Here is a 112,720-nt window from a genome sequence, read left to right as displayed (position 1 = left end):
CATCTGGAACGACATCCAAGAGCTCATCCAGATGATCGAGGACTGCAAGAACCTCGTCGACGAGATCGACGCCTGGGCGCAGGTCGCGGCCGACCGGCTCAAGGTCTTCCAGCAGATCCTCGACCTGGTCAAGGAGCTGCCCGGCGTCAACGCCGGCGGCGGCATCGACGCGCTCCAGGCCAACCTCGACCAGATCACCAAGAACCTCGAGGATGTGCCGAGCTTCGACGAGTCCGTCAGCGGCGCCCAGACCGAGCTCGACGAGGCGATCGCGGACCTCGCGGGTCAGCATCCCGAGGAGTCCGGCGACTTCGACGACGACGGCGATGACGACGACACCGTGATCCTGGCGCCCGGGCCGTTCGAGGGCACCTATCCCGGCTCGGGCTCCGGCTCGTCCGACGGCGGCTACGTGTGAGCGGCCCGGCGGCGTACGACGCGAGCGAGGGGGCCGCGGAGCACCCCAGCCTCGCGGCGCTCGAGACCCGCGCCGCCGAGGACGCGCTGCGCGCCGCGCTCGACCGGGTCCGCGAGGACCTCGACGCGATGGCCGAGCGCGAGCGCGACGAGCCCCTCGATCCCGGCGTCGCGGCGGTGCTGGAGCGGATCGCCGGCGCCCCCGACGCGCCGCTGGAGTACCGCTCGATCCACGCCCGGGTCGGCCGCGGAACCCTCACCTGGGCGGGCCTGTGGCACGACCCGGACCACGAGGGGAGTGCCGGTCGCCGGCTGGTCCTGGACGCCGTCCGGGTGCTCGCCGCCGAGGTCGTCATGCCCGCGCCCGAAGGCACTGCGGAGCGTTGAGGTACGCCCAAGGGCGAGTCTCGGCTGCGCGCCTTGTGGGGCATAGGCGATAATGGTCACGCGCACAGTCGGGTGCACAGGGTGCTCGACAGCTCGCAGAGGTAGTGGAAGAGGGGTGCCGCATGGCGGCGATGAAGCCTCGGACCGGTGACGGTCCGCTCGAGGTCACCAAGGAGGGTCGCGGCATCGTGATGCGCGTCCCGCTCGAGGGCGGCGGCCGACTGGTGGTCGAGCTCAATGCCGAGGAGGCTTCCGCGCTCGGCGATGCGCTCAAGAACGTGGTCGGGTGACCTCCCCGGTCACCACCCGCACGTCCGGCCCGGTGCTCCCGGGCCAGGTCTCACCCCCCGAGTTCGCGGCCAGCGAGCTGCTGCCCGGTGCGATCACCGGCGTCGACGTCGTCGCGCTGCCGGTGCTCCCGGGGGATGACGGCGGCATCCTGCTCGGGCTCGGTGCGGCCGAGCTCGCTGACGAGCTCGCGCTCGACCTCGTCGGGATCGCCGAGGTGCACGGGCTGACCGGCGCGACCGGCGAGGTGGCGACCGTTCCGGTGCCCGAGGGGTCCGCGAGCAATCCCGCGCTGCGCCTGGTGCTGCTGGTCGGTGTCGGCGCCGCGCGGCCGATCGACCTGCGCCGGGCCGGTGCCACGATGGCCAAGGCCGCGCGCGACCGCGCCGCCGTGGTCACCTCGATCCCGGCCGTCGCCGAGGACGCCACGCCCGACGACCCGGTCGCCCTCGAGGCGTTCGTGGCCGGCACCATGCTCGGCTCGTTCGTCTTCCACTGGCGCTCGACCGGCCCCGAGCACACGCCCGTACGACGGGTGGTGCTCGCCGGCGCCCCGGCCGCCACCGACCGCTCGGCACTCGAGCGCGCGGTCGCCCTGGGCGGTGCGGGCTGGCGCTCGCGGCTGCTCGCGACCGTTCCCTCCAACCTCAAGAACCCCGCGTGGCTGGCCGCGCAGGCCGAGGAGGTCGCCGCGGCCGCGGGTCTCGACGTCCGGGTCTGGGACGAGCAGCAGCTCGCCAAGGAGGGCTTCGGCGGCATCCTCGCCGTCGGTGCCGCCTCCGCGACCCCGCCGCGCCTGATCCGGCTCGACTACACGCCGGGCGGCGTCTCGGCGCGGGCCGCCAAGAAGCTGCCGGTCGTGGTGCTCGTCGGCAAGGGCATCACCTTCGACTCCGGCGGTCTCTCGATCAAGCCGAGCGCATCGATGGGCTCGATGAAGCGCGACATGACCGGCGGCGCGGTCGTCCTGGCCACGATGGCCGCGCTCGCCGACGTCGACTGCCCGGTCCGCGTGATCGGGCTGATCGCCGCCGCCGAGAACGCCATCTCCGGCAGCGCCCTGCGCCCCGGCGACGTCCTCACCCACTGGGGCGGGCGCACCACCGAGGTCGGCAACACCGACGCCGAGGGCCGCCTGGTCCTCGCCGACGCCCTCGCCTACGCGGTCAGTGAGCTCGACCCGGCGCTCGTCGTCGACGTCGCCACCCTCACCGGCGCGGTCAAGGTCGCGCTCGGCCAGCAGGTCGGCGGCCTCTTCGCCACCGACGACGCCCTCGCCGCCGCGCTCAGCGCCGCCGGCGAGCGCGCCGGCGAGCCGCTGTGGCGCTTCCCGCTCTACCGCGGCTACGACGACAAGCTGGCCTCCAAGGTCGCCGACGCGAGCAACGACCCCGGCGGGGCCGGCGCGATCACCGCGGCGCTCTTCCTGCGCCCGTTCGTCGGCGACGTCCCGTGGGCGCACCTCGACATCGCCTCGGTCGGCGACGTCGAGAAGGACTCCTACGAGTGGACCGTCGGTCCCTCGGGCTTCGGCTCGCGCCTGCTGCTGTCGTGGCTGGGCTCGGTCGACCCGCTCGCCGGGGTCGGCGACCAGGACTGAGCAGCACCGCTCGGACCCAGCGGCCCGATCGGACCCCGCACGGACGACACCGCCCCGGCCAGCAGCTGCTGACCGGGGCGGTTCGTCGTTCTCCGGGGGCTCAGGCCGGGACGAGCCGCGGATCCTGGTCGGGATCGGAGTCCGGGTCGATCTGGTCCTCCGGCGCACCGGCGCGGAGGTTGTCGCCCTCGACGTCGATGTTGGGCAGGATCCGGTCGAGCCACTGCGGCATCCACCAGGACTTCTCGCCGAGCACCAGCATCGCCGTCGGCATGATGACCATCCGGACGAGGAAGGCGTCGAACACGATCGCTGTGGCCATCGCGAAGCCCATCAGCTTCAAGAAGGTCAGGTGCGAGAGCGTGAAGCCGGCGAAGACCGAGAACATGATCAGCGCGGCCGCGGTGATCACCCGGGCACCGGCGCGGTAGCCGATGTGGACCGCCTCGGTGGTCGGGGCGCCGTGGTGGTGCTCCTCGCGCATCCGGCTGACCAGGAAGACCTGGTAGTCCATCGCCAGGCCGAACACGATGCCGATGAGGAAGATCGGCATGAACACCAGGATCGGTCCCCGGTCCTCCGGTGCGATCCAGCCCAGCCAGCCGTCCTGGAAGAAGCCGACCGTGACGCCGAACGTGGCCGCGATCGAGAGCAGGAAGCCGAGCGAGGCGATCAGCGGGATCACCACGGAGCGGAAGACGATCATGAGCAGCAGGAACGCCATGCCGATGACCACCGCGAGGTAGAGAGGGAGCTTGCTGGTCAGCGCGTGCGAGAAGTCCGCGTTGATCGCCGCGATGCCGCCGACCCCGACGTAGGTGTCGGTGCTGGAGCCGACCGCGCTGGAGGCGTCCCGGACCTTCTCGAGCAGGTCGGAGGTCTCGGCGGTGGACGGTCCGCTGTCGGGCACGATGATGAACTGCGCCGCCGTGCCGTCCGGGTTCGGGATCGGGCCCAGGAAGCCGTCCTTGGCGATGTGGGGCAGGTCCTTGACCTTGGCCGTGAACGCCTCCTCGGCCGCCTTGAGGTCGCCGCCGTCGCGGGCGTCGACGATCGCGACGAGCGGGGCGGACTTGCCGGCACCGAAGGCGTCGGACTGGATCGCCAGGGCGGCCTTGTCCGAGGGCTGGGCGGCGTCGAGACCGAGCTCGATGTTGGCGACCGGGATGGCGCCCAGGGCCAGGACGGCGACCGCGCCGACCAGGTAGGGGAGCGGCCGGCGGATGAAGGCGCTGATGATCCGGTCGCCCGTGGTGCGGCGCTCGGTCTGGTCGGGGGTCCACAGGCCGGGCAGGCGCGGCTTGAAGACGATCGACTTGAACAGGCCCAGCAGCGCGGGCAGCACGGTCAGGGCGACCAGCACGGCGAGCAGCACGGTGACGGCCGCGCCCAGACCCATCTGGGCCAGGAACGACAGCCCGGTCAGGGAGAGGCCGGCGAGCGCGATGATGACGGTCGCTCCGGCGAAGACGACGGCGGAGCCCGCCGTACCGACGGCGATGCCGGCGGCGTGCGAGCGGTCGTCGGTCTTGAGCAGCTCGAAGCGGTAGCGGGAGATCACGAACAGCGAGTAGTCGATGCCGACCGCGAGGCCGATCATCGTCGACAGACCGGTGGTCGAGGTGCCGAGGGTGAGGAAGCTCGTGCCGATCAGGATGATCGAGCTCGACAGCATGATCCCGATCATGGCCGAGACCAGCGGCATCAGCGCCGAGAGCAGCGCGGCGAACGTGATGACCATGACGACGATCGCGATCGCGATACCGATCATCTCGGCCGGGGGCTCGGCCGGCTCGGTGTTGGACGCACCGGCGGTCTCGACGGTCAGGCCGGCGTCGCGGCCGGCCTCCTTGGCCTTCTCGACGGCGTCCTTGGTGGCCTTGCTGAGCCCGTCGCTGTCGGTGAACTTCGCGTTGAACGCCAGGTTGATGACGGCGACCTCGCCGTCCTTGCTCAGCGTCTCGGCCGCACCCGGACCCTTGGTCGGGTCGACGATCGCGGCGCGCTGCTCGTCGGTCAGCTGCGGGGCCTCCCGGAGCTTGTCGACGACCGTGGCGATCGCCGCGGCGTTGCTCGGGTCGGTGAGCGGCTTGCCGTTCTTGGACTTCAGGACGACGGTGCCGGTCAGCGACTCGGTGTCCGTGGTGTTGGGGAACGCGTCCTGGAGGATCTCCTGGGCCTTGACGGCCTCGCTGCCCGGCAGGTTGAAGTCGTCCTTGAACGGCTCCTTGACGGCGCTGCCCACGCCGGCGATCACGACGGCGGCGATGATCCAGATGCCGAGGACGGCCCACCATCGCCGGTACGAGAACCGGCCGATCTTGTAGAGGAACGAGGCCATCGAACACCTTCCACCAAGGGTCGCCCGACGCGACCGGAACGCCAAAAGCGTTCCACGAGGGAGGAAAGCGTGTCCAGGTGATTAGGTCGTGCCGAGACCCGCCGAAAGTCGTGTGACCGGGGTCACCGCGGTCGGGGTCCCCTCCGGTCAGTCACCGGACTCGGGGACCCACTCCTTCTTGGCGACGAGCAGGCCGTCGCCCACGGGCAGCAGCGCGGGCACCAGACCCTCGGTCGCGGCGACCTGCTGGACCAGGTCGCGGATGGCGACCGTCTGCTCGTCGCGCTGGGCGGGGTCGGCGACCCGGTCGTGCCACAGCGCGTTGTCGAAGGCCACCACGCCGCCGGGGCGCAGCAGGCGCAGCGCCTCGGAGAGGTAGGCGCCGTACTCGTGCTTGTCGCCGTCGGCGAAGACGATGTCGTAGTGGCCGTCGGTCAGCCGGGGGAGGACGTCGAGTGCGGAGCCGGCGATGGTGCGCACCCGCTGGGGCGCGATGCCGGCGTCCTTGAACGACTCGCGGGCCAGGCGCTGGTGCTCGGCCTCGACGTCGACGGTCGTGAGCACGCCGTCGGGGCGCATGCCGCGCAGCAGCCAGACGCCGGAGACGCCCGTGCCGGTGCCGATCTCGACGATCGCGCGGGCCTCGAGCACGGAGGCGAGGAAGCGCAGCGTGGCGCCGGTGCCGGCGCCGATGGGCACCACGCCGACCTCCTCGGCACGCGCGCGGGCGGCGACGAGGACGTCGTCCTCGTCGACGTAGGTGTCGGCGAAGGTCCAGCTGGTCGCGTTGATCGGTGTCGGAGCCACTGGCTCACCCTATTGCTTCGCGCGCCCGGCGGGTCGGAGCCGACGCCGGGGGAACACCCGATCGTTGCCGATCGTTGGGGTATTTCACAGGGAACCCTCAGTTCCCGCCCCTACGGTGAGAGGAGCCAGGAGACCTTGGCACTGATCCAGCGGAAGAAGGCCACGATGAAGGAGCCCGTCGATCCCCACCCCCAGCCCAGCGGGCAGGGGCAGTCCGACTTGGACTGGGGCACCATCGTCGAGCAGCACTCCGACCGTGTCTACCGCCTGGCGCTGCGCCTGACGGGCAACCGTCACGACGCCGAGGACCTCACCCAGGAGGTCTTCGTCCGGGTCTTCCGCTCGCTGCACACCTACACCCCCGGCACGTTCGAGGGCTGGCTGCACCGGATCACGACCAACCTCTTCCTCGACCAGGCCCGCCGCAAGCAGCGGATCCGCTTCGACGCGCTCTCCGACGAGCGTGCGGCGCGGCTCGCCAGCGCCGAGCTCGCGCCCGAGACGGCGTACGCCGACCAGACCTTCGACGACGACGTCGCCGCCGCGCTGGCCGACCTGCCGCCGGACTTCCGCGCCGCGGTCGTGCTGTGCGACATCGAGGGGCTCAGCTACGAGGAGATCGCCGAGATCCTCGGTGCCAAGCTCGGCACCGTCCGCTCGCGCATCCACCGTGGCCGGGCCCTGCTCCGCGCGGCCCTCGCGCACCGCGCCCCGACCGCGGGCCGGACCCGGTTCGCCGGCCCGGCCCCGATGCCGGTCGGCGGAGCAGCCTCGTGATCGGCCACCTCGGCAACCGGGTGAGTGCCCTGCTCGACGGGCAGCTCACCGCACGGGAGACCGAGGAGGCCTGGGCCCACGTCTACCACTGCCACGCCTGCCGTGACCTCGTCGAGCGCGAGGGCTGGGTCAAGACCCGGCTGGCCGGCCTGTGCGCCTCCGGCACCGCCGAGCGCGGCGCGCCGTCGGGGCTCAAGGGCTCGCTGCTGAGCATGCCCCCGGGCGAGGCGATCCTCGCCGACGCGGGCGCCTCCGGCGCGGGCCGCCGGGCCACCGGCGCGGTGATGCTGGGCGGGGGCGCCGTCGGCGCCGCCATGCTCGGCGTCCTGGCGCTGGGCTTCGGCGTCGGCTCCTCGCCGCCGGCCGACCGCCGTCCGCCGGCCACCCAGATCAACACCACCGTGCCGAGCGCGCCGGCCACCCCGGCCGCGCCGGTCACCGGCACCACCCCGTCGCCCAACGGCTTCCCGGGCAACCTGCCCGTGCCGGTGCGCCGGATGCTGCCCTGAGCCTCGGGTCCACCTGCGGGACCGGTGATTCGGGCCCATCGGACATGATGGTCCCGTGAACGACGCGCACGAGTCCGACCGGGAGCCCACCGAGCCGCTCGAGGCTCCCGCCGAGGACCCGGCCGCGGCGGCCGACCCCGCTCCGGCCCCCTCGCCGTGGGCGCCGCCCGGGCCGGGCGACGTACCGCTGGCCGAGAGCGTGCCGTCGGCCCCGAGCGCCCCGCTCACCCCGCCCTCGCACCCGGTGCCCGAGCCGGAGCCGGTCGCCGTACCGGAGCCGACCATGCCGCTGGCGATGGCGCCCTCGCTGCTCCCGCCGCCCCCGCCGGTGCCGCCCACCGCCGCCGACCTCACGGTCCGGCTGCCCGGTGGCCCTCCGGCGCCCGGCAGCCACCGCACGGGCCGGACCGGCTCGGGACGCCCCGCCGGCTGGGTGTGGCCCGCCGTCGCCGCGCTCGCCCTCGTCGTCGGCCTCGGCGGCGGCGTGCTGGGCGCGCTCGTCTACGACCGGGTCGCCGACGACTCGCCGTCGGGTCCGGCCTACTCCGACCAGGGCCTGGGCGGCGTCGACCTCGAGCCGGACGCCCCGCTCGCCGCGCCCGGCTCGGTCGCCGCCGTGGCCAAGGCCGTGCTGCCGAGCACCGTGCAGATCGTCGCCGACTACAAGGGCCAGTCCGCGGGCGCCAGCGGCTCGGGCTGGGTGCTCGACAAGAACGGCCACATCGTCACCAACAACCACGTCGTCGCCGACGCCGCCGCCAACGGCGGCGAGATCACGGTCGTCGACCACGAGCGCAACCAGTACCGGGCCAAGGTCGTCGGGCGCAGCTCGGTCTACGACCTCGCGATCCTCTACGTCGACGACAAGGACAAGCTCACCCCGGCCAAGCTCGGCTACTCCAGCAAGCTCCAGGTCGGGGAGCCGGTCGTCGCGATCGGCTCGCCCCTCAACCTGCCCGACACGGTGACCTCGGGCATCGTCAGCTACCTGCACCGCCCGGTCACGACGGGCTCGTCGGCCGACGAGTCGTCGTACATCGACGCGGTGCAGACCGACGCCGCGATCAACCCCGGCAACTCCGGCGGCCCGCTGGTCAACCAGAAGGGCGAGGTGATCGGCGTCAACTCCGCCATCGCCACCGCTGGCGGCGGCTCCATCGACTCCGAGGCCGGCAACATCGGCGTCGGCTTCGCGATCCCCGTCGAGCAGGTCCGGGTGACCGCCGACCAGATCCTCAAGAGCGGCAAGGCGCAGTACCCGGTGATCGGGGCCCAGGTCGCGACCGGGGGCCAGGCGCGCGGGGACGGCGCCGAGCTCGACGAGATCCTGCCGCGCACGCCCGCTGCCGAGGCCGGCCTGCGCAAGGGCGACATCATCACCCACGTCAACGGCGACCGGGTCACCGACGGCATCGCGCTCATCGTCGCGATCCGGACCCACCAGCCGGGCGAGACGATCGAGTTCACGATCCTGCGCGGCTCGGCGGAGAAGAAGGTCAAGGTCACCCTCGACGGCAAGAACGGCTAGCCGGGCGCCGGCCGGCCTGCCGGGTCAGACCTCGGCGTCGGACTCGCTGAACGGGTGGTCGGCGACGTAGCGTGCCGCGGCGCGGTACTGCTGCTGGATGTAGTCCTCGAGTCGGCTGGCCTCGACCCGCCACTGGCCGCGGCCGCCGATCTTGATCGCGGGCAGCTCGCCCCGGCGCACCAGCGCGTAGACCTGGGCGCTGGAGGTGTTGAGCACCTCGGCCACGTCGGCGAGCGTGAGGAACCGAGGGCCGTCCGAGGGGAGTCCCATGGGCCCATCGTCGCACCCGCGCGCGCCGGCCGCAGCCGGCGTGACGGGGCCTGTGGATAGCCGGATGACGAGACGGCCGCCGGCCTGCATGATGAGCGCGTGTCCAGAGATCTCGGGAACGCGACGGGCACGCCTGCTCCACCACCCGCCCAGCGGGTGGTGCGTCCGGCATGGCGTGACCCGCGGTTGTGGCTCGGCGTGCTGCTCGTGGCGGGCTCGGTGGTGGTGGGTGCGCGGCTGCTCGCCGCGGCCGACGACACGGTCGCGGTGTGGGCGGTACGGGCCGAGCGCGGCGCCGGTACGCCGCTGCGCACCGACGACCTCGTCGTCGAGCGGGTCCGGTTCACCGACGCCGCTGCGCAGGAGCGCTACTTCACCGCCGAGCGGCCGGTGCCGGCCGACCTCGTGCTGGTCCGGGCGGTGGGGGCGGGGGAGCTGCTGGCCCGCTCCGCGGTCGGCCCGGCCGCCGCGGAGCCGGTGCTCCGGGTGCCGCTCGAGGTCGACCCGAACCGGGTGCCGCCGGACGTCGGTGCGGGCTCCGTGGTCGACGTCTGGGTCAGCGACGGGCCTGGGCGGAGTGCCGGGGCCGGGGCGGGGTCGGACGGCGGGGGACCGGCACTCAGCGAGGTGACCGTGGTGGCCGCGCCGTCGTACGAGGATACGTTCGGCGTCACCGGCGCCCGCCAGCTCGTCGTGGCCGTGGACGACGACCGGGCGGTGGCGTTCGAGCGGCTGCTGGGCGGGCTGCAGGACCCGGTCATCCGGATCCTCCAGCGCTCGTGAGGCGGCGGTCGTGAGCGTCATCGTCGTCCTCCTCGTCTCGACCGGCGCGGCCTGGGAGTCGCGCGCGCTCGCCGCGCTCGCCGATCACCCCGGCACCGTGCTCCTCAAGCGCTGCGTCGACGTCGCCGACCTGCTCGCCGCCGCGCGGACCGGTCAGGCCGAGGCCGCCGTCCTCGGCGTCGACCTGCCCGGGCTGGACCAGGGCGTCGTCGACGACCTGCGCCGCGAGGGGGTCCGGATGGTCGGCGTGGCCACCGATCCCGGTCACAGCACGGAGCGGGCGGCGCGGCTCGGGATCGCGACGGTCCTGGCCGCCGAGCGCGTCGACGAGCTCGGCGCGGTGCTGGTCGCGCTGCCGTCCACGGACCTCCCGCCGCCACCGTCTCCGCCGCCGCCTCCGCCCGCACCGGCGACGGCCGCGCCCCGGGCGGCTCCCGGACGCCAGGGCCGCGTGATCGTGGTCTGGGGCCCCGCCGGAGCCCCCGGCCGGACCACCCTCGCCGCCGGCCTGGCCGGCGAGCTGGCCCGCCGCGGCCTGGGCACGCTCCTGGTCGACGCCGATCCGTACGGCGGCACGCTCGCCCAGCAGCTCGGCGTCCTCGACGAGGTCTCCGGCCTGCTCGCCGCGACCCGCCTGGCCGCCTCCGGGGTCCTCGACGAGCGCTTCACCGCGACCCAGCGCCGCCTCTCCGCCCACCTCCGGCTGCTGTCCGGGCTGCCCCGCCCCGACCGCTGGCCCGAGGTCCGCCCGGGCGCGCTCACCGCGCTCCTCGACCGCGCGCGGAGCGAGGGCCAGGTGGTCGTCGACACCGGCTTCGCGATCGCCCCGGATCCCTTCGGGGACCCCGGCGGCACCGGCCGGCCCGAGCGCGACGGGCTCACCCGCGAGGCGCTGGAGGCGGCCGACGACATCCTCCTGGTCGGTACGGCGGACCCGGTCGGCCTGGCCCGCCTGGCCCGCGCGCTCGGCGAGCTGCGCGAGCTCGTGCCCACCACGCGGGTCCGCGTCGTGGTCAACCGGATGCGCCCCACCCTCGGCTGGCGCGAACCCGACGTCCGCGCCCTGCTCGCCGGCTTCGGGGCGCACGACGGCGTCCACGTCCTGCCCGACGACCAGGCCGCGGTCGACCGTGCCCTGGTCGCCGGCCGGATGCTGGTCGAGTCCGGCGACTCCGCGCTGCGCCGGGCGCTCGCGCGGCTCGTCGACGCGCTGGCCGGCGTACCGGCGCGGGCGCCCGGAGCCCGCGCATAGGGGGCCTCTCCGGCGCCCGCGCCTGCTGCGCGGGGCTTGCGGCCGACCCGGCGGCGTTCTCGCCGACTCGACGGGCCTCCGGCCCGCCTTCGCGACTCGGCCTTGCCAGGTCGACCGCAAGCCCCGCTCGCGACGGCGCCGCCGCCGGAGACGCCCCCTAGGCGCTGAACAGCAGGTAGAGCCCGCCAGCCGTGAACCCGACCATCACCACGAGCAGCGGCAGCTGCCCGAGCACCTGGTCGCGCTTGGGCAGCAGCGTCAGCGCCCGGTCGTGCGCGGCGACCGCGCCGACCACGTGACCCACGACGACCGCGAGCACCTTGATCGTGGCCAGGAGCGTCGGGTGGTACGAGAACCAGTACGACGGCTCGAGCCCCGCGGTCCCGAGGATGTCCCAGCCCTTGCCGAACGGGTCGCTGGCGCGGGCGAGCGTCTGGGTGCCGACGTCGACGAACAGCGTCAGGTAGTGGGCCAGGATGTAGGCCAGGATGATCGGGATGATCGAGTGCGCGTAGCGGCGGGGCAGCTGGGAGCGTGGGTAGTGCGCGGCCGACGTGGTCAGCGCGCAGGCACCGGCCAGCAGCACGCCCGCGATCACGCAGAACCCGACCAGTGCGATGTTGTCGATGATCGACTTGCTGACCGAGGCGTTCTGGTAGAACTTCACCCAGAACGAGGACTCGCCGAACGAGTCGAAGGCGGTGCTGCCGAAGAGCACAGCCACGACCGCGACGAGACCCGGCTTGGCCGGCACGGTCGCGAGGTTCGCCAGCGGGCTGCGCAGGCGCAGCCGGCCGTCGACGCGGGCCCAGGGCGAGAGCTTGCCGATGAGCGAGGAGTAGACCTCGAACGGGTCGGCGTTCTCGTAGAAGCGGTTGCCGAAGATCGCGCCGCCGACCAGCATCACGCCGACGTAAAGCGCGCACCAGAGCCGGACCGTGCCGAGCTCGGTCGGGTGGGTCGAGGCGAGCTCGAGCCAGACGAAGGCGAACAGCCCGATCGCGGCCGGCCAGTAGCCGAGCCGCTCGGGGTACTCGCGCAGCCCGGTCTCGGGGTCGCCGCCGGAGATCTTGGCGAGTGCGGCGTTGATGGTGCGGACCGGGCTGATCGCCTTCCACACCGGGCCGAGCAGGGCCGAGGCGAAGACCAGGCCCACCCACCACCAGACGTAGACCATCCCGAAGAACGGGTTGGTCAGCGAGTCCTGGCCGAAGACCGCGGTGGCGACGGCGAACAGCGCGACGACCATGCCGATCGTGCGCAGCACGACGTGGAACGCCGGGGCGGCCGTGACCCGGTCGAGGAAGGCCCAGGCGGCGCGCCCGGCCCGCGGTACGTCGTACCGGGGCTGGCGCCAGGCGACGATGAGGACGGTGAACGACACGACGAGGGCCGCCACGGCGCCGGAGACCGCGAGCTCCAGCGGGATGGGCAGGTCGGCCTGCCCACCGATGCCGTGGGCCTGGAGGTCCCCGGTCAACGGACTTCGAGCTGGACGATGATCTGGGGCGGGTCGTGCGACTCCACCTCGATCACTCCGGGCCGGTCGATCGAGATCGGGAACGTCTTGGTGCCCTTGTCGTAGGCGAACTCCTGCTCGGGGTCGGAGTGCATGTGCAGCGAGCCCGCGGTGTCCGCGGTGACGACGAGGTCGACCGGCTGGCCGGTGCCGACCTTGACCCGGTCGCCGCTCGGGGTGATCTTGCCGTCCTTGACGGTGATGTCGATCACGACTGTCTTGTCGGTGCTCGCCTTGTCGTCGGTGCCGCACGCGGAGACGGCCCCCAGCAGAGTGACGGTGGCGAGCGCCGCGCCGATGGTGCGCAGCCGCTGCATGCATTCCTCCTCGTCAGGACACCCCTGGACGTACCCACGGATGCTCGGGTTCTCTGTCAGAATCTCACGGTGATCCCAACGGCGGCGGGATGGGGCCGCCGACGATCCTGAGGGATCGGTCCAGAGGCTGGAGGACGACGTGGTGGACCGGGTGCGACCGCGTGACCTGACGTTCCTCGAGGAGGAGTCCCCCGAGACCCCCCAGCACAACGCGACCATCGAGATCTTCGAGCCCGGCGAGGGCGCCGACGCGTTCGACCACGCCCGCCTGGTGGCGCTGATCCGGGACCGGATCGCGTTCGTGCCGCGCTACCGCCAGCGGCTCCAGGCCGTGCCCGGCCACCTGGCCAACCCGGTGTGGGTCGACGACGAGAAGTTCGACCTCGGCTTCCACGTACGACGCTCCGCGCTGCCGCGCCCCGGCACCTCCGCCCAGCTGCTCGAGCTCGTCTCCCGGATCGTCTCGCGCCCCCTCGACCGGACCCGCCCCCTGTGGGAGATCTACTTCGTCGAGGGCCTCGAGGACGGCCGGGTGGCGGTGCTGTCCAAGACCCACCAGGCCCTCGTCGACGGCGTGCACACCGTCGACCTCGGCCAGCTGCTCCTCGACCTGCAGCCCGAGGCCCGCGAGCTCGACCCCGACGACTGGGCCCCGCGCCGCTCGCCGAACCCGGCCACGCTGCTCGGCGGCGCGGTCCGCGAGAACCTCACCGACCCGGGCGTCCTGCTCGACACCGTCCGCACCGGCTCCCGGGCGCTGGCCCGCACCGCCGACCAGCGCAGCGAGCGGGCGCGCTCCTTCCTCTCCGCCGCCGCCGGACGCCGGCCCAAGTCGCGCGGGGTCATCAACGGCCCGCTGTCCCAGCAGCGCCGCGTGGTCACCGTCGAGACCCGCCTCTCCGACTACCGCCGGATCCGCGAGGCCCACGGCGGCACCATCAACGACGTCGTCCTCGCCACCATCACCGGGGCGCTGCGGGCCTGGCTCATGACCCGCGCGGAGTCCCTCGGCGGGCTGCGGCAGGTCCGGGCCGTCGTACCGGTGTCGGTGATCGACGAGGAGCTCGAGGCCACCTCGCTCGGCAGCCAGATCGCCGCCCACTTCGTCGACCTCCCGGTGGGGGAGCCGAGCCCGATCGTGCGCCTGCACCAGGTGTCGTACTCCTTCCAGGCGCACAAGGACACCGGCCGCAGCGTCGCCGCCAACCGCCTCGCCGGCATCGCCGGCTTCGCCCCCACGACCTTCCACGCGATCGGCTCGCGGGTCGCGGCGGCCGAGCTGCGCAAGGGCTACCAGATCTCGGTCACCAACGTGCCCGGCCCGCAGGCCCCCCTCTACGCCTCCGGCGCCCGGATGCTCGCGAGCTACCCGGTCCCACCGCTCACCCCCGGGCACCCGCTCGCGATCGGCGTGACGTCGTACGACGGCGGGGTCTACTACGGCATCACCGCCGACCGCGACTGGATCCCCGACGCCGACGTCCTCGCCTCCTGCGTGCGCGAGGCCCTCGACGAGCTCATCGACGTCTCCTCACCGACCCGGCAGCGCGCGCCCCGCGGGCGTCGTACCACCAAGGGGACGCCGAAGCGCGGCTCCTGAGCCACGGTGCGACGATGGACCTCGTGATCCCCCTCCACCTCGGTGCGTTGCACCCGGCCGAGCAGATCGCCACGATGGTGCTGGCGTTCGGGCCGTTTGTGGTGCTCGGGATCGTCATCTTCTTCCGCCGGCGCGCGGACGCGCGTGAAGAGGTCGACCCGAGGTCCGGGCCCGATCGCTGAGGTCGTCAGTCGAGGAGCGGCTCGACGCGGCGCGCGGTGAACGGGTATCCGTCGAGATCCAGGGCATCGAACTCGAACCGGACCCGCTGCCCTGCGCGCAGCTGCTTGAACCCTGACATCTCGACCACGGCGAAGCTGGCCCAGCAGCCGCCGGGCGCCGCGCGGCCAACACCTGACCGCGCAACAGCCTCGGCCTAGCGGCTCAGCCAGGCCTTCCCGGTCCGCTCCTCGGCCCGCAGCGCGCTGCCCAGCAGCTTGGCGAGCAGCTCCTCGATCTTGCCGCCCACCAGCGGGATCTTGACCTTGATCTCCAGCTCGACCGTCTCGGTGGTGACGTCGTCGACCTCGGCCAGGATCGCGGTGCCGCGCATCTCGCCCGGCTTGCCGGGGATGCCGACCACGATGGTCGCCTGGTAGGCGTCGGCCCAGGTCTCGGTCTGGACGATGGTGGTCGTGGCGCCGACGAACTTCTTGGCGAACGACGGCACCTTGTCGGTGGGCTGCTCCATCTCGATCCGCACGGCCTTGGCGTCGATCCCGCCCTCGATCGTGACGGCGAAGGACGTCGCGCGCTGGTTGCGGCACACCTCCTCCCGGAAGAGGGGGTCGGAGAGCATCGCGGCGACCTCGCTCGCCGGGGCGTCGTACACCATCTTGTGGACCAGGCGCGTGGCCATCGTCAGCGGTCTCCCTTCAACCAGGCCACGCCCACGGAGTGCTCCACGGACAGGCCGGCGTCGATGTTGTCGGTCATCAGCTTCTCCAGCTTGCCGCCGACCAGGGGCACCTTGACGGTGACCTCGAGGTCGACGACATGCTTCGTCGAGGCGCCGTCGGCCACCAGGGTGACCGTGCCGGCGGCTCGGGTCGGCTTGCCCGGAGCAGTGATCTCGATCGTCCCAGATGCGGGGCCGGACCACTCCTCCCGGACCACTGCCTGGGTGGTGTCGCCGGCGATCTTCTTGGCGATGGCGGGCAGGCCGGCGGTGTTCTGGACCTGGTCGATGACCAGGTGGACGCCGGTTCCTGCGGGGGTCGCCGTGACCGCGACCGAGACCACCTGCTGGGCGGCGGCGACCTTCTCGCGGAAGGCGGGGTCGGCGAGCATCGCGAAGACCTCGTCGGGCGCGGCGTCGTAGGCCAGCTCACGGCTGTATCGCATACGAGACATCATGTCCTACCCGCGTGTTGTGGCCCGGAACTTCGAGGTCCTACTGTCGAGGTGTGTCAATGACGACGCTGCCTTCCTCTGCTGCCCATTCCGACCGAGACCGCATCTTCGAGCAGGCCGCTGCCGCGGCCGCGCCGGCCAAGGGGAGCGGAGGGCCGCCACGCGAGGCGTTGCCCGCGCTGCTCCCGGCGTACTACCGCCACGTGGCCACCGAAGAGCTCGAGAGCCGTACGGACGTCGACGTCTACGGCGCCCTCGCCTCCCACCACCACCTCGCGCTCGAGCGCGAGCCCGGTGCCGCCAAGGTGCGGGTGTTCACGCCGACGGTCGCCGAGCACGGCTGGTCCGCGGCGGGCCACTCCGTGGTCGAGGTCGTCGTCGACGACATGCCGTTCCTGGTCGACTCGCTGACCATGGAGCTCTCCCGCCAGCTCCACGACGTGCGCGCGGTCATCCACCCCACCTTCGACGTACGACGCGACGAGCGCGGCCGCCTCGTCGAGGCTGAGCCGGTCGCCTCGGGCTCGACCGCCCCGGTCGAGGGCACGATCCGCGAGTCGTGGATGCACATCGAGATCCCGCGGCTCAGCGGTGAGGGCGCCGACGCCCCCGAGCGCGTCGCCGACGCGTGCCGCCGGGTGCTGGGCGACGTCCGGGCGTCGGTGGTCGACTGGCCGCAGATGCAGGAGCGGGTCGCCGAGACCGTCGCCTCCCTGGCCTCCGACCCGCCGCCGCTGCCGGCCGAGGAGGTCCGCCAGGCCGGTGAGCTGCTCGCCTGGCTGGCCGACGAGCACTTCACCTTCCTCGGCTACCGCGAGTACGTCCTCGACCGGGTCGCCCTCGACGGCGAGCCCGAGGACGACGTGCTGCGCCCCGTCCCGGGCACCGGCCTGGGCATCCTGCGCGAGCACCCGGCCGAGAAGGACACCTCGATCGCCTTCAGCCGGCTGCCCGACGCGGTCAAGGCCAAGGCGCGCGAGAAGACCGTGCTGGTGCTGGCCAAGGCCAACTCCCGCTCCACCGTGCACCGCCCGGCGTACCTCGACTACGTGGGCGTCAAGACGTTCGGCCCCGACGGTGAAGTGGTCGGCGAGCGCCGCTTCCTCGGCCTGCTCTCCAGCGCGGCCTACACCGAGTCGCTGCTGCGCATCCCGCTGCTGCGCGAGAAGGCCGACGAGGTCCTCCTCCGCAGCGGGTACGACGCCCGCAGCCACGACGGTGCCGCGCTGCTCGACACCCTCGAGACCTATCCGCGCGACGAGCTGTTCCACACGCCGGTCGACGAGCTCGGCCCGATCGTCGAGGCCGCCATGCAGGCCCGCGAGCGCCGTGCGGTGCGGCTGTTCATCCGCCGCGACACCTATGCGCGCTACCTCTCGGTGCTCGTCTACCTGCCGCGCGACCGCTACAACACGGGGATCCGGCACAAGTTCGTGCAGATCCTGACCGAGCAGATCGGCAAGGGCCGGATCGGTCCCGACTCGGTCGAGTTCAACGTCAGCATCAACGAGTCGACGACGGCGCGCGTGCACTTCGTCGTCCACCTGCCCAAGGGCGAGCTGATCCCCGACGACATCGACACCGCCGACCTCGAGCGGCGCCTGATCGACGCCTCCCGCTCCTGGCAGGAGGACTTCGTCCAGGCCGTCATCGCCGAGTACGGCGAGGAGTCCGGCGCCCTGCTCGGCCGGCGCTACCTCGATGCCTTCCCCGAGGCCTACAAGGAGGACTTCAGCGCCCGCACGGCCGCGGTCGACCTCGCCCGGATCGAAGGCATCCCCGGCGACGACGGGCGCGACCAGTCGCTCTACGCCGAGGTCGACGCGGCCGACGGCGAGGCCCGGCTCAAGATGTTCCGCGTCGGTGAGCCGCTCTCGCTGAGCGCGGTGCTGCCGATGCTGGCCTCGATGGGGGTCGAGGTCGTCGACGAGCGTCCCTACACGCTCAACGGCCTGGGCCGGCTGACCCACATCTACGACTTCGGCCTGCGCTACGACGGCCCGCTGCCCGACCACGCCCGCGAGCTGTTCGCCGACACGCTCCGCGCGATGTGGGACGGTTTCACCGAGACCGACGGCTTCAACCGCCTCGTCCTCGCGGCGCGGCTGACCTGGCGCCAGGCGATGCTGCTGCGCGCCTACGCGCGCTACATGAAGCAGGGCAACAGCCCGTTCGCGGTCGACTCCATCGAGCAGGCGCTGGTCGACAACGTCGACCTGGCCCGGCTGCTCGTCGAGCTCTTCGAGACCCGCTTCGACCCGGCCGTCGGCGCCGACCGCGAGGGGCGCGAGAGCGTCCTCGTCGACCAGGTCCGTACGGCGCTCGACGGCGTGGTCAGCCTCGATCACGACCGGATCCTGCGCTCCTACCTGACCCACATCCAGGCGACGCTGCGCACCAACTACTTCCAGCACACGGGCGAGCCGGCCACCCCCAAGCCGTACCTCTCGCTCAAGCTGGAGCCCTCGGCGATCCCCGACCTGCCCGAGCCGCGGCCGAAGTACGAGATCTTCGTCTACTCGCCGCGGGTCGAGGGAGTGCACCTGCGCTTCGGCAGCGTCGCGCGCGGCGGCCTGCGCTGGTCCGACCGGCGCGACGACTTCCGCACCGAGGTGCTCGGCCTGGTCAAGGCCCAGATGGTCAAGAACACCGTGATCGTCCCGGTCGGCGCCAAGGGCGGCTTCTACGCCAAGCAGCTGCCCGACTCTTCCGACCGCGAGGCGTGGCTGGCCGAGGGCGTGGCCTGCTACCAGACGTTCATCCGCGGGCTGCTCGACGTCACCGACAACCTGGTCGCGGGCGCGACGGTGCCGCCGGCGGACGTCGTCCGCCACGACGGGGACGACTCCTACCTCGTGGTCGCCGCCGACAAGGGCACCGCGACGTTCTCCGACATCGCCAACGGCGTCGCGGCGGACTACGGCTTCTGGCTGGGCGACGCGTTCGCCAGCGGCGGCTCGGTCGGCTACGACCACAAGGCGATGGGCATCACCGCCAAGGGCGCCTGGGTCTCGGTACGACGGCACTTCCGCGAGATGGGCGTCGACTGCCAGAACGAGGACTTCACCGTCGTCGGCATCGGCGACATGTCCGGCGACGTCTTCGGCAACGGCATGCTCTGCTCCGAGCACACCCGGCTGGTGGCGGCCTTCGACCACCGCGACATCTTCATCGACCCCGAGCCCGACGCCGCGGCGTCCTTCGCCGAGCGGCAGCGGCTCTTCGCGCTGCCCCGGTCGAGCTGGCAGGACTACGACAAGAGCCTGATCTCGGCGGGCGGCGGCATCTTCTCGCGCCGCGCGAAGTCGATCCCGCTCAACGCCGAGATCCGCGCCGCGCTCGGGATCGCCGGCCACGTCGAGCACATGACGCCGGCCGAGCTGATGCGGGCGATCCTGCTGGCGCCGGTCGACCTGCTCTGGAACGGCGGTATCGGCACCTACGTCAAGGCCTCCACCGAGACCCACGCCGAGGCGGGGGACAAGTCCAACGACACGATCCGCGTCGATGGCGGTCAGCTGCGGGTGCGCTGCGTGGGCGAGGGCGGCAACCTGGGCTTCACCCAGCGCGGCCGGATCGAGTACGCCCGCGACGGCGGCCGGATCAACACCGACTTCATCGACAACTCCGCCGGCGTCGACACCTCCGACCACGAGGTCAACCTCAAGGTGCTCCTCGACCGGGTGGTGGCCGACGGCGACCTGACCGGCAAGCAGCGCAACGAGCTGCTCGCCTCGATGACCGACGAGGTCGCCGAGCTCGTGCTGCGCGACAACTACGAGCAGAACCTGGCCCTGGCCAATGCGGCCAAGAACGCCGTCTCGCTGCTCCACGTCCACGAGCAGTGGATGCGCGACCTGGAGTCCCAGGGCCTGCTCGACCGCGAGCTCGAGGCGCTGCCGCCGACCCGCGAGGTGAAGCGGCGCATCGAGGCCGGCGACACCCTCAGCCAGCCCGAGCTGGCGGTGCTCATGGCCTACACCAAGATCGTGCTGGCCGAGGAGCTGCTCGCCTCCGACCTGCCCGAGGACCCCTACCTGACGCTCGACCTGCAGTCGTACTTCCCGGCGCCGGTCCAGAACGGCTTCCTCGACCAGATCGGCGAGCACCCGCTGCGGCGCGAGATCATCGTGACCCAGGTCGTCAACGACCTGGTCAACGGAGCCGGCATGACCTACTGGCCGCGCCTGGCCGGCGAGACCGGGGCGAGCGCCGCCGAGCTGACCCGGGCCAATTTCGTCGCCCGCGAGATCTTCGGCTCGCTCGACCTGCGCCAGGAGCTGGAGCAGTACGACAACGTGCTCGACGCGGCCGTGCAGACCCGGATGCGGGTCGAGATGCGCACGCTCGTCGAGCGGGCCTCGCGCTGGCTGGTGACCAACCGGCGGCCCCCGCTCGACAGCCAGGGCAATGTCGAGTTCTTCGCCGCCCACGTGCAGGAGGCGATGCTCGAGCTGCCGCGCCTGCTCACCGGCGCCGAGCTGGCGGCGTACGAGAACCGGCGCCGGTCGCTGGAGAGCCAGCAGGTGCCCGAGGACCTCGCCGCCCGGGTGGCGTCGTTCGACGTCGCCTACACGCTGCTCAACATCGTCGAGATCGCCAATCAGGCCGAGCTCGAGCCGGCCGAGGTGGCGCGCGTCCACTTCGCGCTGGGGGAGCGGCTGGGCCTGTCGGTGCTGCAGCAGCGGATCGTGGCGCTCCCGCGCGACGACCAGTGGCAGACGATGGCGCGGGCCGCCCTGCGCGACGACCTCTACGCCGTCCACGCCCAGCTCACCGCCGAGGTCCTCGCCGCCACGAGCGCGGTCGAGGACGACGACCCGCTCGCCGCCGCGGCCCGCCGGGTGGCGGCCTGGGAGGCCGAGGCCGGCGGGGTCGTCGACAAGGCGATCGGTGCCCTCACGGCGGTCTGCGGCGACGAGCCGGCCGACCTCGCGAAGGTGTCGGTGGGCCTGCGGGTCGTGCGAGGCCTGCTCACCTGAGTTGTCTAGGGTCGGTGCGGTGAACGCCATTCGGGTGAGCGGACTGACCAAGCGGTACGGCGAGCTGACGGCCGTCGACGACGTGACCCTCACCGTCGAGGAGGGCGAGTTCGTCGGGGTCCTCGGCCCCAACGGAGCGGGCAAGACGACGCTCCTGGAGATGGTCGAGGGCCTGCGCCGTCCCGACGCCGGCCAGGTCGAGGTGCTCGGCGAGCCGGTGTGGCCGCGCAACCCGCGGCTGCAGCCGCGGGTCGGCGTGCAGCTCCAGGCGTCGTCGTTCTTCGAGCGGCTCACCGCACGCGAGCAGATCCGCACCTTCGCCAGCCTGTACGGCGTGGGCGGCTCCGTCGCCGACGAGTGGCTCGAGCGCGTGGGGCTCACCGACAAGGCCGACGCCCGCGTGGAGGACCTGTCCGGGGGCCAGGCGCAGCGGCTCTCGATCGCCTGCGCGCTGGTGCACGACCCCGAGGTGGTCTTCCTCGACGAGCCGACCTCCGCGCTCGACCCGCAGGCCCGCCGCAACCTGTGGGACCTGCTGTCCTCGCTCAACGACACCGGGCGCACCGTCGTCCTGACCACGCACTACATGGACGAGGCCGAGGTGCTCTGCGACCGGGTCGCGGTGATGGACCACGGCCGGATCCTCCAGGTCGACAGCCCCGCCGCGCTGGTGCGGGGACTCGACGCCCCCGCCCGGATCACCGTCGCCCCGGGAACGCTCAGCGCCGCCGAGGCGGCCGAGATCCCCGGGGTGGCCGAGGCCTCCGAGGGCATCGACGGCCTGGTGCTGGTGACCCGCGAACCAGGGCCGGTGCTCGGCGTCCTCGCCGCGGGCGACCACCTCGACGGGGTGAGCGTCCAGACCGGCACGCTCGAGGACGTCTTCCTCGCCCTGACCGGACGGGAGTACCGGGCATGAGCAGCCGCAGCCAGGCCCGATCGCCGTTCTGGGCGCTGTCGCTCGCGATCCTGCGCGGCTTCCTGCGGGACAAGGCGTCGGTGTTCTTCGCGCTGATCTTCCCGCTGATGTTCCTGGTGCTCTTCGGCGGCCTGCTCGGCAGCCAGGACCAGTCCAAGGTCGACATGATCCAGGTCGGCGCGGTGCCCTTCGTCGACGACCTGCCCGACGACGTGGCCGAGGCGTTCAAGCAGACCTTCGACGTCACCGAGGAGAAGAGCCTCGCCGCCGCCCTGGACGAGGTGCGCAAGGGCGACGCGGACGTCGCGATCGAGCAGCGCGGCGACCAGCTGATCGCCCACTACACCCAGACCGACCAGGTCAAGGCCGCCGTCACCCAGGGCACGCTGCGCTCCTTCGTCGACGGCATGAACGTCGTGGCGACCGGCCAGCCGCCGGCGTACCAGCTGGTGACGGAGCGGGTCGAGGACGACTCGCTCACCACGATCCAGTTCGTCACGCCGGGCCTGCTGGGCTGGGCGGTCGCGATGAGCGCGGCCTTCGGCGCCGCTGCGACCCTCCAGGGCTGGCGCCAGTCCAAGCTGCTGCGCCGGCTCCAGCTCGCGCCGGTCAAGACGGGCACCGTCGTCGGTGCGCGCGTCGCGGTGACGCTCACCGTCGCGCTCGCCCAGCTCGCGATCTTCCTCGGCCTGGGAGCGGCGGCGTTCGGGTTGACCCTCACCGGATCGTGGTGGATGTCTATACCGCTGATCGTCGTGGGCACCCTGTGCTTCATGGCGATCGGGCTGCTCGCCGGGGCCCTCGCCAAGACCACCGAGGGGGCGGTCAACCTGGCCAACTTCCTGGTGCTGCCGATGGCCTTCCTCAGCGGCTCGTTCTTCCCGCTCGACGTCGCTCCGACCTGGATCCAGCGCCTGTCCGACCTGTTGCCGCTCAAGCACCTCAACACCGGGATGCTCGACGTGATGGTGCGCGGGCAGGGGCCGGGGTCGGCCGTCGTACCGCTGCTGATCCTGGCCGGGTTCGCCGTCGTGGTGACCGCGCTCGCGGCTCGGCTCTTCCGGTGGGAGACCACCTGAGGCTTCCCGAGCCGGGGACGCGGAGGGGCGTGAGCACCTAAGGTCTCTGCCATGCTCGACTTCGCGGTCATCCTCGGACAGCTGGCCCTGATCATCGTCGTCGCCCGGATCGCCGGCACCCTCGTCGCCAAGATCGGCATCCCGCCGGTCGTCGGCGAGATCGCCGCCGGCGTGCTCCTCGGCCCGAGCCTGCTGGGCATGGAGCTCAGCGGCGAGCTGTTCCCGATGGACCAGCGCGCGTTCCTCGACGTGCTCGCGCGCGTCGGTCTGGTGCTCTTCATGTTCGTGGTCGGCCTCGAGCTCGACATCAAGCTGATCAAGGGCCGCGAGAAGGTCGCCGGAGCGGTCTCGATCTGCTCGATCGTGCTGCCCTTCACGCTCGGCATCGGGCTGGCCAAGCTCTTCGTCGACACCGACGCCACCGCGGCGCTCAAGCCCGCAGGTGCGGACTTCTGGCCGTTCGCGCTGTTCATGGGCGCGGCCATGTCGATCACCGCGTTCCCGGTGCTCGCCCGGATCCTCACCGACCGCCGGATGCACCGCACCGAGACGGGCGGACTGGCTCTCGCCTGCGCCGCGACCGACGACATCATCGCCTGGACGCTGCTCGCCGTCGTCCTCGCGCTGGCCGGTGTCGACGCCGGGCACGGGCACCTGCCGAGCTGGGCGATCTACCTGGCGATCCCGTTCGTGCTGGTCGCGATCTTCGTGATCCGGCCGGCGCTGACCTGGCTCACCCGGGCCTACCACAAGGCGGGCGAGCTGACGCCGACCATCATGTCCGTCGTCCTGGTGGGGATGCTGCTGTTCGCGGCCACCACCGAGGTCATCGGCATCCACTACATCTTCGGCGCCTTCCTCTTCGGCGCGATCATCCCGCACGAGCAGGCCGCGGCCCTGCGCCACGAGATCCTGGTGCGGCTGGAGCAGATCTCGGTGCTCCTGCTGCTGCCGGTCTTCTTCCTCATCTCCGGCCTCAAGGTCAACATCCAGGGTCTCGGCACGGAGCACATCGTGCCGATGCTCGCGATCCTCGCCGTCGCCATCATCGGCAAGTACGTCGGCGCCTACGTCGGCGCCCGCCTCCAGAAGGTCCCGCACTGGCAGGCCAGCGCGCTCGGGCTGCTGATGAACACCCGCGGCCTGACCGAGCTGATCATCCTCAACGTCGGTCTCGAGAAGGGCCTGCTCAGCCAGGAGCTGTTCACCCTCATGGTGATCATGGCGCTGGTGACCACGGTGATGACCGGGCCGCTGCTCGGGTTCGTCTACCCCCAGCGCCGGGTCGCTCGCGACATCGCCGAGGCCGAGCGCGCCGCGCTCGGCGAGGAGGCCGTCGACCGGATGCTCGTGCTGGCCCACGCCGGCCAGGACGACCGCCTCCTCGTCGATCTCGCCGTCGGCGCCCTCGGCGGGGCGAGGCCTGCCGAGATCGTCATCGCCGACCTCACGCCCCAGGGACGCCCCCTCGAGGTCGGCAGCGGGCTCTCGCTCGACCTGGCCGAGATGGCCGCGGCGATGGAGCGCCAGCAGGGACTGGTCCACCACGGCGAGCGGCTCGGCGTGCCGATCCGGGTGATCGCCCACCCCAGCGCGGACGTCGAGCAGGACCTCGTCGAGCTGATCGGCGTGCTGCGCCCGCAGGGCCTCCTCGCCTGGTCCGACGACCCGTCGCTCGCGACCGTCGTGGCCGCCAACGAGTCGGTGGTGCTCGTCGCCACCGCGGGGACCCCGGCGCCCGACGCGGACGCTCCCGTGGTCGTGCACTGGAACGCCGACAGCGACAGCGAGGCCGCCACCGTCCTGGGCGCGCGGCTTGCGCTCCAGCGCGGCGTCGCGCTCGACCTGCGCGGGGAGGGCGGGCGCCGGCTCACCGCCGCCCGCACGGCGCTGGAGGAGCGCGGGGTGCGCCTCGAGGCGGCCGCCTCGGACGGACCGCTGGCTGCCGCGCCGATCGAGCTGTCGTCGTACGGGGTGGGGGGTGCGGCGGGCGCCCGGGTGCGCGCCGAGCTCGACCCTGCCCCGGTCGACTTCACGACCGTCTCGTTGGGCGAGGTCGCCGCCCCGGCCTGATCAGGAAGGCCGCGCGGGCCGGCTCAGCTGGAGCTGCCGGCGTGGGTGTTGAACGCCAGCGTCCGGTGCCCGATCCGGACCCGGGTGCCCTGGGTGAGGATCTGCTCCGCGCCCTGCGGCATCCGGATCCAGTCGGGCGTCTTGGGGACGTGGACGTAGGTGCCGTTGGTCGAGTTGTTGTCGACCAGCACGACGTCCCACCCGCGCATCTCGAGTCGCGCGTGGACCCGGGAGACCTGGTTGGATTGGTCGATGATCGGCAGCGGCCGGAACGTACCTCCGGTGACCCGCTCGTCCCCGCTCGGGTCGCGCCCCAGCAGGTAGGGCGTGTCGAGCTGGAACACCGATCCGTCGTCGAGCACGATCACGCCCAGCGGCGGCCGCGGGCCGTTCACCAGGACCGGCGTCTGCTGGACCATGTTGATCCCGCAGATCCCGCAGAACAGCACCCGCGGGTCGTTGAAGTGCCGGTTCTTGCAGTAGACCCCGCGCACCTGCTCGTGGGCGTGCTCCTCGTGGACCTGGGCGGCGTTCTCGACGATCGGCAGCGGCTCGAAGTCGTCGAGGTCGTCCTCGACCTCGCTGATGAGCACCGACTGGAAGCTGATCTGCTCGTCGGCCTGGACCGGCGGCAGTGGACGGCCCGCGACCGGCGGCACCGGCTCCGGCTCCGGCTCGGGGACCGGCTCGGGCTCCGGGACCGGTTCGGGCTCCGGGACCGGTTCGGGCTCGGGGACCGGCACGGGCTCGGGCTCGGGCACCGGGGGAGCCGGGGGCGGCGGCGGTACGGGCGGGGCCGGCGGCGGCAGCACCGGCTCGGGCTCCGGCACCGGGACCGACCCGACGACGACGCCGGCGCTGGTGCCCGCGCCGAGCGCCAGCGACCCGGCGGGCACGACCCCGCCGTCGAGCCGGTACGACGACCCGTCGGCCGGCGCGCTCGCCCCGGGCAGTGTCACCGTGACGTCCTCGATGGGCCACGGGATGAGCCGCTCGACCCAGGCCAGCGACTCCGCGCCCGAGATCGCCTGCCCGTCGACGGTGACCGTGACGTCGCCGTCGACGAACACCGCGAGCCCGGTGGTGTGCGGCGCGAGCGCCGCGAAGCCGGGGGACTGCTCGACCGTGGTCGAGAGCATGAGGGCGTAGCCGCGCACGAGCTGGCGGCCCTGGCCGCCGTTGGCGGCGACCATCTCGGCGTGCTCCAGGTAGGGCTTGACGACCTCGGGGTCGTCGGAGCCGACCAGGAGCACGACCGGCCCGATCCGGGCCAGGGTGCCGGCGCCGGGGCCGGGCACGACCCGGGCCCGGCTCCAGTCGTCTGCTGAGGTGTGGGTCATCGGGGTCACACGATCCTTCCGCCGAAGAAGCGCCAGCGGATGAAAGGCACCCGCATCGGGCCGTTGGTCCAGATCCAGACGACGATCCAGATCACGGAGAAGTCGATGAAGAACGCCCAGAAGGGCACGGTGTCCCCGTCGATGCCCGGCACCGCGCCGAGGTCGACGAGCAGCCACACCAGCGCGCCCTCGTTGAGCGCGGTGATGAGCCCGAACAGGGTGGGCCAGTCCTTCTCCCAGCGCAGCTGCTGGATCAGGTGGTAGATCAGCTCCCACACGATGCCGAGCACCAGCACGGTCGCCAGGATCAGGTACGTCGTCTTGTAGTCGGGGTCGCCGGGCAGGATCGGCGTCAGCACGAGCGTGATCAGCCCGCCGAAGACGACGAGCATGAAGACCCGGGTCTGGATCCGGCCGTTGAGGGTGGGCAGCATCAGTCCCGCGCTCCTTCGATCATCGGGGCGGCCGGGGTCACGGGGTGCTCCCCGCCAGCCACTTCCACCACTGCCGGGTCGAGCGCACCGGTCCGATCCGCTTGCAGAAGCCGCGCTTCTGGAGGTCGCCGTAGATCTCCTGGGCCGCGACCTGCAGGCCCAGGAAGGTGTCGACACCGGGGAAGTAGCCGCCCAGCGTGGTCGCGCCCGAGGCGTAGACCGCGCCGCCGCCGGACTGGGTGCCGATCAGCTCGAAGTTGCGGTCGACGTTGAGCCGGCCGACCGGGTTGCGGCTCGCGCCGCCGTGCTCGAGGAGGTCCTTGAGCAGCCGGTGCTCGGCGATGTCGGCCTCGAGGCCGGTGCAGTCGATGACGAAGTCGACCTCGACGGGCACGACCCCCTGAGCGGTGCGGACCTGGTTGACGATCCGCTCCCCGCTGGGCTGCATGGCGTCGACGGTGCCCACCACACAGGTGTACCAGCCTTCGGCCCGGCCCTGGTTCATCTGGCGCTGCCAGCTCTTGCGCCACGGGGTGTTGGTGCCGCCCATCCGCTTGTAGAGCTCGGCGCGCTGCTCGCCGTCGAGCTTGCGGACCTGGGCCTTGAGCTGGCCGCCCCACACCGACTTCGGGTAGTTGAAGCCCTGGTAGGCCCAGCCGTTGCCGCCGCGCCGGCGCATCGTCACCCGGGTCTTGCCGCCGCCGGGACGCGGGTCGCCCTCGTTGCCGTAGCCGTCGTTGGTGCCGTTGATGTAGGTCCGGAACAGGTGGACGATGTTGGTCTGCGCGCCGTGCTTCTCGCGGTCGTCCATCAGCCGCTGCAGGATGCGCGAGGCGACGATGCCGCCGCCGCGCACCAGCACGGTGCTGGGGGTCTGGACCAGGCGCTCGTAGACGTGCTCGTGCGCCTCGTAGGCGTTGACGATGTGGCGGTAGTCGTTGTTCTCGGTGCGGTAGGTCTGGAGCTCGGGCAGGAACTTCAGGCCCGGGTAGCCCACCGCGATGTGCACGTACTGCGACCGGAAGGCCACGCGCTTGGTGGCCGAGGCGCCCTCTGGCGGGGTGAGGATCGTGAAGTAGCCGCCGCCGTAGCGACGCCGCACGATGCGCACCAGGCCCTTGACCAGCATCTCGTCGTACCCGATGCGCTTGGACTCGCGCTCGAGCTGCTCGAAGACGTTGCCGGCCTTGGGCGTGTAGTAGTCGGCGAAGATCGGCTCGGTGAACAGGCCCCAGAGCACCTTGAGGTCGAACTTCTTCATGCCCTCGGCGAAGCCGTAGGACGGGAAGCCCCAGATGTTGTCGGGCCGCGAGGCCGAGTCGGAGCGGATCCGCTCGGGGCGCGGCACCTGGGAGACCCGGGTCAGGTACTCGTAGGTCTGCCACGGGAAGTCGAGCGTGCTGAGCACCCGCATCTGCGAGGTGGGCACGCCAGCGATCCGCAGGTAGTCGACCGTGACGAACGAGCCGATGCCGCCACCGACGGTGACGAACGGGATGTCGACGATCGGGATGCCGGCCGCTGCGACGAGCTCGTCGGTCCAGAAGTCCGTCTGCAGCATCTGGTCGGTGAGGTCACCCGTGATCGCCTGCGCGGGCAGGTACGTCGACGGGTCGGTGGTGGGCACCACGGATGCTGCAGAGGGGTCGATCAACGTTCCTCCTAAGTCGTGGAATGCGTCCGAGACGCTACACCGCGTACCCCCTGGTCCGCTGCCCGAATCCCGGAGATCGCTGCTGGTCGAGACCGGTGAAATTGCCTGGTTTCGGGGTTCCCGCCCGGTGGCACCGTGACATGCTGGAGGTCGCGCCACACCACCCGGAGGATCACGTGCAGGGAATCGCTGACTACGAGTTCGTGCGCCCGCTGGGCGAGTCGAACTACGGCACCAACTACCTTGCCAAGGCCCCTGCCCGGTTGGGGATCCCGGCTGCTGAGGTCGTGGTCAAGGTGATCGCCGGGCCGACCTCCGACGACGCCTTCCGCCGCGCCACGCGCGAGCTCAAGCACTTCAGCGTCGCCGATTCCGACCGTCTCGTCGCCGTCTACGACGCCGGGCGCCACGGCGGAGCGTTCTACTACGCGATGGAATTCCTGCCCCAGGGATCGCTGGAGCGGCCGCAGGTCCAGCTCGGCACCGGTGCCCGGGTGGCCGCCGTGCGCGACGCGGCGCTGGCGGCCCACGCGCTGCACGAGCGCGGCATCGCGCACCGCGACATCAAGCCCGCCAACATCCTGCTCGCCGAGGACGGCGGCCGGCTCGCCGACCTCGGTCTGTCCCAGCTGCTCTCCCCGGGCATGGTGACCACAGGTCTAGGCCAGATCGGCCTGGAGTTCACCGATCCCGCGATCATGCTGGGCGCCCAGGCCTCGCGGGCCAGCGACATCTGGTCGCTCGGCGCCTCGCTCCACTTCGCGATCACCGGCAAGGGCGTCTACGGCGAGCTGCGCGGCACCGAGCCGCTGCTGCTGGTTCGCTCGATCCTGGCCTCCCAGCCGACCCTGTCCACCGACCTGCCGGCCTCGGCGACCGCCCTGATCGCGGCCTGCCTCGATGCCGACGTCGCCGCGCGGCCGCGGACCGCGGCCGAGGTCGCCGACCGGGCCTCCGGCCTGGTCACCGAGCTCGGCGCGGCCGTCTGACGATGCCGATGGAGCTCCACGACGCGCTGCGCGAGCTGGTCACCGTCCACGGCCGCTCGATCTTCGACGACGCCTCGGGCTTCCGCGGCGTCCTCGACGACGTGCTCGCCGAGGACCAGGCCAGCACCGGCGACATCAACCTGCTCGTCGACGCGGTCCGCTTCGACACCCTCGCCCCGCTGGTCGCGATGATCGACGGCGGTGCCGACGCGGCCCGCGCCGTCGAGGAGGCCGGTCTCCGGCTGGCCCGCAACCGCGGGGGCGCCGACCAGGCCGCCGCGAGCTGGGCCTCGGCCGTGCTGGGCTACGCCGTCGGCAAGGTGCCCGAGGCCGTCGTGCAGCGCTACCGCTCGGGCCGGCCCGCCTCGCCCGAGCTGCCGCCGCCGACCGCCCCGCCCGTCCGGCCCCCGGTCGCCTCGCCGGCGGCTCCGCCGCTGCCGCCGACCGCCTGGCCGCAGCCGGCCGCGCCCCCGCCGCACCAGCCGCAGCAGCCGCAGCAGCCGCAGCAGCAGTACGCCGTGCCGTCGTACCAGCCGCCTGCCGCCTTCAGCGCCCCGTCCGCCCCGCGCAAGAGCCGGACCGGCGTGTGGATCGCGGCCGCCGTGGCCGGGGTCGTCCTGGTCGCCGGAGGCGTCACGGCCGTCGTCCTCGCCGCGGGCGGCGACGACGGGCCCAGTGCCAAGAAGGACCCGACCGGCAGCACGTCCGACGACGGCCCCAAGGTCGACGTCGCACCGGCGGCCATCGACGGTCGCTACAACGCGCTCTCGGCCAAGATGACCGAGGGCGCCTCGGGCTGCAAGGCCGAGGAGCCCGGCGCCGGTCAGGCCGAGGTCGTCCAGTGCGCGATCAGCACCGGCACCCTGCGCCTGGTCACCTATGCCGACGACGGTGCCCTCACCGCGGCCCGCAGCACCCGCCTCGACTACAGCGCCGGCACGCTGACCGCCGACAACGGCGCGACCGCCCTCTACGAGCTCGACCCGGAGCGGGCGGGCACCAGCGACCCGGCCGTCGTCTACTGGGACAGCAAGGGCAGCCTGCAGTCGGCGACCCTGACCGGTGCCTCCGGCGCGGGCGTCGACGACCTCGTCAAGCACTACACCGCCACGGTGCCGCGGGTCTCGGAGCCGACGAGCCCCGCCGACGCGACGCTGCGCGAGTTCATCGCCATCAACATGGACGTCGCCACCTGCGCCCGCCAGCGCACGTTCTTCACCGGCGAGACCGAGGAGAGCAAGTGCGAGTCCGGCGTCGACGGCGTCGCCGTCAACGTCGGGCGCTTCGAGACCCGCAAGGACCTGCGCGAGGACCGCAAGTACTACAAGAAGAAGTACGACGAGGCGGCCAAGAAGGGCAACGGCGGCACCTGGCGCTTCGGCAAGGGCGACGCCGAGGGCGCCTACTACGCCTACGTCGAGGACGGCACCGCGACGCTCTACTGGGACTGGAACAAGGACGACTGCAACTGCTACGGCATCGCCTGGCACTTCCAGGGCGACCTGGCCAAGCTCGAGAAGTGGTGGCCCAGCGACGACTGAGCCGCCGCGGGCCGCTCAGGCCTCGGGAGCGCGGGGCAGCTCGACGGTCTCGTCCGGGACCGGCATCGTGTCGGCGAGGTCGGGCCGGCTGATCCCGGCGACGTCCGAGCGCACCAGCAGCGCCATCGTCGTGTCGTCCCCGCCGATCTCGGCGGGCTCGGCCAGCCACACCGGCAGCTGCTCGCGCACCCAGCCCAGACCGCGGTCGCGGATGAACTCGACGAGCTGCTCGCCCGTCTGGCGCCACCACCCGTCGGCGTCGACGCGGGAGCGGCCGAAGCCGTCGGTGCACAGGAAGACCAGCGCGACCGCGTCGCCGCCGGCCGCGCTCACCGCGACCCGCAGCGCGTCGAGGGGACGCGGCTGGCACAGCGAGGTGGTGTGCAGCCCGTCCAGGTCGGGGTCCTCGGGCAGCGGCCGCGAGGCCACGCCGTCGGCCGAGACGAGCACCGAGTCGCCGTCGCCGATCTGGACGAACGCGACCAGGTCGGGCGTCGCGGCGGCCGCGAGGATCGTCGAGCCGTAGGCGCGCAGCGGGTCGGCCGCGGCCCCGAGCTCCTCCTCGGCGGGGGAGTAGGGGTTGGCCGCGAGGTGGTGCTCGACCTTCGCGGTCCAGGTGGCGACCAGCGCCGCCCCCGCCCGTCGTACGGCGTCGCGGGCGGCGTCGTGGTCGGCGGCCCGCAGCTCGGGGAGGATCCGGCGCAGCTCCTCGACCGCGCTGATCACGGCCAGCGCGGCGCCGGTGTCGCTGCGGAAGTGCAGCCGGTGACCGTGCCCGTCGGCGACCGCGACGACCGCGTGGCCCAGCGCGTGGTCGTTCCAGGTCAGCACCGCGTCCTGGATCGGCAGCTGGTCGCGCACGTGCACCGACCCGATGTGGGTGTCGGCGAGCGTGGTCCAGGTGGGCCCGACGTCGGCCGGCCGGTCGATCTCGGGGCGCCGCCCGTCGAACGGGGGCTGGGTCATCCGAGGGTGCTCCAGATCGGGTCACCGATCGGGCTCGGGGGCGCGGCGCTCACCCCGGTGGTCGGGCCGACCACGGGGCGTGAGGCGACCTTGCTGGCCGCCTTGGAGGCCCAGACGATGTACTCGACGAGCTGCTCGGGGTTGTCCGCGCGCAGCAGCGGCACGTCCTCGTCGCCGACGAAGCGGCGCATCGAGTGCATGTCGGCGTCGCGGCCGACGCCGAGCGCCAGCCGGACCGCGGTCGCGCCCCACCGGTTGTTGAGCAGGGCCTGGAGGCCCTCGGCGAAGGTGACGCCGCTGCTCTGGGTGGGCCGGCCGTCGGAGACCAGGATGATCGCGGGCGGGAAGGCGCTCTTGGTCTCGTCGAGGTGGTCGAGCGCACCGGCGAGCGTCTGGAGCGCGCTGCCGAGCTCGGTGAAGCCGCGCGGCACCGCCTCGAGGCGCTTCCAGTGGATCTGGTCGACGGGGGTCGGCTCCTCGATGATCCACTGCGGCTCGTTGGCGAAGGCCAGCACGCGGATCAGCAGCTCGGCGTGCGGGTTGGCGCGCGCCTCGTCCTTGAGGTGGGGGAGGACCTCGGTGATGGCGTTGTTGAGCGCCTGGATGCGCCCGCCGCGCAGCATCGAGCCCGAGACGTCGAGCACGAAGATGAAGTGCAGGGGCTTGCGCGCCAGGGCGCCACCGAGCCGATCGCTCATCACGGCCCTCTCTCTCGTCGCAGTGGGAGTCGTCAGGTTTCAACTATCCCCGTTCTGACGAGGTTATAGCCTGTCACGCAGGTTCGGAGTCCAGAAGACGGAGGTCAGGCAGCCCCATGGTGCTGGCAGAGGGTGTCGAGGTGGACCTCGGACCGTTGGGACGCGCCCGGGTGACGTCGCTCCTGGGGCAGGGCGGGCAGGGCTACGTCTTCGAGGTACGCCGCGAGTCCGGCGAGCCGCTGGCACTGAAGTGGTACAAGCCGGAGAGCGCCACCGCCCAGCAGTACGACGAGATGCAGCAGCTCGTCGAGATCGGCTCGCCGCACGAGCGCTTCCTCTGGCCGCTGAGCATGGCGCGGGTCGGCACCGAGCCGAGCTTCGGCTACGTCATGCACCTGCGCCACCAGCGCTTCCTCGAGCTGAGCTTCCTGCTCCTCAACGCCGACCGCGAGGGCCGTCCGCTCGACGTCTCGTTCGCCTCGATCATCGAGCTGTGCCGCCAGCTGAGCTACAGCTTCCTGCGGCTCCACGCCCGGGGCCTGTGCTACCGCGACATCTCCTTCGGCAACGTCTTCTTCGACCCGGCCAACGGCGACGTCCTCATCTGCGACAACGACAACGTCGGCATCGACAACGGCACCGGCCGGGTGCTCGGCACGCCCTACTTCATGGCGCCCGAGGTCGTGCGCGACACGACCTACCGCACGCTGCCCAACACCGACACCGACCGGCACTCGCTGGCGGTGCTGCTGTTCTACGCGCTCTTCCTCGGCCACCCCCTCGAGGGCGCGCGCACCGACACCGGGATGCGCGACGCCCACTGGCTGATGACCCACTTCGGCACCGAGCCGCGGTTCTGCATGCACCCGGCCCATGCCGACAACCGGCCGGCCCAGATCGTCCAGCAGTACTGGAACATCTACCCCCAGTTCCTGCGCGACCTGTTCGTCCAGGCGTTCGGCGACGGCCTCGACAACCCCGGTGCCCGGGTCACCGAGGGCCAGTGGATCAAGGCGATGGACCGGCTCCGCGACGGCATGCTCGCCTGCCCGACCTGCGGCACGACCAACTTCTGGAGCCCCGGTGAGGACGCCGTGACCTGCTGGCAGGACCGCACGCAGGTGCGGCCGCCGTACCTGCTCTCGATCGGGCGGCGCACGCTCGCGGTCGGTCCCCAGACCACGATCCGCTCCGACCACCTGACCTCCGGCATCGACCACCCCACGGTCCTGGCCGACGTACGCCGGCACCCGTCGGCGCCCGACCGCTGGGGCCTGCACAACGCCTCCGACTTCTCCTGGCCGGTCGCCTACCCCGGCGGGCAGAACTTCCTGCTCGAGCCCGACCGCACGATCGAGCTGGTCGAGGGCGCCCGGATCCAGATCCGCGACGCGACGGTGCAGGTGCGCCGTCCGGCGGCGCCGGCTCCGGGCCTAGGGTGAACCGCATGGCAGGTCTGGTGGTCGAGGTCGAGGGTCGCGTCCTCCGCCTCGAGGGGAAGCCCGTCTACCGCATCGGACGCGCGATCGAGGCCGACGTCGTGCTCACCGCCGGCTCGGTCTCGCGCCAGCACGCCGAGCTGCACGCCTCCGACTTCGGCTGGGTGCTCGTCGACCAGGGCAGCCAGTTCGGCACCTACGTCGAGGGCGAGCGGATCACCGAGTACCCCGTCGAGACCCGGATCGAGGTCCGCTGCGGCCCGCCCGCGGCCGGCGCCAGCCTGGTGATCGTCCCGGCGGCCGAGTACGACATCGCCGCCGCCACGCCGCGCACGCCGGCCGAGGTGCCGGTCGAGCCGCCCGTGCTCCGCGACGAGCCGACCCGCCCGCCGGCCTTCGCGCCGCCTCCGCCGCCGCCCCCCAACGCACCCCCGCCGCCCCCGGGCGCCCGTCCCGCCGCGGCCCCCGGCCTCCCGCCGGCCATCGCGGGCAACGACGCCACCCAGGTCCTGGCGATGCCCCAGCGCCCCGCCGGCGCCCCCGGCCCGGCCGGACCGGTGCCCCCGCGCAGCGGCCCCGACCTGCTCGTCGTCGCCGAGGGCCGCGAGCACCGCTTCCGGCACCCGATGCAGATCACCGTCGGGCGCCGCAGCGACTGCACGGTCGTCATCGGCGACCCCGCCTGCTCGCGCGTGCACGGCCGGATCGACCCGGTCCCCGGCGGCTGGACCTACACCAACCTGTCCAACGAGGGCACCTTCGACGACGGCCGCCGGGTCGCCACGCGCGCCTTCGACGAGCGGCTCGCCCTGCGCCTGGGCCACCCGGTCGCAGGCCCCGAGCTCGCGCTCGTGCCGATCCTGTCCGCGGCCGAGGAGGAGCGCCGGATCGCCCGGCGCCGCCTGGGCAAGCGCCTGGTGATCATCGGCGCGATCGCCGCCGCCCTCGTCCTCGTCGCCGGCATCGGTACGACGGCCTGGCTGCTCGGTCGCGACGACCCGGCCGGCGGCGGCGACCGCGCCGACCGCGGCGCGGCGCTCGACGCGGCCAAGGCCGCCACGGTCAAGATCACCGCCGACAGCCACCTGCTCGACGACCCGAGCCGGATCGGCACCTACCACGGCTCCGGCTCGATCATCCGCTCCGACGGCCTGATCCTGACCAACGCCCACGTCGCCGCGCCCGAGGCGCCCGGCCTGACCGACAAGTACGGCTCGGCCGAGCGGATCGCGAACCCCGACTACCTGCTCATCTCGCTCACCGACGGCATGACCGACACCAACGCCCCCGCGGCCTACCGCGCCCGCGTGGTCGAGGCCGACGGCAACCTCGACGTCGCCGTCGTCCAGATCTACGCCGACGCCCAGGGCAACGACCTGACCGGCAAGCTCGACCTGCCCACGGTCCCGATCGGCAGCTCCGGCGACCTGCGCGCCGGCGACAGCGTCACCGTGCTCGGCTTCCCGGCCGTGGCCGGCTCGGGCGAGTCGATCACCGTGACCACTGGCGTCATCTCGACCGTGCTCAACGATCCCGAGCTGGGCCCGCGCTCCGAGCTCGACACCGACGCCCGGATCGCGCCCGGCAACTCCGGCGGCATGGCGATCAACAGCGACGGCGAGCTGATCGGCATCCCGACCTCGCTCTTCGCCGACCAGGGCTCGACCGTCACCAGCGGCCGGATCCGCTCGATCGACGTCGTCAAGGACCTGATCGCCAAGGCCGAGGACGAGACCCGCTAGCTCGCCTTCTTGGCGGTCTTCTTGGCCGCGGCCTTCTTCGTCGTCGTCTTCTTGGCGGCCGCCTTCTTCGCCGGAGCCTTCTTCGCGGCGGTCTTCTTCGCGGGGGCCTTCTTGGCGGCCGGCTTCTCGTCGGACTCGCCACGCGAGGTCTTGGCCGCCTCGACCGAGCGCTGCAGCGCGGCCAGCAGGTCGACCACCTCGCCCCCAGTCTTGGTGGAGGTCTCGGTGCGCTGCACCTCGCCGCCGTCGATCTTGGCCTTGACCACCGCCTGCACGGCCTCGGCGTAGTCGTCCTCGAACTCGTCGGGGTCGAAGTCACCCGACAGCGTCTCGACGAGCATCTGGGCCATCTTGACCTCGGCGTCCTTGACCTCGCCGGCCTCGACGCTGAAGTCGGGCGTGCGGATCTCGTCGGGCCACATCATCGTCTGGAGCACGATCACGTCGTCGCGCACCCGCAGCACCGCCGTGGTCACCCGCTGGCGCAGCGCGACGGTCACGACGGCCATCCGGTCGGCCTCAAGCAGCGCCTGGCGCAGCAGCGCGTAGGGCTTGGCGCCGGTCTTCTCCGGCTCCAGGTAGTAGGACTTCTCGAACAGCAGCGGGTCGATCTGGTCGCTCGGCACGAACTTCTCGACCGCGATCTCGCGCGAGGACGTCATCGGCAGGTTCGCCATGTCGTCCTCGGTGAGGACGACCATCTCGCCGTCCTCGGTCTCGTAGCCCTTGGCGATGTCGGAGTAGGGGACCTCCTCGCCGTCGATCGCGCAGACCCGCTGGTACTTGATCCGGCCGCCGTCCTTGGCGTGGACCTGCCGGAACGAGACGTCGTGGCTCTCGGTCGCGCTGTAGAGCTTGACCGGAACGCTGACGAGGCCGAACGAGACGGCACCCTTCCAGATCGCACGCATGGGGCTCAGCCTACGCTGCGCGGCCGACAGCGCGTCCTGACACGATGGGCCCGTGGAGCAGCGCATCGGCATCGTCGGCGGCGGGATCGTGGGCCTGGCGGTCGCCCGGGAGCTGCTCCGCCGCCGCCCGGGAGCCGAGGTGACGGTCCTCGACAAGGAGGACCGCGTCGGCGCCCACCAGACCGGCCACAACTCCGGCGTGGTCCATGCCGGCATCTACTACCGCCCCGGGAGCCTCAAGGCCGAGCTGTGCACCCGCGGGCGCGACTTGCTCCGCGACTACTGCGCCGAGCACGCCCTCCCGTACGACGAGTGCGGCAAGGTCGTCGTCGCCGTCGAGGCCGCCGAGCTCGGCCGCTTCGACGCGCTCGAGCGCACCGCCCGCGACAACGGCGTCCCCGGCCTGCGCCGGCTCGACCCGGCCGCGCTGCGCGAGGTCGAGCCGTACGCCGCCGGGCTCGCCGCGCTCCACTCGCCCCGGACCGCGATCACCGACTACGTCGCGGTCGCCGAGCAGCTCGCCCGCGAGATCACCGCGGCCGGCGGCCGGGTGCTGCTCAGCACCCCGGTCACCGCGATCGACCGGGTCACCGGGGGAGTCCGCCTCCGCGCGGGTGCCGGCTCGCACCACGTCGACCGCGTCGTGCTCTGCGGCGGCCTCCAGTCCGACCGCCTCGGCCGGCTCGCCGGTGGCGGTGCGGAGCCGCGGATCCTGCCCTTCCGCGGGGAGTACCTCGCCGTCGTACCGGCGAAGCAGGGGCTCGTACGCGGCATGGTCTATCCCGTCCCCGACCCGCGCTACCCCTTCCTCGGCGTCCACTTCACCCGCCGCGTCGACGGCTCGCTCGAGGTCGGCCCCAACGCCGTCCTCGCCCCGCACCGCGACGCCTACCGCCGCTCGTCGGTGAGCGCGCGCGACCTCGCCGACACCGTCGCCTGGCCAGGCTTCTGGCACCTCGCGGCCCAGCACTGGCGCACCGGCGTGCGCGAGGTCCGCGGCTCGCTGTCGGTGCGCGCCTACCTGCGCGACGCCCAGCGCTACGTCCCGGCGATCGGCGTCGCCGACGTGCACCGCCGCGGCTTCGGCATCCGCGCCCAGGCCGTGGAGCGCGACGGCACCCTGGTCGACGACTTCCGCATCGAGCACGCCGACGGCGTCACCAGCGTCCGCAACGCGCCGTCGCCCGCGGCGACGTCGAGCCTGGCCATCGCCGAGCACGTCGTCGACCGGATCCCGGCATGATGGGTGCCGTGCCCGACCTGCTGCCGATGCTCGCGACGCCGGGCACGCACGTGCCGCTCGGCGAGGAGTGGTGCCACGAGGTCAAGTGGGACGGCGTCCGCGCGCTCGGCTTCGTCGAGGGCGGCACCGTCACCCTGACCAGCCGCAACGGCAACCGGATCACCCCCGCCTGGCCCGAGCTGCAGACCCCGCCGCCCGGCGTGCGCGACCTGGTCGTCGACGGCGAGATCATCGCCCTCAACGAGCGCGGGGTCCCCGACTTCCGGGTGATCGCCGACCGGATGCACGTCCGCAAGCCCGCCACCGTGGCCCGGCTCGCCGCGAGCATCCCGGCCACCTACATGGTCTTCGACCTGCTGCGCCTCGACGGCGAGGACCTCTGCCCGCTGCCGCTCCACGAGCGCCGCCGGCGGCTGGCCGGGCTCGACCTGGCGGTCGCCGGCTGGCAGGTCCCCGCCGAGTACGACGACGGCCCGATGCTCCACGACGCCACCCGGGCCCAGGGGCTCGAGGGCATCGTGAGCAAGCGCCGCGACTCGGCGTACCGGCCGGGGGAGCGGAGCCACCACTGGCTCAAGCTCGCCCACCGGCACCGCGGCTCCTACGTGATCGGCGGCTGGCGCCCCCAGGTCGGCACGAGCGAGCGGCTCGCCGCCGTCCTCGTGGGGGAGCCGACCGCCGACGGGCTGCACTACCGCGGCCGGGTCGGCAGCGGCATCGGTCCCAAGCAGTCCCGGGCGCTTGCCGAGCTGCTCGCCCCGCTCACCCGCACGGCCAACCCGTTTGTCGGCGAGGTGCCCCGCGAGGACGCCGCCGGCACGACCTGGGTCGAGCCGGTCGTCGTGATCGACGTCGACACCCACGGCGTCGGCTACGAGCGGCTCCGGCAGCCGTCGTACCAGGGCGTGCGCACCGACCTCACCGCCGAGGACCTCTGATGCCCAAGAAGAGCGACCACCCCCAGAGCGAGGTCCACGTCGACGTCGAGGGCCGCACGATGCGGCTGACCAACCTCGAGAAGGTCCTCTACCCGAGCACCGGCACCACCAAGGGCGAGGTGCTCGACTACTACGTCCGGGTCGCGCCCGTCCTGCTCCCGCACCTGGCCGGGCGCCCGGTGACCCGGATCCGCTGGCCGCACGGCGTCGGCGACATGAGCTTCTTCGAGAAGAACGCGCCCGCCGGCACCCCGAGCTGGGTGCGCACCGCCGAGGTGCCGACCACCGGCAGCCGCGGGCCGAGCCGGCACGGCGACACCCTGGTCTTCCCGATCATCGACCAGCTGCCGACCCTGGTCTGGGCGGTCAACCTGGCCGCGCTCGAGCTGCACGTGCACCAGTGGACCGTCGACGACGACGGCGACCCGGTCGGCGCCGACCGGATCGTGATCGACCTCGACCCCGGCGAGCCGGCCGGCCTGCACGAGTGCTGCCAGGTCGCGCTGCTCGTGCGCGACGCCCTCGCCGAGCGCGGGTACGACGCCCTGCCGGTCACCAGCGGCAGCAAGGGCCTGCACCTCTACGCCCCGCTCACCGAGCCGCTGGCGTCCTCCGAGACCAGCGAGATCGCCCGGGAGATCGCCGAGGAGCTCGCCGCGGCTCACCCCCAGCAGCTCACCGCGACGATGACCAAGGCGCGGCGCCGGGGCAAGGTCTTCCTCGACTGGTCCCAGAACGCCGGCTCCAAGACCACCGTGGCGCCGTACTCGCTGCGGGGCACGACGCGCCCCCAGGTCGCCACCCCGATCGACTGGGACGAGGTCGCCGCCGGCGCCGAGGACCCGCTCGGGCTCGACCAGTTCAGCCCGGCCCAGGTGCTCGCCCGCGTCGAGGAGTACGGCGACCTGTTCAGCTGATCCGGCGGCGCATGGCGTAGACGTCGAACTCGGTGACGACCCCCGCCGGGTCGCCGCCGGTGCCGACCGCGTGCGCGACCTCGTCGGGCGCGACCGCGTGGTCGGCCTCGTCGAGCGTGGCGTCGATGAGCAGCTGGAACTCCGGGGAGGGGTGGCTGACCCGCTGCCCGGTGGCCTCGATCCGCCAGCCCGCCCGGCCCATCTCGTTGAACAGGCCCATCAGCGTCGTGTTCTTCTCGGCCGCGAATCCCTCGAAGCCCTCACCGGACTCGACCAGGTAGACGGGCCGGGTGACCGTGAGCGCGGCGGCGTCGTACAGCGGCACCCACAGGCGCGCGTACTCGTAGCTCCGCTCGGCGCTCACCCAGCCAGTGTAGGACTCCGGGCCGACCTCGGGTGCGCTACGCCGAGCGCAGCGGCCGCACGGCGGAGGGATCGACCACGTTGTCGAGGTCGATCCCGGCGCCCAGGACCTGTCCGTTGGCCACGATCCCGGGCGCGTCGACGACATCGGCGACGATCACCGTGACGTTGTCGCGGCTGCCGGCGTCGAGCGCCGCGCGGACGATCCGGTCGGTGGCCGTGCTGCGGGCGTCGAGCCCGAGCAGCATCTGGAGCGCGGCCGCCGAGAGCACGTCGGTGACGCCGTCGCTGCACAGCAGCAGCCGGTCGCCGGGCTGGAGCGCGAGCATCAGGATGTCGGGCTCGGGGACCTCGTCGGCGTCGATCGCGTGCATCACCACGTGGCGGTACGGCGACGCGGCCGCCTCCGCCTCGGTGATCCGGCCGGCGTCGAGCATCTCCTGGACCAGCGTCTGGTCGTGGCTGAGCTGGGTGAGCTCGCCCGCGCGCAGGAGGTAGGCCCGCGAGTCGCCGACCTGGGCCAGGGCGCTGTGTACCCCGTCGGTCAGGACGGCGGTCAGGGTGGTCGCCATGCCCGTGCGGTGCGGGTCGGCGGCGACCCCCGCGACGAGCTGGGCGTGCGCCTCGCGGGCCGCCAGGGCGAGCAGCCGGCCGGGCTCGTGGCCGGGATGGGCGAGCGCCCGCGCGCTCACGACGTACGTCGTCGTGGCCGACGCGATCTCACCGGCCGCTGCGCCGCCGACGCCGTCGGCCACGCAGAGCAGGTAGGGCCCGGCGAAGCCGGAGTCCTCGTTGTTCGTCCGCACGCGGCCGGTGTCGCTGCGTGCGTCGAAGCGGAATTGGAGCACGACGCTCACCTCCCTGGTCCTGCTTGTTCAACGCCGGGGAGGGGCGTCGTAGTTCCCTCAGCTGCGGAAGCCGACCTGCCCCGCGGTGCTCCGGCCGATCTCGACGTAGGCGAGCTTGGCGGCGGCGACGACGGTGACCTTGCCCTTGGTGTCGGTCAGCGTGAGCACGCCGTCACCGGAGGAGAGGGCCTCCTTGACCTGCGCGGCGATCGACTCGTTGGACTCGTCGGTCTCGATGACGAGCTCGCGGGCGGTCTGCTGGACACCGATCTTGACCTCGACGGTCATGGTCACACTCCTGGTTCGTGGGGACGGCGCAAGCCAAGCCTAGTCATTGAGCGGGTAGCCGCGGATGCCGCGCCAGGCCAGTCCCGCCACCAGTGCCGTGGCCTGGTCACGGGTCAGGTCCGCGAGACCGCTCTCGGCCTCGGTGAGCCAGAACCGCGCGCTGACCTGGGCCATTCCCACCAGCGAGACGGCGAGCAGCTGCGAGGCCGACGAGGGCAGCCCGGTGTCGTCCTTGATCACCGAGGCGATCATCGCGGCGCACTCGGTGGTGACCCGGTCGACGTGGCCGCGCACCGCGGGCTCGTTGGTGAGGTCGGACTCGAAGACCAGGCGGAAGGCGCCGGTGTCGTGGCCGACGTAGGCGTAGAAGGCGTCGATCGCGGCCGCCACGCGCTGCTTGTTGTCCTGGGTGGACTCGAGCGCCTCGCGGCAGTTGGCGATGATCGAGTCGCACGCGGCGTCGAGGATCGCCAGGTAGAGCTCGAGCTTGCCGGGGAAGTGCTGGTAGAGCACCGGCTTGGACACACCCGCGCGCTCGGCGATGTCGTCCATCGCCGCCGCGTGGTAGCCCTGTGCGACGAAGACCTCGAGCGCGGCGGCCAGCAGCTGCGCACGTCGCTCGCGGCGGGGCAGGCGCACACCGCGCGGTCGCGTCTCGTCCAGGTCGAACTGCTCGGTCACCACGTCCGTGAGCCTACTCGCTGGTAGGGCGTCGGCCACGCACCGGGCGCCGGTCCAATGGGCGGGACGTGGTGACCGAGCCTTGGACGGCCCAGGGACCATGGAGGGACCAGGGAACATCCGGCCGCGTCCGCAGCGTTGGCCCTGGACCGACCCGCATCCCGAACATCAGTACGAGGAGTACGCCGTGAGCTTTCCCGCGCTCGTCGAGCCGGCCGCTGAGCTGACCATCGACGAGGTCCGCCGCTACAGCCGTCATCTGATCATCCCCGACGTCGCGATGGACGGCCAGAAGCGCCTCAAGAACGCCAAGGTCCTCGTCATCGGCGCCGGCGGTCTCGGCAGCCCGGCGCTGCTCTACCTGGCCGCCGCGGGCGTCGGCACGCTCGGCATCGCCGAGTTCGACGAGGTCGACGAGTCCAACCTGCAGCGCCAGGTCATCCACGGGATGTCCGACCTCGGCAAGTCCAAGGGCCTCTCGGCCAAGGAGTCGATCCTCGAGATCAACCCCCTGGTCAACGTGATCCTCCACGAGACCCGCCTCGACAACGACAACGTGCTCGAGGTCTTCAAGGGCTACGACCTCATCGTCGACGGCACCGACAACTTCGCCACGCGCTACATGGTCAACGACGCGGCGTACTTCCTCGGGATCCCCTACGTGTGGGGCTCGATCTACCGCTTCGACGGCCAGGCGTCGGTCTTCGCGCCCACCATGGCCGACGACGCCCCCTGCTACCGCTGCCTCTACCCCGAGCCCCCGCCGCCGGGCATGGTCCCCTCGTGCGCCGAGGGCGGCGTGCTGGGTGTCCTGTGCGCGTCCATCGGCTCGATCCAGGTCAACGAGGCCATCAAGCTGCTCATCGGCGCCGGCGAGCCCGCCATCGGCAAGCTCGTCATCTACGACGCCCTCGAGCTCGAGTGGCGCAAGCTCAAGGTCCGCAAGGACCCCAACTGCGCGCTGTGCGGCGAGAACCCGACCGTCACCGGCCTGATCGACTACGACGCCTTCTGCGGCGCGATCTCCGAGGAGGCCGCCGACGCCGCCGTCGACGCCACCATCTCGGTGACCCAGCTCGCCTCCATGATCAAGGAGAAGGAGGAGGGCAGCCGCGACTTCGTCCTCGTCGACGTGCGCGAGCCCGCCGAGGCCGAGATCAACCACATCCCCGGCGCGGTCCTCATCCCCAAGGGCGACTTCCTCAACGGCACCGCCCTCGGTCAGCTGCCGCCGGTCGACTCCGGCAAGCAGGTCGTCCTGCACTGCAAGAGCGGCGTGCGGTCCGCGGAGTGCCTGGCGATCGTCAAGGGCGCCGGCTACGACGACGCGGTCCACGTGGGCGGCGGCGTGGTGGCGTGGGTCAACCAGATCGACCCCAGCCAGCCGTCGTACTGAGCCGACGGAGCGACCCCTTGCCGTAACCGCGACGCCACGTCGTCGTTGGTCCTGGCAACGCGGCTTCGGCCGCTCGCACCGATCGGAACCATGCGTTCACCGCACCGAGGGAGCACCTGAGAGCCCCGTCCTCACGGATGGGGCTCTCGGCGTCTCCGGGCCCGGCCTGGCACGATCGCGCCATGGACGAGGGGTACGTCGAGCGGGTGCTCGACCTGGTCGAGCAGATCCCGCCCGGGCGGGTGACGACCTACGGCGCGATCGCGGAGGTCGCCGGAGGAGGACCCCGTCAGGTGGGGTCGGTGATGGCGCGCTACGGCGCTCCGGTGCCGTGGTGGCGCGTCGTGCGTGCCGACGGCACGCTCCCACCCAGCCACGACGACCAGGCGCGCGCGGAGTACCTCGCCGAGGGGACGCCGCTGCGCAACGGCAGCGGCGCCCTCGACATGCGCCGGGCCTTCTGGGACCCGGCGACGGGGGACTAGCTCAGATCAGCTCAGCGCCGCGATGGCGGCGTCGTAGTCCGGCTCGGTCGCGATCTCGGGGACCAGCTCGGAGTGCAGCACGGTGCCGTCGGCGTCGACCACGACGACCGAGCGGGCGAACAGGCCGGCGAGCTTGCCGTCGGCCATCTTGACGCCGTAGTCCTCACCGAAGGACGAGCGGAAACCCGACGCGGTCTGGACGTTGTCGATGCCCTCGGCGCCGCAGAACCGGCCCAGCGCGGGCGGCAGGTCCTGGGAGACGTTGATGACGGTGGTGTTGTCGAGGCCGGCGGCGAGCTCGTTGAACTTGCGCACGCTGGCCGCGCAGACGCCGGTGTCGATGCTCGGGAAGATGTTGAGGACCGCGCGCTGGCCCTCGGGCAGGGCGATCGCGCTGAAGTCGGCGCCGGCCAGCTCGAAGGTCGGGGCGGACGTGCCGACGGCGGGGAGGTCGCCGACGGTCTGGACGGGGTTCCCCCCGAGTGCAGTGGTAGCCATGCCTCTTTGTCTAGCAGGTCGCCCGAGGGCGCCCGTCACCGGAGCCGCCCCAAGAACCCGACGGCCTGGCGCACCTCCAGCAGCCGGCGTTCCCAGGTGATGCCGACGACGGTGAGCAGCGCGCCGGCCAGGCCGATCCAGACCCACTTGGGGAAGTCGCCCGCGTAGGGCCCGATCTCGCGCAGGACGACGATCGCGCCGACGGTCGCGCCGGTGACCAGCGGGGCGCTCCAGCGCAGGGCGGCACCGGCCACGGTGAGCGCCAGGCAGGCCGCGCCGAGGACGAGCGCGCGCAGCGAGACCGGGTCGCCCAGCACCCACAGCAGCGACGGGACGGTGCCGACCAGCAGCCCGGGGAGCAGCGCCTCGGCGGTGCCGACGGAGGGGGAGCGCTGCATCCGCCACAGCCCGAGGGCGACCAGGCCCGCGGCGAGCGGCAGCGTGTACGGCTCCGGCGCGTGCACGTCGAGGTCGGCGAGCCGGACCCAGGAGGCGAGCACCAGCAGGACGACGCCGCCGATCGCGCACCAGCGGCGCGACTCGTGGAGCAGCGCGGTCGCGCACACGATGAAGCCGGCGACGGTCAGCCACAGCGAGGTGTAGCCGCCCGGGTCCGCGGTCGCGACCAGCGAGACCGGGAAGGTGATGATCGCGGCGCCGATCGCGGTCGCCTCGACCTCGACCCGGGGGAGCGCGAGCGCCAGCAGGCCGACCGCGAGCAGGACCGGGATGGCGACCCAGGCGGTGCCGCCACCGGCGACGTGGACGCCGGCCGCGGTCGCGAGCGCCAGGAGCGGGACGGCGGCGAGGCCGCCGACCAGACGGCGGCCGGCGTCGCGGCCGAGGACCGCGAGGGCGAGCATCGCGGCGCTGAGCGCGCCGGCGAGGGCGAGCGTGAGGGTCGCGCTGGGGGTGGCGGTCAGGGCGGCCCCGCCGGCCACCGTCGCGGCGGCCGCGGCGAGGGCACCGGCCCGGGGGCCGCTGGCGCTCAGCGCGAGGCCGGCCGCCCCGATCGCGGTCAGCGCGAGGACGCCGGCGGGCAGGGCCAGCGCGACGTCGTACGACGCGAGGGTGGTGGCCGCGCCCAGGCCGACGGTGAGACCGGCGACCTCGGCCCACACCCGCGGCGCGTTGCGGCCGCGGTCGGGGGTGAGCAGCACGAGGCAGGCGAGGACGACGAGCAGCGAGGGGACGAGCAGGAGCGGCTCGGTGAACGGCTCCGGGCCGTCCAGCCGGACGCCGACCGGGTGCTCGAAGCCCTGCGCGATCCGGCTCCAGCGGTCCAGCGCGGTGCCCGAGGTGCCCGCGGCGAGCCCGGCGAGGATCAGCGCACCCATGCCCGCCGGAGCGATCGCGACGACCCGGAAGGACCGGGGCAGCAGGGCGAGCGCGAGCACCCACCCCGTGGTCGCCGCGAGGGCGACCAGCCCGACGGTCCGGGCGCCGTCGTCGGCCCAGGGGAGCGTCACGATCCCGGTCACGACCAGCGCGGCGCCGCTGGCTCCGGCGAGGAGCGTCTCGTGGTGGCGGGCGACCAGACCGGGGACGAGCAGCAGCCCGGCGGTGATGAGCAGCGACCAGCCGGTGCCCTCGATCCACAGCTCGCGCAGGGTCGGCTCGTCGAGTGCGAGGAGCAGACCGCCGGTCCCGGTGCTCAGCCAGACCAGGCCGCTCGCGGCGGCCGCCGACCACAGCAGGGCGGGCGTGCGCTGGAGCCGGCCGACGATCACCGCGCCGATGCCGACCGCGGTGAGCACGTGGCCGGTGACGAGGTGGTGGTCGGTGGCGGCCATCGCGCCGCCGTAGGCGACGACGAGGGCGATGCCCGCGATCACCTGCGGGGCGACCAGTCGCGGCTGTGCGCCGACGCGCATCAGGCCGAGGGCGACGCCCGCGACGAGCGTCACCAGACCGGCCACGCACGCGACGGTGCCGTCGGTGGTGTCGCCGAACCACCCGGCGGCACCGGCGCCGACGACGTCGAGGGCCAGCATGCCGAGCGCGACGACGACCAGGGACTCCCCGGCGATGCGCAGCCCGATCCGGTGCAGGAGCAGGGCCGACGTACCGGCGGCGAGGGTGAAGCCGGCCAGGACCGCCGTACGGCCGCCGACGCCGAGCGTGGACCAGGAGACCGCGAGGAAGATGATCGCTGCGACCAGCAGGCAGAAGGCGCCGAGGCCGAGCAGGATCTTCGGCACCGACGCGAACGCGACGCCGCTGTGCGCTGCCGCCGGAGGCGGCGGGGGCGTGGCCGCGGCGCCCGGTCCGGCCGGGTACGGCGGGAGCGGCGGGGGAGGCGCCGGGATCGAGGTCGACCGCTTCGGCTCGACCGGCTGTCCCGGCGGCACCAGCGGTCCGCCGAGGGCGGACACGGCGACCGGCCGGGCGCCGGTGGTGGCCGCGCGGTGGGTGTCGCTCGCGCGGCGCAGCTCGGCCAGCAGGGTGTCGGCCCGGCCCAGCGTGCCGAAGAGGTCGACCGCCAGGGAGTGGCGGACCAACAGGTCGCAGGTCGGGCAGACGCGGACGCCGACCGGCAGGTCGGCGCGGCAGTCGGGACAGAGCGTCGGGTCGGCGTAGCGCATGGATCCATCTCCTCACGCGCCGCGGGGCCCCGGCATCGCGCGGGAACTCAGGTCCCCTGAGTACCCGCACTCAGGTCGGGAAGGTTCTCCACAGGCCGTCCCCAATTTTGGGGAGGAGGTCGGAGTTCCTGTGGACGACCTCCCGCGTGTCTGTGGACGACACGCCGAAGATCGGTGGATGACGAGAAACCCCCGAAAAACTTGGTGGAAACCCCTTGCGACAGGGTCGTGGACGGGCGTAGAACTTCTCCCACGCACTCCTCCGGGAGAGCGGGATCAGCCGGAAGGCGACGATCCAGCCGGCCAGGCCGAGACCTTCGGGTCGAGGCGAGGCGGCCCCTCACGGGGACGCCGGCCGCGCGAGCCGGGTGACGAGGCTCGTGGGATCTGTGCAGCCGGATGATCGACCGGGAGCGTCACCAGTACCGGTCACCTTGAAGGGCCCTTGTGACTCATACTCACGAGGGCCCTTCGCCTTTTTCGCCTCCGCCCGCGGACCGTCCGGGCGCCGGGCACACTGGCCCCATGGAGCAGCCCGACCGTCCGCCGCTCGCCGTCCGGCTCGACCTGTCCCCGCATCCCGAGGGTGGGTGGTACCGCCGGACCTGGGCCTCGCCGGTCACCGTGACCCTGCCCGACGGACGGGTCCGGCCGACGGCCACGCTCATCTACTTCCTGCTGCCGGCGGGGGAGAGCTCGGCCTGGCACCGGGTCTCCTCCGACGAGATCTGGCTGGCGCACACCGGGACGGTGACCGTCGAGCTCGGCGGCGACGGCGCGGCACCCGACGCGGCCGGCGCGACCCGGCTGTCGATCGGGGGTACCACGGCGCAGGGACTCGTCCCGGCCGGCGTCTGGCAGCGCACGCTGGTCGCCGAGGCCGACGCGCTGGTCAGCTGCCTGGTCTCGCCGGGCTTCGACTTCGCCGACTTCGAGCTCGCGTGAGCGGTTCGTCCACAGGCGCCGGTGACCCGTTGCGGTTCCGTCGGACCTGGGTGGTTGAGTGACGTCCGTGGAGCCCACGACCGCCCAGCCGACCTACCGCTTCGCGCCCGCCCCGCCGGCGGCCGCGGTGCCGGTGCTCGACGCCTACCAGCGTCAGGTGGTCGATCACCCGGGTGGCCCGCTGCTGGTGCTCGCGGGCCCGGGCACGGGCAAGACGACCACGCTGGTCGAGGCGATCGTCGAGCGCATCGAGAGCCGCGGCGCGCGGCCCGACCAGGTGCTGGCGCTGACCTTCTCGCGCAAGGCCGCCGACCAGCTGCGCGACCGGGTCACCGCGCGGCTGGGCCGCACGACCGGCACCCAGCTGAGCTCGACCTTCCACTCCTTCGCCTACGCGCTGGTCCGGCGCTACGCCCCGGCCGGTCTCTACGAGGCGCCGCTGCGCCTGCTGTCCGCGCCCGAGCAGGACGTCGTGCTCCGCGAGCTGCTCGCTGACCACCCCGAGTCGGTGCGCTGGCCCGAGCGGTTCCGGCAGGCGATGGCGACTCGCGGTTTCGCGCGCGAGGTCCATGCCGTGCTCGGCCGCGCCCGGGAAAAGGGGCTCGACGGCGAGGCCCTGCGCCAGCTCGGCGAGACCGAGGGCATCGACGAGTACGTCGCCGCGGGTCTCTTCCTCGAGCAGTACCTCGACTCGCTCGACTCCCTCGGTGCCACCGACTACGCCGACCTCATCCGGCGGGCCTGCATCGAGGCCGAGGACCACCGCGACGAGCTGCGCGAGGAGTTCCGGCACGTCTTCGTCGACGAGTACCAGGACACCGACCCCGGTCAGGTCGCCCTGCTCCGCGCGCTGGCCGGCGACGGCCTCGACCTGGTCGCGGTGGGCGATCCGCACCAGTCGATCTACGGCTTCCGCGGGGCCGAGGTGCGCGGCATCCTCGAGTTCCCCACCGAGTTCCCCCAGGCCGACGGCTCTCCGGCCGATGTGGTCGCGCTGCGGACCGTGCGCAGGTTCGGCCCGGGCATCCTCGCCCCGGCCCAGCGGGTCGCGGGGCGGATCGGCCTGCGCGGCACGCTGCCGGCCCAGGCCCGCGAGCAGTTCCTGGCGCCCCAGGCCGAGAGCGCCGTTCGCGGCCAGGTCCAGGTCCGCACCTTCGACACCGAGCGGGCCGAGGCCGAGCACCTCGCCGACCTGCTGCGCCGCGCCCACCTCGAGGACGGTGTCCCCTGGGACGAGATGGCCGTGCTGGTGCGCTCGGGGCGGGCGAGCATCGCGCCGCTGCGCCGGGCGCTCGGCGCGGCCGGCGTACCGGTCGAGGTGGCGCGCGACGAGGTGCCGCTGGTCCGCGACCCCGCGGTGATGCCGCTGCTCGACGCGCTCCGCGCCGTGGTCAACCTCGACAACGACGACCCCGAGCACGTCGAGCACGTCGATGCCGCCCGGGCCGAGGCGCTGCTCACCGGTCCGCTCGGCGGCCTCGACGCCGGCGACGTCCGGCGGCTGGCCCGGCTGCTGCGCCACCGCGAGAAGGACCACTGCCAAGAGACCGGCGGGACGCCGCGCAGCTCGCGCGATCTGGTCCGCCTCGCCGTCGTCGACCCGGCCCTGCTGGCCGGCATCGACGCTCCCGAGATCGAGCGGGCGCGGGCGCTGGCCGCGCTGCTCGGTCAGGCCCGGGCCGACCTCGAGGCGGGCGCGAGCGCCGAGGACCTGCTCTGGACGCTGTGGTCCGGCACCAGCTGGCCCCACCGGCTGCGCCGCTCGGTCGAGTCCGGTGGCGGCGCCGCGCGCCGCGCGCACCGCGACCTCGACTCGATCTGCGCGCTCTTCGACGTCGCGGTCCGGGCGGGGGAGCGGCGCGAGCACCTCGCCGTCGCGCCCTTCCTCGAGGGCCTGGTCCAGCAGGAGATCCCGGCCGACACCCTCGCCGACCGCGGCGGGCGGGGCGCGGCCGTCCGGCTGCTCACCGCCCACCGCAGCAAGGGCCTGGAGTGGCGCCTCGTCGTGGCCGCCCACGTCCAGGCCGAGGGCTGGCCCGACCTGCGCCGGCGCTCGACCCTGCTCCAGGCCGACCGGATCGGCCCGTCCTCGGCCGGCGGCCTGGTCGGCTCGGTGGTGCCGCCGCTGACCGCACGCGAGCTTCTGATGGAGGAGCGCCGGCTGTTCTACGTCGCGTGCACCCGCGCGCGCGAGCGCCTGGTGGTGACCGCCGTGCGGTCCAGCGACGACGAGGGCGAGCAGCCCTCGCGCTTCCTCGACGAGCTCGGCTCCACCGTCGAGCACGTCGTCGGCCGCCCCCCGCGACCGCTCTCCCTCGACGGGCTCGTGGCCGAGCTGCGCCGTACGGTCGCCGACCCCGGCTCCGACCCCGGCCTGCGCGATGCCGCCGCCCGGCGCCTGGCACGGCTCGCCCGCGAGCGGGTGGGCCGGCGCGCAGCGGTCCCGGCCGCCGATCCGGCGACCTGGTGGGGCACTCGCGCCGCCAGCCGCTCGCCCGCGCCGATCCGCGACGAAGACCGCCCGGTCCCGGTCTCGGCGAGCATGCTCGACGCCCTGGCCGTCTGCCCGACCCAGTGGTTCCTCACCCGCGAGGCCGGCGGCATCGGCCGCGCCCACCAGTCGGCCAACCTCGGCGAGCTCGTCCACGCGCTCGCTGAGCGGGTGGCCTCTGGCGACGCCCCGCCCGACCCCGATGCGCTGATGGCCCACGTCGACGAGGTCTGGGACCGGCTCGACTTCCGCACCCCGTGGTCCAAGCAGCGCGAGCACGACCGGGTCCGCGCGGCGCTCGAGCGCTTCGTCGACTGGCACGAGGCCAATCCCCGCGCGCTCGTCGGCCGCGAGGAGCGGTTCTCAACGGTGGTCGAGGTCGACGGCGAGCAGGTCCAGGTGACCGGCTACGCCGACCGCGTCGAGCTCGACGCCGACGGCCGGGTCGTCGTGGTCGACCTCAAGACCGGGCGCACCAAGCCGTCCGACACCTCGGTGCGCACCCACGTCCAGCTCGCGCTCTACCAGTACGCGGTCGACCACGGCGCGCTCGACGTCGAGCCCGACGAGGCGCCCTACCGGGCCGGCGGCGCCGAGCTGGTCCAGCTCGGGCTGCTCGACGGCGGTGAGCGCGCCACGGTCCAGCCCCAGGCCGTCCACGCCGAGGACGGTCCCGAGCGCGACGAGCTGCGCTCCCGGCTGGCCCACGCGGCCCACCTGATCCGCGAGGAGCACTTCCCGGCGGTGTCCGGCCAGCAGTGCCGGACCTGCTCCTTCCTGTCCCTGTGTCCGGCCAAGAGCGCGGGAGCGGTGGTGGCCCAGTGAGCACGACGACGATCCCCATGACGATCGCCACGCCTGCCGACCTCCAGCGGGCGATGCAGGCGAAGTTCCCACCCAGCGACGAGCAGTGGGCGGCGATCAGCGCGCCGCTGCGCCCGGCGGTGGTCATCGCCGGCGCCGGGTCCGGCAAGACCACGCTGATGGCGGCCCGGGTGGTCTACCTGGTGCTGACCGGCCAGGTGCGGCCCGAGGAGGTCCTCGGCCTCACCTTCACCACCAAGGCCGCGGCCGAGCTGCGCCAGCGGATCCGCACCGCCCTGCGCGACGCCGGCGCCCTCGACCTCACCCCCGCGCCCGGAGCGGGCGACGACGAGGCCGACGAGGTCCTCGAGCCGACGGTGGCCACCTACAACGCCTACGCCTCCGGCCTGCTCACCGACCACGGTCTGCGGATCGGTCACGAGCCCGACACCCGGGTGATCACCGACGCCGCCCGCTACCAGCTCGGCGCCCGGGCGGTCGACCGGTTCACCGGCGAGATCTCGCTGCTGACCGATCACCCCGAGACCGCGATCCAGAACCTCCTCGCGCTCGACTCCGCGATGAGCGAGCACCTGGTCGGCCCCGACGACGTGCTCGGCCACGACGCGGCGGCCAGGCGCGGCTTCGAGCGTGCCCGCGACGAGGAGCTCGCCGGCAAGGCCCGCAAGACCTACGTCGACGCGATCGACAAGGCGATCTCCGCGATCGACCGCCGGGCCGAGCTGCTCCAGCTCGTGGCGTCCTACCGGGGGCTCAAGCGGGACCTGGGCCTGATGGACTTCTCCGACCAGATCGAGCTCGGCGCCCGGCTGGCGGCCGAGCGGCCCGAGGTCGGCGAGATCGAGCGCGGCCGGTTCAAGGTGGTCCTGCTCGACGAGTACCAGGACACCTCGGTCGCCCAGGCGATCATGCTGTCCCGGCTGTTCTCCGCGCCCGAGCCGGGCCACGGACTGGGCCACGCGGTGACCGCGGTCGGCGACCCCAACCAGGCGATCTACGGCTGGCGCGGGGCGTCGGTGGCCAACATCCTCAACTTCGCCGAGACCTTCCCGGCGGCCGACGGCACGCCGACGACCTACGCGCTGACCGTCAACCGGCGCTCCGACCGGCGGATCCTCGACGTGGCCAGCCACCTGGCCGAGCCGCTCTACGACGCGCTCGAGACCCGCGGCGCGGGCGTCGCCCGGCTGCGGGCGCCCGAGGGCGCGGTCGACGGCACCGTCGAGGCCCACACGTTCGAGACCCAGCGTGACGAGCTGGCTTGGCTGGCGGCCGCGGTCCGCGCGGCCCACGGGGGCGATCCCGGCGACTGGGCCGGCATCGGCGTGCTCACCCGCGACAACGCCCACGCCGAGCTGGTCTTCGACGCGCTGACCGCGGCCGGCGTACCGGTCGAGATCGTCGGTCTCTCCGGCCTGCTCCGGCTGCCCGAGATCGCCGAGATCGTCGCGGTGCTGCGGCTGCTCCACGACGTCACCGACAACGCCGCCCTGCTGACCCTGCTCGCCGGACCGCGCTGGGCGATCGGCCCCCGCGACCTGCGCCTGCTCGGCCAGCGGGCCGGCGAGCTGGCCGGCCGACGCGGACGCTCGGCCGACGTCGTCACCGTCTCCGAGCAGCTCGTGGCGATCGCCGACGGCATCGACCCGGCCGAGGTGCCGTGCCTCGACGACGCCCTGGCCGACCCTGGCGAGGGCGACTTCTCCGCCGAGGCGCGCGAGCGGTTCTCGCTGCTGCGCGACGAGCTGCGGCTCCTGCGCGTGGCCGTCGGCGAGCCGCTGCTCGACCTGGTCCGGCGGATCATCGACGTCACCGGCGTCGACGTCGAGCTCGCCTCGGCGGTGAGCCCGGCCGCCGCCGCCCGGCGCGACAACCTCGACCTGTTCGTCAAGGCGGTCGCCGACTTCCAGGCCGTCGACGGCGACGTGACGCTGCCCGCGCTGCTGGCCTACCTGACCGCCGAGGACGACCAGGGCAACGGCCTCGACATCGCCACGCCGACCGAGGCCGACTCGGTCAAGCTCCTCACCGTGCACCGCTCCAAGGGCCTCGAGTGGGCCACGGTCTTCTGCGTGGGCGTCTGCGAGTCGCGGTTCCCGTCGGCCCAGGGGCGCACGCTGTGGGTGTCCTCGCCCGCGGTGCTGCCCGCCGCGCTGCGCGGCGACGCGGCCGACCTGCCCCAGCTCGAGGGCTACGACAAGGCCGCGCTCGACGACTACCGGCGCCGGTCCAAGGCCCACGAGGCCGACGAGGAGCTGCGCCTGGGCTACGTCGCCTTCACCCGCGCCGCCCACCGGCTCGCGGTGAGCTCGTTCCAGTGGGGCCCGCGCAAGACGCCCTACGGCCCCTCCGCCTACCAGGAGGCCGTCCGCGAGGTGCTCACCTCCTGGGACCTCACCCCCGAGCCGTGGCTGACCCGACCCGACAAGGGCGCGGCCAACCCCTACGACGCCGAGGACCCGGCCCGGCCCTGGCCGGTCGACGGCACCGGCGACGAGGCCCGGCTGCGACTGGCCGCCGCGGCGCTGGTCGGCGCGACCGACCCCGACGGCGCCGACCCCGAGCTCGACATCGTCACCGCGGCCCAGGTCGCCGACTGGGACGCCGAGATCGAGCAGCTCCTCACCGAGGCGCGGCTGGCCTCGGGCGCGGGGGCCGAGGTCGTCGTACCGATGCCGGGGGCTTTGTCGGCCACCGCCCTGAGCCGCCTGCGTGACGATCCCCAGGCGTTCGCCCGCGAGCTGGTCCGCCCGATGCCGCGACCCCCGGCCCCGGCCGCCCGGTTCGGTACCCGCTTCCACGCTTGGGTCGAGGCCCGCTTCGGCCAGCAGGGCCTGTTCGACCCCGACGAGCTCTCCGGCCGGGCCGACGCCGGGATCGACGACGAGGCCGACCTCAAGGAGCTCGTCGCCGCCTTCGAGGACGGGCCGTTCGGCAGCCGGGTGCCCTACGCCGTCGAGGCGCCCTTCTCCCTCGTCCTCCAGGGCGCCGAGGGACGCCGCCAGGTGATCCGCGGCAGGATCGACGCCGTCTACGCCGAGCCCGACGGCTCCTTCCTCGTCGTCGACTGGAAGACGAGCGCCCGCCAGGAGGCCGACCCCCTCCAGCTCGCGCTCTACCGGCTCGCCTGGGCCGAGCTCCGGGGGCTGCCGCCCGAGCGGGTCCGCGCCGGCTTCTACTACGTACGCCGCGGCGAGCTCGTCGTGCACGACGAGCTCGCGGGCCGCGAGGAGGTCCTGGCCCTCCTGGAGTGAGGTGGCGAGCCGACGCGTGCCGGCACGAGCCGGCGGGCGCCGGTGAGTTGGTCAGTCGGTCAGGCCCGGACCACCCGGATCTGCGGCGGCTCGGCGAGCGTGCGGCCCACGACGCAGTAGCGCTCGGTGGCGGTCGCCAGCCGGGCCAGGGTGGCGTCGTCGGCATCGGTGTCGAGGCTCAGGGTGAGCACGATGTCCTGGACGCCGACCGGTGCCTCCCGGTCGATGCCGAGGGTGCCGCGGGCGTCCCACCAGGCGTCGGCGCGGAGCGTGGCGGAGCGGAGGTCCACGCTCATCGCGGTCGCGACGGCGCGCAGGGTGACCCCGGCGCAGGCGAGCACGGCCTGGAGCAGGAGGTCGGCCGAGCAGGCGTCGGTACCGTCACCGCCGGTGGCGGGATGCAGGCCGGCGCGGACCGGTCCGGCGAAGCCGTCGATGGTCGCGGTGACGTCCGGCGCGCGGTAGTCACCGGTAGCCGTCGTCGTGGTCCGAGCGGTGCCCGGATCACTGCGGTAGCGCTCCTTGAGCGGCGCCTGGGCGGCGCGGAGGGTGGTCGCGTCCATGACTCACGGTAGCCCTAGGCTCGGTGGTGTGACGTTCCCGCACGTGACCCTGGTCCAGGACCCGCACGACCGGCTCGGGCTGCTGCGCACCGACGACGCGTGGCTCGCGGAGCGGTGGGCCGATCCGGCCAGCCGGGTGCTGGTGATCGCCGGGACGCGCGTCCGGCCGGGACCGGACGGACTCGTGTGGGTACCGGCGGCCGAGGCGCCCGAGGGCGTACGCCTGCTGCTGGGCGAGCGCGACGGCGCGACCTGGTGGGGCGTGATCGTCCCGGGCGAGGTCGCCAAGGAGGAGCCGGAGCGCTGGCTGCCCCTGCGCGGTCTGCTGCCGTTCCTCGCCGGCGAAGCGGTCCGCCAGGCCCCGTTGGTGTTCCACGCGCTCGGCCTGGCCGAGTGGCACTGGGTCCACCGCTTCTGCCCGCGCTGTGGCGGCACCCTGGTCCCGCGCGCGGCCGGCCACGAGCTGGTGTGCGCCGACTGCGCCAAGCCCCAGTTCCCCCGCTCGGACCCGGCCGTGATCATGCTGATCGCCGTCGGCGAGCCGGGCAGCCCCGACGAGCGCTGCCTCCTCGGCCGGCACCCGGCCTGGCCGGCCGGCCGCTACTCCACGCTCGCGGGCTTCTGCGAGCCGGGGGAGAGCCTCGAGGACGCCGTGCGCCGCGAGGTGCGCGAGGAGACCGGCGTCCACGTCGGTGACGTGACCTACTTCGGCAACCAGCCCTGGCCGCTGCCCTCGAGCCTCATGCTCGGGTTCCACGGCCGGGCGACCAGCGAGAGCATCGTCCTCGACGACGCCGACGTCGAGGACGCCCAGTGGCTCACCCGCGAGGACATGCGTCGCCGCGCCGACGACGGCTCCCTCGTCCTCCCCGGCGGCGTCTCGATCAGCCGCTCGCTCGTCGAGGACTGGTACGGCGGCGCCCTGCCCGGCAGCTGGTAGCCGGCAGCTGCCGGCTGGCCCTGGCCGGGCTGGTCCTGGGCCGGCCTGAGCTCAGGCGCTGAGCTCGGCGAGCTCGGTCAGCTTGGCCTTGACCTGGATGACGCTCGGGTTGGTCTGCGCGCTGCCGTCGGAGTACACCAGCGTCGGCACCGTCTGGTTGCCGTTGTTGGCCTTCTCGACGATGGCCGCGGCCTCGGGCTGCTGCTCGATGTCGACGATGTCGTACGTGATGCCCTCGCGGTCGAGCTGGCCCTTGAGCCGCACGCAGTAGCCGCACCACGGGGTGGTGTACATCGTGAACGTCATCGCGGATCGCCTTCTGGATCGGGGGTGGCTCGGTGTTGCTGCGCCCACTCAACCATGGTGGCGGTCGCGTTGTTCCCGCCTGCCCGCTGCAGGCCCGCCCGCCTGCTCGCCCGTCCGGAGCCGGGGCGGCTCGGGACCGGATCCGGGACACCTGCCCTGTCCGCCGGGACGCGCGGCCCGTGAGGGTCACGGGTACCGGCACCGACCACGGCGCCGTCCCATCCCGTCCCGGCCCGTCCCGACCTGTCTCCAGAGGAGCTCTCCCGATGTCCCGTCCGCGCAAGGTCGCGCTGCTCTCCGCGACCACCGCCCTCGCCGCCGCCTCGCTGCTGTGCGTCCCACCGCCCGCCCCTGCTGCCCCTGCCGCCCCCGCCGCCCCAACGGCCCCAACGGCCGAGACCGCCGCGCCCAATGCGGCGGCGGTCGGCGGCTCGATCGTCTACATCCGCGCGTCCAACGTCTGGCTGACCCGTCCCGACGGCAGCGGCCAGCGCCAGGTGACCCGCGATGGCACCGCGGCGTCGCCGTACGAGCACCCGACCATGGCCGACGACGGCGTCATCGCGGTGATGAAGGGCGAGACGATCGTCCGGCTGCGCCAGGACGGCGTGGTGCTCAACCGGATCACGCCGGAGGACCTGTTCGTCCCCGACTCCGGGACGGTCACGATCAGCCCGATCCAGGGCGCGGAGATCTCGCCGGACGGCACCAAGATCGCCTACAGCCAGCTCCGCCTCGAGCGGTACGGCGGCGCGGGCGGCTACCTGGAGGCCGAGGCGGTGACGAGCTTCACCGACGCGACCCGGTGGTCGGGGCCCGACAAGTACGGGATCGTGCTCGGCTACCAGCCCGGGTGGGTGAGCAACAGCCGGGTCGCGCTCTACCGCAACGGTGACGTCCACCTCGCCGACCTGGGGCAGACGGCGCAGCCCTGGTTCCGCTCGCCCGACATCTTCGACAGCTTCGTCGAGCTGCTGGAGCCGGAGGTGTCCCGTGACGGCAAGCGGGTGCTGTTCGGGGTCGAGGGGGCCGGCTTCGCGATGAAGACGACCGTGGGCGACCCGCGCAGCGGGAGCCGGACGCCGGCCAAGCCGACCGCGAACCCGGAGTGCTACGTCACGCCCGACCCCGGCCGGCCCTCGCCGGTGGACGCGGCGTTCGGGCCGGACAGCGACTCGGCCGTCTACAGCGAGGGCGGTGAGCTGTGGGTCGTGCTCGGGCTGGCCGCGTGCTCGGCCGAGGGGACGACGGTGACCCGGATCGCCACCGCCGGCACCGAGCCCGACTGGTCGCCGGCGCCGCTGTCGGCTCCGCCGGCGGCCGCCCACGCGTTCGCGCTGACCAAGGCGCCGGTGGTGAGCGGCAAGGCCAAGGCCGGCAAGAGGCTCCGGGCGACGAGCGGCAGCTGGACCCCGGCACCGTCCGGGGTGAGCTACGCCTGGCTCCGCAACGGCCGGGTGGTGCCCGGCCGTACCGGCGGCACGTACGCCGTCACGCGGGCTGACCGGGGCAAGCGGATCCAGGTCCGGGTGACCGTGCGGCGCACCGGCTACGCCACCCGTACGGCGCTCTCCGGCGCGGTGACCGTGCGTCGCTGACCGCTCATCCACAGGCCCCGACGGCGGGTCCGGTTCTGTCGGCCCCGCCGTCTAGGGTCGGTGCCATGTCCGAGTCCATCGAACGCCTGCTCTCCGCGCTCGACCCCGAGCAGCGCAAGGTCGCCGAGACCCTGCGCGGTCCGGTGCGGGTGCTGGCGGGCGCGGGCACGGGCAAGACGCGGGCGATCACCCACCGGATCGCGCACGGCGTCCAGTCCGGGGTCTACGCGCCGACCGAGGTGCTGGCGGTGACCTTCACGACGCGCGCGGCGGGCGAGCTGCGCCAGCGGCTGCGGGCGCTCGGCGCGCCCGGGGTGCAGGCGCGGACCTTCCACAGCGCGGCGCTGCGCCAGCTGCGCTACTTCTGGCCCCACGTGCACGGCACCGAGCTGCCGGTGCTGACCGAGTCCAAGATCCCGATGCTCGCCGCGGCCTGCCGCACGCTCGGCATCCGCGCCGAGCAGGCGCTGCTGCGCGACCTCGCCTCCGAGGTCGAGTGGGCCAAGGTGAGCAATGTCGGCGCCGACGACTACCCGCGGCTCGCGCCGGCCAAGGGCCGCTCGGTCGGCGACCAGACACCCGAGGCGGTCGGGCGGGTGATGGCCGCCTACGAGCAGGTCAAGCGCGACCAGGGGCGGATGGACATGGAGGACGTGCTCCTCCTCACCGCGGGCGTCCTGGCCAGCGACGAGCGGGTCGCGGCCCAGGTGCGCCGCCAGTACAAGTGGTTCGTCGTCGACGAGTTCCAAGACGTCTCGCCGCTGCAGTCGGCGCTGCTCGACCTGTGGCTGGGCGGGCGCGACGAGCTGTGCGTGGTGGGCGACCCGGCCCAGACGATCTACTCCTTCGCGGGCGCCGACGCGACCTACCTCAAGGACTTCCCGCAGCGCTATCCCGGCACCACCTCGATCGAGCTGGTCCGCAACTACCGCTCCTCGCCCCAGGTGGTCGCGGCCGCCAACACCCTCCTGGCCGGTACGCCGAGCGCCGGGGTCGAGCTGCGCTCCCAGCAGGCGGCGGGCTCGGCGGTGCGCTACGTCGGCGAGCCCGACGAGGTCGCCGAGGCGCGGGGGGTGGCCGACCGGGTCGCCAAGCTCCAGCGGGCCGGCACGCCCTACGGCGAGATGGCGGTGCTCTTCCGGATCAACGCGCAGTCCGAGACCTTCGAGGACGCGCTCACCGACCGCGGCATCCCCTACGTCGTGCGCGGCGCGGCGCGCTTCTTCGACCGCCGCGAGGTCCGCGAGGCGGTCACCCGGCTGCGTGGCGCCGCGCGCTCGGGCGAGGCCGACGACCTGCCGTGGCTCGAGGTGGTCAAGGCGGTCCTGTCCGGCATGGGCTGGACGGCCGAGCCGCCGGCCAACCGCGGCCAGGTCCGCGATCGCTGGGAGTCCCTCCAGGCGCTGGCCGACCAGGCTGGTGCCTTCGCCGAGGAGCGCGGCATCGAGTCCTCGGTGGCGGCCTTCGTCGACGAGCTCGACCGCCGCGCCACCGAGCAGCACGCCCCGACCGCCGACGGCGTGACGCTGGCGACCTTCCACGCCGCCAAGGGCCTGGAGTGGGACGCCGTCTTCTGCTGCGGCGTCCAGGACGGCACCGTCCCCATCGTCTACGCCGAGCAGGGGGGAGCCCGCCCCGACGCGGTCGAGGAGGAGCGCCGGCTGCTCTACGTCGGCATGACCCGCGCCCGGCGCGAGCTGATGGTGTCGTGGTCGGCCGCGCGCAACCCGGGCCAGGCGCCGCGACGCCAGCCCTCGCGCTTCCTGGTGCCGATGCTGCCGGCCAGCCAGCAGCCCCAGCCGGCCCGCGGACGGACCAAGGTCGCGCGCTGCCGTGAGTGCCTCCAGCCGCTCACCTCGGCCGCGGAGAAGAAGCGCGGCCGCTGCGCCCACCACCCGGTCCGCTACGACGAGGGCCTGTTCGAGCGGCTCAAGGCCTGGCGCCTCGAGACCGCGCGCGAGGCGGGCGAGGACGGCAAGCCGCTCCCGGCGTACGTCGTGTTCACCGACGCCACGCTCGAGCTGATCGCCGAGCACAAGCCCGGTTCGATGGCGGCGCTCGCCAAGGTCAACGGGGTCGGTCCGAACAAGATCGAGCGCTATGGCGAGGCGGTCCTCGCACTTGTTTCAGAAAAACCTTGAAAAACCCCGATAAATGATTTGCACGGCCCGAAGACGGGCCGTTACGGTCATCAGACACAACCGCTGCGCACCACAGCCCTGGCACGGCTGGCGCCCAACTGGCACCGAAGGAGGTGGCACCCATGGAGAACTTCGTGATGATCCCGGCAATGACGTCCGCTTGGCAGCGTCCGCTGTCCCCGTCCGCGTTCCTCGGCTGCGCCACCTCTGCCCTCCCGACCTTCGAGGTCCAGGGCATTGCCGCGCGTGCGATCGCTCCGAATGCCGCTTTTGCGCCGTTCGCGACCCTCGCTGCCGCCGTGGCCCTGGATGCCGTCAAGCGGGAGCGCGCACACGCCGGCATGGGACGCCGCGGCACGACGACCGCCTACGTCCCGGGTTCACTCGCCTGGAGTCCACCGATCTGAGATAGCACTCAGCTCGGCACCCTCCAGGCCGCGGAACCCGAATCACCGGGATCCGCGGCCTTCGTACTTCTCCGACCGAGAACCGCGAAGGCGCAGATCCCGCAAGGAATCGACCAACGCGATCAGGTCTGAGTAGAGGAGGTGAAAGCAGAAATGACGACCAGTGTTCTCGAGCCGACGCTGGACGAGCTGCTGCCGTGCCGGCTGAACGATGCCGAGCTGTGGTTCGCCGAGTCCCCGTCGGATGTCGAGGCCGCCAAGGCGCTGTGCGTGGACTGCCCGGTCCAGGCGATGTGCCTCGCCGGCGCGCTGGAGCGGCGCGAGCCGTGGGGCGTCTGGGGCGGCGAGCTGTTCCTGGCCGGCGTGGTGATCCCGCGCAAGCGGCCCCGGGGCCGGCCGCGCAAGGACGCCGCCGCGTAGGCCACGCCGACGCAGCAACTCATCAACGCAGTACCACCGAAGAGCTTTCTCATACCTCCAGAACGGAAATCATCATGAACAACCTCCTCAACGAAGAGATGGCGCGGGCGCAGATGTCCATGCGCCTGGGAGAGGCGCAGCAGCTGCGCGCGGCCAGTCGGATGGCTCGTGCGCGTCGCTTGAGCCGCAAGGCCGAGCGTGCAGCGCAGCAGGCTCGTCTCGCCCTCGCTCGCGCTCTCTGAGTCCGTACCGCGGGGCTCCCGCACCACGGACAAGCGAGACCGGAATTCTTCGGGACCTCCCTCGAAGGGCACCTGATCGCGGGTGAACAGGAAGGGCCGGTTCGACCGATCGTCGAACCGGCCCTTCCGGCTTTTTGAGCAGCGCCGGCGGGTCGCTCCGGCGCCACTAGGCTGGCGCCGTGACGCTGCACTGCGACTTCTGCGGGCGCCGGGCGGACGGCGACGTCCCGCCGCTGACCTGGTCCACGTCGGTCGAGCGGGGGCGGGTCCGGCACTACTGCGACGAGTGCTCGCGGGCGAACCTGCGCTCGATGGAGGCCAAGCTCGACAGCGAGTGGTGGTAGCCGCCGCTCAGGGCAGCTCGAGGAAGCCGTCCCAGGAGCAGCCGCAGCCGGGGTGGCGGCCCCACGGGGTCCGCACCGGTACGCCGTGCGGGCCGAGGTCGACGGTCGCCGACCAGGTGGTGGGCTCCTCGCCGTCGGCGTAGCGCAGGAGGTCCTGCACGGCCCAGGCGAGGGCGAGCCGGTCGAGCACCGGGTCGCGAGGCGCCGGCTGCGCGGCGCCGCGGGCGGCGGCCTGGGCCAGGAGCAGCGCGCGGCGGGGATCGGTCACCGACGCGTGGGCGTCGACGCAGCGCAGGCAGGCGGTGCGGCCCGGGTCGACGAACGGGCCGACCTGCATCCCGGTGGCGTCCCCGGCGACGACCAGGTGGGGGACCGAGGCGCGCACGAGCGGGTCGAGGCGCTCGCGGGGGAGCGGACCGGGGTGCAGGACCAGGTGCACGGCGCCGGCGCCGGGGTCGTCGGCGGTGGAGGTGGTGGCGAGCCCGGCCTCGGCGAGCAGGCCGGTGAGCAGGTCGGTGAGGGGGCCGGGGGCGGCGTGGACGGCGACCCGGGCGGCGGCGCGCGCCTCGTGGCGGCGTACGGCGTCGGGGCCGAACTGGGCGAGCAGCGGGCCCAGCCCGGGCGGGAGCGGCCACGGGGGAGCGGGATGGACCAGTCCCGCCTCGCGGAGCCGGGCCAGGGCGGTCGCGGCCGGCTCGCTCAGCGGCGCGTCAGCCGGGTGCCCGGTGGGCCGGCCGAGCGCGCTCAGCAGCCGCCGGACGGCGGGATCGTCGGGGACCGACGCCCGCGGCGGGTCGAGTCCCACCTGGAGGACGCCCGCTGCGCGGTGGAGCACCGGCGTACCGGGGCGCAGCACCAGGGCGGGCGCCGACGCGGACGCGGACACGGTGGTCCCGGCAGCGATCGGCATGCGGGCAGCGTGCCACGGGCGGGCGGAGGCGCGCGGCGCTCGTCCACAGGCCCGGGGCCGGACGGCCCCTGCGGAGCCGGGCCGGAAGGAAAAAACGCGCCACGGGCGGCTCCACCGAGGTGGAGCCGCCCGTGACAATCGGCTGAGTGCCTGAGGTTCAGGCCTTGCCGAGGATGCGGTTGAGGTTCGTGCCGCACTCGGGGCAGACGGCCTTGGCCATCCGGGTCCCCTTCTCGTTGACCTTGACCTCGCCCTCGGCCTCGCGCTTGGCCTTGCACTTCACGCAGTAGAACTCGCCGCTCCAGGTCTCCGCCATGACGGCCTCCTTGCTTTTTGTTCGTTCGGTCGTCGCGACGGGGGACATTGGGGGAAGCCCGTCGGGGTTCGGAGCCGCACTCCGAACCTCCCCGACCCTACGGCACAGCCCCACGGAGTCGCAGTAGCGTGCCCCGCATGTCTGATTCCGCCGTGAAATCGCCCACGCCCCCCGTGCTGACCCACCTGCGCCTCGAGCGGCCCTCGGCGGGGGTCGCGCTGCTGGTCCTGGACCTGCCGGAGATGCGCAACGCGATGAGCGACGAGATGACCGCCTCCTGGGTCGCGGCGGTGGACCACCTGGCCGCGGACCCCACCGTGCGGGCCGTCGTGGTCACCGGGGAGGGCAAGGGGTTCTGCTCCGGCGGCAACCTGAGCTGGCTGGCCTCGGAGCCCGACGCCACGGTGGACGACCTGCGCACCCGGATGCTGCCGTTCTACCGCGCGTGGCTCTCGATCCGCCGCCTGGAGGTGCCCACGATCGCCGCGATCAACGGCGCCGCGATCGGTGCGGGGCTGTGCCTGGCCCTGGCCTGCGACCTCCGGTACGCCGCGCGCGGCGCCAAGATGGGGGTGCCGTTCACCCGGCTGGGGATCCACCCGGGCATGGCGGGCACCTACCTGCTGCCCGAGGTGGTGGGCCCGGCCGCGGCGCGCGACCTGTTCCTGACCGGGCGGCTGGTCGATGCCGACGAGGCGCTGGGCCTGGGCCTGGTCTCGCGGGTGCTGGAGCCCTCGGCCTTCCTCGACGAGGTGCTGGCGACCGCGGCGGACATCGCCGCCGCCGCGCCGATCGCGACCCGGCTGACCAAGGGCGCGCTCCAGCGCGGGCACGCCGACCTGGAGGCGGCACTGGCCTGGGAGGCGCTGGCGCAGCCGGTGACGCTGGCCACGGCGGACCTGCAGGAGGGGATCCGGGCCGCGCAGGAGAAGCGCCCGGCGCGCTTCGAGGGGAGATAGCGAGAGACCCCCGGGTCCGCATCTGCCCCTCGCTTGCCTTCCCCTTGCGAGCGAGGTGCTGCGGCCCCAGGGGCCTCTTCTGGGCATGACGCTAGGGATCCCCGGCGGCGCGGTCAATCCGGGAGTCCGACAGCCTGTGGACAGGCTTGTGGAGAACTCTGTGGATGAGCGGCCGGGGCCGTGGATGGAGCGGGCCGGAACGGTGCACGGCCTGTGGACGGGGTGCGCCGGTGGTGGACGCCGGGGGCGGCGTACGGTCGGATGACCAGCGGGGATGGTGCCCACCGGCTCCTCCACCGCCTGTGGACAAACATTTCTGCGAGGACGGGAGACCCGTGACCGAGGAGCAGTACGACGGCACGCCGGTGGCGGCGCTGCGCCGGATCGCCTTCCTGCTGGAGCGCGGGCGCGCGGACAGCTACAAGGTCAAGGCCTACCGCGGCGCGGCTGGCGCGATCCTGGCGCTGCCGCCCGACGAGGTCGGCGCGCGGGCGGCGGCCGGCACGCTCACCGAGCTGCCCGGCGTGGGCGCGAGCACGGCCCGGGTGATCGCCCAGGCGGCCGAGGGGCAGCTGCCGGACAAGCTGGCCGAGGTCGAGGCGCAGTACGGCGGTCCCCAGACCTCCGGTGGCGCCGGCGAGACGCTGCGGGCCGCGCTGCGCGGCGACCTGCACTCCCACTCGGACTGGTCCGACGGCGGCTCGCCCATCGAGGAGATGGCGATGACCGCGATGGAGCTCGGCCACGACTACCTCGTGCTCACCGACCACTCGCCGCGGCTCAAGGTCGCCCGCGGGCTCTCCGCGGAGCGGCTGACCCGCCAGCTTGACGTGGTCGCGGCCGTCAACGAGCACCTCGACGGGGCCGGGTTCCGGCTGCTGCGGGGGATCGAGGTCGACATCCTCGACGACGGGCGACTGGACCAGACCGATCAGATGCTGGGGCGCCTCGACGTGCGGGTGGCGAGCGTCCACTCCAAGCTTCAGATGGATGCCGACCAGATGACCAAGCGGATGGTGGCCGCGGTGCGCAACCCGTTCACCAACGTGCTCGGCCACTGCACCGGTCGCCTGGTGACCGGGGCCCGCGGCACCCGGGGCCAGTCCCGCTTCGACGCCCGCGCGGTCTTCGAGGCCTGTGCCGAGGAAGGGGTCGCGGTCGAGATCAACTCCCGGCCCGAGCGGCGCGACCCGCCGACCCGGCTCCTGGAGCTGGCCCGGGACATCGGCTGCGTGTTCTCGATCGACAGCGACGCGCACGCGCCGGGTCAGCTCGACTACCCGGTCCTGGGCTGCGAGCGGGCCGAGGCGGCCGGCATCGAGGCCGACCGGATCGTCAACACCTGGCCGGTCGAGCGGCTGCTCGACTGGGCGCGCCCCGGAGCGGACTGACAGGTCCAGACAATTCGCGGGGGCCGGTTCGCGCCGAGGTCCCACCGCGGGGGCGTCCGGCGCCGTAGGGTCGCCGCATGGGCACTCCTCGGGTGGAGGTACGGCGGTCGGGCCGCCGGCGGCGGACCGTGTCCGCCTACCGTGACGGCGAGAAGATCGTCGTGCTCGTCCCCGACAACCTCACCGGCACCGAGGAGCGTGCCTGGGTCTCCAAGATGGTCGCCCGGGTCGAGCGCCGCGAACGGCGCAGCGCCGCGCCGCGCCGGTGGAGCGACGACGCGCTGACCACCCGCGCCCAGGAGCTCAGCGACGCCTACCTCGGCGGCCTGGCGGTGCCGGAGTCCGTGCGCTGGGTCGGCAACCAGCGCGCGCGCTGGGGCTCGTGCACGCCCCGGGACCGCTCGATCCGGCTCTCCGAGCGCTTGCAGCGGATGCCGGAGTGGGTGATCGACTACGTGCTCGTCCACGAGCTCGCCCACCTCATCGAGCCGCACCACGACGAGAAGTTCTGGGGCTGGGTTGCGCACTACCCGGCCGCGGAGAAGGCCAAGGGCTACCTGGCCGGCTGGTCCGACGCCGCCCGGATCGACCGGCCGCCCTCGGAGCAGGTCGTGCCCGGCGAGGACGTCGACTAGCTCAGCACCGCGCGGGCGCGGGCGATGAGCGCGTGCATGGCCGGCTCGAGCTCGGGCAGGTCGCCGACCGGCCACCAGCGCACGGCGAGGGACTCGTCGCTGACCACGGCCGTGGCGTCCGCGGGGGCTGCGGCGACGTAGCGCACGTCGAGATGGCGTACCTCCCCGCGATCGCCGCAGAAGGGCACCGTGTGCAGGTCGAGCTGGACCGGCTCGGGGTGGAAGGTGAGCGCGGTCAGGCCGCTCTCCTCGTGCGCCTCGCGGAAGGCGACGTCGGCGAGGGTGGCGTCGCCGCCCTCGCAGTGCCCGCCGAAGTGGAACCAGCGCCCGGCCTTGCGGTGCAGGTTGAGCAGCACCCGGTCGCCGGTGGCGTCGATGACGAGGGTGCCTGCCGTGATGTGGTCCGGGTACGACGAGCGCCACATCCCGTCGGGAGCCGACTCCAGGTGGGTGACGTACCGCCGGCGCAGGGCCTCCTCGACGGCATCGGGCGCGCGCCAGCCGCGGAGCACGGCCAGCGCGTCGTCGTGCAGCGTCACCCGGCGTCGGGCGCGCCGGGCGCCTCGGGGGAGTCGGGCGCCTCGGGGGAGTCGGGGCCGTCGAGCAGCTTGCGCAGCTCGGCGTCGAACTCGTCCTCGCTCAGCGACTCGGGCTGCGTCGCCTCGGCCCGGAACGACAGCGGGTCGTCGAGGTCGGCGGCGGTGGGGAGCAGGTCGGGGTGCATCCAGACGCCGTCGCGGGCCTCCTGGCCCGAGCGGCTGCGCAGCCCGCCCCACAGCGTGGAGGCGTCGCGGAGCCGGCGCGGGCGCAGCTCGAGGCCGACCAGCGCGGCGAAGGTCTGCTCGGCGGGGCCGCCGGCGGCGCGGCGGCGGCGGACCGCCTCGCGCAGCTTGGTGGCGGCCGGCATCCGCTCGTGGGTCGCCATGCCGACGACCTCGTCGACCCAGCCCTCGACCAGCGCGAGCGCGATCTCGAGGCGGGAGAGCGCGGCGGTCTGGGCCGGCGTCTGCGGCGGGTCGAAGAGGCCGCCCTCGAGCAGGCTCTGCATGGCCTCGGGGTTGCTGGGGTCGATGCCGCGCAGCTGCTCCTGGACCCGGTCCTGGATCTGCTGGGCGTTGATCTCGAGACCCTGGGCGTAGTCGGTGACCGCACCGATCAGGTGCTCGCGCAGCCACGGCACGTGGGCGAAGAGCCGCTGGTGGGCGGCCTCGCGCAGCGCGAGGTAGAGGATGACGTCGTCCTCGGTGACGTCGAGGCCCTCGGCGAAGGCGCGCACGTTGGCCATCACCAGGGCGGCCTTGCCGGGCGCGCCCAGGGGCAGCCCGATGTCGGAGGCGGACAGCACCTCACCGGCCAGCGCGCCGAGGCCCTGGCCGATCTGCATCGCCATCATCCCGCCGACGGCCTGGCCGATGATGCCGACGAGCGGACCGGCCGCGGCCTTCATCTCCTCGGGCAGCCCCCCGGCCAGCCCGGTCACCGAGCGCGCGGCGACGGGCTCGACGAGGACCTTCCAGACCGGCTGGGTCTCGACGAGCCACTCGGCGCGGCTCCAGGCGGCGGTCGTGGTGACGCCGGAGGGGAAGCCGGTCGCGGTGTCGAGCCAGTGGTCGGCGAGCTGGACGGCGTCCGAGACCCGGTCGCGGTCGCGCTGGGTCGTGGACGGGTCGGGCTCCTGGGCTGCGGTCTGGCGCGCGATGTCGTTGGCGGCGTTCCAGTTGAGCGGGCCGTCGTGCGGCTGCATCAGGGACTGGAGCTGCTGGAAGAACGCCATGCCGCCGGCCCCACCGGCACCGCCGGCGCCGGGGAAGGCGCCCCCGAGGGCGCCGAAGATCTGCTCGAACGGCGTGCCCTTGAACGGGTTCGGCTGGTCGTCGCCCGGGTTGTCGGTCATGGTCCGAATCTACGCCGGATCGCCAACCGGCGGTGTAGGGGAGACCCCTGGCCGGACCCCGGACCTGCCCCGGTCGCGACCGGCCGGAGTCCTAGAGTGCAGCCATGACCAACCCCGCGGTGCGCCTCGTCGCGATCTCCGACCAGCCGCTGTCGGTGAGCGAGGTCCTCGACAGCCTCGACGACCCGGCCGCGGGCGGGCTCGTGCTCTTCGTCGGACGGGTCCGCGACCACGACCAGGGCCACGGCGTGACCGGCCTGTCGTACTCCGCGCACCCCTCGGCCCTCGACCGGCTGCGCGAGGTCTGCGACCGCGTCGCCGCCGAGCACGACGTCACCGCGCTCGCCGCCGTGCACCGGGTCGGGGACCTCGACATCGGCGACCTCGCCGTCGTCGTCGCCACCACGGCCGGGCACCGGGGCTCCTCGTTCGAGGCGAGCCGGGCGCTCATCGACACCCTCAAGGCCGAGGTGCCGATCTGGAAGCACCAGCGCTTCACCGACGGCAGCGACGAGTGGGTCGGCAGCCCCTGACGGGCGTGTCCTGACCGCCGGGCGTGGAGCACCGACCTAGGCTCGTGGAGTGGAGATCCTGTTCTGGCTGCTGCCGGCCGCCGTGCTCACCGTCGCCTCGATGGCGTGGGTGGCGTGGTGGGGCCGTGAGGGCCGGGGCGAGGTCGACCGCGAGACCGCGGCCCGGCGGATGGGCGAGGCACTCGCCCGCGAGCAGCGGGTCCGTCCCGGCTACGCCGCGCCGCGCCGGGAGGCCGAGCGGGCCACCGGCATCGCGCTGCGCACCTCGCGCCGCCGCCCCGTCGTGATCCAGGGCGAGACCCCGGCCGCGCCGGTGGCCCAGGCGGCCGAGCAGCCGGGCGTGCAGCCGGACGAGCAGTCCCGCCGCGACGACGCCGCCGGAACCGACCGGCGCGCCTCCTGACACCACCGCGGGACACCATTGGCGGCGTCTGACAAGGTAGGCGCCATGAGCCAGCGCCTGATCGCCGTGTGCATCGCGGCCCCGTTGGTGCTGATCCTCGGCGGCATCGCGGCCTCCGTGCCGCTGCCCTACGCCTCCTACAGCCCGGGTCCGACGTTCAACGTCCTCGGCAAGGACGGCGACAACGCCGAGGTGATCCAGGTCTACGGGCACAAGGCGTACTACGACAAGGGCCAGATCCGGTTCACCACCGTGGTGGCCTCGGCCAACGGCGACAAGCTCTCGCTCGGCGAGGCGCTCAGCCGCTGGGTCGACCCCGACAAGGCGGTCGTGCCCTACGACGTCGTCCACCCCAAGGACCAGTCGGCCGCGCAGGAGAAGGCCGAGGGCGCGGTCCAGATGACGACCTCGCAGGACGTCGCCAAGGCGGTCGCCCTCAACGAGCTCGGGTACGACGTACCCGAGGCGATCCAGGTCGCCCTCGTCGTCGACAAGGGTGCCGCCGAGGGCAAGCTGCTCCTGCGCGACATCATCAAGGAGGTCGACGGCGAGCCGGTCACCAGCAGCGAGCAGGTCGTCAAGGCCGTGCGCAAGCACGACGACGGCTCGCTCGTCGAGCTGCGGATCGTGCGCGACAAGCGCGAGCTGACCGTGCGGATCAAGCCGAAGATCGAGGACGGCCAGCCCAAGATCGGCGTCTCGCTGGGCGTGGGCTACGAGTTCCCGTTCCAGATCAACCTGCGCGTCGACCCGACGGTCGGCGGGCCCAGCGCCGGACTGATGTTCTCGCTGGCCATCTACGACACGCTCACCCCGGGCTCGCTCACCGGTGGTGCGACCGTCGCCGGCACCGGCGAGCTCGCGCCCGACGGCCAGGTCGGCCCGATCGGCGGGATCCAGCAGAAGATCGCCGGCGCCCAGGCGGCCGGCGCGAAGCTGTTCTTCGTCCCCAAGGACAACTGCTCGGACGTCCAGGGGCTCGACCCCGACCTGAGGCTGGTCAAGGCGACCACCATGACCGAGGCGCGCAAGGCCCTCGAGACCTGGGTCGGCGACCACGACGCCCCGCTGCCGCACTGCTGACCCCGAACGAGCGGACCACCGACATGGACTACGACCTGGACGTCGACCCGGCGCTGGCGGCTGCCGTCCTCGAGATCGAGAAGCACCAGGCGCAGGTGGGCTGGGACCAGCCCGCGCGCCTCTACGCGCTCGTCGACACCGGCCGCCTGGTCGCCCAGGAGCCCGTGCTCGCGGCCCAGCTCGGTCTCGACACCCCGGCCGAGCAGGGCTCGTTGACGCCGATCGAGCAGGACGAGCTCCCGCTCGGCCAGCAGCTCGAGGAGGTGCTCCCGGGCATCGTGTGGCCCGGCGTCGTGGGCGGCTGTGCAGCCGTCGTCGAGCGCCTGGTGCTGCCCCCGGCCGCTGACGGCCAGGTGCCCGAGGACCCGACCGCGGCGCGCGCGTTCGCACGCGAGCACCCGGACGCCGAAGAGGTGCGCATCGTCGCCGGGGTGACCCGGCACGGCGCCGCCTACTGCGCACTGCGGATGCGCAGCGAGGACCACGACAGCGCCGTGATGGGCGGGACCGACCTGGTACCCGGCCTGATCGAGCTGCTGCGCAACACACTGCTGGACGACGCGGAGGGCGAGCCCCAATGAGTGAACTGTTCGACGAGGAGCCCGAGCGCCCCGCGCCCGAGCGACCCGGCCGCCGTACCCGGGCGCTGGTGATCACCGGCGTCATCCTGGTGCTCGGCTTCTTCCTCCTCAGCGCCTTCGCGGGCATCTACACCGACCGGCTGTGGTACTCCGAGGTCGGCTACGGCCAGGTCTTCAGCACCATGCTGTGGACCCGGGTCGGCCTGTTCGTGGCGTTCGGCGTCCTGATGGGCGGCGTGGTCGCGCTCAACATGTACCTGGCCTACCGCAGCCGCCCGATCTTCGGGCTGCCTGGCAACGACGGCGTCGACCGCTACCGCGACGCGGTCACCCCGATCCGTACCTGGCTGCTCGCCGGCGTCGCGATCGTCGTCGGCATCTTCGCCGGCACCTCGGCGATCGGCCAGTGGCGCACCTTCATGCTGTGGCGCGAGGGGGAGTCCTTCGGCAAGCAGGACCCGTACTTCAAGAAGGACATCTCCTTCTACGTCTTCGACCTGCCGTGGATCAACTTCGTCATCGACTTCGTGATGGCCGTGGCCATCGTGGCGCTGATCGCGACCGCCGTCGTCCACTACCTGTACGGCGGCATCCGGCTCCAGTCCCAGCACGACCGGCTCACGCCGGCCGCCCAGGTGCAGCTCTCGGTGCTGCTCGGCGTCTTCGTGCTGGCCAAGGCCGTCGACTACTACTTCGGCCGCTACGACCTGGTCACCGACGACCACCGGCTCTTCACCGGCATGAACTACACCGGCGAGAACGCCTTGCTCCCGGCACGCAACATCCTCGTCGGCGTCGCGCTCATCTGCGCCGTGCTGTTCTTCCTCAACATCTGGCGCAAGACCTGGCAGCTGCCCTCGGTCGGCCTGGCGCTGCTCGCGCTCTCGGCCGTGCTGCTCGGCATGATCTGGCCCGCCATCGTGCAGAACTTCCAGGTCAAGCCGTCCGAGGCCGACAAGGAGAACTCCTACATCAAGGCCAACATCGACGCCACGCGCGAGGCCTACGGGCTCAGTGACGTCGACACGAAGAGCTACCAGGGCATCGCCTCGGAGGAGACGTCCAAGGCCGACGGCTCCAAGGTCCTCGAGCAGCTCATGGCCACGCCGGTCGTCGACCCGCTCCAGGTCCGTGAGACCTTCCAGCAGCGCCAGCGGATCCGCGCCTACTACTCGGTGCCGGCCGTGCTCGACGTCGACCGCTACCAGATCAAGGGCGAGGAGGTCCCGCTCGTCCTGGGCGTGCGCGAGCTCGACCAGAGCGGCATCCAGTCCTCCGACCAGAACTGGTCCAACCTGCACACCGTCTACACCCACGGCGAGGGCCTGATCGCCGCCTACGCCAACAAGATCGCGATCAACGACGAGGCCAACGGCCGGATCGTCTGGGCCGAGGGCATCCGCGGCGAGGGTGACGAGGGCAGCCGCGACCTGACCGACGCGGAGAAGTTCGAGACCCGGGTCTACTTCGGCGAGCAGAGCCCGTCGTACTCGATCGTGGGCAAGGCCAGCAAGGACGCCAACAACGTCGAGCTCGGCCTGGCCGACACGGTCAGCGACAGCCCCGACGACCAGCGCACGACGTACGACGGCAAGGGCGGCGTCGCCATCGGCAGCACGTTCAAGCAGCTGATGTACGCCATCAAGTTCGGCGAGCCGAACTTCCTGCTCTCCGGGCGCGTCAACGGCAACTCCAAGGTGCTCTACAACCGCACGCCCAGCGAGCGGGTCGAGAAGGTCGCGCCCTGGCTCACCGTCGACGGCGACCCCTACCCGGCGGTGGTCGACGGCAAGATCGTCTGGATCATCGACGGCTACACCACCACCGACCGCTACCCGAACTCCCAGCGCGAGTCGTTCGACGCGATGATCGACGACTCGCTCCAGCAGGACACCGGGCTCCAGACCATCCCCACCGACGAGATCAACTACATGCGCTCGGCGGTCAAGGCCACGGTCGACGCCTACGACGGCACGGTCACGCTCTACCAGTGGGACGAGACGGACCCGATCCTCAAGACGTGGATGAAGGTCTTCCCGGACGCGGTCAAGCCCAAGTCGGCCATCGACAAGGGGCTCATGGCGCACCTGCGCTACCCGGAGGACATGTTCAAGGTCCAGCGCTTCCAACTGGCCAAGTACCACGTCACCGACGCCGGTGAGTTCTACTCGGGCAACAACCGCTGGGAGGTCCCTGAGGACCCGAACGTCTCGCGCGAGGTCTTCCAGCCGCCGTACCGGCTGTTCTCGACCGGCGTCGACGGCACCAACGACTGGTCGCTGACCTCGGTGTTCAAGCCGCGTGGCGCGCAGAACACGCTGGCGTCGTACCTGCAGGTGAACTCGGACGCCACCTCCGAGGGCTTCGGCAAGCTGCGGCTGCTGGAGATGATCGACGAGAACACGCCCGGTCCGGGCCAGGTCGCCAACCAGATGCAGCAGGAGGACGAGGTCGCCTCGAAGCTGCAGCAGTACCGCGTGCAGGGCGCGACCCCGCCGCGGTTCGGCAACCTGCTCACGCTGCCGGTCGCCGGGGGACTGGTCTACATCCAGCCCGTGTACGCCGCCCGCTCGGCCACCTCGGCCTTCCCGATCCTGCAGTACGTGGTCGTGAAGTACGGCGACAAGGTCGGCATCGACCGCGACCTGCCCGGCGCGCTGGCCGACGCCCTCGGTGTCGACCTCGGCACGCCCGGCACGCCCCCCACCGGGGAGCCCGGCACGCCCCCCACCGGGGAGCCGGGCACGCCCCCGACCGGGGAGCCCACCGGGTCGCTCGACGATCAGATCGCCGACGCGCTGCGCAACGCCGAGGCGGCGTTCACGGCGGCCGAGGAGGCGCAGAAGGCCAACGACACCGAGGAGTGGGCCAAGCAGCTCGGCATCGCCCAGACCGAGGTCGAGAAGGCCGTCAAGCTGGCCGACGAGCGCGACAAGAAGTAACGACGAACACCCCGAACGGGCCCTCCGGCGACTGGTTGCCGGAGGGCCCGTCGTCGTACGGGATCATGGCGGCATGCTGCTCACCCTCGACCTGGTCGGGATCTTCGTGTTCGCGATCTCGGGCGGGCTGGTCGCCGTACGCAACCAGCTGGACATCGTCGGCGTCGTCGTCCTCGCGATGGCCACCGGCCTCGGCGGCGGTGTCCTGCGCGACGTGGTGATCGGCGCCGTACCGCCGCCGGCGGTCGAGGACTGGCGCTACCTCCTGGTGCCCGTCGTGGCCGGCCTGGTCACCTTCGCCTGGCACCCGGCCTTCGGCCGCCTCGAGCGGGTGATCAACGTCTTCGACGCCTTCGGCCTCGGCCTGTTCTGCGTCGCCGGCGCCCTCAAGGCCCAGGAGTTCGGCCTCGGCCCCGTCCCGTCCGCCGCCCTCGGCATGGCCACCGGCGTCGGCGGCGGCATCGTCCGCGACCTCCTCGTCGGCCGCGTCCCGGTGATCTTCCGCTACGGCGAGCTCTACGCTATCCCCGCCCTCGCCGGCGCCGCCATCGCCGCCACCGGCGCCGAGCTCGGTGTCTCGCACGGCGTCATCGCCGCCCCGGCTGCCGTGGTCACCATCGGCTGGCGCCTGCTCGCGGGGTGGCGCGGGTGGCGGGCGCCGTCACCGAAGATGTCACCGCCGTCGTCCTAGGTGGGTGTCGATTTGGTGGTGGTTGGGGCGGTGGCGTAATGTTCTGTTCACCGACGCGGGGTGGAGCAGCTCGGTAGCTCGCTGGGCTCATAACCCAGAGGTCGCAGGTTCAAATCCTGCCCCCGCTACCAATGCCTCCCTACTCCCACCGAAGCCCTCCGGGGCCAAGGGGGGAGTAGGGAGGTTTCTTCGTTTTTCGTAGAGGCCCGGGTGGGCGGCTCACCTGGCCCATCTCGAGATGGTCTTCTCGAGATGATCGCGCGGAGTCGCCATTTTGCGAACTGCGCCTCAGGGCGCGGTTGACCTGACGTCGATCACGAGGCGTCCTTGTCTGTGCGAAGCCCGGAGAGCCCGAGAGCTGGGGCTGCTTCGCGCGAAGGGGGCAGGACATGAACCAGCTGGGTCTGGTCGCCTACGTCGATGAGCTGGGCCGTCGGGTCGAGCAGGAGCGGATGAGACAGGGGCTGAGCCACGAGGAGGCGGCGGCGCGTGCGGGTGTTGCGACGTACACCTACCTGAAGGTCGAGCGTGGTCGCTCGGCGTCCGGTCAGCGGGTCAATCCCAACTTGTACGTGTTGCTGGCCATCGCCGGCGCTTTCGGGATCGACCTCCGCGACCTGTTGCCCCCGGCGCCCTCGGCGACGACGAGGTGACGCGCGCCATCGGTGTCCCCGGCGCTGCGTATACCGATGCCCGCTGCTGGATTCAAACACTGTTCGCAAACCGACGATTTCGCCCCGAATCTTGTCAACGTGGTCACAAGATTGCGGACGGCGCCCCGTCGCTGGCGCCGGGTACTCCCGACGATCGCGGCCCTCGGGCCCGCCAACTTTGCGACGTCGATGACAATCCGTGCGCGGTCATCGCCGTGCCGGCGCTCGTTCCCTTGATCTCGCTGCGCCCGCCGTGCCTCGCTACTCAGGCGTAGGGGCGCCGACCGGGTCGCGACCCACCGGAGGCGGCTCGAGCACGACGTGGCCCGCGCGGCAGGGGGAGGAGCTCATGGCGAGGAAGGTGACCGTTCCGCCGTCGGCGCGGCAGCAGCTGGCGGCCCTCGGGCACGTCGAGTGCCGGCGGATCTCTCGCTGGGCTGCGCGACGGCTGCCGCCTGGGGTGGCGAAGCGCGTGGGTGCGGCGGCAGCGGCGTTCGTCGCCGCGGAGGGGCGTCCTCAGGAGGCGTTGCACCTGGTGGCCGACGACATGGAGGACCTCGGGCAGCGCGCAGCCCTTCGCGGGCAGAGCCCTGCGCAGCTCGCGGAGAGCTTCGGCGTGGTGGCGACCTACTGCGAACGGACCGCGCAGACTGCGCTGCTCAGTGTCGGTGAAGGCCGGGCGGAACACCTGCGTTGCGCACTGTCGGAGTACGTCGACGGTCTGCGTGAGGCCGTTTCGGCAGCCCATCACCAGGCGGCGACCGTCCTCGTGCTTCCGCGGGAGGACGGCTACCGCGCGCTTGCCGAGTGGTGGTTCGACGGTGGGGTGGTTGCGCCGGGCTTGTGGGCTCACGTCGGGGTCGACAGCACGGCCGACTTCGCGCCGCTCGCCTGGGTCGAGGGCAGCGTCTCGCGGACTGCGGGCGCCGACCTCGGCGCGGTGACCGATGGCGGGGGTGCGTGCGCCCTGGTGCCGGCGGAGGTCGACTACCGGACCCTGGCGACGGGCTCCCGGAGCGTGGCCGTCGTCGGCCAACCCAAGCCACTGGCTCAGGTCCGATCGGAGCTCGCGCTCACCGTGGCGGCCGCGAACGCCGTCGCTTCCGGCCAGATCCAGGTGCAGGGTTCCTGGATCCCCCTGGCGGACGTGGCCGTCCAGCTCGTGCTTCGGCCTGATCCCGTGCTCCGCGACTTCCTCATGCACAACTACCTCGCGGGCTTCCGGCATATCTCCCTCAAGCGTCGCCTCCTGTGGGTCCGTCTGCTGCTCCACTGGCTCGAGGGCCACGCGACGACCCGCGACCTGGCTGAGCGGCTCGATATTCCACGGCAGACCGCCTACGACAATCTTCTGGCCGCCCAGCGGGCCATCGGCCGGCCTCTCGACGTTCCCGCACAACGGGCCGCGATCATCGTCGCCCTCCACCACGCCGAGGAGTCGTGGGCACGCGAGCTCGAGCCGGCTCGGCGCGCACCCTGACCGCCTCGAATCCGGACAACGATACGGGTATGAGCGGAATCTTCTCCCAACCCATTGCGTGAGGCCGCAATCCGGCGAAACCTTCCTGGCGCGAGCCGAGAATCCCCGGAGTTCCCCCGAAAGGCCCCCGAATGGGCTCGTTGACGCGAAGAAGGTTGCCCGGCCCGCGAAGAGCGGAGAAAGGCCGAGTGCTGGAGCGGAATTCCATCAGGAATGCCGTCCTGCTCAACGGTCCCTTTGGGGCCGCGGACAACGAACGACATCAACGAAAACCGAATCACGACCTCGTGAGAGGAAATATCGACATGACCCGCAATTTCGTCCGCGCAACCGCCACCCTGGTGGCCGTTGGCGCTGCCCTGGCCACCGCATGGCCGGTGGCCCACGCCGGCCCGCCGTACGTGATCGACGCCAACGGGACCACCACCGGTACGTTCACGGCGAGCGCGTCCTCCGTGGCGGCCGTCCAGCTGACCAACACTCGTTCCGGCGCGATCCTGACCTGTCTCAGCTCGGCGGCCCAGGCCGACGGCACCCTGGGCTCGCACGCCTCCGGCGCGGGCCTGGCCGCCATCACCAGCCTGACCTACGCGACGTGCACCGGCCCTGGCGGCCTGGTGTTCACGGTGAACGCGTCCCCGACCGTCGCCAACCCGGCGCTGCTCAACGCCTCGGGCTCGACCGCCTCGGGAGTCACGGCGATCACGGTCTCCAACGTGACGGCCGCCATCTCCGGGAACGTGGGCTCGCCGACCGGGCCGACGTGCAACTTCAGCGTCTCCGGTTCGCCGACGGTCGCGACCACCCCGGCGACGGTGTCCGGCACCTACGTCAACGGCAGCGCGTCCGCTCTTCCCCAGCTCAAGATCGCCTCGAGCCCGGGACAGCTCTACATCAACAACATCACCGGCACCGCGTCCGCCGCCGGGAGCTGTATCGCTGGAGCACTGCGCAACGGTGATGCGGTCGTCTACTCCGGGACCTACGACGTCGACACCACGACGCCGGCGGCCGGTGACCCGCTGAACCTCAACGGCTGACGACTGAAACCGAGGGGCGCGGCGACCTACCGCTGCGTGCGATGGGTCGCCGCGCTTGCGGGAGATCGAGGAGAGGGTGAGGCAACCGATGTTGGTGAGAAGGTCCGGGCAGGGCGTGGGCAACCGGCGCCTGCGGCGCATTGTGTTCCCGCTCGTCGGCGCCCTGCTGCTGGTCCCGGTGGCCGCGGCCAGTCAGGCCAGCCATGATGACGAGCCCCTCGCCAATCCCTTCGGGTTCCCTGTCGTGGACGTGTTCGAGGACTCGGCCCTGCGGATCGGCGAGATCGATTCGACCGTCGAGAAGGCGAAGCTGAAGATCCAGATCCCGGGCTTGGTCATGCGATCGGACGCCGCGCCGTGCAGCACGGGTGTGTGGAACCCGGGCTATCCCGGAGACATCTCTCGGCAGTGCCCGAAGACGAGGGATGCGCCCTGGATGTGGCGGTATCCCGTGACGGACTATCCGGTCCAGTGGTACGCTACCAGCGGCAATGCCTATGCCGCGTCGGCGGCGGACCCGCAGGCGACCTACGGGAGGTTCCCGCAGATCCGGGTCAACACGGTGGCCTTCGGCTCGGTGCCGGTCACGGCGACCGTCACGATCACCCAGCCGGTCGAGGGCGGGTACTACGACGGCTTGGACATCCAGTACCTCCTGGCCATGAACCCGTTGTACCCAGGAGATCCGGCACCGGTCCCCGAGGCGGGCCCCGTCCCGACCTATCCGCCGAGGTATCAAGGTGCTGGATATGCGGGCGTCGAGGTGACCGGCGGCGTCAAAGTCACGATATCGGACGTGACCATCGACGAGGAGCGATTGGACGTCGGTGACCATTGCCGCACCGCTTCCCCAGCACGCATCGAGATGGGAGCCCCTGCAGGCTATTATCCCTTTTATCGACAAGCCGACGGGCCCAATGAAGATTGGATCGACGAATACCGAGGAAAGCCGGGCGCATTCGACCCGTTCGGATTTCCCGCGGGGTGGCTCGACGGAACCATCGACATCCCGTCGTTCGCAGGATGTGTCGGCGCGTCCGGAGAGGACGTCAGCCCGATCGTGACGGCGGTCGTGTCCGCTCCCGGGAACGCGCTCAGTGCCTGGATCGACGGGGGCTACTTTCCCTGGTCCTTCTACGCCAACTGCGAGGCGCCCTGCCCGGGATCCGCCTTTCCCTGGGACCTGCCGGCGACGGCTCAACCGCTCCTGGCGGAGGGAGTCCGGTTGCAAGAGGCCGTCGCCACGGCCCGGACGCCGCAGGCGCGGATGCGCGCCATGAGGCGGTTGGTGGTCGTGAGCAACAGGATCGCGGAGCTCGGCGAGATGCGTATCCCTGCCCACTAGCCCTGCGAACGGGCAGTCAGACGAGCAGACCGCGCTGCGCGAGGGCGCGTGGGCCGGCGGTCGCCACCACACGGATCACCAGGAGGAACGGACATGAGGAACAGACTTGCTACGGGACTGACGACGGCGGCGCTGCTGCTGGGCGGAGCCTCCCTCGCGCCGCAGGCGAGCGCGGCAGAGGACGACGAGATCTACTGGCCCATCACCTACGACACGGTCGGTACGACGCACGTGGGCGCCGGCGTCGATGCCGACGCGTCGCTGGGCCCCGCCACGCTGCGGATCGAGCTGGGCCTGCTCCGTGGCGGCCTGCGCAACGGAGCACTTCCGCTGCCGCCGACCAGTATCGAGTTCAAGGCACTGGGGGTGGTGCCGCTGCGCGCCAAGGTGAGCTTCCACAGTGCCTCGCCGATCACGGGACAGCTGGACTCCGGCGAGGTCAACACCGTCACGGCAACAGCCTCCTACTACGTGCAGCTCTCCGACGTGAAGGTCAAGGTCCTCGGCGTCTGGACGCCCTTGTACGTCGGGAACCGGTGCCAGACTGCGGATCCGGTGCGGATGACGCTCAAGACCCCCGAGGGCACGTCGTTCGACCTCAACACCGGAGGGCCGATCAGCGGGCGGTACACGATCGGGAACTTCGCGAACTGCGCGCCGCTTCAGCTCCCGGACGTCTTCGGCATCGGGTCCCTCGCCGTCAACGCGCTGGTCCCTGGCTCGAACAACACGGCGACGATCCATCTGTCCAACCTCGTGTTCCTGCCGTGAGGCGTGCGCCAGCGCCGAGCTGTCGCTACGACGCCCGCCGGTACGTCGCCGGCGCGACCCCGTGCGCCCGCTTGAACGCCGCGCTCAACGCGAACGGGCTCGTGTAGCCCACCCGACCCGCGATGGCGGCCAGCGGCAGGTCGGTGGCGGCGAGGAGGTCGGCGGCGAGGGCGAGGCGCCAGCGGGTGAGGTAGGTCAGTGGGGGTTCGCCGACGTGGTGGGTGAAGCGGCGGGCGAGGGCGGCGCGGGAGAGGCCGACGTGGGCGCCGAGGGTGGCGACGGTCCAGGGGAGGTCAGGGCGGGCCTCGAGGGCGGCGAGGGCGCGGGTGACGGTGGGGTCGGTGGGGCGGGCGGGGGTGTCGGTGAGGAGGGTGCGGACGGCGGTGACGAGGACGAGGTCCAGCAACCGGTCCAGTACGACGGACTGGCCGGCGTCCTCGCCGTCGAGCTCGGTGGCGAGGAGGGTGGTCAGCGTCGGGTCGGAGTCGTGGAGGACGACGCTCTCGGGGAGGCGGGCGAGCAGGAGGGCGCCGACCGAGGTGGCGCGCTCGTAGGTGCCGATGAGCAGCACGGTGGTGTCGTCGGCGCCGGTGTCGCGGGCGTTGCCCCAGGTCCGCACGCCGGTGAACATCTCGTCGGGCAGCACCTGGCCGTGCGGGTCGACGCAGACCTGGCCGGGCAGGATCCGGATGCTGACGGGGCGGTCGCCCCGGTCCCCGAACGTGTACGGCGAGGGCCCACGCGCGAGCACGACGTCGCCGGGCACCAGCTCGTGGCCGATGCCGTCGGCGCCGGTGAACGTGGCGCTCCCGCGCGCCAGCACGACGACGCTGAGCGGTGCCTCGTCCTCGATGCCGATCGCCCAGGCACCGGCGAAGACCGCCTTGAGCAGGAAGGCCCGTTCGGCGCGGGGGCCGTCGAGGAGCGCATCGAGAGCGGGCATGGTGAGACGATCACACATGTCGGTGCGCGTGACAAGCATTCCAAGCGCTCGCTGGGGCGAGCAGCATGGGGGCCATGGACGAATGGATCTTGTACGGGGCCCGGGTGCTCAACGGCCTGCTCGCCGGCGTGTACGTCGCCTTCCTGGTCGCGGTGATGCCCGCCCTGCACGGCCTGCCCGATGACGTGTTCGCGCGGGTGATGAACCGGATCAACGAGGTCATCGTGAACCCGGCGTTCCTGCTGCTCTTCCTCGGCGCCCCGCTGCTGGCGGGCGTGCTGCTGGTCTGGGAGCGCGGGCCGCTCGCGATCGCGGCGGCGGTGTGCGCCGTCGCGGCGCTCGCGATCACGTTCGCGGCCAACCTGCCGCTCAACGACGCGCTCGCGGCGGGCGGGTCGCGCCAGGCCTACGAGACGCCGTGGTTGGTGTGGCACTCGGTGCGGACGCTGACCGCGACGGCGGCGTTCGTGCTGGTGGGGCTGGCCGGTCGATAGGTTGCGGGGGTGCAGGACGGCGACCCCCGCGACGAGCTCGACGACGTGCTGGCCGCACTGCTGCGGGAGCGCCCTGCCGGCGAGGTCGCGCCGTACGTACGACGCCACGACGCGCTGGCGCCGACGTCGGCCGAGGTGCTGGCCCGGCAGGCGGCGTACCTCGCGCTGCTCGGCGTGGCGCACGGACCGTCGGTGCGGCTGGCGCAGCGCGAGCTCGCCCGGCTCGCCGGGGACCCGGGGCTCGACGCCGGTGAGGTGGTCGCGGCCAGCACGCTGGCGCTCGAGCGGACCGACCGGGTGACGGTGGTCGGTCAGGTACGGCTCCTCGCGGCGCTGGCCCGGGCCGATCCGGCGCTGCCGGTGGCGGACGCGCTGCGGCTCGCGGCCGAGCACCCGCGCTCCGACGTCCGGGCGCTGGTGGCGCGTGAGCTCGGGCGGCTGGGGGAGCCGGTGCCGGCCCGGACCCGGGCCGTGGGCTTCTTCGCGCCCGCTCCGGCTGCTCGGCCGGCCGTCGCGGCCGTCGTCCCGGTCGCGGACGCCGACGAGCTCGTCGCCGTGCTCCTGGAGCTGCTCGACGAGGTCGACCCGCTCGGTCTGGAGCGGGCGATCGACGGACTGCTCCGGTTCGGTGACCAGCGACCGCCGTCGGCGCGGCCGCTCGCGGAGCGGATCAAGCGGCCGGTGCGACCAGGCGCGGCGTTCCCCGGCGACCCGCGCGAGGCGGTCCGGGTGCTGGCCCGGGCCTGGCTCACCCGGCGCCGGATCGTGCTGGACGGCACCTGGACGGTCGAGCTCGGCCGGGCACTCGTGCCCGATGCGGCGGCCCGGCCCGGCACCCTGATCGGCGCGGCCGGGCAGCGGCTGACCGGCATCGCGCGGGCCCTGCGCGACGGCCTGTGGCCCGCGGTCGCGCTCCCGGCCACGGCTGACGGACTGATCCCTGCCGAGGCGCTGAGCAGCCGGCTGGCCGTGGTGGCCGCGGCCGGCCGCCGGCTGCCGGGGCACGAGCTCGAGGTGGCGCTGCGCCGGGTGCCCCCGGAGGACCGCGCCCTGGTCGAGGTCCCCGTGGAGCTGTCGAGGGTGGCGCCGCGGCGGCCACTCCTCGACGCCACCGGCCCGGCCGTGGGGGAGCGCCGCACCGTCGTGCTCCGGCCGGTGCCGTGGGCGCCGGAGGTGCGTGCCGTCCGGTTCGGGGCGGAGGGGACGCTCGCGCAGGAGCTGCAGTACGGCACCCACGAGCCCCGCTTCGAGCAGGCCGTCGCACTCGGCGCGGCGCTGCTGCCGCAGGACCCCGACCGGCTCGCGGCGCTCGCCCATCCGTACCTGGCGCGCGACCTGACCTGGGACCGGTCGTGCACCGTGCCCGTCCACCGCGCGCTCGGTGCGTCCCGGAGCGCCAACGGCGCCGCGGCGTCGTCGGCCCTCGTGCTCGGCCTGGCCGCGCAGGACGCCCGGGCCCGCGGCGCCGCGCAGGACGCCGTCCTCGACCTCGCCCGGTACGGCGTCCTCGACGGCGCCGCGCTGGGGGAGCAGGCCGCGCTCCTCCTGGGCGAGGGTCTGGTCGTCGGGCGGCGACTGAGCACCGGGCTGCGCGAGGTGGCCGGGGCCGGCGACGCCGCGGTCCCGCCGCTGGTCGACGCACTGGCCGCGCTGCCGCCGGTGCTCGTGGGCCGCCACGACAGAGGGCCCTTCATCGAGCTCGCGGCGGAGCTCGGCGAGCTGACCGGCCGGCGGTCCGGCTGACCCTCGGCCACGGTCTCGGTCCCGGGCTCAGCCCAGGGCCGCGAGGACCGCGTCGGCGGTGGCCCGGCCGGAGCGGACCGCGCCCTCCATGTAGCCGCTCCACTCCACGGCGTACTCGGCGCCGGCCCAGTGGATCCGGCCGACGGGCTCGCGCAGGGCGGGGCCGTAGCTGGTCCAGGTGCCGGGGGAGAAGTGCGCGCCGTAGCAGCCGCGGCTGAACTCCTCGGTGCTCCAGTCCTTCTCCAGGTAGGACGTCGGCTCGGCGGCCGCGGCCCCGAAGTAGCCGGTGAAGCAGTCGAGCACGGCACGGCGCCGCTCGTCCGCGGGCAGCCGCTGCCAGCGGCGTGCCTCGCCGCCCTCGACGAAGCCGAGCAGGATGCCGACCTCGGCGCCGGGCGGGGAGACGTCGAAGGTGATCTTGACCGGGCCGCGCTCGGAGATCGCCTGGCCGTTGAGGCCCTGGTCGCGCCAGAACGGCGTCGGGTACGCCGCGAAGCACTTGATCACGGTGCCGGCCGGGACCCGCTGGGTCAGCTGGTCGCGCCAGGGCGGGAGCACGGGCTCGTAGTCGAGGCGGCCCGCCAGCGTCGGCGGTACGGCGACCACGGCGTGCCGCGCGGTGACCTGCGCGCCGTCGCGGGTGGTCACGGTGACGCCGCCGGCGTCCTGGGCGATCCGGGCGACCGGGGTGCCGAGGCGGACGTCGAGGCCCTCGGCCAGGCGCTGCGCGACCTGGACCGAACCGCCCACGACCCGGTCCTTCTGGGCGCCGCGGTCGGTCGAGGCGAGGGTCTCGAGGTCGCCGTTGCTGACCGTGTAGAAGAGCGTGTGGAGCAGCGAGAGGTCGGTGGAGTCGGCGGAGTAGAGCGCCTCGGCGAGCACCCGGAAGTAGGTGCGGCCGGCGCTCGTGCGCAGGTTGCGGCGGACCCACGACTCGTAGGTCTGGCCGTCGAGGAGCTCGGCCTTGGGGTGCGTCCAGGGGGTGGCGGGGTCGACGCTGCGGGCCAGGCGGGCGAACCGGGCGAGGCCCTGGGCGAGGTCGGCCAGGGCGATCGGGTTGAGCCGGGGAGTGGCGCCCTTGGCCGAGGACATCCGCGACCGCTTGCCGCCGAGGTCGAGCAGCAGCGAGCCGGCGTCGTTCCAGGTCGGGAAGGTGGCCAGGCCCAGCTCGTCGACGAGGGCGTACATCGCGCTGTGCCCCTCGCCGAGCCAGGTGCCGCCGAGCTCGACCGGGGCACCCTCGAGGACGCCGCCCTCGGTCCGGCCGCCGACCCGGTCGCGGGCCTCCAGCACGGCCACGCTCCGGCCGGCGGCGACCAGTGCCCGGGCCGCGCTCAGGCCGGCCAGCCCGGCGCCCACCACGACGACGTCGACATCGCTCATCACACACTCCTCTGATCAAAGTCAGTCGTATGACTGAGTTCAGACGGTAAGCCGGGACGACGCCGGGCGCAACCCCTCGCGGGGAGCGCCTTCGGGGAGGGAACGACCCGCGACCGGTGCGGTCAGCCGGCCGGACGGACGTCGGCGAGCCGGACGATCATCTCGACCACGTCGGCGAGGTCCGTGCGGGAGCGGGCCCGGTCGGGGTCGCAGACGTGCTGGAGGATCAGGCCGTCGAGGGCGGCGACGGTGATCCGCCCGAGCCGGTCGAAGGGGACCGCGCAGGTCTCGCCGGCGTGGTGGGCGGCCCGCTCGAACCACTCGGCGACGATCGCGGTGTAGCGCTCGTACTGCCAGCGAGCGAGCTCCTCCTGGCCGGCGGTGCGCAGGGCGTACATGGTCAGCTCGTACTGCATCATCTGCAGGCTGACGTGCCCGCTGACCAGCTGGTCCCAGAAGGCGGCGAGACCCTGGCGGATCGCGTGCTCGAGGCCGCGGTCGACCTCGGCGGTGCCGCGGAGCACCTCGACGATCTCGTCGACGACGTCCTCGATCACCGCGCGCAGGAGCGCCTCCTTGGAGGGGAAGACGTACTGCATCGTCCCGAGCGGTACGCCGGCCTCGGCGGCCACGGCGCGCAGCGAGGTGCGGGCGACGCCCTCCTGGGCGAGTGCGGAGCGGGCCGCGGCGACGAGCTGGCGGCGCCGCACGGATGCTTCGACGTAGGCCACCGGCGGGCTCCTTCTCGGTCGGACGTACGAGATGCTAGTCGTCGAACTCGAACCCGTCGGCCTCGGCCCGCGCGATCAGCGCGGTCAGCGCCGCGGCGTCGCCGGCCACGACCGCCATCCGGGTGCCGAGGTCGGCGAGCGCCTCGCGGTCGGTGCCGTAGGCGACGAACATGTCGCCCTCGGGGTCGTAGCGCAGCCGCTCGGCCAGGCCGGAGGCCTGCTCGGCGACGACGCGCTGGGCGACGCCCTCCCAGAAGTAGCCGTTGGGCTCGTGGCCGGCCGCCATCACGGCCTCCTCGGCCGCGGGCGCGGTGCCGGCGGTGAGCAGGAGGGACCAGTTGCCGGGCGTGGTCTCGATCAGGCGCAGCGGTTCCATGGCCCCGAAGGTAGCCCAGCCGGGGGAAGGCGCGCCCCGGCGACAAACCGGGTGAACCCTGAGGAGCCACCGGGCAGGATGGCCCGGTGCTGCTGACGATCTCGACCACCCACCGACCCGCGACGGACCTGGGCTTCCTGCTGCACAAGCACCCGGACCGGGTCCAGGCGTTCGACCAGTCGTTCGGCACCGCCACGGTGTTCTACCCCGAGGTGGGCGAGGAGCGCTGCACGGCCGCGCTGCTGCTGGAGGTCGACCCGGTGCGGCTCGCGCGGCGTGCCGGCAAGGGCGGCAAGGGCGGCAAGGGCGCGAAGGGGTCGCCGGACTTCAGCCTCGCGCAGTACGTCAACGACCGCTCCTACGCGGCGTCCTCGCTGTTCGGGGTCGCGCTCGCCGACGTCTTCAGCACCGCGCGCGGTGGGCGCTGCGCGGCCCGCCCCGAGCTCGCGGAGACCGCGATCCCGCTCGAGCTGGTGATCCCGGCGCTGCCGTGCCGCGGCGGCGTACCGATCGCGCGCCGGCTGTTCGAGCCCTTGGGCTGGACGGTCGGGGCCGAGCCGGTCCCGCTCGATCCGGACTTCCCGGAGTGGGGCGACTCGCGCTACCTCCGGCTCACCCTGACCGGGACCGTGCGGCTGGCCGACGCGCTGAGCCAGCTCCACGTGCTGCTGCCGGTGCTCGACGAGTCGAAGCACTACTGGCAGGGGCCCGACGAGGTCGACAAGCTGCTGCGCTCCGGCGCGGGCTGGCTGGCCGAGCACCCCGACCGTGAGCTCGTCGTACGGCGCTACCTGGGTCGCCGCGGTCACCTGACCCGTGCGGCCCTGGCGCGCCTGGCCGAGCTCGACGACGTCGTCGAGGACGCCGTGGCCGAGGCCGTCGAGCCGGACGCCGCCGAGGACACGCGGGTGCCGCTCAACCTCCGGCGCCACGAGGCCGTGCTGGCCGCGCTCGCCGAGGTCCGGCCGCGCTCGGTGATCGACCTCGGCTGCGGTCCGGGGCAGCTGCTCGCCCGGCTGCTCGCGACCGAGGGGATCGCCCGGGTCGCGGGCTGCGACGTCTCGGTCCGCTCGCTCCAGAGCGCCGCGCGCCGGCTCCACGTCGACCGGATGACCGAGCGCCAGCAGGAGCGGCTCACCCTCTTCCAGAGCGCCCTGACGTACGACGACCCGCGGCTCGCCGGCTACGACGCGGCCGTACTGATGGAGGTCGTCGAGCACGTCGACCCGCCGCGCCTGGAGGCACTGGAGCGCGTGGTGCTCGGCACCGCCCGCCCGGGCACGGTCGTGGTGACCACGCCCAACCGGGAGCACAACGTGCGCTACGAGGGGCTGACCGGTATGCGCCACCCCGACCACCGCTTCGAGTGGGACCGCGCCGAATTCCGAGCCTGGGCGGAGCGGGTCGCGGCGGCGTACGGCTACACCGTCGAGCTGCGCGGCGTCGGCGACGACGACCTCGAGGTCGGCCCACCCACCCAGATGGCGATCCTGACCCGCACCGACACCACCACGACCGAGGAGGCCGGCCGATGAGCGATCTCACCGTCCCCGAGCTCGGTCTCGTCGTGCTCGTCGGCGTCTCCGGCAGCGGCAAGTCGACGTTCGCGCGCGAGCACTTCAAGGCGACCGAGGTGATCTCCAGCGACTTCTGCCGCGGCCTCGTCGCCGACGACGAGAACGACCAGGACGCCACTCCCGACGCCTTCGACGTGCTGCACTACATCGCCGGAACCCGCCTGCGGCGCGGCCTGCTGACGGTCGTCGACGCGACCAACGTCCAGCAGTCCGCCCGGGCCGAGCTGGTCCGGCTGGCCCGCAGCCACGACGTGCTTGTCGACGCGATCGTGCTCGACGTACCGGAGCGGGTGGCGCTCGACCGCAACCGCGAGCGCCCCGACCGCGACTTCGGCGACCACGTGGTCAAGCGCCAGGCCCGCGACCTGCGCCGCTCGCTGGGCCGGCTGCGCAAGGAGGGCTTCCGGCGCGTGCACGTGCTGCGCGGCGCGGACGAGATCGCCGCCGCGCGGGTCGTCCGCGAGCCGTCCTGGAACGACCGCCGCGAGGTGACCGGCCCGTTCGACATCGTCGGCGACGTCCACGGGTGCGCGTCCGAGCTGCGCACGCTGCTCGTCGAGCTCGGCTGGGTCCTGGCGTACGACGACGCGGGCGCCGCGGTCGGCGCGCACCACCCCGAGGGCCGCCAGGCCGTCTTCGTCGGCGACCTCGTCGACCGCGGCCCGGACACCCCCGGCGTGCTCCGCCTGGTGATGGGCATGGTCGCGGCGGGCACGGCGCTGTGCGTCTCCGGCAACCACGAGGCCAAGCTCGTCCGCGCCCTCAAGGGCGCCCACGTCCAGGTCACCCACGGGCTGGCCGAGTCGCTGGCCCAGCTGGAGGCCGAAACGGAGGACTTCCGGGCGCAGGCGCTGAGCTTCATGGACGGCCTGATCAGTCACTACGTCCTCGACGAGGGCCGGCTCGTCGTCGCGCACGCGGGGCTCAAGGAGGCCTACCACGGCCGGTCCTCCCGGCGGGTGCGCGCGTTCGCGCTCTACGGCGACACCACCGGCGAGACCGACGAGCTCGGCCTGCCGGTGCGCTACCCGTGGGCCGACGAGTACCGCGGCGGCGCGATGGTCGTCTACGGCCACACGCCCGTCCCGTCGGCGGAGTGGATCAACAACACCATCTGCCTCGACACCGGTGTCGTGTTCGGCGGCGAGCTGACCGCGCTGCGCTACCCCGAGCGCGAGATCGTCGCGGTCGACGCCGAGGAGCAGTGGTACGAGCCGGTCCGCCCGCTCGTCCCCGCCACGGCGTCCGGCGAGCGCGAGCCCTCGGTGCTGCGGCTCGACGACGTCACCGGCACGCGCTGGATCGACAGTCCCCACGCGGGCAAGGTCAAGGTGCCCGAGGAGAACGCCGCCGCGGCGCTCGAGGTGATGAGCCGGTTCGCGGTCGACCCGCGCTGGCTGGTCTACCTGCCGCCGACGATGTCGCCGGCCGCGACGGCGCACCTCGACGGCTACCTGGAGCACCCGGAGCAGGCCTTCGACGAGTACGCCGGCTGGGGCGTGGGCCGCGTCGTGTGCGAGGAGAAGCACATGGGTTCGCGCGCGATCGCCGTCCTGGCGCGGGATTCCGCCGTCGCGGAGCGCCGCTTCGGTGTCACCGACGGCTCGACCGGTGCGATCTACACCCGCACCGGGCGGCCGTTCTTCGCCGGCGCCCGCGGGGGCGCGCTCGTCGACCGGCTGCGGACGGCGCTCGCGCCGCTGTTCGCCTCGCTCGACACCGACTGGCTGGCGCTCGACTGCGAGCTGCTGCCGTGGTCGGCCAAGGCCGGCGCGCTCATCCGCGAGCAGTACGCCGCCGTCGGCGCGGCCGCCGGTGCGGCCCTCCCGGCGGTCGAGGCGGTGCTCGCCCAGGCCGCCGCGCGCGGGCTCGACCTGACCGCGACGGCCGAGCGGACGGCGGTCCGGCACCGCAACGCGCGGGCGTTCCGGGACGCCTATGCGGCGTACTGCCGGCCGGTCGAGGGGCTCGACGGCGTCACGGTCGCGCCCTTCCAGGTGCTCGCCGCCGAGGGGCGCGCACTCGCGGTCACCGAGCCGCACGCGTGGCACCTCGCCGAGCTCGGCCGCCTCGACGACCCGCTGATCACCCCCACCCGCCACCGGTACGTCGACCTCGGCTCGGCCGCCGACCGCGCCGCCGCGACGTCCTGGTGGGAGGAGCTCGCCGGCGCCGGCGGCGAGGGCATGGTGGTCAAGCCGGCCGACGCGATCGAGCCGGGCGGGCGCACGGTGCAGCCGGGGCTCAAGGTGCGGGGACGCGAGTACCTGCGGATCGTCTACGGGCCCGACTACACCGAGTCGCTCGACGTGCTGCGCGAGCGGCACCTCGGCAAGAAGCGCCAGCTGGCCCTGCGCGAGCACGGGCTGGGGCTCGACGCGCTCACCGGGTTCGTCGCGGGGGCGCCGCTGTGGCAGGTGCACCAGGCGGTGTTCGCCGTGCTGGCACTGGAGTCGGAGCCGGTCGACCCGCGGCTCTAGCCGGACCCCCAGGGTGGTGGGGGTCCGGATCACCCGCGCCCGAGGGATGGTCGCGCGGCGCGTCGGCGCGGAGGCTGGGGACCCCGAGCAGAGGACCGATCGATGCAGAACCGCCGTACCTGGGGCGCCCTGGCCGCCCTCAGCCTGATCACCGTCACCACCGCCGTCGCCGTCCCGGGCGCCATGGAGGCGGTGGCCGCCGCCGCTCGGCCCTCGTGCGCGGGCCAGCGCGCCACGATCGTCGGCACCGCGCGGGCGGACGTGATCCGCGGGACCCGCGGCCGCGACGTGATCGTCGCCAAGGGCGGCGCCGACCGGATCGACGGCCGCGGCGGCAAGGACGTCATCTGCGCGGGTCCGGGCGACGACCGGGTCACCGTGCCCGCGCGGGGGCGCGGGACCCGGGTGCTGGGCGGTCCGGGCGACGACGTGCTCACCGCGCGGGCCGGCGGCGTCGCGCTGGTCGGGGAGGCGGGCGACGACCAGATCTTCGGCGCGGACGTCCCGGGGCGGGCCGACGGCGGCCCCGGCGACGACCTCATCGTGCTCGGGCGCGGCAACGACACGCGGGTGCACGGCGGTCCCGGCAACGACCGGCTCCAGGGCGGTGGCGGCAACGACCGGCTGGACGGCGACGACGGCGTCGACGTGTGCCGCGGCGGTCCGGGCACCGACACCTGTCACGGCGGCGCACCCGGCGGTCCGCAGAACTCCCCGGACGACCCGGACACCTGCCTCGCCGACGTCGAGGTCAAGCTCTCGTGCCACGTCGAGGGGGTGCCGGCCCGGTGGCGGCTGGTGCTGGAGGGCACCTCGGACTACACCAACGGCTCGAACTACCGCACCGAGATCTCCTGGGTGCTGACCGCCTACGTCGAGCAGTACTTCCGGCAGGACGGGAAGACCTGGTACCTCCTGGGCTCGGGGCTCTCCGGGCGCTGGACGGGTACCGGCGCGAACGGCGAGTGCACGATCGAGGGCCGCGGCGAGCTGGCCGACGGCGACCTGTCGGTGACGATGGCGCTGGACGAGGTGAGCGAGACCTACACGTTCGAGTGGGGCGGTCTGGCCACGCGGGCACCGGGGACGATCACGTGCCCGTGGGGGACGTCGTCGTACGCGATGAGCACGCGGGCCACCGACCGGGTCGCCTATGCCGCGTGGAACCCCGCCGACCTGGAGACGCCGCTGACCGGGAGCCGGAGCGTCCAGCCCGACGGGCCGGGCGGCGGCCTGGTCGTCGACTACACCTGGCGGCTGGAGCGCGCCGACCCGTGACCGCCGACCGCTGCTAGCCCACGAGCAGCGCGCCGCCGAGGCCCAGCAGCCCGACCCAGCCGGTGGCGAACGCTGCCAGCAGGAAGGGCGCGGCACCGGCGGCGCGCAGGCGACCGAGCCGGACCCCGCAGCCGAGCGCGAACATCGCGGCGGCGAGCAGCAGGGTCTGGGTCGCTGCGGCGGCGTCGAGGACCCAGGCGGGCGGGGTGATCCAGGTGCGGAGCAGCACCAGGGCGAGGAAGCCGAGCACGAAGCCGGGCACGAGCGCGGGGCGTACGCCGCCCGCGGCGTCCGCCGTCGTACGGCGCTGCCAGGAGACCCAGGCGACGACGGGGGCGAGCAGCAGCACCCGCCCGAGCTTGACCACGACCGCGACGGCGAGCGCGCCGCCGCCGACCACGCCGCCGGCGGCGACGACCTGGGCGACCTCGTGCACCGAGGCGCCGGCCCAGATCCCCGCAACGGTGGGGGAGAGGTCGAGGAGCGAGGCGACCAGCGGGACCAGGCCGATCATCGCGGTGCCGAAGACGACGACGAGCGCCACCGCCGACGCGGTCTCGTCCTCGTCGGCCTCGACCACGCCGTCCACGGCGGCGACCGCGGCCGCGCCGCAGATCGAGAAGCCGCAGCCGATGAGCAGCCGGTGGGTCCACGACAGGCCGAGCCGGGCGCCGAGCGCCATGGTGAGCGCGACGCCCGACGCGACGACCGCGAGCACCAGCGCGATGACGCCGGGCCCGAGTGCGGCGACCTGGCGCAGCGAGAGCTGCAGCCCCAGCAGGACGACGCCCGCGCGCAGCAGGGTCCGCGAGGAGAAGGCGATCCCGGGCGCCGTCCCCTCGCCCAGGGGCACGACGGCCGCGGCGACCATGCCCAGCGCGATCGCGACGAGCAGCGGGCTCGCCGCCGGCACCAGGCGGCCCACGCCGAAGGCGAGGAGGGCGGGTGCCGCGCAGAACGCGACGCCGGGGGCGCGGAGGCGGGTCGTGGTCACGTCTTCCAGCGTGGTCGCTCGCAGACCTCCGCAGTAGACGTCGATTGCGCATGAGGATATATCCTCCGGATATGCAGGACTGGCCCGAGCTCACCGCCCTCGAGCTGCTGGTCGCGGTCGCCGACCACGGCAGCGTCAGCGCCGGAGCGCGCGCGATCGACATGGCGCAGCCCAACGCGAGCCGCTCGCTGGCGCGCCTGGAGCGGGCCCTCGGCGTCGGACTGCTCACCCGCTCGACTGCCGGGGCGCGGCTGACGCCGGCCGGGCTGATCGTCGTGGACTGGGCGCGCGGCGTGCTCGACGCGGCCCGGACGCTGGTCGACGGCACCGCGGCGCTCGCCCACGCGGGCGGGGGAGAGCTGCGGGTGTCGGCGAGCCAGACGGTCGCCGAGCACCTCCTGCCGGCCTGGCTGGCCGCGCTGCGCGCGCAGCACCCCGAGGCGTCGGTGCTGCTCGAGGTGCACAACACGGCCGAGGTGGTCGCCGGTGTGCTGTCCGGGGCCTGCGACCTGGGGTTCGTCGAGGGGCCGCGGGCGCCGCGCGGCGTGCGGACGGCGGTGGTGGCGCGCGACGAGCTGGTGCTGGTCGTCGCTCCGGACCACCCGTGGACCCGGCGGCGCAGCCGGGTCGGTGCCGACGAGCTGGCCGCGACGCCGCTGCTGACCCGGGAGCCGGGCTCGGGGACGCGGGTCCGGCTCGACGACGAGCTGCGGGCGCTGACCGGCTCACCGGCGACGGCGCTGCAGGAGCTCGGCAGCAACGCCGCCGTACGGGTGGCGGTGCAGGCGGGGGCCGGTCCGGCCGTGCTGAGCCGGCTCTCGGTGGCGGACGCGCTGGCGTCCGGTGCGGTGCTGGAGGTGCCGATCGACCTCACGCTCGACCGCGAGCTACGGGCCGTGTGGACCGGGCCCCGGCGGCTGACCGGCATCGCTGCCGACCTCGTCGCCGTGGCCCGGTCGCACCCGGCCTGAGCCGGTTCGTGCCTCGGATCAGATGTCGTTGGCCAGGATGTTGTCGATATTGCGCTCGGCCAGGGCGGTGATCGTGACGAACGGGTTGACCGTGGTGTTGCCGGGGATCAGCGAGCCGTCGATGACGTAGAGGCCGTCGTACCCGTGGAGCCGGCCGTAGTTGTCGGTCGCCTTGTTGAGCACGACGCCGCCGAGCGGGTGGTAGGTCAGGCCGTCCTGCCAGACCTTGTAGGCCCCGAAGAGGTCGGTGCGGTAGATCGTCCCCTCCTTGCTGTTGATCTTGTCGAAGATCGTCTTGGCCATGTTGATCGAGTCCTGCTTCCAGGACGTCTGCCAGGACAGGTCGACCTTGTTGGCGGCGGCGTTCCAGGTGAACTCCGCGCGCCGCGTGGTGTTGGTGATCGACAGGTAGAGCGAGGCGTAGGTCTCGATGCCGGTCGGCAGCGGTGCGACCTCGGCGAACGCGCCGCCGGCGTCCCAGTTGTCGATGCCCGAGCACGGGATCGTCGACTGGAGGGAGCCGGTCGGGTCCCACATGTGGTTGGCGCGGCCGCACATGATGTTGCCGTTCTCGCCCCAGGTCTTGCCGATCTCGTTGTTGAGCGCGGGCAGGACGCCGGTCGCCTTGAGCTTGACCAGCAGCTTGCTGGTGCCGACGCTGCCCGCGGCGAAGAAGACCTTCGCGGCGGTGACCGTCTTGGTGGCGACCACGGTGCCGGAGGTGTCGATCTGCTCGATGGTGACGGTGTAGCCGCCCCCGGTCGCGGGAGCCACCGAGGTCACCCGGTGCAGCGTCGAGACGTTGACCCGCCCGGTGGCCATCGCCTGGGCGAGGTACGTCTGGACGAGCGACTTCTTGCCGTGGTCGTTGCCGTACATGACCTGGCCGTCGAGGGCCGAGCGCGTGACCGTGCCGGCCTGCTCGGCCTTCATGTAGTTCCAGTCGTAGACGTCCGGCACGAAGGTCCACGCGAAGCCGGAGCGCTGCGCGTGCTTGCGGCCGACGCGGGCGTACTTGTAGCACTCGGCCGTCTCGAACCACGCCGGGTCGATCGAGCCGACGCCCAGACCGGCGTTGGCACGGGGGTAGTAGGTGTTGTACATCTCCGTGGCGTCGACCGAGGGCAGGATCGAGCTGAACCGCGACTGCTTCGGCGTGACCGCCATGCCGCCGTTGACGAGCGAGCCACCGCCGACGCCGCGGCCCTGGTAGACGGTGATGCCCGCGAACTCCTCGGCGTCGAGGATGCCGGTGTACTTGGTGATGTTGGAGTCGATGGGGAAGCCGAAGAAGTTGCTCACCGGCGCCTTGGTCTTGGTGCGCAGCCAGTAGGCGCGCTTGTCGGGCGAGGTGACCTTGGGGAAGATCTTGCCGTCGGAGCCGGGGGTGTCCCACGACATGCCCATCTCGATCATCTCGACCTGGACGCCGGCCTGGGCCAGGCGCAGCGCGGCCACCGCGCCGCCGTACCCGGTGCCGATGACGAGAGCGGGCACCGAGGCGCCGTTGCCGATGTTGGCGGCACGCGCCGGCGAGGCGAACGTCGGCAGGCCGACGGACGCGACTCCGGCGGCGGCGCCGGCTCCGGCGAGGAACCCGCGTCGGGAGAACCGAGAGGCGCTGGGCTGGGGGGTGTGCGACATGTGACCTCCATCACAAGGGGCAGAATCAGAACATGTTCTACCTCTTCTGGTGAGGGGTCGTCACCACCTACTGGAAAGTAGGTACAGGTGTCCAGGCGCTTTCCGGACGGGCGTCTGGTGATCGGGACCGGGCCCCGGCGAGGGCTCAGGCGAAGGTCAGCCAGAGCAGGACGCCGTTGAGCGCGGAGACCACCAGCGCGGTCAGCAGGGCCGCCGCGGTGGTGCGCCGGGTGTTGACGAACCGGCCCATCAGCGCGCGGTCGCGGGTGAACCGGACCAGGGGGAACAGCGCGAACGGGATGCCGAAGCTGAGCACCACCTGCGAGAGCACGAGCGCCCGGGTGGGGTCGACGCCGAGGGCGAGGACGACGAGCGCCGGAGCCAGGGTGACCAGCCGGCGGACCGGCAGCGCCAGCCGGCGGCGCAGGAAGCCGTCGAGGATCACCGTGCCGGCGTAGGTGCCGACCGAGGACGACGCGAAGCCCGAGGCCAGCAGCGCGAGCGCGAACAGGACGGCGACGCCGGTGCCGATCTGGTCGCCGAGGGCGGCGTAGGTGTCCTCGATGGTGTCGATGCCGAGCCCGGTGAGGGCGCCGGCGGCGACCAGCACCATCGACAGGTTGACCAGGCCGGCCACGGTCATCGCGGCGAGGACGTCGGTCCGGGTGGTGCGCAGCAGCCGGACCCGGGTGGCGTCGTCCTGGCGGGCCGGGTCGAAGCGGTGCACGACGAGCGCGGAGTGCAGGTAGATCGCGTGCGGCATCACGGTGGCACCGAGCATGCCCGCGGCGAGCAGGACGCTGTCCTGGCCGGCGAAGCGGGGCACCAGACCCTCGGCGGTCGCGGTGGGCGAGGGCTGCGCGGCGAAGGCCGACCAGAGGAAGCCGAGCACGATCACCGCGAGCAGCGCGATGATCGCGCGCTCGTAGCGGTGCTGGGTCGACGGCTTCTGCAGCACCAGCAGGGCCATGCTCACCAGCCCGGTGATGACGCCGCCGACCAGCAGCGGGACGTCGAAGAGCAGGTGCAGCGCCAGCGCTCCGCCGAGCACCTCGGCCAGGTCGGTGGCCAGCGCGACCGCCTCGGCCTGCAGCCACAGCAGGAACGCCGTCGGCCGGGAGTAGTGCTCGCGGCAGAGCTGGGGCAGCGACTTGCCGGTCGCGATGCCGACCTTGGCGGAGAGGTACTGGACGAGCATCGCCAGCACGTTCGCGCAGACCACGACCCACACGAGGAGGTAGCCGTAGCGGCTGCCGGCGGCGGTGTTGGTGGCGACATTGCCCGGGTCGACGTACGCGATGCCGGCGACGAACGCGGGCCCGAGGAGCAGCGGGCTGCGCGGCAGCAGCCGCCGGCGGCTCAGCACCGCGGTGCTCATGCGTGCCCTCCGCGGACCAGGCGCCGCGGCCGGGGCCGGGAGCCGTGGCCGGCGGCGGCGACGACCTGCTCGGCGACCAGGGCGAGGTCGGCGGCGTGGTGGGCGACCGGGTCGCCGGGACGTCCGCCGGGCGCGGTGTTGATCACGCAGCCGTACGGCGTGGGCCACCCCCGCAGCGCGTGCGTGATGGTCCGCAGCCCCGCGAGGTTGTGCACGGCGCCCTGCCAGCCGCGGGCCACGGAGACCAGGCCCACCGGGCGGTCGGTGAGATAGGGCCGCTCGTCGCGGGCGAGGTCCTCGACGTGGTCCAGGGCGTTCTTGAGCAGCCCGGAGACGCTGCCGTGGTAGGCCGCGCTGGAGATGATCACGCCGTCGGCGGCGCGCAGCGCCTCGACGAGCTCGACGGCCGCGGGCGTGCGGTCGGGACGGGCGGGGTCGTACATCGGGAGTCCGCGCATCCGTTCGCCCGTGAACGCCTCGGTCCACGCACCGCGCTCGCGCGCGGCGGCGAGGGCGCTGTGCAGGGCACGTTCGCTGGACGAGGCGGGGCTGAGCGTGCCGCCGATGCCGACGATGAACATGGGGGTCTCCTCTCGGGCTGCGGGTGGGGTCACAGGGCCGGCCGGGCCAGGACGTCGGCGCCGAGCGACCGCTTGAGCAGCAGGCCGCCGGCCGGGGCGTCGGTGAGCTCGCCGTCGGCCACCAGCACCTCGCCGCGCAGCAGCGTGGTGGTCGGCCAGGCCGCGGCGACGTACCCCTCCCAGGGGGTGTAGTCGGCCTCGTGCAGCTCGGACCCGGTGATGGTGTGCGGCTGCGTGGCGTCGAGCAGGACCAGGTCGGCGTCGCTGCCGATCGCGATCTCGCCCTTCTGGGGGTAGGCGCCCATCACCTTGGCGGCGTTGCGGGAGGTGAGGTCGACGTACCGCTCCAGGGGGAGGCCGCGGCGGGCCACCGCCTCGGTGTAGGCGACCGCCATCCGCACCTCGACGCCGACGTGCCCGCCCACCGCGTCGACGATGGTCTTGCCGGTGGTCTTGACGTCGAGGTCGACGCAGACCGAGTCGGTCGCGATGGTCGACAGGGTGCCGTCGGCGAGGGCGGACCACATGGCGTCGCGGTCCTCGGGCGCTTTGAGGGAGGGGTAGGTGTGGTAGATCGCGCCGTTGTGGTGGCCGTAGACCTCGTCGGAGTAGCTCGCGTAGTGCGGCAGGCACTCGCCGTAGACCGGCTGGCCGGAGCCGCGTGCCGCGCGGATCGCCTCGACGCCGACCTCGGCGCTGACGTGCATGATGTAGATCGGCGCACCGACGTGGCGGGCCAGCGTGATCACCCGCTGGAAGGACAGCTGCTCCGAGAGCTGGTTGTGCGCCTCGGACATGTGCGTGAGGTCGGTACGGCCCTCGTGCTGGAGCCGCTTGTAGGCGTACATGACGATGTCGTCGTCCTCGGCGTGCACGCAGAGCATCGCGTTGGCCGCGGCGGTGCGCTCCATCAGGCCCCAGATGTGGCCGATGTCGGTCTTCTGCCACTTGCGGCCCGGCGTGGTGTTGGTCATCCAGACCTTCCACGTCGCGTGCCCGTCGGCGACGGCGTCGGCCACCTGGTCGAGCACCTCGAAGGGGATCTCCGGCTCGCGGAAGGTGCCGTGGAAGCCGTAGTCGACGTACGAGCGGCCCTTCCAGTCGGCGTCCTTGCGCGCGAACGAGTCGGCCAGGTCGTCGCCGGGGTGCCAGTGCGCGAAGTCGAGCATGGTCGTCGTACCGCCGAAGGCGGCGGCGATGCTGACCCGGTCGGGGCCGTAGCTGCTGATCCCGTCGCCGAGGGTCGGCATGGGCGAGCTGGTGTGCACGTGCGGGTCCACCCCGCCCGGGACGACGACCCGGTCGGTCGCGTCGACGACGCGCGCCGCGGTCAGCGGCTCGGCGGCGTCGCTCGCGCGCAGCGCCACGATGACGCCGTCCTTGATGCCGATGTCGAGACGGGCGGGTCCGGACTGCATGGCGACGAGGCCGCCGCGCACCACGGTGTCGAGCATGGTCACTCCTTGAAGGGGGTCGGGGGCAGGTCGAGGGGGAGGAAGGCCGCGGGCAGCGCGACCCGGGCCGACTTCCGCGCATTGACCACCTGGCACACCGCGACGTCCGCCGCGGCGCTGAGGAACATGGCGGCGCGCTCGCGGCTCCAGCCGCGCTGCGCCCGCACGAGGGCGAGCAGGTCGTCGAGCGCGACCCGGACCGCCTCGTCGAGGTCGGCGCCGTCGCCGACGACCACGGTGGCGTCGCCGGTGACGACGAGCGGCCGGGGGAGCGCCCAGTCGCGCAGCACGGTGCACGTGGCGGTGACGGTGCCCTCGACCTCGACGCCGGTGAGGCCGGCCTCGCCGTCGCCCTGCCGGGCGTGGAGGTCGCCGACGAAGAGCCGCGCCCCGTCCACGACGACGGGGAGGTAGAGCGTCGTACCGGGGCCGATGACGGTGCAGTCCATGTTGCCGCCGTGCCGCCCGACCGTGCTGCAGTGCGGGGCGTCCGGTGTGGCCAGGCCGATCTTGCCGATCATCGGCCGCACCGGCAGCCGCACGTCGTCGAAGAGGACCTGCTCGTCGACGATCGGCAGCAGCATCCCGGACGGCGCCAGCGGCGTGCTGAAGCCACCGCGACCCGCGAGGGTCACCATCGCGCCGTGCTCGGCGATCGCGATGTCGTGGATGTCGACGCGCAGCACGTCGCCGGCCCGTGCACCGCGGACCGCGACCGGTCCGGTGACGGGGATGTCCATGTGGTCGTAGGCCGCGATCGCGGCGAAGACCGCCGGATCGGTGGTGTCGACGTGGGTGAGGATGCTGCGGGTCTCCACCGAGAACCGCTCGCCCTCCTCGACCGTGAGCACCGGGTCGAGCGCGGCGTCGAAGGTGCTCGACACCCGCTCGGCGCCCAGCACGCTCACCGGGCGCCGCCCGAGGTCAGCCGGGTGAGCGCCGCGACGGTGCGGTCGAGGATGCCGGGCAGCGCCTCGGGGTCCTGCCCGAAGCAGAGCCGGAAGCCGCCCTCGCCACTGGGGCCGAAGCACAGGCCCGGGTAGACGAGCACGCCCGCGTCCTCGACCAGCGCCTCGGCCACCGCGAAGTCGTCGAGGCCGTGGCCGCTCAGCCGCGGGAAGACGTACGCCGTACCGCCGGGCTCGGCGACCTCGAGGCCCGGCACCTCGCGCAGCCGCTTCACGGTGAGGTCGCGCAGCTCCCTCAGGATCGCGACCCGCTCGTCGATGAAGGCGGCATCGGGGCCGAGCCAGTCCAGCAGCGTGCGCTGCGCGTACGACGACGCGCGCAGCGCCGTCACCTCGAGCACCTCGGGCAGCACCGCGATCACCGCGGCCGGGCCGACCACGCAGCCCACGCGGAAGCCGGACATCGACTCGGTCTTGGACGTGCCGAGCGTGGTGACGCAGCGCTCGCGCATGCCGGGCTGGGCGGCGAGGTGCGGGAAGCCCTCGTCGTAGACCAGGCGGGAGTAGAGCTCGTCGACGAGCACGTAGGCGTCGTGCTCGACGGCGAGCCGGGCCAGCTCGGCGACGAAGGCCGGGCCGTACACGGTGCCGGTCGGGTTGCAGGGGTTGGAGAAGAGCAGCAGCCGGGCGCCGGCGCGGAAGCCCGCCTCGACGTCGGCCAGGCTCATCTCCAGCGCGCCGTCGCCCTCGGCCGGGCGGGCCGCGACGCTGACCACGTCGGCGCCGAGGAAGCGCAGCGTCTTCTCCAGGGTCATGTAGTCGGGGTCGGCGATGAGCACCTTGTCGCCGGGGCCGACGAGCACCGAGAGGATCGCGAAGAGCGCGTTCTGGGTGCCGGCGGTGAGTGCCAGCTCGGTCAGCGGGTCGACCTCGGCGCCGAGGAAGGCGGCCAGCCGTGGGGCGAGCGCGGTGCGCACCTCGGGGTCGCCGAGGAAGTCGACGAACGGGTTGAGGCCGGCGGCCAGCGCGTCGGCGTAGCGCGGACCGGCGGTGGGGGGCGGCGGGAAGACGGCGGTGTCGGCGTGGGTGAGGGAGACCAGGCCCTCGCGCCGGCCGGCGCGCTCGAAGAGGCGTCGTTCCGCCGCCAGCATCGGACGGCCGAGCTGCTCGTCGCGCACCACCATGGCGAGCTGGTCGATCCGGTCGGCGAACGGCTGGGGCATGAGGCTCTCCTGCGGGTGAAGGGATGAGGACGCGTCTTCATTATCTTGATGTCATGAAGAATCCGCAAGGGTCGATGAAGATGTGCTCTGGGTCTCAGAAATCCCCGCTGCACGCTTGCCAAGGGCTCCAAGGCGGCGTAAGAATGCTCACATCCGCATTCAATCTGATGAAGTTTGAGGTCCTTGGTCATGACATCATCGGTCGCCCCCGCCGCGCCGCGGGTACGACGAGGCGGGCTTCGGTCCCGGACTGAGCGGCGTTCTCGCGGCCGGGCCGGGACGATCGGGCTGGTCCTGGCCTGCGCGGTCGTCGTCGGCCTGCCGCTCGCCGGACTGCTCCTCCCGCTGCCCTACGACCCGGTCGCGCCGGACATCGGCAAGATCGGGCTGGCCCCGAGCTGGCAGCACTGGTTCGGGACGGACGAGTCGGGCTTCGACGTCTACTCCCGCACCGTCGACGCCGCTGCCCGCGACGTCCCGCTCGCCCTGGCCGCGACGCTGCTCGCGCTGGCGATCGGCGTCCCGCTGGGCCTGGCCGCCACGCAGGGGAGAGGCGGTGAGTTCCTGATGCGGATCGTGGACGCGGTCTCGGCCCTGCCGATCATCGTGATCGCCGTGGTCTTCGTGCAGGTGCTCGGTGGCTCGGCCCTCAACATCGTGGTCGCGATCGCCCTGATCGGCATCCCGCGCTTCATCCGGGTCACCCGGTCCAGCGCGATCACGCTGCGCTCGGCCCGCTTCGTCGAGGCCGCCGTCGCGATCGGGTGCCCACCGAGCCGGGTGGCGTTCAACCACATCCTGCGCAACTCCTACGGTGTGGTGCTCGTCCAGGCGACGCTCACGGCGTCCAACGGCATCAGCGCCATCGCGGCGCTCAACTTCCTCGGCATCGGCGTCCGCCCGCCCAACCCGACCTGGGGCAGCATGATCGACCAGGGCTCCGCGATGCTGCTGCGCGGCGAGTGGTGGGCCGCGATCTTCCCGACCCTCGCCATCGTGGTGTTCATCGGATCGCTCAACGCGATCGGCAACGCCATCGAGCGGCACATGGAGACCGCGGGAGGCCGCGCATGAGCACCTCGGCCAACGACGTCCTGCTCGACGTCGCCGGGATCACTGCCGGCTTCGAGGTCCGCAACGGCTGGACCGAGGCGCTGCACGGGATCTCCTTCACCGTCCGCAAGCGCGAGATCGTCGGTCTGGTGGGGGAGTCCGGCTCGGGCAAGTCCACCGCGGTGCGCTCGGTCCTGGGCCTGCTCGCCGCCGGCGGCAAGGTGACCGGGGGCAGCGCCCACCTCGACGGCGTCGACCTGCTCGGCTGCGGACCGCGCCGGCTCCGCGAGATCCGCGGGCCGCAGATCGGCTTCGTCGCCCAGAACCCCTTCAGTGCGCTCAACCCGGTGATCCGGCTGTCGAAGCAGTTCGCCGCGATCTTCAAGGCGCACGGCCAGAAGTTCGGTGCGGCCGAGCGTGACCGCTGCGTGGCGATGCTCGCCGCGACCGGCATCCGCGAGCCGGAGCGGGTGATCGGCGGCTACGCCTTCGAGCTCAGCGGCGGCATGGCCCAGCGCGTGGTCATCGCGATGGCGATGGTGCTCGAACCCTCGCTGGTGATCGCCGACGAGCCGACCACCGCGCTCGACCTGACCGTCCAGCGCCAGGTGCTCGACGTCTTCGCCGAGCTGACCATGGTCGCCGGCCGCTCGGCCCTGGTCGTCACCCACGACCTCGGGGTCGTCGCCAACTACTGCGACCGGGTGATCGTGATGCTCGACGGCCGCATCGTCGAGGAGGGCGACGTGTCCGTCGTCCTCACCGAGCCCCGGCACAGCTACACCCAGCATCTGCTCGCGTCCGCCCACGGGCGGACCCCCAACGACGGTGAGGTGGTCCGGCATGGCGTTCGTTGAAGCCAGGGACCTGGTCAAGCGCTACGTCCGCCCCGACGGCAAGGAGCTCCTGGCCGTCGACCGGGTGAGCTTCTCGATCGAGCGCGGCGAGAGCCTGGGCGTGATCGGCGAGTCCGGCTCGGGCAAGTCGACCCTGGCCCGGCTGGTGCTGCGGCTGATCGAGCCCGACGAGGGACAGGTCGAGATCGACGGCGTCGACGTCCGCTCCCTGCGCCGCGGCGAGATGCGCCGGCGCCGGGCGGGCTGGCAGATCGTCTTCCAGGAGCCGTTCGCCTCGCTCAACCCGCGGATGCGGATCGAGGACATCGTCGCCGAGCCGCTCGTCGTCCACCGGCCCCAGCAGTCCGCGCGCGAGCGCCGCGACCTGGTCGTGGCCACGCTCGAGGAGGTCGGCCTCTCCGGCGACCTGCTCCAGCGCCGGCCCGCGCACCTCAGCGGCGGCCAGCAGCAGCGGGTGGGCATCGCCCGCGCCCTGGTCACCGACCCGTCGCTGGTGGTGCTCGACGAGCCGACCGCGTCGCTGGACATGACGATCCGGGCCAGCGTGCTGCGCACGCTCGACCGGCTGCGTCGCGACCGCGGCCTGACCTACCTGTTCATCTCCCACGACATCACCACCGTCGAGTCCATGTGCAGCCACGTCGCGGTGATGAGACGCGGCCAGATGGTCGAGACCGGCGCGGCCTGCGACGTCCTCACGAACCCGCAGGCGCCCTACACCCGCGAGCTGCTCTCGGCGCGCTTGCTCGTCGATCCCGGCGAGGGGCGCGCACGCCGCGAGCTCGAGCTGATGGTGCAGGACGGCCGGCCGGCCCGGAAGGAGGCTGCGCGATGCGCGGAGTGATCCTGTTCGTCGTACGCCGGCTGGTGGTCGGCTGGTTCCTGTTCCTGGGGCTGCTGACGTTCAGCTTCGCCCTGGTCTCGATGCTGCCCGGCAGCCCGGCCAAGGCGATCCTCGGCGAGTACGCCACCGAGGAGGACGTGGCGACCCTCAACGCCAAGCTCGGTCTCGACCAGCCGTTCCTGACCCGCTACCTCGACTACATCGGCGGGGCGATGAAGGGCGACTTCGGGGAGTCCTACTTCACCGGTGACCCGGTGCTGCACAGCCTGCTCGAACGGGTGCCCAACACGTTGGTCTACCTGGTGCCCGGACTGCTGCTGGCCACGGTGCTCGGCGTGGTCTTCGGCTCGGGGGCGGCCTACCGCTACCGGCGCCCGGCCGACCGCGCCTTCACCGTGGGCTCCTCGGTGCTGCTCGCGGTGCCCGAGTTCGTCCTCGCGCTGCTGCTGATCGTGCTCTGCTTCAGCCTGCTCGGCATCTCGCCGGCGCCGGTCGGGATGACCTCGTCGATCGACGCCCAGCCACCCGATCGCACCGGCTCGGTGGTCCTGGACGCGATCCTCGGCGGCTACTGGGGCACCTTCAGCTCGATCCTGGCGCACTCGCTGCTGCCGATCGTGACGGTGGGCGTCTTCTTCGCCGCTCCCGTGTCCAAGATCGTGCGGACCGGCATGGTGCAGGCCCTGGCCTCGCCCCAGATCGAGTTCGCCCGGGCCTGCGGGCTGCGCCCGCTCCAGGTCTTCCGCTACGCCATGGCCGAGATCCGCGGCACGATCATGACCTACTTCGTGATCATGCTCGCCAGCGCGATCAGCGGCGCGGCCATCGTGGAGAGCGTCTTCTCCTGGCCCGGCGTCGGCGGCTGGTCCCTCAACGGCGTGCTCGCCAACGACATCCCGGTCATCCAGGGCTTCGTCGTGATCATGGGCACCGCCAGCCTCCTCGGCTACATCGTCCTCGACGTGGCCACCACGCTGCTCGACCCGCGCACCCGCGGACAGGTCTCCGGGAGCCGTCGTCCGAGTGCCCGGACCCTCGCGAAAGGATTGACGAAATGAAGACGCTTCAATACGATGAAGTCATGAAGACACTGGTCCCCGACCCCTCGGTGGTCGCCCTGGGCGGCATCTACCCGCTGGACGACCTGGTCAGCTGGGTGCCTGCCGGCTCCCGCGGCTTCCAGCCCGCCAACTGCTACCTGCTGGGGGACGGCGACCACCGCCTCCTGGTCGACTCCGGGCTGGCGATCCACGAGACGGAGGTCGTGGCGGGGCTGAAGGAGCTGCTCGGCGACGCGGAGCTGTCGATCTTCTTCACCCGCGGCGAGATGGACTGCGTGTCCAACCTCCAGTCGATCGCCACCACCTTCCCGCTGCGCCGGCTCTACACCGGCGGCGTGACGAACCCGTTCGACGCCTTCGACGACATCAACCGGATGGCGCTGCGCAGCCGCCGCGAGCAGATCGACCAGAAGGGCGAGGGCGGCGACTCGATGGCCCGCACCCCCGAGATCGAGATCGCCCCCGGCCGGGTGCTCGAGATCGAGTCGCCGCTGCTGCGGCTGCTCCCGACCTTCTGGGGCTGGGACGCCGCCAGCGGCACGATCTTCACCTCCGACACCTTCACCCACGGCGTGATGGCCACGCCCGAGGACTCCCGGGTGATCGACGACCTGAGCCGCGACGACACCACCGAGGAGCAGGTGCGTGCGCACCTGCTCGCCAAGTACGAGTGGATCGCCCGCGCCTCGACCCGCAACCTGCGCGACTGGATCGCCGACAAGTTCGAGACGCTCCAGCCCGAGGTGATCGCCCCCTCCCGCGGCTGCGTGATCCAGGGCCGCGACGTGGTCAAGCGCCACGTCGAGCTGATGCTCGCCGTCCTGGCCCCCACCGACGACTGAAGACCGGAGTACACGACATGACCGACGTCCTCGGCGACGAGCCCCTGTTCGAGCAGATGAGCAGCGACCTGCCGCGTCCCATCGCACCCGGCGTGACCTGGATGAGCTCCTGCCTGGAGTTCCACCTCCCGACCCGGGTGATCCACGGGCACACCTCGACCTACCTGGTGCAGGGCACCGAGTCCTCCCTGCTGGTCGACACCGGCAACCCGTCCAGCTGGTCGGCGATCTCCGACACCCTCGACGAGCTGCTCGGCGACAAGCCACTGACCTACGTGATGCCGACGCACCCCGAGCTGCCGCACACCGGCAACCTCCCGCGCCTGGTCGAGAAGTACCCCGACATCGTGGCCGTCGGCGACATCCGCGACTACCACCTCTTCTACCCGCAGGTCGTGCCCAACCTGCGCCCCGGCAAGCCCGGTGACCGGATCGACCTCGGCGGCGGCCAGAGCGTGGTCCTGGTCGAGGCGATGATCCGCGACCTGCCCAACACGCTGTGGGCGTTCGCGACCGACGGCGGCGTGCTCTTCACCGCCGACGGCTTCTGCTACATGCACCGTCCCGAGCTGGACGACGAGGATCCCTACCACCTGCCCGGCGAGTGCGGCCTGCTCACCTCCGAGCTCGACTCGCCGCCCACCGTCGAGAACGCCGCCATGTTCACCGGCAGCGCGCTCTACTGGGCGCGCTGGGTCGACGACGCCGACACGCTCTACGCCGGCGTCTCCGAGGCCATGGAGGCCCTCGGCACCAAGATCGTCGCCCCGACCCACGGCAACGTGATCGACGACGTCGCGGGCGTCCTGCCCATCATCCGCAGCGGCCACCAGTCCGCCTACCGCGGCTAGCGCCCGGACCCCCTCCGCGGCGGGCCCGCCGGGCCCGCCGCACCACCCTTCACCCCCTCCCCATCTCGTCGCACGCGCGACGAAACCGCCGGTGCCCTGCCACCGGCGCGGCGTTCGCTGCTCGGGCGCGGTCCTCGGCGACCGCGAAAAGGGCGAATCCCATCCCCTTCCGTGACACAGAGAGGACACACCATGAGGAAGCGCCCCTTCATCGCAGGCGCGGTGGCCGGCGTCATCGCGCTCGCCGGCTGCTCGAACCCGGAGTCCAGCGGGTCCGAGAGCGGGCAGGACACGGTGACGATCGCCGTCAACGGCCTGCCCGACGGCCTGACCGCGTCCAAGTGGGGCGGCTCCGCCTCGCACGTGGTCCTCACCGGCCTCGGCTCCCAGCTGCTGGCCTACGACCTCGGCGCGACGCCCGAGGAGGCCTGCGCCAGCCCGTCGTACGACGTCAAGGGCCGCCTGGCCGAGTCGGCCGAGCTCAACGCCGACGGCACCGCGATCGTGGTCAAGCTGCGCGACCTCACCAGCCAGTGGGGCAACAAGCTGAGCAGCGACGACGTCGTGTGGAGCTTCGAGACCGGCATGAAGCGCGACGGGATCATGGAGGGCTCGCTGCGCAGCGCGGGCTTCGACACCGCCGACATCGCCACGGTCGTCGACGAGAAGACCGTCGAGCTCAACCTGCTGACGCCGTACTCGTTCTCGATCACCGGCCTGCAGCAGAACCTCTTCGACGTCTACGACAGCACCGAGGCGCAGAAGCACGTCACCAAGGACGACCCGATCGCCGACGACTGGCTGTCGAACCACCTGGCCGACTACAGCGGCTGGAAGCTCGAGAGCTACACGCCCGCCTCGTCGCTGGTGCTGACGGCCGACCCCGACTGGGGCGGCGAGCGCGGCTCGGTGAAGAAGATCGTGATCAACGCGGTGCCCAACACCGCCACCCGCTCCCAGCTGGTCTCCTCCGGTGAGGCGCAGGTCGCCAACGGCTTCGACTACGACCAGTACGAGACGCTCGCCAAGTCCGACGTCCGGGTCAACGAGTGCGCCGGCCTGGGTCGCGACACGATGATGTTCAACACCCGCTCCGGTCCGCTCAAGGACAAGCGCGTGCGCCAGGCGCTGTCGATGGCGATCGACCGCCAGGCCCTCGTCGACGGCGCGTACGCCGGCATCGGCGAGCCCGCCAAGGGCACCTTCCCGTTCAGCCCGGGCGCCCCGGCCTACGAGCACGACGTCGAGGGTGCCAAGAAGCTCCTCGCCGAGGCGGGCTTCCCCGACGGCTTCAAGCTCACCCTGTCCTACGGCACGTCCCGGCCCGGCCCGGTCGCGGAGAAGTCGTCGGTGCTCATCAAGTCGCAGCTCGCCGAGATCGGCGTGGACGTCGACCTCCAGGTGATCGCCAGCGCGACCAACCTGACCACGGTGCTCCAGGAGGGCCGCTACCAGGCCCTGCTGTACGCCGAGCCGATCGTCATCGCCGACCCGGCGTTCTACACCTACGCGTTCTACGTCTCCGACGCGCCGAGCAACGCCACCGGCTGGGGCGACCCGGCGTACGACCAGCTCCGCAAGGACCTGGCCGCCACCCCGACCGACGACACCGCCGAGCGGGAGCGGATCGAGACCGCGATGAGCGCGATCGTCGACGACGCCGCGGCGAACCTCGCCCTGGTCAACGTGCGCAACGTCAACGTCATCAGCGACAAGCTCTCGGGCGGCACGCCGCAGACGAACGGCCAGATCTACTTCAACGACCTCGGTCGCTGACCCTCCGACCGCGCAGCGCCGGGAGCTCGGGCTCCCGGCCTCGGGTCGACCTCTCCCAGGAAGGCACAACTCCCATGATCGAACTCTGCGGCAAGCAGGTCCGCGACACCCTCGACGAGCTCCTCGACCCGCGTACGACGGCCCTGGTGGTCATCGACATGCAGATCGGCGGGCTCACCCCCGGTCACGCGCACGGCGACGCCGGTCTCGACCTGTCGATGATGCCCCGGGTGCGCGAGCGCTGCGGAGCGGCGATCGCCGCGGCCCGTGAGCACGGCGTCAAGGTGTTCCACATCCGCGTCGAGAACTACCCCGACGGCGCCAGCTCGACCCCGGCCTGGCTCCGCGCGCTGCACACCGCGAGCGGCGACAAGCCGGTCGACCTCAACCGGCTCAGCACCCAGGGCGACCCGGGCACCGACTTCGCCCCCGAGTGCCTGCCGGTCGCGGGGGAGACCGTGATCACCAAGCGCCGCCAGAGCGCCTTCGTCTCCACCGACCTCGCGCTCGTCCTGCGCGGCCACCAGATCGAGTCGGTCGCCCTCGTCGGCGTCTCGACCGGCGGCTGCGTCGAGGCCACGATCCGCGACGCCGTCCACAACGACTTCTACGCCGTCCTGCTCGAGGACGCCGTCGGTGCCTACGACGTCACCGTCCACGAGGCCGCGCTGACCGTGATGCGCTCGCGGCACGACGTCACCACCGTCGACCAGGCGATCGACAGCTGGGCCCGCGCCTCCGTCGGAGCGGGCCGATGACCGTCGAGCTGCTCGGCGACGGCCCGGACCGGGTGGCCCGCCTCGGCGGCGTCGCCCCGGTCGGGCCGGCCGTGAGCTGGTGCCCGCCGGGCATCGCCGGCTGGCAGCCGGTCAGCGCCTACCTGGTGCGCCGGGGCACCTCGGCCGTCCTGGTCGACACCGGCGTCGGGCTGCACACCGACCAGGTGGTGGCCCAGCTGCACGAGCTGCTGGCGCCGGGCACCCGGCTCTCCGTGGTGCTCACCCGGACCGAGATGGAGTGCTGCCTCAACCTCCCCGCGATCGAGCGCGAGCTCGCCGTCGACCAGGTCTGGTACACCGGCGGGATCACCGTCCCGGTGACCCACGCGGCCGCCCGGCGGATCACCGTCGAGGCCGGCACACCCCAGGACGTCGAGGTCGCGCCGGGGATCACCCTGCGCCTCTACACGCCGCTGCTGCGGCTGCTGCCCGTGCTGTGGGTGGGCGACCCGGTCTCGCGGACCCTGCTCACCTCCGACAGCTTCAGCCACCTGCTCACCGACGCCGAGGGCCACGCCTTGCCGTACGACGCCGCGACCCTGCGCGCCTTCCACGACCTCAAGTTCGGCTGGATCGCCGACGCCGTCGTCGCCGAGGACATCGCCGCGATCGCCGATGACGTACGACGCGTGCTGGGCGACGACTGGGCCGCCCTCGGTCCGACGTACGGCGCCCCGGTGGTCGGCCGCGACGCGGTCCGCACCCAGGGTGCCGACCTGGTCGCGTACCTGGAGGGGGTGGGTCGCCGTGCCGCATGAGGACGCGCGCGAGCTCGCCGACGGCGTGTGGTGGCTGGGCGGCTGCCTGCGGGCCACCGCCGCCGACGGCCCCGTGCACTACCACGTCTCGACCTACCTGGTCGTGGGTGAGACCCACACCTTCCTGCTCGACTCCGGCGACCCGGCCCACGAGGCCGCGGTGCTGCGGGGGATCGCGGAGGTGCTGGGCGACCGGCCGCTGGACTACGTCTTCCCGACGCACCCGGAGATCCCGCACGCGGGCAACATCCCGGCGCTCGTGGCGGCGTACCCGGGGCTGCGGATCGCGGGCGACGTCCGCGACTACCACCTGTACTGGCCGCACCTGGCCGACCGCCTGGTCCCGATGGCGGCCGGTGACGTGCTCGACCTCGGCGGGCGGAGCATCGAGGTGCACGCGGCCCACATCCGCGACCTGCACAACACGCTGTGGGCGTTCGACACGGCCTCGCGGATGCTCTTCGTCTCCGACGGCTTCGCCTTCATCCACGAGTTCTCGCCCGAGGACCTGGAGGACGACGAGCCGATCCACCGCGAGGGCCAGTGCCGGCTGACCTCGCGCGAGCTGGGCGACGCGGTGACCGTCGACGCGGCGGCCTACGGCGCGGGCCGGTCCCTCTACTGGACCCGGTTCGTCGACGTGACCGAGGCGTTCGCGGTGATCGAGCGGCTGCTGGACGAGAAGGACGTGCGCCTGATCGGCCCGGCGCACGGTGCGGTGATCGATGACGTGGCCCAGGGCCTGCGGGTGGCGCTCGGCGCCCACCGCAAGGTCTTCGGCGAGAGCTCGGGGGCGATGGCCCCGCTGACGGAAGGAGTGTGACCATGCGTGACCTGGTGGGATACGGGGAGAATCCACCCCGCGTCGAGTGGCCGGGCGGTGCGAAGGTCGCCGTGTCGGTGGTGGTGAACTTCGAGGAGGGCGCGGAGCGGTCGATCGAGGCCGGCGACGCGCGGGACGAGGACATCCACATCTTCGGCGGCTGGCAGGCCGACCCGACCCGGCGCAGCCTGATGAAGGAGTCGTACTTCGAGTACGGCAGCCGGGCCGGGATCTGGCGGATCCTCTCGCTGCTGCGGCGCCACGAGGTGCCGGCGACGTTCATGACCTGCGGCATGGCGCTGGAGAAGTCACCCGAGGTCGGTCCCGCGATCGTGCGGGAGGGCCACGAGATCTGCGCCCACGGCTACCGCTGGGCCGGCACCGTCGGCATGGAGCCGGACGAGGAGCTGGCCGAGATCCGGCGCTGCGTCGAGGCGATCGAGCGGACCGCCGGTGTCCGGCCCCAGGGCTGGTACGTGCGCGACGGGATCACCGAGAACACCCGCGGCCTGCTGCGGGCGGAGGGCTTCGTCTACGACTCGAACTCCTACGGTGACGACCTGCCCTACTTCGTGCCGACCGACCGGGGCGACCACCTGGTGGTGCCCTACTCCGGCGACGCGAACGACGGCCGGTTCTGGGGCAACGCCAGCCTGGCCACGGGCAACGAGCTCTTCGAGGTCTGCCGCGACACGCTGGACTTCCTCGCCACCGAGGCCGACGGCGTCCCGCGGATGATGTCGCTGGGCATCCACTCGCGCATCGGCGGCCGGCCCAGCGTGGCCAGCGGCATCCAGTCCTTCCTGGAGTACGCCGTCGCGCGCGACGACGTCTGGTTCGCGACCCGCGCCGAGATCGCCGAGTGGTGGCTGGCCGCCGCGCCGGCGACCGCGAGCGGTGCGGGCGAGGCCGTCGAGGTGGCGAGCGCGTGAGCGCGAACCCGCTGGTGCAGAGCATCGACGAGCGCGGCTTCGTCGAGCTCGACCACGTGACGCCGTCGGGGACCCGGGACGAGGGGCTGATCTGCCAGCTCATCTCGGACCGGGTCAACGGGGCCCGTGAGTTCACCGTGAACTGGGGGCGGATGCTCCCCGGGCAGCACCACGTACGCCACCACCACGAGCAGGTCGCGGAGTTCTACGTGGTGGTGGCCGGCACGCCGGTCATCCACCTCGGGAGCGAGGCGATCCGGGCCCGTCCGGGGCAGGCGTTCTACATCCCGCCGGGGACCACCCACGGGATCACCAACGACACCGACGACGTCGTGGACCTGGTGGCCGGCGTCAACGCCGTCGGCTCCTGGGACTTCGTCGCCGACGAGTAGGCACGGGCCGGACCGATGGCGATCGAGCGCTCCTGGTCGGAGTTGGTAACCTCAACCTCTTCAATAAGACAAACTTTCCTGGAAGGTATTGAAGAGGCGATGGATGCGCAACGCGAGACATGGGTCAGCCACATCGGGGCCACGATCAAGGCGAGCCGGGTGGGGCGGTTCACGGTCGAGGAGCTGGCCGATCGGGCCGGCGTCAGCGCCGGCCTGATCAGCCAGATCGAGCGGGGGATCGGCAACCCGTCGTTCGAGACGCTGCTGCGGCTCTCGAGCGCCCTGGATCTGCCGATGGCCGAGCTGTTCTCGGCCGAGCCCGGCGGCGACCCCGAGGGCCGCGTGGTCCGCAAGGAGGAGCGGCGCCGGATCGAGGTCCCCCGCGAGGGCATCGGCATGGAGCTGCTCGTCCCCGACGTCGACCGCCGTCTCGGCGTGCTCATCATGACGCTGCCGCCGAACCTCGAGGGCAGCTCGATCCGCAGCTCCCACGAGGGCGAGGAGTGCATCCTCGTCATCGAGGGCTCCCTGGTCGCCACGGTCGGCGACCAGCGCTACTCCCTCGAGGAGGGCGACACGATCACCTTCGACGCGGTCGTCCCGCACTGGTGGTCGAACCTGACCGACAAGCCGGCCCGGATCCTGGCCATCTCCACCCCACCCTCCCAAGGACGCGCGCATTGACCTCCTCGACCTCCGGACCCCGTCGCATCGGCATGCTGGTCCCGGCCAGCAACACCAACGCCGAGCCGCTCACCGCGGCCGTGCTGCGCGACGTGCCGGAGGTCGAGGTCTTCGCCACCCGGTTCCGGCTGCCCCCCTCGCTCGACGCCGCGATCGACCGGGCCGTGCTCGGCGAGAGCGTCGACCTGATCGGCGAGCTGGCGCCTGATGTCGTCGCCTTCCACGGCACGGCCGGCTCGTGGACCGGGATCGACCGCGACGCCGCGCTCGCCGCGGATCTCGCGGCCGCCACGGGCGCCCGTGCGGCGACCACGGCCACCCAGGCGATGCTCGCCGCCCTCGCCGCGCTGGACGCCCGCGCGGTCAGCGTCGTCTTCCCCGGCTCCGACGAGATCGTCGACCAGATCGCCGTCCAGCTGGGCACCCGCGGCATCGCGGTCACCGGACGCTCGACGCTGCCGACCGACCTGACCAACCCCGAGATCGCCGCGCTGAGCCGCGACCGGATCGAGGAGCTGCTGCTCGCCGGCGACCGCTCCGGTGCCGATGCGGTGCTCTGCGTCGGGACCAACCTGCGGGCCGGCCCGCTCGTGGACGCGCTCGAGCAGCGCCTCGGGCTGCCCGTCATCGACAGCGCGGTGGCCCTGGCCTGGCACGTGCTGCGGCTCGCGGGCTCCGCGACCGCCGTCCCGGGCTGGGGCTCACTGCTGCGCAGCCCGTGAGCGCCACCAGGCCGCGATCTCGCGGCGCTGGGCGAACACCACGCCGGGGGTGGCGGTGGCATGCGTGATGAACCGGGCGAGCGCGCCGGCGTACGCCGGGCGGCCGATCCAGCGCGGGTGCAGCCCGACGCTGAGCACCTTGGCCCCCGGACGGCCGTCGTGCAGCAGCATCTCCAGCGCGGCGACCAGCTGGGCGGCGTACTGGCCGCCGGTGGCGAGCGTGGTCAGCAGCAGCGCGTCGTTGGTGTCGGCCGAGTAAGGGATCGTCACCGCGCCCTCGGGGCCGTCCGGCAGGAACGGCAGGTCGTCGCTGAAGCAGTTGTCGTCGTGGTCGAAGCCGCGCTCGGTCATGAGCGGGAAGCTCGCCGGGGAGTGCCCGTCCTTGGAGTACCAGGACGTCGGCGCCGTCCCCGTCGTGGCGGTGATGATCGCGGCGGACTCGTCCATCCGGTCGGCCAGCTCGGCGGGGGACAGGTCGCGGTGCGGCTCCCACCACAGCCCGTGGTCGACGACCTCGACGTCGCGCGCGGCCAGGGCGCGCCCGAGGGCAGGGTGGGCCTCCAGGGCCCGGCCGCACGCGAACGCGGTGAGCGGTACGCCGGCCGCGTCGACGATCCGCAGCACGCGCCAGATCCCGGCCCGGGCGCCGTAGTCGAAGCCCGACTCCAGCGACGGGTTGCCGCTGTCGTGGGGCACGTCGGTGATCCAGTGCGCGTGGACGTCGTCCACGGCGTCGCCGCGGCTGCGGTGCCGCTCGGCGCCGTCCTCGATGTTGACCACCAGGCTCACCGCGACCCGGGCGCCGCCGGGCCAGGTGCCGGCCGGCGGGTGCTCGCCATAGCCGGCCAGGTCGCGTGGGCGGTCGTAGCGGGGAATCGACGTCATGGGGCCTCCTCGGTGGCGTTGGTCGTAGTATAGTGAAGATCGCTAGGTCATGTTGAAGATGACGAGGAGGTTCGGGATGCGGCGACTGGTCACCCACACGTTGGTGGTCACCGGTGACGGGATCCTGGAGGACGTCGACCTCCTCGTCCTCGACGGCCGGGTCGCGGCACTCGGCCCCGGGATCGCGGCCACGGCCGGGGTCGCTCCGGCTGAGGTGGTCGACGGCCGCGGGGTCGTGGTGCTGCCCGGCCTGGTCAACGTGCACGTGCACGGCGTCACCCCCGGGCCGCTGATGCCCAGCGGCGGCGCCGCGCTGCCGCGCTGGCACTGGCTCGCCAACCTCGACCGGCACCTGCTCCAGGGCACCACCGCCGTGCTCAACCTCTGCGGCCTGGCCACCATGGACCAGGTGCGCACGGCCGACCGCGCGCACCCGGTGCGCG

General features: G+C 72.8%; 106 protein-coding genes and 1 tRNA gene (2 of these 107 running past the window's edge). 70 read left to right on the top strand and 37 right to left on the bottom strand.

From position 1 onward, the window contains the following. From CCO04_RS18500 to CCO04_RS18485, 4 genes are all read left to right on the top strand, one after another. Window positions 1-418: the final stretch of a hypothetical protein gene (locus CCO04_RS18500; protein ID WP_215815576.1), read on the top strand. It extends 1,004 nt beyond the left edge of the window; 418 of the gene's 1,422 nt are visible here — the last part of the coding sequence; its start codon lies beyond the left edge, outside the window; the stop codon is at window positions 416-418. Further along, window positions 415-804 carry a hypothetical protein gene (locus tag CCO04_RS18495; RefSeq protein ID WP_215815575.1) on the top strand — a complete coding sequence of 130 codons (390 nt, stop codon included), beginning with the start codon at window positions 415-417 and terminating at the stop codon, window positions 802-804. Before CCO04_RS18500 ends, CCO04_RS18495 begins: the two co-directional genes overlap by 4 nt. Before the next feature lie 122 nt (window positions 805-926). Continuing rightward, a complete protein-coding gene (locus tag CCO04_RS18490; RefSeq protein WP_075018558.1) occupies window positions 927-1,094 on the top strand; it encodes a DUF3117 domain-containing protein in 168 nt (55 codons plus the stop codon). Beyond that, complete coding sequence (locus tag CCO04_RS18485; RefSeq protein WP_308281336.1) at window positions 1,091-2,692, top strand: leucyl aminopeptidase family protein; 1,602 nt, start codon at window positions 1,091-1,093, stop codon at window positions 2,690-2,692. The genes CCO04_RS18490 and CCO04_RS18485 overlap by 4 nt, the downstream gene beginning before the upstream one ends. A 100-nt stretch (window positions 2,693-2,792) precedes the next feature. Here the strand turns inward: CCO04_RS18485 and CCO04_RS18480 are convergent, their stop codons facing one another. Together CCO04_RS18480 and CCO04_RS18475 are read right to left on the bottom strand one after the other, a co-directional pair. Next, window positions 2,793-5,033 (bottom strand): MMPL family transporter, encoded by a 2,241-nt coding sequence (locus CCO04_RS18480; RefSeq protein WP_215815574.1) that lies wholly within the window; start codon window positions 5,031-5,033, stop codon window positions 2,793-2,795. 147 nt (window positions 5,034-5,180) lie between these two features. After that, window positions 5,181-5,840: an O-methyltransferase gene (locus tag CCO04_RS18475; protein WP_308281335.1), complete on the bottom strand. Its 660-nt coding sequence runs from the start codon at window positions 5,838-5,840 to the stop codon at window positions 5,181-5,183. 165 nt (window positions 5,841-6,005) lie between these two features. Between CCO04_RS18475 and sigE the strand changes: the two genes are divergently transcribed. Genes sigE through CCO04_RS18460 form a run of 3 tightly spaced genes read left to right on the top strand, consistent with a single transcriptional unit; the run spans window position 6,006 to window position 8,654 of the window. Next, window positions 6,006-6,617, top strand: a complete 612-nt coding sequence (gene sigE, locus CCO04_RS18470) for an RNA polymerase sigma factor SigE (protein ID WP_215815573.1) — start codon at window positions 6,006-6,008, stop codon at window positions 6,615-6,617. Next, complete coding sequence (locus CCO04_RS18465) at window positions 6,614-7,126, top strand: hypothetical protein (protein WP_215815572.1); 513 nt, start codon at window positions 6,614-6,616, stop codon at window positions 7,124-7,126. The genes sigE and CCO04_RS18465 overlap by 4 nt, the downstream gene beginning before the upstream one ends. 55 nt (window positions 7,127-7,181) lie before the next feature. Continuing rightward, window positions 7,182-8,654 carry a S1C family serine protease gene (locus CCO04_RS18460; RefSeq protein ID WP_215815571.1) on the top strand — a complete coding sequence of 491 codons (1,473 nt, stop codon included), beginning with the start codon at window positions 7,182-7,184 and terminating at the stop codon, window positions 8,652-8,654. Window positions 8,655-8,678: 24 nt separating this feature from the next. Here the strand turns inward: CCO04_RS18460 and CCO04_RS18455 are convergent, their stop codons facing one another. Continuing rightward, entirely contained in the window at window positions 8,679-8,924 is a 246-nt protein-coding gene (locus CCO04_RS18455; RefSeq protein WP_215815570.1) for a helix-turn-helix domain-containing protein, read from the bottom strand. A 99-nt stretch (window positions 8,925-9,023) separates the two neighbouring features. Between CCO04_RS18455 and CCO04_RS18450 the strand changes: the two genes are divergently transcribed. Both CCO04_RS18450 and CCO04_RS18445 read left to right on the top strand, forming a co-directional pair. Continuing rightward, on the top strand, window positions 9,024-9,707 hold the full coding sequence (locus CCO04_RS18450) for a hypothetical protein (RefSeq protein WP_215815569.1): 684 nt from the start codon (window positions 9,024-9,026) through the stop codon (window positions 9,705-9,707). Window positions 9,708-9,717: 10 nt separating this feature from the next. After that, complete coding sequence (locus tag CCO04_RS18445; RefSeq protein ID WP_215815568.1) at window positions 9,718-10,959, top strand: hypothetical protein; 1,242 nt, start codon at window positions 9,718-9,720, stop codon at window positions 10,957-10,959. Window positions 10,960-11,116: 157 nt separating this feature from the next. Here the strand turns inward: CCO04_RS18445 and CCO04_RS18440 are convergent, their stop codons facing one another. Both CCO04_RS18440 and CCO04_RS18435 read right to left on the bottom strand, forming a co-directional pair. Then, window positions 11,117-12,439, bottom strand: coding sequence for a hypothetical protein (locus CCO04_RS18440; RefSeq protein ID WP_215815567.1), 1,323 nt, complete (start codon window positions 12,437-12,439; stop codon window positions 11,117-11,119). Next, entirely contained in the window at window positions 12,436-12,795 is a 360-nt protein-coding gene (locus CCO04_RS18435; protein WP_215815566.1) for a hypothetical protein, read from the bottom strand. The genes CCO04_RS18440 and CCO04_RS18435 overlap by 4 nt, the downstream gene beginning before the upstream one ends. Window positions 12,796-12,937: 142 nt before the next feature. Between CCO04_RS18435 and CCO04_RS18430 the strand changes: the two genes are divergently transcribed. Both CCO04_RS18430 and CCO04_RS18425 read left to right on the top strand, forming a co-directional pair. After that, window positions 12,938-14,395, top strand: a complete 1,458-nt coding sequence (locus CCO04_RS18430) for a wax ester/triacylglycerol synthase family O-acyltransferase (protein WP_308281334.1) — start codon at window positions 12,938-12,940, stop codon at window positions 14,393-14,395. A gap of 14 nt (window positions 14,396-14,409) precedes the next feature. Further along, complete coding sequence (locus tag CCO04_RS18425) at window positions 14,410-14,577, top strand: hypothetical protein (protein WP_215815564.1); 168 nt, start codon at window positions 14,410-14,412, stop codon at window positions 14,575-14,577. 194 nt (window positions 14,578-14,771) lie between these two features. On the opposite strand, the gene CCO04_RS18420 is transcribed toward CCO04_RS18425, so the two are convergent. Both CCO04_RS18420 and CCO04_RS18415 read right to left on the bottom strand, forming a co-directional pair. Beyond that, window positions 14,772-15,254 carry a DUF2505 domain-containing protein gene (locus CCO04_RS18420; RefSeq protein ID WP_215815563.1) on the bottom strand — a complete coding sequence of 161 codons (483 nt, stop codon included), beginning with the start codon at window positions 15,252-15,254 and terminating at the stop codon, window positions 14,772-14,774. 2 nt (window positions 15,255-15,256) lie between these two features. Next, entirely contained in the window at window positions 15,257-15,739 is a 483-nt protein-coding gene (locus tag CCO04_RS18415; protein WP_215815562.1) for a DUF2505 domain-containing protein, read from the bottom strand. 68 nt (window positions 15,740-15,807) lie between these two features. On the opposite strand from CCO04_RS18415, the gene CCO04_RS18410 reads away from it, so the two are divergent. Genes CCO04_RS18410 through CCO04_RS18395 form a run of 4 tightly spaced genes read left to right on the top strand, consistent with a single transcriptional unit; the run spans window position 15,808 to window position 24,801 of the window. Further along, on the top strand, window positions 15,808-20,730 hold the full coding sequence (locus tag CCO04_RS18410; RefSeq protein WP_215815561.1) for an NAD-glutamate dehydrogenase: 4,923 nt from the start codon (window positions 15,808-15,810) through the stop codon (window positions 20,728-20,730). A gap of 19 nt (window positions 20,731-20,749) precedes the next feature. Beyond that, window positions 20,750-21,649: an ABC transporter ATP-binding protein gene (locus CCO04_RS18405; RefSeq protein WP_215815560.1), complete on the top strand. Its 900-nt coding sequence runs from the start codon at window positions 20,750-20,752 to the stop codon at window positions 21,647-21,649. After that, window positions 21,646-22,728, top strand: a complete 1,083-nt coding sequence (locus CCO04_RS18400) for an ABC transporter permease (protein ID WP_215815559.1) — start codon at window positions 21,646-21,648, stop codon at window positions 22,726-22,728. Before CCO04_RS18405 ends, CCO04_RS18400 begins: the two co-directional genes overlap by 4 nt. A gap of 51 nt (window positions 22,729-22,779) precedes the next feature. After that, entirely contained in the window at window positions 22,780-24,801 is a 2,022-nt protein-coding gene (locus CCO04_RS18395) for a cation:proton antiporter (RefSeq protein WP_215815558.1), read from the top strand. Between the two features lie 23 nt (window positions 24,802-24,824). Here CCO04_RS18395 and CCO04_RS18390 read toward each other — a convergent pair whose 3' ends face one another. From CCO04_RS18390 to CCO04_RS18380, 3 genes are read right to left on the bottom strand one after another with little or no spacing between them, the layout of a single operon-like run. Next, complete coding sequence (locus tag CCO04_RS18390; protein ID WP_215815557.1) at window positions 24,825-26,141, bottom strand: FHA domain-containing protein; 1,317 nt, start codon at window positions 26,139-26,141, stop codon at window positions 24,825-24,827. 5 nt (window positions 26,142-26,146) lie between these two features. Continuing rightward, window positions 26,147-26,575: a hypothetical protein gene (locus tag CCO04_RS18385; protein ID WP_215815556.1), complete on the bottom strand. Its 429-nt coding sequence runs from the start codon at window positions 26,573-26,575 to the stop codon at window positions 26,147-26,149. A gap of 37 nt (window positions 26,576-26,612) precedes the next feature. Continuing rightward, the gene (locus CCO04_RS18380) at window positions 26,613-28,202 is read right to left on the bottom strand and encodes a hypothetical protein (protein WP_215815555.1); all 1,590 of its coding nucleotides are present in this window, start codon (window positions 28,200-28,202) and stop codon (window positions 26,613-26,615) included. A 203-nt stretch (window positions 28,203-28,405) separates the two neighbouring features. Between CCO04_RS18380 and CCO04_RS18375 the strand changes: the two genes are divergently transcribed. Continuing rightward, window positions 28,406-29,218 carry a protein kinase gene (locus tag CCO04_RS18375; RefSeq protein WP_215815554.1) on the top strand — a complete coding sequence of 271 codons (813 nt, stop codon included), beginning with the start codon at window positions 28,406-28,408 and terminating at the stop codon, window positions 29,216-29,218. Between the two features lie 8 nt (window positions 29,219-29,226). Beyond that, entirely contained in the window at window positions 29,227-30,759 is a 1,533-nt protein-coding gene (locus CCO04_RS18370; RefSeq protein ID WP_215815553.1) for a hypothetical protein, read from the top strand. Between the two features lie 15 nt (window positions 30,760-30,774). Here the strand turns inward: CCO04_RS18370 and CCO04_RS18365 are convergent, their stop codons facing one another. Further along, the gene (locus CCO04_RS18365) at window positions 30,775-31,725 is read right to left on the bottom strand and encodes a protein phosphatase 2C domain-containing protein (protein ID WP_215815552.1); all 951 of its coding nucleotides are present in this window, start codon (window positions 31,723-31,725) and stop codon (window positions 30,775-30,777) included. After that, window positions 31,722-32,423, bottom strand: a complete 702-nt coding sequence (locus tag CCO04_RS18360; protein ID WP_215815551.1) for a VWA domain-containing protein — start codon at window positions 32,421-32,423, stop codon at window positions 31,722-31,724. The genes CCO04_RS18365 and CCO04_RS18360 overlap by 4 nt, the downstream gene beginning before the upstream one ends. Window positions 32,424-32,563: 140 nt before the next feature. Between CCO04_RS18360 and CCO04_RS18355 the strand changes: the two genes are divergently transcribed. Together CCO04_RS18355 and CCO04_RS18350 are read left to right on the top strand one after the other, a co-directional pair. Continuing rightward, a complete protein-coding gene (locus tag CCO04_RS18355; protein WP_215815550.1) occupies window positions 32,564-33,865 on the top strand; it encodes a hypothetical protein in 1,302 nt (433 codons plus the stop codon). A gap of 5 nt (window positions 33,866-33,870) precedes the next feature. Further along, window positions 33,871-35,604 carry an FHA domain-containing protein gene (locus CCO04_RS18350; protein WP_215815549.1) on the top strand — a complete coding sequence of 578 codons (1,734 nt, stop codon included), beginning with the start codon at window positions 33,871-33,873 and terminating at the stop codon, window positions 35,602-35,604. On the opposite strand, the gene CCO04_RS18345 is transcribed toward CCO04_RS18350, so the two are convergent. Beyond that, window positions 35,601-36,515, bottom strand: a complete 915-nt coding sequence (locus CCO04_RS18345) for a Ku protein (protein WP_215815548.1) — start codon at window positions 36,513-36,515, stop codon at window positions 35,601-35,603. The two genes, CCO04_RS18350 and CCO04_RS18345, sit on opposite strands and share 4 nt — an antisense overlap. 52 nt (window positions 36,516-36,567) lie before the next feature. Here CCO04_RS18345 and lhgO point away from each other — a divergent pair, with 52 nt between their 5' ends. From lhgO to ligD (CCO04_RS18330), 3 genes are read left to right on the top strand one after another with little or no spacing between them, the layout of a single operon-like run. Continuing rightward, on the top strand, window positions 36,568-37,758 hold the full coding sequence (lhgO, locus tag CCO04_RS18340) for an L-2-hydroxyglutarate oxidase (protein ID WP_215815547.1): 1,191 nt from the start codon (window positions 36,568-36,570) through the stop codon (window positions 37,756-37,758). Between the two features lie 8 nt (window positions 37,759-37,766). Beyond that, window positions 37,767-38,696: a non-homologous end-joining DNA ligase gene (ligD, locus tag CCO04_RS18335; RefSeq protein ID WP_374197014.1), complete on the top strand. Its 930-nt coding sequence runs from the start codon at window positions 37,767-37,769 to the stop codon at window positions 38,694-38,696. After that, on the top strand, window positions 38,696-39,613 hold the full coding sequence (gene ligD, locus CCO04_RS18330; RefSeq protein WP_215815546.1) for a non-homologous end-joining DNA ligase: 918 nt from the start codon (window positions 38,696-38,698) through the stop codon (window positions 39,611-39,613). The genes ligD (CCO04_RS18335) and ligD (CCO04_RS18330) overlap by 1 nt, the downstream gene beginning before the upstream one ends. On the opposite strand, the gene CCO04_RS18325 is transcribed toward ligD (CCO04_RS18330), so the two are convergent. The 4 genes from CCO04_RS18325 to CCO04_RS18310 are packed head-to-tail and all read right to left on the bottom strand — an operon-like array spanning window position 39,606 to window position 41,796. Further along, window positions 39,606-39,977, bottom strand: coding sequence for a hypothetical protein (locus CCO04_RS18325; RefSeq protein ID WP_215815545.1), 372 nt, complete (start codon window positions 39,975-39,977; stop codon window positions 39,606-39,608). The genes ligD (CCO04_RS18330) and CCO04_RS18325 overlap by 8 nt on opposite strands. A gap of 37 nt (window positions 39,978-40,014) precedes the next feature. After that, a complete protein-coding gene (locus tag CCO04_RS18320) occupies window positions 40,015-40,833 on the bottom strand; it encodes a PP2C family serine/threonine-protein phosphatase (protein ID WP_215815544.1) in 819 nt (272 codons plus the stop codon). Window positions 40,834-40,881: 48 nt separating this feature from the next. Beyond that, complete coding sequence (locus CCO04_RS18315) at window positions 40,882-41,112, bottom strand: DUF3107 domain-containing protein (protein WP_215815543.1); 231 nt, start codon at window positions 41,110-41,112, stop codon at window positions 40,882-40,884. A 39-nt stretch (window positions 41,113-41,151) separates the two neighbouring features. Next, a complete protein-coding gene (locus CCO04_RS18310) occupies window positions 41,152-41,796 on the bottom strand; it encodes a TetR/AcrR family transcriptional regulator (protein ID WP_257750192.1) in 645 nt (214 codons plus the stop codon). 184 nt (window positions 41,797-41,980) lie between these two features. Here CCO04_RS18310 and moeZ point away from each other — a divergent pair, with 184 nt between their 5' ends. Further along, window positions 41,981-43,189 carry an adenylyltransferase/sulfurtransferase MoeZ gene (moeZ, locus tag CCO04_RS18305; RefSeq protein ID WP_257750193.1) on the top strand — a complete coding sequence of 403 codons (1,209 nt, stop codon included), beginning with the start codon at window positions 41,981-41,983 and terminating at the stop codon, window positions 43,187-43,189. Between the two features lie 182 nt (window positions 43,190-43,371). Next, the gene (locus CCO04_RS18300) at window positions 43,372-43,674 is read left to right on the top strand and encodes an MGMT family protein (RefSeq protein WP_215815540.1); all 303 of its coding nucleotides are present in this window, start codon (window positions 43,372-43,374) and stop codon (window positions 43,672-43,674) included. A gap of 6 nt (window positions 43,675-43,680) precedes the next feature. Here CCO04_RS18300 and tpx read toward each other — a convergent pair whose 3' ends face one another. Further along, a complete protein-coding gene (gene tpx / locus CCO04_RS18295) occupies window positions 43,681-44,172 on the bottom strand; it encodes a thiol peroxidase (RefSeq protein ID WP_215815539.1) in 492 nt (163 codons plus the stop codon). Window positions 44,173-44,207: 35 nt separating this feature from the next. Beyond that, window positions 44,208-46,757 carry an SCO7613 C-terminal domain-containing membrane protein gene (locus CCO04_RS18290; protein ID WP_215815538.1) on the bottom strand — a complete coding sequence of 850 codons (2,550 nt, stop codon included), beginning with the start codon at window positions 46,755-46,757 and terminating at the stop codon, window positions 44,208-44,210. A 525-nt stretch (window positions 46,758-47,282) separates the two neighbouring features. On the opposite strand from CCO04_RS18290, the gene CCO04_RS18285 reads away from it, so the two are divergent. The 3 genes from CCO04_RS18285 (at window position 47,283) to CCO04_RS18275 (ending at window position 54,272) form a co-directional block, all read left to right on the top strand. Then, complete coding sequence (locus tag CCO04_RS18285; RefSeq protein ID WP_215815537.1) at window positions 47,283-47,702, top strand: cupin domain-containing protein; 420 nt, start codon at window positions 47,283-47,285, stop codon at window positions 47,700-47,702. Window positions 47,703-47,769: 67 nt separating this feature from the next. Then, a complete protein-coding gene (locus tag CCO04_RS29870) occupies window positions 47,770-51,018 on the top strand; it encodes an ATP-dependent DNA helicase (protein ID WP_215815536.1) in 3,249 nt (1,082 codons plus the stop codon). A 17-nt stretch (window positions 51,019-51,035) separates the two neighbouring features. Beyond that, window positions 51,036-54,272, top strand: a complete 3,237-nt coding sequence (locus CCO04_RS18275; RefSeq protein ID WP_215815535.1) for an ATP-dependent DNA helicase — start codon at window positions 51,036-51,038, stop codon at window positions 54,270-54,272. A gap of 59 nt (window positions 54,273-54,331) precedes the next feature. Here CCO04_RS18275 and CCO04_RS18270 read toward each other — a convergent pair whose 3' ends face one another. Further along, window positions 54,332-54,835 carry an OsmC family protein gene (locus CCO04_RS18270; protein WP_215815534.1) on the bottom strand — a complete coding sequence of 168 codons (504 nt, stop codon included), beginning with the start codon at window positions 54,833-54,835 and terminating at the stop codon, window positions 54,332-54,334. A 28-nt stretch (window positions 54,836-54,863) separates the two neighbouring features. Here CCO04_RS18270 and nudC point away from each other — a divergent pair, with 28 nt between their 5' ends. After that, entirely contained in the window at window positions 54,864-55,775 is a 912-nt protein-coding gene (gene nudC, locus CCO04_RS18265; RefSeq protein ID WP_308281330.1) for an NAD(+) diphosphatase, read from the top strand. Window positions 55,776-55,826: 51 nt separating this feature from the next. On the opposite strand, the gene CCO04_RS18260 is transcribed toward nudC, so the two are convergent. Continuing rightward, the gene (locus CCO04_RS18260) at window positions 55,827-56,081 is read right to left on the bottom strand and encodes a mycoredoxin (RefSeq protein WP_215815532.1); all 255 of its coding nucleotides are present in this window, start codon (window positions 56,079-56,081) and stop codon (window positions 55,827-55,829) included. A gap of 266 nt (window positions 56,082-56,347) precedes the next feature. Between CCO04_RS18260 and CCO04_RS18255 the strand changes: the two genes are divergently transcribed. The 6 genes from CCO04_RS18255 (at window position 56,348) to CCO04_RS18230 (ending at window position 61,233) form a co-directional block, all read left to right on the top strand. Continuing rightward, window positions 56,348-57,679, top strand: a complete 1,332-nt coding sequence (locus CCO04_RS18255) for a hypothetical protein (RefSeq protein WP_215815531.1) — start codon at window positions 56,348-56,350, stop codon at window positions 57,677-57,679. Window positions 57,680-57,744: 65 nt separating this feature from the next. Next, complete coding sequence (locus CCO04_RS18250) at window positions 57,745-59,820, top strand: ATP-dependent helicase (protein WP_215815530.1); 2,076 nt, start codon at window positions 57,745-57,747, stop codon at window positions 59,818-59,820. A 122-nt stretch (window positions 59,821-59,942) separates the two neighbouring features. Next, entirely contained in the window at window positions 59,943-60,227 is a 285-nt protein-coding gene (locus tag CCO04_RS18245; protein WP_215815529.1) for a hypothetical protein, read from the top strand. Window positions 60,228-60,380: 153 nt separating this feature from the next. Next, window positions 60,381-60,647, top strand: a complete 267-nt coding sequence (locus tag CCO04_RS18240; protein WP_052138409.1) for a WhiB family transcriptional regulator — start codon at window positions 60,381-60,383, stop codon at window positions 60,645-60,647. Between the two features lie 74 nt (window positions 60,648-60,721). Continuing rightward, the gene (locus CCO04_RS18235; RefSeq protein ID WP_215815528.1) at window positions 60,722-60,889 is read left to right on the top strand and encodes a hypothetical protein; all 168 of its coding nucleotides are present in this window, start codon (window positions 60,722-60,724) and stop codon (window positions 60,887-60,889) included. A gap of 179 nt (window positions 60,890-61,068) precedes the next feature. Continuing rightward, a complete protein-coding gene (locus CCO04_RS18230; protein ID WP_215815678.1) occupies window positions 61,069-61,233 on the top strand; it encodes a hypothetical protein in 165 nt (54 codons plus the stop codon). Window positions 61,234-61,240: 7 nt separating this feature from the next. Here CCO04_RS18230 and CCO04_RS18225 read toward each other — a convergent pair whose 3' ends face one another. Both CCO04_RS18225 and CCO04_RS18220 read right to left on the bottom strand, forming a co-directional pair. Continuing rightward, entirely contained in the window at window positions 61,241-62,143 is a 903-nt protein-coding gene (locus tag CCO04_RS18225) for a hypothetical protein (protein WP_215815527.1), read from the bottom strand. A gap of 157 nt (window positions 62,144-62,300) precedes the next feature. Beyond that, the gene (locus CCO04_RS18220; protein WP_107776774.1) at window positions 62,301-62,459 is read right to left on the bottom strand and encodes a DUF5679 domain-containing protein; all 159 of its coding nucleotides are present in this window, start codon (window positions 62,457-62,459) and stop codon (window positions 62,301-62,303) included. A 137-nt stretch (window positions 62,460-62,596) separates the two neighbouring features. Between CCO04_RS18220 and CCO04_RS18215 the strand changes: the two genes are divergently transcribed. The 3 genes from CCO04_RS18215 to CCO04_RS18205 all read left to right on the top strand — a co-directional run bounded on the left by CCO04_RS18215 (window position 62,597) and on the right by CCO04_RS18205 (window position 65,444). Beyond that, complete coding sequence (locus CCO04_RS18215) at window positions 62,597-63,418, top strand: enoyl-CoA hydratase/isomerase family protein (protein ID WP_215815526.1); 822 nt, start codon at window positions 62,597-62,599, stop codon at window positions 63,416-63,418. A gap of 335 nt (window positions 63,419-63,753) precedes the next feature. Further along, the gene (locus tag CCO04_RS18210) at window positions 63,754-64,809 is read left to right on the top strand and encodes a PHP domain-containing protein (RefSeq protein WP_257750202.1); all 1,056 of its coding nucleotides are present in this window, start codon (window positions 63,754-63,756) and stop codon (window positions 64,807-64,809) included. Between the two features lie 77 nt (window positions 64,810-64,886). Beyond that, window positions 64,887-65,444 carry a M48 family metallopeptidase gene (locus tag CCO04_RS18205; RefSeq protein ID WP_215815524.1) on the top strand — a complete coding sequence of 186 codons (558 nt, stop codon included), beginning with the start codon at window positions 64,887-64,889 and terminating at the stop codon, window positions 65,442-65,444. On the opposite strand, the gene CCO04_RS18200 is transcribed toward CCO04_RS18205, so the two are convergent. Then, entirely contained in the window at window positions 65,441-65,983 is a 543-nt protein-coding gene (locus tag CCO04_RS18200) for an NUDIX hydrolase (protein WP_215815523.1), read from the bottom strand. The genes CCO04_RS18205 and CCO04_RS18200 overlap by 4 nt on opposite strands. Beyond that, window positions 65,980-67,338 carry a zinc-dependent metalloprotease gene (locus tag CCO04_RS18195; RefSeq protein WP_215815522.1) on the bottom strand — a complete coding sequence of 453 codons (1,359 nt, stop codon included), beginning with the start codon at window positions 67,336-67,338 and terminating at the stop codon, window positions 65,980-65,982. Before CCO04_RS18195 ends, CCO04_RS18200 begins: the two co-directional genes overlap by 4 nt. A gap of 104 nt (window positions 67,339-67,442) precedes the next feature. Here CCO04_RS18195 and CCO04_RS18190 point away from each other — a divergent pair, with 104 nt between their 5' ends. From CCO04_RS18190 to CCO04_RS18135, 12 genes are all read left to right on the top strand, one after another. Then, a complete protein-coding gene (locus tag CCO04_RS18190) occupies window positions 67,443-67,871 on the top strand; it encodes a molybdenum cofactor biosynthesis protein MoaE (protein WP_215815521.1) in 429 nt (142 codons plus the stop codon). Between the two features lie 49 nt (window positions 67,872-67,920). Continuing rightward, entirely contained in the window at window positions 67,921-68,274 is a 354-nt protein-coding gene (locus CCO04_RS18185; RefSeq protein ID WP_215815520.1) for a cbb3-type cytochrome oxidase assembly protein, read from the top strand. Between the two features lie 45 nt (window positions 68,275-68,319). Then, the gene (locus CCO04_RS18180) at window positions 68,320-69,357 is read left to right on the top strand and encodes a PDZ domain-containing protein (RefSeq protein ID WP_215815519.1); all 1,038 of its coding nucleotides are present in this window, start codon (window positions 68,320-68,322) and stop codon (window positions 69,355-69,357) included. Between the two features lie 23 nt (window positions 69,358-69,380). Next, window positions 69,381-69,938, top strand: a complete 558-nt coding sequence (locus tag CCO04_RS18175; protein ID WP_215815518.1) for a PPA1309 family protein — start codon at window positions 69,381-69,383, stop codon at window positions 69,936-69,938. Next, window positions 69,935-72,880, top strand: coding sequence for a UPF0182 family protein (locus CCO04_RS18170; RefSeq protein ID WP_215815517.1), 2,946 nt, complete (start codon window positions 69,935-69,937; stop codon window positions 72,878-72,880). The genes CCO04_RS18175 and CCO04_RS18170 overlap by 4 nt, the downstream gene beginning before the upstream one ends. Window positions 72,881-72,953: 73 nt before the next feature. Then, complete coding sequence (locus tag CCO04_RS18165) at window positions 72,954-73,571, top strand: trimeric intracellular cation channel family protein (protein ID WP_215815516.1); 618 nt, start codon at window positions 72,954-72,956, stop codon at window positions 73,569-73,571. A 54-nt stretch (window positions 73,572-73,625) separates the two neighbouring features. Beyond that, window positions 73,626-73,702: transfer RNA gene (locus CCO04_RS18160), tRNA-Met, on the top strand. Window positions 73,703-73,960: 258 nt separating this feature from the next. Continuing rightward, a complete protein-coding gene (locus CCO04_RS18155; protein ID WP_215815515.1) occupies window positions 73,961-74,224 on the top strand; it encodes a helix-turn-helix domain-containing protein in 264 nt (87 codons plus the stop codon). 349 nt (window positions 74,225-74,573) lie between these two features. Further along, entirely contained in the window at window positions 74,574-75,704 is a 1,131-nt protein-coding gene (locus CCO04_RS18150; protein ID WP_215815514.1) for a hypothetical protein, read from the top strand. Window positions 75,705-76,009: 305 nt separating this feature from the next. Continuing rightward, window positions 76,010-76,744, top strand: coding sequence for a hypothetical protein (locus CCO04_RS18145; protein ID WP_215815513.1), 735 nt, complete (start codon window positions 76,010-76,012; stop codon window positions 76,742-76,744). Window positions 76,745-76,859: 115 nt separating this feature from the next. Beyond that, window positions 76,860-78,089: a hypothetical protein gene (locus tag CCO04_RS18140; RefSeq protein ID WP_215815512.1), complete on the top strand. Its 1,230-nt coding sequence runs from the start codon at window positions 76,860-76,862 to the stop codon at window positions 78,087-78,089. A gap of 93 nt (window positions 78,090-78,182) precedes the next feature. Then, window positions 78,183-78,860, top strand: a complete 678-nt coding sequence (locus CCO04_RS18135; protein WP_215815511.1) for a hypothetical protein — start codon at window positions 78,183-78,185, stop codon at window positions 78,858-78,860. A 25-nt stretch (window positions 78,861-78,885) separates the two neighbouring features. Here CCO04_RS18135 and CCO04_RS28695 read toward each other — a convergent pair whose 3' ends face one another. Further along, complete coding sequence (locus CCO04_RS28695) at window positions 78,886-79,803, bottom strand: AraC family transcriptional regulator (RefSeq protein ID WP_252373364.1); 918 nt, start codon at window positions 79,801-79,803, stop codon at window positions 78,886-78,888. A 74-nt stretch (window positions 79,804-79,877) separates the two neighbouring features. Here CCO04_RS28695 and CCO04_RS18125 point away from each other — a divergent pair, with 74 nt between their 5' ends. Further along, window positions 79,878-80,297 (top strand): anthrone oxygenase family protein, encoded by a 420-nt coding sequence (locus CCO04_RS18125; protein WP_215815510.1) that lies wholly within the window; start codon window positions 79,878-79,880, stop codon window positions 80,295-80,297. Window positions 80,298-80,306: 9 nt separating this feature from the next. Then, window positions 80,307-82,040, top strand: a complete 1,734-nt coding sequence (locus tag CCO04_RS18120) for a hypothetical protein (RefSeq protein ID WP_215815509.1) — start codon at window positions 80,307-80,309, stop codon at window positions 82,038-82,040. Between the two features lie 27 nt (window positions 82,041-82,067). Here CCO04_RS18120 and CCO04_RS18115 read toward each other — a convergent pair whose 3' ends face one another. The 3 genes from CCO04_RS18115 to CCO04_RS18105 all read right to left on the bottom strand — a co-directional run bounded on the left by CCO04_RS18115 (window position 82,068) and on the right by CCO04_RS18105 (window position 84,530). Then, window positions 82,068-83,423, bottom strand: a complete 1,356-nt coding sequence (locus CCO04_RS18115) for a flavin monoamine oxidase family protein (protein ID WP_215815508.1) — start codon at window positions 83,421-83,423, stop codon at window positions 82,068-82,070. Window positions 83,424-83,545: 122 nt separating this feature from the next. Further along, complete coding sequence (locus CCO04_RS18110) at window positions 83,546-84,154, bottom strand: TetR/AcrR family transcriptional regulator (protein WP_215815507.1); 609 nt, start codon at window positions 84,152-84,154, stop codon at window positions 83,546-83,548. A 34-nt stretch (window positions 84,155-84,188) separates the two neighbouring features. Further along, complete coding sequence (locus CCO04_RS18105; protein ID WP_215815506.1) at window positions 84,189-84,530, bottom strand: Imm51 family immunity protein; 342 nt, start codon at window positions 84,528-84,530, stop codon at window positions 84,189-84,191. 86 nt (window positions 84,531-84,616) lie between these two features. Here CCO04_RS18105 and CCO04_RS18100 point away from each other — a divergent pair, with 86 nt between their 5' ends. From CCO04_RS18100 to CCO04_RS18090, 3 genes are all read left to right on the top strand, one after another. Then, the gene (locus CCO04_RS18100) at window positions 84,617-86,065 is read left to right on the top strand and encodes a 3' terminal RNA ribose 2'-O-methyltransferase Hen1 (protein ID WP_215815505.1); all 1,449 of its coding nucleotides are present in this window, start codon (window positions 84,617-84,619) and stop codon (window positions 86,063-86,065) included. Further along, a complete protein-coding gene (locus CCO04_RS18095; protein WP_215815504.1) occupies window positions 86,062-88,587 on the top strand; it encodes a polynucleotide kinase-phosphatase in 2,526 nt (841 codons plus the stop codon). Before CCO04_RS18100 ends, CCO04_RS18095 begins: the two co-directional genes overlap by 4 nt. Before the next feature lie 102 nt (window positions 88,588-88,689). Continuing rightward, entirely contained in the window at window positions 88,690-89,865 is a 1,176-nt protein-coding gene (locus CCO04_RS18090; RefSeq protein WP_215815503.1) for a calcium-binding protein, read from the top strand. Window positions 89,866-89,878: 13 nt separating this feature from the next. Here the strand turns inward: CCO04_RS18090 and CCO04_RS18085 are convergent, their stop codons facing one another. Next, complete coding sequence (locus CCO04_RS18085) at window positions 89,879-90,859, bottom strand: putative sulfate exporter family transporter (RefSeq protein ID WP_308281325.1); 981 nt, start codon at window positions 90,857-90,859, stop codon at window positions 89,879-89,881. A gap of 71 nt (window positions 90,860-90,930) precedes the next feature. Here CCO04_RS18085 and CCO04_RS18080 point away from each other — a divergent pair, with 71 nt between their 5' ends. Beyond that, entirely contained in the window at window positions 90,931-91,830 is a 900-nt protein-coding gene (locus CCO04_RS18080) for a LysR family transcriptional regulator (protein ID WP_215815502.1), read from the top strand. A gap of 18 nt (window positions 91,831-91,848) precedes the next feature. On the opposite strand, the gene CCO04_RS18075 is transcribed toward CCO04_RS18080, so the two are convergent. The 6 genes from CCO04_RS18075 to CCO04_RS18050 form a co-directional block, all read right to left on the bottom strand. After that, window positions 91,849-93,474, bottom strand: a complete 1,626-nt coding sequence (locus CCO04_RS18075) for a GMC oxidoreductase (protein WP_215815501.1) — start codon at window positions 93,472-93,474, stop codon at window positions 91,849-91,851. A gap of 145 nt (window positions 93,475-93,619) precedes the next feature. Continuing rightward, the gene (locus CCO04_RS18070; protein ID WP_215815500.1) at window positions 93,620-94,852 is read right to left on the bottom strand and encodes an Nramp family divalent metal transporter; all 1,233 of its coding nucleotides are present in this window, start codon (window positions 94,850-94,852) and stop codon (window positions 93,620-93,622) included. Next, complete coding sequence (locus CCO04_RS18065) at window positions 94,849-95,433, bottom strand: NADPH-dependent FMN reductase (protein ID WP_215815499.1); 585 nt, start codon at window positions 95,431-95,433, stop codon at window positions 94,849-94,851. Before CCO04_RS18065 ends, CCO04_RS18070 begins: the two co-directional genes overlap by 4 nt. A gap of 29 nt (window positions 95,434-95,462) precedes the next feature. Continuing rightward, entirely contained in the window at window positions 95,463-96,887 is a 1,425-nt protein-coding gene (locus CCO04_RS18060; RefSeq protein ID WP_215815498.1) for a dihydroorotase family protein, read from the bottom strand. A gap of 2 nt (window positions 96,888-96,889) precedes the next feature. Then, window positions 96,890-97,795, bottom strand: coding sequence for an acetamidase/formamidase family protein (locus CCO04_RS18055; RefSeq protein ID WP_215815497.1), 906 nt, complete (start codon window positions 97,793-97,795; stop codon window positions 96,890-96,892). After that, window positions 97,792-99,018 (bottom strand): pyridoxal phosphate-dependent aminotransferase, encoded by a 1,227-nt coding sequence (locus tag CCO04_RS18050; protein WP_215815496.1) that lies wholly within the window; start codon window positions 99,016-99,018, stop codon window positions 97,792-97,794. Before CCO04_RS18050 ends, CCO04_RS18055 begins: the two co-directional genes overlap by 4 nt. A 189-nt stretch (window positions 99,019-99,207) precedes the next feature. On the opposite strand from CCO04_RS18050, the gene CCO04_RS18045 reads away from it, so the two are divergent. From CCO04_RS18045 to CCO04_RS17980, 14 genes are all read left to right on the top strand, one after another. Then, on the top strand, window positions 99,208-100,092 hold the full coding sequence (locus CCO04_RS18045; protein ID WP_215815495.1) for an ABC transporter permease: 885 nt from the start codon (window positions 99,208-99,210) through the stop codon (window positions 100,090-100,092). Further along, window positions 100,089-100,928: an ABC transporter ATP-binding protein gene (locus CCO04_RS18040; protein ID WP_215815494.1), complete on the top strand. Its 840-nt coding sequence runs from the start codon at window positions 100,089-100,091 to the stop codon at window positions 100,926-100,928. The genes CCO04_RS18045 and CCO04_RS18040 overlap by 4 nt, the downstream gene beginning before the upstream one ends. Then, window positions 100,915-101,772 carry an ABC transporter ATP-binding protein gene (locus tag CCO04_RS18035; RefSeq protein WP_215815493.1) on the top strand — a complete coding sequence of 286 codons (858 nt, stop codon included), beginning with the start codon at window positions 100,915-100,917 and terminating at the stop codon, window positions 101,770-101,772. The genes CCO04_RS18040 and CCO04_RS18035 overlap by 14 nt, the downstream gene beginning before the upstream one ends. Next, a complete protein-coding gene (locus CCO04_RS18030; protein ID WP_215815492.1) occupies window positions 101,760-102,830 on the top strand; it encodes an ABC transporter permease in 1,071 nt (356 codons plus the stop codon). The genes CCO04_RS18035 and CCO04_RS18030 overlap by 13 nt, the downstream gene beginning before the upstream one ends. Window positions 102,831-102,853: 23 nt before the next feature. Next, entirely contained in the window at window positions 102,854-103,675 is an 822-nt protein-coding gene (locus CCO04_RS18025) for a hypothetical protein (RefSeq protein ID WP_215815491.1), read from the top strand. Between the two features lie 17 nt (window positions 103,676-103,692). Then, window positions 103,693-104,526 carry an MBL fold metallo-hydrolase gene (locus CCO04_RS18020; protein ID WP_215815490.1) on the top strand — a complete coding sequence of 278 codons (834 nt, stop codon included), beginning with the start codon at window positions 103,693-103,695 and terminating at the stop codon, window positions 104,524-104,526. 192 nt (window positions 104,527-104,718) lie between these two features. Next, the gene (locus CCO04_RS18015) at window positions 104,719-106,302 is read left to right on the top strand and encodes an ABC transporter substrate-binding protein (RefSeq protein WP_215815489.1); all 1,584 of its coding nucleotides are present in this window, start codon (window positions 104,719-104,721) and stop codon (window positions 106,300-106,302) included. Window positions 106,303-106,376: 74 nt separating this feature from the next. After that, entirely contained in the window at window positions 106,377-107,060 is a 684-nt protein-coding gene (locus CCO04_RS18010) for a cysteine hydrolase family protein (RefSeq protein ID WP_215815488.1), read from the top strand. Further along, entirely contained in the window at window positions 107,057-107,839 is a 783-nt protein-coding gene (locus CCO04_RS18005; RefSeq protein WP_215815487.1) for a hypothetical protein, read from the top strand. Before CCO04_RS18010 ends, CCO04_RS18005 begins: the two co-directional genes overlap by 4 nt. Further along, window positions 107,829-108,662, top strand: coding sequence for an MBL fold metallo-hydrolase (locus CCO04_RS18000; RefSeq protein WP_215815486.1), 834 nt, complete (start codon window positions 107,829-107,831; stop codon window positions 108,660-108,662). Before CCO04_RS18005 ends, CCO04_RS18000 begins: the two co-directional genes overlap by 11 nt. Window positions 108,663-108,664: 2 nt before the next feature. Beyond that, complete coding sequence (locus tag CCO04_RS17995; RefSeq protein ID WP_215815485.1) at window positions 108,665-109,594, top strand: polysaccharide deacetylase family protein; 930 nt, start codon at window positions 108,665-108,667, stop codon at window positions 109,592-109,594. Beyond that, window positions 109,591-109,986: a cupin domain-containing protein gene (locus CCO04_RS28690; RefSeq protein WP_215815484.1), complete on the top strand. Its 396-nt coding sequence runs from the start codon at window positions 109,591-109,593 to the stop codon at window positions 109,984-109,986. The genes CCO04_RS17995 and CCO04_RS28690 overlap by 4 nt, the downstream gene beginning before the upstream one ends. Window positions 109,987-110,085: 99 nt before the next feature. After that, window positions 110,086-110,670 carry a helix-turn-helix domain-containing protein gene (locus CCO04_RS17985; protein WP_215815483.1) on the top strand — a complete coding sequence of 195 codons (585 nt, stop codon included), beginning with the start codon at window positions 110,086-110,088 and terminating at the stop codon, window positions 110,668-110,670. After that, window positions 110,667-111,392 carry a hypothetical protein gene (locus CCO04_RS17980; RefSeq protein ID WP_215815482.1) on the top strand — a complete coding sequence of 242 codons (726 nt, stop codon included), beginning with the start codon at window positions 110,667-110,669 and terminating at the stop codon, window positions 111,390-111,392. The genes CCO04_RS17985 and CCO04_RS17980 overlap by 4 nt, the downstream gene beginning before the upstream one ends. Here the strand turns inward: CCO04_RS17980 and CCO04_RS17975 are convergent. Next, window positions 111,372-112,277 (bottom strand): polysaccharide deacetylase family protein, encoded by a 906-nt coding sequence (locus CCO04_RS17975; protein WP_215815481.1) that lies wholly within the window; start codon window positions 112,275-112,277, stop codon window positions 111,372-111,374. The genes CCO04_RS17980 and CCO04_RS17975 overlap by 21 nt on opposite strands. 76 nt (window positions 112,278-112,353) lie before the next feature. On the opposite strand from CCO04_RS17975, the gene CCO04_RS17970 reads away from it, so the two are divergent. Further along, window positions 112,354-112,720, top strand: partial view of an amidohydrolase family protein gene (locus tag CCO04_RS17970; RefSeq protein WP_215815480.1) — the 5' end (the start) only. 1,151 nt of this gene lie beyond the right edge of the window; 367 of the gene's 1,518 nt are visible here — the first part of the coding sequence; the start codon lies at window positions 112,354-112,356; the stop codon falls past the right edge of the window.

Source organism: Pimelobacter sp. 30-1, assembly GCF_018831735.1.
GTDB lineage: Bacteria > Actinomycetota > Actinomycetes > Propionibacteriales > Nocardioidaceae > Nocardioides.
This window is presented reverse-complemented; position numbering and strand designations above follow the sequence as displayed.

What these genes read in the sequence shown, in the direction of transcription:
- CCO04_RS18490 (WP_075018558.1), top strand. Translation starts at nt 927, where the DNA reads ATGGCGGCGATGAAGCCTCGGACCGGTGACGGTCCGCTCGAGGTCACC.
- CCO04_RS18480 (WP_215815574.1), bottom strand. Translation starts at nt 5,033, where the DNA reads ATGGCCTCGTTCCTCTACAAGATCGGCCGGTTCTCGTACCGGCGATGG.
- sigE (WP_215815573.1), top strand. Translation starts at nt 6,006, where the DNA reads ATGAAGGAGCCCGTCGATCCCCACCCCCAGCCCAGCGGGCAGGGGCAG.
- CCO04_RS18455 (WP_215815570.1), bottom strand. Translation starts at nt 8,924, where the DNA reads ATGGGACTCCCCTCGGACGGCCCTCGGTTCCTCACGCTCGCCGACGTG.
- CCO04_RS18435 (WP_215815566.1), bottom strand. Translation starts at nt 12,795, where the DNA reads ATGCAGCGGCTGCGCACCATCGGCGCGGCGCTCGCCACCGTCACTCTG.
- CCO04_RS18425 (WP_215815564.1), top strand. Translation starts at nt 14,410, where the DNA reads ATGGACCTCGTGATCCCCCTCCACCTCGGTGCGTTGCACCCGGCCGAG.
- CCO04_RS18420 (WP_215815563.1), bottom strand. Translation starts at nt 15,254, where the DNA reads ATGGCCACGCGCCTGGTCCACAAGATGGTGTACGACGCCCCGGCGAGC.
- CCO04_RS18415 (WP_215815562.1), bottom strand. Translation starts at nt 15,739, where the DNA reads ATGCGATACAGCCGTGAGCTGGCCTACGACGCCGCGCCCGACGAGGTC.
- CCO04_RS18410 (WP_215815561.1), top strand. Translation starts at nt 15,808, where the DNA reads ATGACGACGCTGCCTTCCTCTGCTGCCCATTCCGACCGAGACCGCATC.
- CCO04_RS18400 (WP_215815559.1), top strand. Translation starts at nt 21,646, where the DNA reads ATGAGCAGCCGCAGCCAGGCCCGATCGCCGTTCTGGGCGCTGTCGCTC.
- CCO04_RS18395 (WP_215815558.1), top strand. Translation starts at nt 22,780, where the DNA reads ATGCTCGACTTCGCGGTCATCCTCGGACAGCTGGCCCTGATCATCGTC.
- CCO04_RS18390 (WP_215815557.1), bottom strand. Translation starts at nt 26,141, where the DNA reads ATGACCCACACCTCAGCAGACGACTGGAGCCGGGCCCGGGTCGTGCCC.
- CCO04_RS18385 (WP_215815556.1), bottom strand. Translation starts at nt 26,575, where the DNA reads ATGCTGCCCACCCTCAACGGCCGGATCCAGACCCGGGTCTTCATGCTC.
- CCO04_RS18370 (WP_215815553.1), top strand. Translation starts at nt 29,227, where the DNA reads ATGGAGCTCCACGACGCGCTGCGCGAGCTGGTCACCGTCCACGGCCGC.
- CCO04_RS18365 (WP_215815552.1), bottom strand. Translation starts at nt 31,725, where the DNA reads ATGACCCAGCCCCCGTTCGACGGGCGGCGCCCCGAGATCGACCGGCCG.
- CCO04_RS18360 (WP_215815551.1), bottom strand. Translation starts at nt 32,423, where the DNA reads ATGAGCGATCGGCTCGGTGGCGCCCTGGCGCGCAAGCCCCTGCACTTC.
- CCO04_RS18350 (WP_215815549.1), top strand. Translation starts at nt 33,871, where the DNA reads ATGGCAGGTCTGGTGGTCGAGGTCGAGGGTCGCGTCCTCCGCCTCGAG.
- CCO04_RS18345 (WP_215815548.1), bottom strand. Translation starts at nt 36,515, where the DNA reads ATGCGTGCGATCTGGAAGGGTGCCGTCTCGTTCGGCCTCGTCAGCGTT.
- ligD (WP_215815546.1), top strand. Translation starts at nt 38,696, where the DNA reads ATGCCCAAGAAGAGCGACCACCCCCAGAGCGAGGTCCACGTCGACGTC.
- CCO04_RS18315 (WP_215815543.1), bottom strand. Translation starts at nt 41,112, where the DNA reads ATGACCGTCGAGGTCAAGATCGGTGTCCAGCAGACCGCCCGCGAGCTC.
- CCO04_RS18300 (WP_215815540.1), top strand. Translation starts at nt 43,372, where the DNA reads ATGGACGAGGGGTACGTCGAGCGGGTGCTCGACCTGGTCGAGCAGATC.
- tpx (WP_215815539.1), bottom strand. Translation starts at nt 44,172, where the DNA reads ATGGCTACCACTGCACTCGGGGGGAACCCCGTCCAGACCGTCGGCGAC.
- CCO04_RS18290 (WP_215815538.1), bottom strand. Translation starts at nt 46,757, where the DNA reads ATGCGCTACGCCGACCCGACGCTCTGTCCCGACTGCCGCGCCGACCTG.
- CCO04_RS18285 (WP_215815537.1), top strand. Translation starts at nt 47,283, where the DNA reads ATGGAGCAGCCCGACCGTCCGCCGCTCGCCGTCCGGCTCGACCTGTCC.
- CCO04_RS18275 (WP_215815535.1), top strand. Translation starts at nt 51,036, where the DNA reads ATGACGATCGCCACGCCTGCCGACCTCCAGCGGGCGATGCAGGCGAAG.
- CCO04_RS18270 (WP_215815534.1), bottom strand. Translation starts at nt 54,835, where the DNA reads ATGGACGCGACCACCCTCCGCGCCGCCCAGGCGCCGCTCAAGGAGCGC.
- CCO04_RS18260 (WP_215815532.1), bottom strand. Translation starts at nt 56,081, where the DNA reads ATGACGTTCACGATGTACACCACCCCGTGGTGCGGCTACTGCGTGCGG.
- CCO04_RS18255 (WP_215815531.1), top strand. Translation starts at nt 56,348, where the DNA reads ATGTCCCGTCCGCGCAAGGTCGCGCTGCTCTCCGCGACCACCGCCCTC.
- CCO04_RS18250 (WP_215815530.1), top strand. Translation starts at nt 57,745, where the DNA reads ATGTCCGAGTCCATCGAACGCCTGCTCTCCGCGCTCGACCCCGAGCAG.
- CCO04_RS18245 (WP_215815529.1), top strand. Translation starts at nt 59,943, where the DNA reads ATGGAGAACTTCGTGATGATCCCGGCAATGACGTCCGCTTGGCAGCGT.
- CCO04_RS18240 (WP_052138409.1), top strand. Translation starts at nt 60,381, where the DNA reads ATGACGACCAGTGTTCTCGAGCCGACGCTGGACGAGCTGCTGCCGTGC.
- CCO04_RS18235 (WP_215815528.1), top strand. Translation starts at nt 60,722, where the DNA reads ATGAACAACCTCCTCAACGAAGAGATGGCGCGGGCGCAGATGTCCATG.
- CCO04_RS18225 (WP_215815527.1), bottom strand. Translation starts at nt 62,143, where the DNA reads ATGCCGATCGCTGCCGGGACCACCGTGTCCGCGTCCGCGTCGGCGCCC.
- CCO04_RS18220 (WP_107776774.1), bottom strand. Translation starts at nt 62,459, where the DNA reads ATGGCGGAGACCTGGAGCGGCGAGTTCTACTGCGTGAAGTGCAAGGCC.
- CCO04_RS18215 (WP_215815526.1), top strand. Translation starts at nt 62,597, where the DNA reads ATGTCTGATTCCGCCGTGAAATCGCCCACGCCCCCCGTGCTGACCCAC.
- CCO04_RS18205 (WP_215815524.1), top strand. Translation starts at nt 64,887, where the DNA reads ATGGGCACTCCTCGGGTGGAGGTACGGCGGTCGGGCCGCCGGCGGCGG.
- CCO04_RS18195 (WP_215815522.1), bottom strand. Translation starts at nt 67,338, where the DNA reads ATGACCGACAACCCGGGCGACGACCAGCCGAACCCGTTCAAGGGCACG.
- CCO04_RS18190 (WP_215815521.1), top strand. Translation starts at nt 67,443, where the DNA reads ATGACCAACCCCGCGGTGCGCCTCGTCGCGATCTCCGACCAGCCGCTG.
- CCO04_RS18180 (WP_215815519.1), top strand. Translation starts at nt 68,320, where the DNA reads ATGAGCCAGCGCCTGATCGCCGTGTGCATCGCGGCCCCGTTGGTGCTG.
- CCO04_RS18175 (WP_215815518.1), top strand. Translation starts at nt 69,381, where the DNA reads ATGGACTACGACCTGGACGTCGACCCGGCGCTGGCGGCTGCCGTCCTC.
- CCO04_RS18170 (WP_215815517.1), top strand. Translation starts at nt 69,935, where the DNA reads ATGAGTGAACTGTTCGACGAGGAGCCCGAGCGCCCCGCGCCCGAGCGA.
- CCO04_RS18165 (WP_215815516.1), top strand. Translation starts at nt 72,954, where the DNA reads ATGCTGCTCACCCTCGACCTGGTCGGGATCTTCGTGTTCGCGATCTCG.
- CCO04_RS18155 (WP_215815515.1), top strand. Translation starts at nt 73,961, where the DNA reads ATGAACCAGCTGGGTCTGGTCGCCTACGTCGATGAGCTGGGCCGTCGG.
- CCO04_RS18150 (WP_215815514.1), top strand. Translation starts at nt 74,574, where the DNA reads ATGGCGAGGAAGGTGACCGTTCCGCCGTCGGCGCGGCAGCAGCTGGCG.
- CCO04_RS18145 (WP_215815513.1), top strand. Translation starts at nt 76,010, where the DNA reads ATGACCCGCAATTTCGTCCGCGCAACCGCCACCCTGGTGGCCGTTGGC.
- CCO04_RS18135 (WP_215815511.1), top strand. Translation starts at nt 78,183, where the DNA reads ATGAGGAACAGACTTGCTACGGGACTGACGACGGCGGCGCTGCTGCTG.
- CCO04_RS28695 (WP_252373364.1), bottom strand. Translation starts at nt 79,803, where the DNA reads ATGCCCGCTCTCGATGCGCTCCTCGACGGCCCCCGCGCCGAACGGGCC.
- CCO04_RS18125 (WP_215815510.1), top strand. Translation starts at nt 79,878, where the DNA reads ATGGACGAATGGATCTTGTACGGGGCCCGGGTGCTCAACGGCCTGCTC.
- CCO04_RS18115 (WP_215815508.1), bottom strand. Translation starts at nt 83,423, where the DNA reads ATGAGCGATGTCGACGTCGTCGTGGTGGGCGCCGGGCTGGCCGGCCTG.
- CCO04_RS18105 (WP_215815506.1), bottom strand. Translation starts at nt 84,530, where the DNA reads ATGGAACCGCTGCGCCTGATCGAGACCACGCCCGGCAACTGGTCCCTC.
- CCO04_RS18095 (WP_215815504.1), top strand. Translation starts at nt 86,062, where the DNA reads ATGAGCGATCTCACCGTCCCCGAGCTCGGTCTCGTCGTGCTCGTCGGC.
- CCO04_RS18090 (WP_215815503.1), top strand. Translation starts at nt 88,690, where the DNA reads ATGCAGAACCGCCGTACCTGGGGCGCCCTGGCCGCCCTCAGCCTGATC.
- CCO04_RS18080 (WP_215815502.1), top strand. Translation starts at nt 90,931, where the DNA reads ATGCAGGACTGGCCCGAGCTCACCGCCCTCGAGCTGCTGGTCGCGGTC.
- CCO04_RS18075 (WP_215815501.1), bottom strand. Translation starts at nt 93,474, where the DNA reads ATGTCGCACACCCCCCAGCCCAGCGCCTCTCGGTTCTCCCGACGCGGG.
- CCO04_RS18070 (WP_215815500.1), bottom strand. Translation starts at nt 94,852, where the DNA reads ATGAGCACCGCGGTGCTGAGCCGCCGGCGGCTGCTGCCGCGCAGCCCG.
- CCO04_RS18065 (WP_215815499.1), bottom strand. Translation starts at nt 95,433, where the DNA reads ATGTTCATCGTCGGCATCGGCGGCACGCTCAGCCCCGCCTCGTCCAGC.
- CCO04_RS18060 (WP_215815498.1), bottom strand. Translation starts at nt 96,887, where the DNA reads ATGCTCGACACCGTGGTGCGCGGCGGCCTCGTCGCCATGCAGTCCGGA.
- CCO04_RS18050 (WP_215815496.1), bottom strand. Translation starts at nt 99,018, where the DNA reads ATGCCCCAGCCGTTCGCCGACCGGATCGACCAGCTCGCCATGGTGGTG.
- CCO04_RS18045 (WP_215815495.1), top strand. Translation starts at nt 99,208, where the DNA reads ATGACATCATCGGTCGCCCCCGCCGCGCCGCGGGTACGACGAGGCGGG.
- CCO04_RS18040 (WP_215815494.1), top strand. Translation starts at nt 100,089, where the DNA reads ATGAGCACCTCGGCCAACGACGTCCTGCTCGACGTCGCCGGGATCACT.
- CCO04_RS18035 (WP_215815493.1), top strand. Translation starts at nt 100,915, where the DNA reads ATGGCGTTCGTTGAAGCCAGGGACCTGGTCAAGCGCTACGTCCGCCCC.
- CCO04_RS18030 (WP_215815492.1), top strand. Translation starts at nt 101,760, where the DNA reads ATGCGCGGAGTGATCCTGTTCGTCGTACGCCGGCTGGTGGTCGGCTGG.
- CCO04_RS18025 (WP_215815491.1), top strand. Translation starts at nt 102,854, where the DNA reads ATGAAGACACTGGTCCCCGACCCCTCGGTGGTCGCCCTGGGCGGCATC.
- CCO04_RS18020 (WP_215815490.1), top strand. Translation starts at nt 103,693, where the DNA reads ATGACCGACGTCCTCGGCGACGAGCCCCTGTTCGAGCAGATGAGCAGC.
- CCO04_RS18015 (WP_215815489.1), top strand. Translation starts at nt 104,719, where the DNA reads ATGAGGAAGCGCCCCTTCATCGCAGGCGCGGTGGCCGGCGTCATCGCG.
- CCO04_RS18010 (WP_215815488.1), top strand. Translation starts at nt 106,377, where the DNA reads ATGATCGAACTCTGCGGCAAGCAGGTCCGCGACACCCTCGACGAGCTC.
- CCO04_RS18005 (WP_215815487.1), top strand. Translation starts at nt 107,057, where the DNA reads ATGACCGTCGAGCTGCTCGGCGACGGCCCGGACCGGGTGGCCCGCCTC.
- CCO04_RS17995 (WP_215815485.1), top strand. Translation starts at nt 108,665, where the DNA reads ATGCGTGACCTGGTGGGATACGGGGAGAATCCACCCCGCGTCGAGTGG.
- CCO04_RS17985 (WP_215815483.1), top strand. Translation starts at nt 110,086, where the DNA reads ATGGATGCGCAACGCGAGACATGGGTCAGCCACATCGGGGCCACGATC.
- CCO04_RS17975 (WP_215815481.1), bottom strand. Translation starts at nt 112,277, where the DNA reads ATGACGTCGATTCCCCGCTACGACCGCCCACGCGACCTGGCCGGCTAT.